The organism is Raskinella chloraquaticus (SeqCode), assembly GCF_021731865.1.
GTDB classification, from domain to species: domain Bacteria; phylum Pseudomonadota; class Alphaproteobacteria; order Rhizobiales; family UBA4765; genus Raskinella; species Raskinella chloraquaticus.
This window is the reverse complement of record NZ_JAKFWN010000029.1, coordinates 1-104,245: the sequence shown is the minus strand read 5'-3', so window position 1 is coordinate 104,245 and position 104,245 is coordinate 1. Positions and strand designations below refer to the sequence as shown.

The following is a 104,245-nucleotide window of genomic DNA, read 5'->3' as shown; positions in this document are numbered from 1 at the left end:
CGCGACAGTCAATGTGCGCCAATTGTTCGGGATTGATTCCGATCTCGTCGTGCCGGCTTTCGCCACGAAAGAGGAGCATGTTCCCGATCTTGATCCCGATTACGTCTTTGACCGCGACACCACGCTGGCCATCCTCGCCGGCTTTGCTCATAACCGCCGCGTCATCGTCACCGGCTATCATGGCACTGGCAAATCGACGCATATCGAGCAGGTGGCAGCGCGCCTCAACTGGCCGTGCGTGCGCATCAATCTCGACAGCCATGTGTCGCGCATCGATCTTGTCGGCAAGGATGCCATCGTTGTCCGCGATGGCAAGCAGATCACCGAATTCCGCGATGGCATGCTGCCCTGGGCGCTGCAGAACAATATCGCCCTCGTCTTCGATGAGTATGATGCAGGCCGCCCGGATGTGATGTTCGTCATCCAGCGCGTACTGGAAGTGTCGGGCAAGCTGACCCTGCTCGACCAGAGCCGGGTCATCCGCCCGCATCCAAGCTTCCGCCTGTTTGCCACTGCCAACACCATCGGTCTTGGCGATACCACCGGGCTTTATCACGGCACGCAACAGATCAATCAGGGCCAGATGGACCGCTGGTCGATTGTCACCACGCTCAACTATCTGCCGCATGATCAGGAAGTGGACATCATCTTCAAGAAGGCCAAGCACTACCAGAAGACCAAGGAAGGCCGCGATACCGTCTCGAAGATGGTGCGGGTGGCCGATCTGACGCGCAACGCCTTCATGAATGGCGACATCTCAACCGTCATGAGCCCGCGCACGGTGCTCACCTGGGCGGAAAATGCGGAGATTTTCGGCAGCGATATCGGTTTTGCCTTCCGCGTCACCTTCCTCAACAAATGCGACGAGTTGGAGCGCCAGCTCATCGCCGAATTCTACCAGCGCGCCTTTGGCAAGGAATTGCCGGAAAGCGCCACCAATGTGGCCTTGAGCTGACGGGGCACGATGGCGCGGGTCAAAGCCCTCTTCTTCGACGTTTTCGGCACGCTGGTGGACTGGCGCGGGTCGATTGCGCGCGAGGCGAAGGTTGTGCTGGGCGCGAGGGCTGACGGGCTTGACGGCATCGCCTTTGCCGAGGCGTGGCGGGCCGAGTATCAGCCGTCCATGGAGCGGGTGCGACAGGGCGGTCGCGGTTATGTGCTGCTCGATATTCTCCACCGCGAGAACCTTGAGCGCATCCTGCCGCGCTTTGGCCTCAGCGATCTCGCCGAAGAAACGAAAGCAGACCTCAATCGCATCTGGCATCGCCTTGATGGGTGGGCGGATGTGCGCGCAGGGCTTGCGCGGTTGAGCGAACACTTCTGGCTGGCACCGGTCTCGAATGGGCATATCGCGCTGATGGCTGGCCTGGCCCGCCATAATGGCTGGCGCTGGGATGCGATCCTCGGCGCCGAAATTGCCCGCGACTACAAGCCCAAGCCCGGTGTCTATCTGGCGGCCGTCGCAGCCTTCGGCCTGAAGCCCGAGGAATGCATTATGGTGGCCGCCCACAGCTATGACCTGTCCTCGGCCGCCGCCCTTGGCCTCAGAACGGCCCATATCGCGCGCCCGCTTGAATTCGGCGAGGGCGGCAAGGGCGAGCACGCGCCATCCGTGCCGGTTGATCATGCGGCACGCGATCTTGTTGATCTGGCGCGGGGGCTGCACGCCTGATGGCCTTCACCCCCACCCAGAAAGGCGCAGCGAAATCCGCCCCGACAGAGCCGCTGAAGCGGGCGGTGGCGGTCGCCATGCGGGCGATTGCGCGGGCGCCTGACCTGGAGGTCACCTTTGCGACTGACCGCCCGAGCCTGACTGCGGAGCGGGCGCGCCTCCCCGAGCCGCCGCGCAAGATGACGAAGGAAGATGCCGCCATCCTGCGCGGGCAGGCGGACGCGATGGCGCTCAGGATCGCTTGCCATGATGAGAAGGTGCATCGCGCTTTGTCGCCGGTCGGCCCCAATGCACGGGCGATTTTCGATGCCGTCGAGCAGGCCCGCGTCGAGGCCATCGGCTCGCAGCGCATGGCGGGCACGGCGCGCAACCTGTCGTCGATGCTGCAGGACCGCTACCAACGCAGCTCCTATCAGGATGCCAGCGAGCGCGGGGATGTGCCTTTGGAAGAAGCGCTGTCGCTGCTGGTGCGCGAGCGGTTAAGCGGCCAGAAGGTACCGCCGGCGGCGCGCAAGATGCTCGATCTGTGGCGCCCGTGGATCGAGGATAAGGCGCAGGCAAGCCTGGCGCGGCTCGATCAGGTCATCGGCAACCAGCGGGCATTCGGTGAAGCCGTGCGCGAGGTGCTGAGCGATCTCGACATGGGCGATGAGCTTGGCGGGGATGCTGACGACAGCGATAATCCCGAACAGGCGGATGATCCCGACGCCGATGATGAGCCGCAGGTGCAGGCGGGCGATGACGCCGAGGACAGCGAGGCGCAGACAAGCGAACAGGCTGAAAGCGCGTCGGATGACGAGATGGCAGGGGATGCGGAAGCCAGCGAAGCACGCCCTGACAGTGATGACGACGCGGAGCCGGGAGAGTCGGAGGAGCCGGGCGAGCCGCGCCGGCCGCCCAACTGGCCAGCGAACGAGCCGCGCGGGCCTGACTACAAGATCTTCTCTACACGCTTTGACGAGATGATCGAGGCCGACAAGCTGTGCGACGCGGAAGAGCTGACGCGGCTTCGTGCCTATCTGGACAAGCAGCTGAACAATCTTCAGGGCGTGGTGGCGCGGCTTGCCAATCGTCTGCAGCGCCGCCTGCTGGCCCAACAGAACCGAGCCTGGGATTTCGACCTTGAAGAGGGCGCGCTTGATCCGGCCCGCCTGTCGCGCGTCATCACCGACCCGACCTCGCCGCTTTCCTTCATGATGGAGCGCGACACCAATTTCCGCGATACGGTGGTGACGCTGCTCATCGACAATTCAGGCTCCATGCGCGGGCGCCCGATCACGGTGGCGGCCACCTGTGCTGATATTCTGGCGCGCACGCTGGAGCGGTGCGGCGTCAAGGTGGAGATTTTGGGCTTCACCACGAAAGCGTGGAAGGGCGGACAGGCGCGAGAGATCTGGTTGCAGGGCGGTAAATCCGCCAATCCCGGCCGTCTCAATGATCTGCGCCACATCATCTACAAATCGGCGGATGCGCCGTGGCGCCGAGCAAGGCGCAATCTTGGTTTGATGATGCGCGAAGGGCTGTTGAAAGAGAATATCGACGGTGAGGCCCTGTCCTGGGCGCATCAGCGTCTGCTGGCGCGGCCCGAGGCGCGTAAAATCCTCATGATGATATCCGACGGGGCGCCGGTGGATGATTCAACACTGTCCGTCAACCCCGGTAATTATCTCGAAAAACATCTGCGCTGGGTGATCGAGGAGATCGAAACGCGCTCGCCGGTCGAACTCATCGCGATTGGTATCGGCCATGACGTGACACGCTATTACCGGCGGGCGGTGACGATTGTGGACGCCGAGGAACTTGGTGGCGCCATGACCGACAAGCTGGCTGAGCTGTTTGAAGAAACGGCGGGACCCGAGAGAGCGCCCAGACGGGGCGTGCGGCGGCGCGCGGGGTGACGCGGTGCGGCGATTACCTGCGCGCGAACCGCAGATAACTTGGTATGCGCCCTTCGCGCAGCGCCTTTTGTTCATAGCGGGTCGGCTGCCAGCCGGGCCAGGGGTCGAGCCAGTCGCTGGCGCGCCGGGCGGTCCATTCGAAATGCGGTGACCGGGTAAGGAAGGCTAGACCTGAGGCGGCATAATCGGCCCAGTCGGTGGCAAAGCGCAACTCGCCGCCAGGCTTCAGCACACGGGCGAGGCGGGAGATATTGTCAGGCACCAGAAAGCGGCGCTTCCAGTGGCGACGCTTGCGCCACGGATCGGGATAATAGAGGTGGATGCGCGTGAGGCTTTCTGCCGGCAGGGCGTCCAGCAGGGCACGCACATCATCCGGCCAAAGGCGGATATTGGGCAGGGCCGGCGTGTCAGCCGTGCCGGCCTCGTCAAGGCGGCGCAACAGCTTGGCGATACCGTTGAGAAAGGCTTCGGCGCCGAGGAAGCCGGTTACAGGCGCGCCTTCGGCTGCGTGCAGCAGGTGTTCGCCGCCGCCAAAGCCGATTTCAAGTTCCACGTGATCGACAGGGCATGAAAAAAGCTGCCGCAGATCATCCGGCAGCTTTTCAAGCGTGAGCGCGCGTGCGGGCAGAACCCGCGTCAGCACGTCCGATTGCAGGTCGCGCAGCGATTTACCCTTGCGCCGCCCGAAGAAGGCACCATGGGCGGGCCCACGATGAGGAGCCTCGCCCATGGTTTTGCGTTCAGCGCACCGCTTCCTTGAGCGCGCCGGCGAGATCGGTGCGCTCCCAGGAAAAGCCGCCATCGCGCGTCGGCTTGCGGCCAAAATGACCGTAAGCCGAGGTGCGCGCATAGATCGGGCGATTGAGGTTGAGGTGGGTGCGGATGCCGCGCGGCGTCAGATCCATGACCTCGCCCAGAACCTTCTCCAGTTTCGCCTCGTCAACCTTGCCGGTGCCATGCAGATCGACATAGATCGACAACGGCTTGGCAACGCCGATGGCGTAGGAGAGCTGAATGGTGCAGCGATCGGCCAATTTGGCGGCCACGACATTCTTTGCCAGATAGCGCGCCGCATAGGCAGCCGAGCGGTCGACCTTGGTCGGGTCTTTGCCCGAGAAGGCGCCGCCGCCATGGGGAGCCGCCCCGCCATAGGTATCAACGATGATCTTGCGTCCGGTGAGGCCGGCGTCTCCATCCGGGCCGCCGATCACGAATTTGCCGGTCGGGTTGACGTGCCATTCCGTCTTTTTGGTCACCCATGATTCCGGCAGCGTCTCACGGATGATCGGCTCGACAATGGCGCGCACCTGCTTGGACGTCAGCGAGGCGTCGACATGCTGGGTGGAAAGCACGATCTGCGTCACTTCCACCGGCTTGCCGTCTTCATAGCGGATCGTCACCTGGCTCTTCGCATCAGGGCCGAGCTTGCCGCAATTGCCCGTGCCCGCCTTGCGCGCCTGGGTGAGGTTTTCAAGGATTTTGTGAGCATAATAGATCGGCGCCGGCATCAGCTCCGGGGTCTCACGGCAGGCATAGCCGAACATGATGCCCTGATCGCCCGCGCCCTCATCCTTGTTGCCGGCAGCATCGACACCAACGGCGATATCGGCGGACTGCGCATGCAGGCGCACATCGATCTTGGCCTTCTTCCAGTGGAAGCCATCCTGCTCGTAGCCGATCTTCCTGATCGCCTTGCGGGCAGCCGAGCGAGCCTTCGATTTCAGTTTCTTTTCATCCAGCGAGGTGCGGACTTCGCCGGCGATGCACACATAATTGGTGGTCGCGAGCGTTTCGCAGGCAACCCGCACATGGGCGGTGTCCATGCCGGCTTTTTGTGCTTCTTTGAAAAACAGATCAACGATTTCATCAGAAATGCGGTCACAGACCTTGTCAGGATGGCCTTCAGAAACCGATTCAGACGTGAACAGATAGTCTTGGCGCGCCACGAAACCCTCTCCAATGTTGGGGAACCTGCCGGATGGGAGCGGATCGGCATCTCGCCAAAGCGCTCACGGTGGCGCGCGTCATGGCAGGCATAGGCTAAGGCGTCAAGGGGACGTTGTCGCCGTCCCGGGCAAAAAAGCCCGGTGAGCAGCCAAAAATCGTCAGTTAACCGTCATCACCCTCTCCGGCAAGCGATCGCACCAACTCGACTATTTTGCGGCGCACCCGTGGATCACGTACGCGCATGAAGGATTTGTTGAGACGCAAACCTTCGCTGGTCGAGAGAAAATCGACCACGAAGCTTGCCGCTTTTTCTTCCTTCATGCCGTCTGCCGGGTCGCGTATCTGGTCTGTCGCCACGGGGACGGGCAAACCCTCGTAGAAATAGGTGATGGGCGTTTCGAGGATGCGGGCGATTTCCCACAGGCGGCTCGCCCCGATGCGATTACTGCCTTTTTCGTATTTCTGTACCTGCTGGAACGTCAAGCCAAGGCTTTCGCCGAGCTTTTCCTGGCTCATACCGGCAATCATGCGGCGCATTTTGAGGCGCGCACCGACGTGAATGTCGATGGGGTTTGTTTCCTTGCGGGCCACGAAATTCTACTCCTCAGCCGTTTCACCCGTCGTGGGGCGTTGCGCTTCTGCGAGCGCTGACAATAAAGCCCCGGCGGAAATTACCGATTCCGACAGTGGCGCACCGTTGTTATGATGCAAACGTCCTAAAAGTTGTTTTGCCTGAAAACTAAACTTATACGTGTAATTGACGCAAAAGCCGCGAGTGAGATCCACATCGCCCAGAAGGCGCCATCGCCCCACAGGGCGAAGGGCGGGGCCGCCAGCGCCTGCGGCAGGCTCGCGTCAATGACACCTTCGGCGCCGATTTCGAGTTCCTTGATAATCGCGCCATAAGGGTCGATCAGTGCGCTTTTGCCGGTCGTCGTGACCCGCGCCACCGCCAGGCCCTGTTCAACAGCGCGCAGGCGCGCCTGATGAAGGTGCTGGCGGGGGCCCGGCGTGTCGCCAAACCAGCTGTCGTCGGACATGTTGACGATCCATCCGCTGTGTGGCTCGCGGACAATTTCACTGCTGAAGATTGCTTCATAGCAGATGAGAGCAATGAAGGGCGGGGCCTTGCCGGCGGACACCGGACCGCGCTTCTGGCCCGGTACAAAGGCAAAGATCCGCGTCAGCGGTTCAAGGCCGACGGCAGACAGGAGGCCCGACCACGGCAGATATTCGCCGAAAGGAACAAGGTGCACCTTGTCATAGCGATCGAGAATGTCGGCCTTGTCGTCCAATACATAGAGCGAATTCAACACTTTGCGCTGGTCGAGATCATCGCCGCGCAGCATGCCGATCATCAGCACGGATCCCGGCGCCAAGATGCCGGTGATGCGGGTCAGCGCCTGAGGCGTGTCACCCAGCCGGAACGGCAGAGCTGATTCGGGCCAGATGATATGGGTGGGCTCGGCTGCGCCGGGCGCGCTGCGGCTGAGGCGCAGATAGCGCTCAAGAATGTCGGCGTGACGCGTGCGATCAAGGCGTTCGGCCTGGGTGAGGTTAGGTTGCACGAGGCGCAGACGCACACCCGGTACATTGGCGCTGTCGGCTGTGAGCAGGCGCAGCTCCCCATAGGCGAATTGAGCAAACAGCAGGAACACGGCGGCGCCGACAACGACGCCGCGCCATTTCCAGCCGACGCGGTCACGCGCAAGCCAGATGGCCGGTGCGGACGCCAGGAAGACCGCCAGAACCGTGAGACCGTTGATGCCGATGAGGCTTGCAGCCTGCATCTGCGCCTGCGTCGCTGTCAGAGCATAGCCAAAGGCGTTCCACGGGAAGCCGGTGAGGATCGTGCCGCGGAGATACTCAGACAGTCCGATGCCGGCTGCCAGTGCCGCTGCCCGTGCCGGCGTTGCCGACCACATCAGGCGGGCAAGGGCCACGCCGGCGCCGGTAAAGAGTGCCAGAAGCGCCGGCAGTCCCGCCACCGCCACCGGCAGCAACCAGCCGAAGACGTCGCTTTCAACCAGAAAGGCAGCACCTATCCACCACAGCCCGGCCAGAAAATATCCAAAGCCAAAGAGCCAGCCCACAGCAAAGGCACTGCGATAGCCGCGCCAACCCTGATGATCCGACAGACTGTCGATCAGCCACACCAGCACGGTGAAGGTGAGGCCCAGAAGCGGAAAGAAGAGGAAGGGCGGTATGGCAAGGACGCTGAGGACACCAGCCATCACGGCAATCAGGCCGCGCCGCCAGCCGAAACTGAGGAGAACGGTGTCGCGCAGCCATTCAATCCCGCGATACATTACCGCCACCGGTCATTCATTTCTCGCCAGCCGGTTCTTTGGTGATCGCGGCCGGCATCGAAGATGCCATCATTGCCATCGAGGTGGCGTTATCTGCCGCGTCGTTGCCAATCGATGCAGGAGCGGAGCTGGCGCCAACCTCACCGGCCGGCGATGGCAAGATCTTGTCGGCGCGCTCGCGACGGGGGCGAATCGGGGGCTCATTAGCGCGGCGGCTTGCCTTGCGGATACGCACCCGCTTGATGCGTCTGGGGTCGGCGTCGAGCACCTCGAACTCGATGTCGCGGGGTCCCTGGATCAATTCGCCACGCGCCGGCACCCGGCCCACAAGGGCTGTGAGCAGCCCGCCCAGCGTATCGATATCCTCCTCCATGTCAGGCGGCGTTTCGAGCACGAGATCGGGCGCGAGCGCCTTCACGACATCCTCCAGCGGGGCGCGGGCGCTCGCCACCCAGCCATCCTTGTCGACAGCAATGACATCGATGTCCTCGTCATGCTCGTCGGCGATGTCGCCAACAACCTGCTCGATCAGATCCTCAATCGATACCAGGCCGTCGGTTCCACCATATTCGTCAACGACCAGCGCCAGATGAACGCGCGTCGCCTGCATGCGCACGAGCAGGTCGAGGGCGGGCATGGAGGGTGGTACGAAGAGCAGGCGGCGCATCAGCTTGGCGGTCGCAAGCTTGCCGCCGAGGTCGATCTTGCCAAGGTCAAGTTCGCTCGCGGCCTTGCGACGGCGGGTCGACGATTTCGGTGGAGCTCCGGCGATCAGATAGGACAGGACGTCGCGGATATGGATGAAGCCGATGGGGTCATCGAGCGTCTGGCGGTACACGGGCAGGCGCGAATGAGCGGCTTCGCGAAAAAGCTTCAGGAGATCGCCCAGCGTGATGTCCTGTTCGATAGAGATGATATCGGCACGCGGTATCATCACATCGGCCACGCGCACCTCGCGCAGGCCAAGGATATTGCGCAGCATGGCGCGCTCTTCGGGAGAGAATGTCTGATCGGGCGTCTCGGTCTGCAGGTCCTCGGCAAGCGCCCCTTCGAGGTCAGCGCGCAGAGAGACTTCCTTTTTCATGCGCAGTGCGGATTTCAGCCGGTCGAGAAGGCGGCGCCTGGCGGCGGGCGGCGGGGGTTGGTCGGGATCGTCGTCGCTTATGCTCATGGTCGCTCTAGGCTTCGCTTTCGCTGTGAGAAACAAGGTAGGGGTTGGCAATGCCGAGGCTTGCCAGGGCGGTGATTTCGATGGCTTCCATCGCATCCGCGTCCGCAGCATTTTCGTGATCATAGCCGGCAAGATGCAGCGTTCCGTGGATGACCAGATGGCGCAGATGGTCGGCGATCGCCTTGTCTTCGCCGGCGGCCTCGCTGGCGATCGTCCCAAAGGCTAACGCGATGTCGCCGCACACGCCTTGCGAAGCGGTCTGCGCCGCCGGCAATGTAGCGGCAGCAAACGACAGGACGTTGGTTGAGGCGTCCTTGTTGCGGTAGCGAAGGTTGAGTGCGCGCAGACGCTGATCATCTGTCAGGAGAACCGATATCTCGCCCGTGTCGGGCCTGCCGCAGGCGTGCAGGGCAGCCCTTGCTGCGCCTTCAACCAGACCCTCAATGTCATCCAGCCCGCCCCAGCCGCTGGCGTCAATCATGATCTCCACCTGGAGGCCGGCCGGGCGTCGTCGCGGTCGCGGTTTCATGATGCAGGGTCACCTGGCGCCGGTGCGCCGGAGCGTCCTGCCGCTCGGGCACGCCCGTCCGCGTCATAGGCACGCACGATGCGTGCAACCAGCTCATGGCGAACGATGTCAGTATCCTTGAAGGCGATATGACCGACGTCCTTTTCGCCGGCGATGAGACGCACGGCTTGCGACAGGCCAGATATCTGTCCAGGCGGCAGGTCGACCTGGGAGGGGTCGCCGGTGACGATCATCTTGGAGTTCTCGCCAAGCCGGGTGAGGAACATCTTCATCTGCATCGACGTCGTGTTCTGCGCCTCGTCAAGAATGATGGCGGCATTGGTGAGTGTGCGCCCGCGCATGAACGCCAGAGGCGCCACCTCGATCTGCTGGGTCGCCAGCCCGCGTTCGACTTTCTCGGCGCCCACCATATCATAGAGCGCGTCATAGAGCGGTCGCAGATAGGGGTCCACCTTGTCGCGCATGTCGCCGGGAAGAAAGCCAAGGCGCTCGCCCGCCTCGACCGCGGGGCGGGTAAGGATGATGCGGTCCACCACGCCGCGCTCCAGCAGGGTGGCGGCATAGGCGACCGCCAGATAGGTCTTGCCGGTGCCGGCGGGGCCGGTGGCGAAGATCAGGGTCGAGCTTTCCAGCAGGCGCAAATAGGTGTCTTGCGCCTTGGTGCGCGCCTGGATGGTCTTGCGGCGGGTGCCTATGCTGGCAAAGCCGTGACGCTCGGGCCCCTCGGTCGGCAGATCGCTGAAGAGAATGCCCTGCTGCTCGGCCTGGTGGAGCGCGCCCTCGACGTCGCCTGTCGTGACGTCTCGTCCCTGCCGCAACCGCGCATACAGGCTATCGAAGACACGGCGCGCTCTATCGAGGGTTTCCGGCGCGCCCGTCAGGCTCACATGATTGCCGGAAACATGGGCGCGAACGCCCAGGCGTTGTTCGATGAGGGCTACGTTCTGGTCGAACTGTCCGAAGAGGCGGCCAAGCAGGCGATTATCGTCGAAGGACAGCACCAGCTGATCGCCCGCGAGTGCCGGGCTGTGGGATGTCCGCATGTTGCCTGAGACCATTTTCACTGAGCCATGGCGTGCGACGCCGGTGAGAGGATGTCGGTGGCGTTGGCGGCGACATCACCGCTCAGATGGTAGGGAGCGGCCTTGCGGATATGCACCGCGACGATGTGGCCAAGCAGATCAGAAGGAGCGTCGACATTGACCGGAATAAGGAATGGCGAGCGACCGATGAGCCGGTTGGTGCGCTGGTCCTGGCGCTCCAGAAGCACCGGTAAAATCATGCCGACCAGGCTCGCGGTGAAGGCGCTGGCATGGGCATCGAGCCGCTCCTGGAGGCGGGCGAGGCGCTCGCTCTTGATCGCCTCGGTGATCTGATCGTCATGAGCGGCGGCGGGCGTTCCCGGGCGCCCGGAATATTTGAACGAGTAGCAGGCGGCGTAGCCCACCTCTTCGACAAGCGACAAGGTGTCATCAAAGTCCGCTTCGCTCTCTCCGGGATGACCGACGATGATGTCGGATGAAAAGGCGATATCCGGTCGCACCTGGCGCATACGCTCGATGAGGCGCAGATAATCGCCGCGTGTATGGCCGCGGTTCATGGCATGAAGCATGCGGTCGCTTCCCGACTGCACCGGCAGATGCAGATAGGGCATGAGCTGCGGCAGGTCGCGGTGCGCGGCGTAAAGCTCGTCATGCATGTCGCAGGGGTGCGAGGTGGTGTAGCGCAGCCGGGCGATCTGCGGCACCTGGCGGGCCAATGCGAAGAGAAGGCGCCCCAGGCTTGCCGGGCGGCCGTCAGCGCCTGCACCATGATAGGCGTTGACGTTCTGGCCGAGCAGGGTGATCTCCCTGACGCCGGCCGATGCCAGCCGTTGCGCCTCGGCGATGATGCGGGCGAGCGGGCGCGACATTTCGGCGCCACGCGTGTAGGGCACGACACAGAAGCTGCAGAATTTGTCGCAGCCTTCCTGAACGGTAAGGAACGCCGCCGGACCACGGGCGGCAATCGCCTTGGGCAAGGGTGACGGCAGGGCGGAAAACTTGTCGTCAACGGCAAAATCGACATCGACTGGACGTTTCCCGGCCTTCGCCTGCGCCAGCAATTGCGGCAAATGGTGATAATTCTGCGGACCGACGAGAAAATCAATGGCTGGCGCCCGGCGCATCATTTCCGCGCCTTCGGCCTGGGCAACGCAGCCGGCAACCCCGATGAGCAGGGGATTGCCGACAGAGGCGCGTTCGTTTTTCAGGCGGCGCAGGCGACCGATGTCGGAGTAGACCTTGTCGGCAGCTTTTTCGCGGATGTGACAGGTGTTGAGGAGAACCAGATCAGCCAGATCGGCGTTTTCGGTCGTCTCAAAGCCTTCGCCCGCCAGCGTATCGGCCATGCGGGCTGAATCATAGGCGTTCATCTGGCAGCCATAGGTCTTGATGAAGACCTTTCTCAATGTGTCGGTCATATCTCTCCGGCGGGATGTCCCTCACCCAGTCATAGCCGGATTCATCGGGGTTGAGAATATCGCTGTGATGACGGCGTCAAGCGATGCGGCCGTGCTGGGCGGAGTGAAGCATGGAGCGCGTCGCTGCCTCGAGGCGGCGCGCGATGTCCTTGCGGTCGTCATCCAGCGTCAGCGCGTGCGGCTCTCCAAACGAGATCGTGACGTCGATCATCCCATCATCCAGCACATTGAGGAGGTGGGGTGCAAGCTCCATGTCACCGTACCAGGCGTAGGCCGGCAGGCGACGGCGCGCCATCGGCAGGCCGCGATAGCCGCTATAGGCGATGGCCACCGGCTGCACCGTGATTGCCTCCCGGCTGCTGCCGGTCATCAGGGCGGCGCGCACACCCCCCAGCAGAGCGGAGCGGAACGGCAGGACGCGACGGCCATCAGAGGACGTGCCCTCGGCAAACAGAAGCAGGCAATCGCCTGCGCTGAGACGCTGTCCCATCTCGTCGCTGACAGACCCGGTTGCCTGCCGCCTGTGCCGATCAATGAAAATGGTGCGCTGAAGGCGGGCAAAAAGGCCGACGACCGGCCAGGCCTTGACCTCCGATTTGGCGATGAAGGAGAGCGGCAGGCGGCTGCCAAGCAGCGAAATATCGAGCCAGGATACATGGTTGGCTGTCAAAAGCAGGGGACGCTGCGGCGCTGGCGTTCCTGCAAGCGTGATGCGCACACCAAGGCAGGCGAGGATGAGGCGGTGGAAATATACGGGCAGACGGCCTGCCCAGGACGAGCCGCGCCACAGAGCCAAACGCTGGGCCGGGTAGAGGAGGCAGAACGCACCGCCCACGACACCGAGCTTGGCAGCGATTTTGACAAGGCGGATGACACGCTGACCCATGGCTGGCTGATTCGTCTCAGCTTTTGGCTTTATCGTTGAGCGGGATACCGAACAGCTCCAGACGGTGCGCGACCAGCTTCAGCCCGTGCTTTCGGGCGATTTCGGTCTGCAGTTTCTCGATGGCTTCGGAATGAAATTCGATGACGGTGCCGGTCGACATATCGATCAGATGGTCATGATGTTCGCCCTTCGCAAGTTCGTAGCGGGCGCGTTTGGTGCCGAAATCGTGACGGGCAAGAATGCCGGCATCTTCCAGCAGCTTGACGGTGCGATAGACGGTTGAGAGCGAAATCTGATCATCGATGTCAACAGCGCGACGATGCAGTTCCTCGACATTCGGGTGATCGGCCGCACTGGCGATGACGCGCGCTATCAGCCGGCGCTGCGCCGTGAGGCGCATGCCACGGCGGGCGCATTCCCGCTCGATATAGGTCTCGCCAGTCTTCACGCCGCTCCCGCCTCTGCTGTGTCCAATCAAAGAATAGCGCGTGACTCATTCACTTTCCACCGCATCGGGCGGTGGCGCCAGCCACCAGCGATCGGTGAGCGAGCAGGCGAGGATGAGCGCATCGCCGCCCCCTTCATCCCCGTAATACCCTTTACGGCGGCCGATTTCATGAAATCCCTCGCGGCGATAGAGCGCCAGAGCCGCCTGATTGTGCTCCTCCACCTCGAGGAAACAGGTGCGTGTCCGCCGGCGCGCCAGGGCGCCCAACGCCTCACCCAGCAGGCGCCCCGCCAGGCCCATGCCGCGCCAGTCAGGCGCCACGGCGATCGTCAGGACTTCACCCTCGTCGGCGGCGCAGCGCACCATGGCCATGCCCAGCATCTGCGAGCCGAGCTTGGCGCCGATGACATCAACTGCCGGGCCCGCCATCAGCTCGGCAATCTCCTGGCTCGTCCAGCCGCGCGCAAAAGACGTTGCATGGAGGCGTGCGAGTGCAGCGCTGCTGTTGGCAGCCAAAGGCAGGATGCGGGCACCCGCGGCCCGCCAGCGGCGCATGAACATCATGATGTGGCAAGAACCGGTGTCTGCGGTTTGGCGTCAGGTGCGCGCAGATAGAGCGGGCGGGGGGGATGATCGGGCAGGTCGGCGATAGCGGCAAGGCGGGCGATGACGGCAATCGCCGGGATCGGCGAGCGCTCGCCTGCCGTGATTGCCGATGACAGGGCACAGACGAGATCGGTGCCCGAGCCGATGGCCAGAATGTCGTGGTGGGGCAAGCCGTCGATGACCGCCTGAGGGGTGAGCAGGCCCGGTTCGATCAGGATCGTGCCATCGGTCGCTGTCAGCTGCACATAGAGTTCGCCACGCCTGGCGTCATTGACCGCCAGAACCGAGGCTTTCTGGCCCAGATGCGGTCTGGTCAAGGCGTCCAGCGTGGAGATGCCGATGACCGGCACCGCCAGCGCCAGCGCCATGGCGCGGGCGGCCGAGAGGGCGATCCTCACGCCGGTAAAGCTGCCGGGTCCGGTGGTGACGCCGATGCGTGCGAGATGAGCATAGCTGACGCCTGCCTGTCGCAAGCATTCCTCAACCGCCGGCAGCAATGCTTCGGCATGACCGGTCATCATCGGCAGCGAAATTGATGCGATGATCGTATCGCTGGCGCTGTCGTGAAGCGCCGCCTGGGTTGCCGGCAGGGCGGTATCGAGGGCAAGCGTCAGCATGGGCAGCGATTACGCAGCGCTGGCGGCAAAGGCAATGGAGGCGCGAACCGCATGATTATTCGGCTGCCTGCGACAGGGCGCGCGCTTCATCCTCGCTTTGCCAGCGCACGGCCAATTGATTGATACCATCGAGGACGTCCTTCAATTCAGCCCCGCGGGCGGCCATGGCATAGGTGACGGCGGGCGGAATGGTGGGCGCATAGGTGCGGGTGATCAATTGCGCGGCCTCGAGATGGCGCAAACGATCCGTGAGCACTTTGGAGGAGATGCGACCCATTCTGGCTTTCAACTGGCCAAATCGTAACGGGCCTTCGGTCTGCAAAAGCCACAGGACATAGGTCGTCCACGGTCCCATCAGCAGCCGCAGCACCGTATCAAGCGGGCATTGTCCGGGAGTGTGAGAGGTCGGGCATGTATCGGTTTTCGAAGTGTCTTTCATAACCCTTAGTTACCATAAAGTGCTTACTTCACAAAAGTAACAATTGGTACTAGGTACCAACCGACCGGGGCTCTCCCGCTCGTTTTTCTCACATCATCGGAGATCGCATGACCAGGATCAACATCGTCTATTTCAGCGGTTATGGGCACACGCGCAAGCAGGCGCAAGCCGTGCACGATGGCGCAGCCGGCGTCGCGGGCGCCATGGTCGAACTCATTGAGATCACGCCGGAGGGCAGTCTGCCAGAGGGCGGGTGGGACAAGCTCGCCAGCGCCGACGCCATCATCTATGGCAGCCCGACTTATATGGGCGGACCGGCCTGGCAGTTCAAAAAATTCGCCGATGACAGCTCGAAGCCCTGGTATACCCAGGCTTGGAAAGACAAGATTGCCGGCGGCTTCACCAATTCGGCCTCCGTCAATGGCGACAAGTTTTCTACCCTCGCCTACTTCTTCACCTTCTCGCAGCAGCACGGCCAGATCTGGGTCGGCACCGGCCTCATGCCATCGAACAAGAAGGAGCATGGGCCCGATGACGTGAACTGGACGGCGGGCTTTGCTGGCGCGCTGGCCATCTCGCCATCAGATGCGTCGGCGGATGAGGCGCCGCGCAAGGGTGATCTCGAAACGGCAAGGCTTTACGGCAAGCGCATCGCTGAAATGGCCGCCAGATTGCGCGGCTGAGCCCGACATCATCGGGGCGGAGCCATCCCGCCTCGATGTGTCTCACGCCCGCGTCACCCGGCGCAATGTCAGGTTGATGCGGCCGGACCGGCCCAGCAGGGTCGAGGTGGCGGGGTAGATGCGCTCCACACCGTGAAAGGCCATGCGGTTGGCGCCGGCCAGCATCATCACTTCGCCCGATTCGAGCAGGAACGAGTGGGTCGGGCCCTTACGTTCCCTCGTTCCCAGGCGGAATCGGCAGCGATCGCCGAGCGAGACCGAGAGAACGGGGGCGTCCGTGTCCTCTTCGTCGCGGTCCTGATGCAGGCCCATGCGTGCCTGGGGCTCATACCAATTGATGAGACAGGCCTGCGGCGGGAGGGGATAGGCGGTGTGCTCGCGCCACAGCTCCAGCAGCATGCCTGGCATCGCCGGCCACGGCTCGCCGGTTCGTGGATGCGTTGGCTGATAACGATAGCCGTCGATATCCGACACCCAGCCAAGCGGTCCGCAATTGCTCATCTTGACCGAGAAGGGCTTGCCGGTGCGCGGCATCACCGGCTGGAACAGCGGCGCGGCGTGGATAATGGCGCGGATTTCGGCCAGTAATTCCTGCTGGCGCGCCATATCAAGACGTCCGCAGAGCAAAGAAGCGCCATCCGTTTGGCCAAAGAGATCGCCGGACATGGCTTCGACGTGCCGCAGACAGGAGCAAAAGTCAAAGCCGGCCAAAATGAATGTGGCTTGTCGTCATCTCCGCACCGGCGGCAATTGGTCCGCCTTCTTATGTCCGGCGCGGGCTTTGAGCACAGCGCGCGGCGCGTGGCACGACATGCGTCGGTGGCGCGACATAGGCGGGGGCTGGAGAATAAGAAAACGGCCTTAAAAAAATTCCCATGAAGGCGGCAACACAAACACAGGCGGCAAGGAACAAGCCTGCGCCAAGCGCGAGCAAGCGCGCGAAATCGCGAGGCCGGCGAGGAGCGGGCATTGCTGTTGGCATTGCTGCGGGCGATCTGGATCGAGCGCTTCTGCGTCAACCCATCGGCTCGGTCCGGTGTACCGCACAACCCCGGCGATAGGACGTAATCTCGGTATCAAGAAGCTCGCCATTGCCCATCAGGAGCCTTGGCTTCACACGTCCCGACATCAGCCTCGCTAACTTCGAGGACAATTTGTTGAGGCGCGAGAGCGCAAGCGGATGTCAGAGCAAACATGCCTTCGCCCGCCGTGGGTCAGACGGCGGACGAAGCGTGGAAAAAGAGCTAAATCAGCAACTGGGGATCAACGGGCGATTTCGGTAAGGGTACGGACTTTCGCCCAGTTGGCCTCAGCCTTGGCGGTATTGTTCTTGAGATCTTCATGGAATTTATCCCGGAAGAAGCTCGAGAAATTAACGTAGAGCTTGCCATCGTTAACGACAAAAGCATGTGGATCAATGTCCGCCTTATAGCCTTGCGATGTCGCCCACGCGCAAAAGCCGCCGAATTGAGGAACATATTTTTCCGGGTTGGCGAGGAAGGTCGCCTTGTTGGCGTCGCTGGCGAATTCATAGATCGCGCCTTTGTAGGTGGTCGTGATGGTCGGAAGCCCCTTCACGGCGCGGTTTTCGGTAAAATAGCCGACCGGATCGAAGCCTCGAAGGGCCAGGCCGTACGTAGTGTTGAACGAAACATCTTCGGCGGCTTGGCTGGGAAGGGCTGCTGCTGCGAGGCCCATGGCAAGGCCGGCCAGTACGAAGCGGCGTGACTGCTTTACAAGCGACATGTGATCATCTCCCTTAAAGTACCACTGCAAAAAGTGGCCTAGGCCGCTTGACTAAAACTTGGATTACGCCGCGTCAATAAAAAAATGCGTGACGCATTCATTTACGTAGGCGAAACGAAATAATCCCCTGCTGGCAATCCTTGCAGGCGGGGGCGGCGTAATGCCGGCGGTCTGCCTGGGGTGGCGCTGCAGACCTGCATGTAGCGGGGCTGGCATATGGGCGGGCTGGCGCAGGTGAGGCGAAAAAGGACAATTGCCCGCGCGGGCGGGAGAGAAGAATACGCGGCTTGTCGTCATCTCCGCACTTGCGGCAATTGGTCCGCCTTCTTATATCCGGCGCGGGTTAGGACGCAGATCATGCGTCGCAGATTTCGACTGGGGATGGGACGGGGGGCTTCAGCGAAGTCCCGTTTTGTCCGCCGCAACCGTGAGGATAAGATTATGGGTAAGGTCATCGGTATCGACCTCGGCACCACCAATTCCTGCGTCGCAGTGATGGAAGGTTCGAGCTGGAAAGTGGTTGAGAACTCGGAAGGTGCGCGAACGACACCCTCCATCGTCGCCTTCACCGATGATGATGAACGCCTTGTCGGTCAGCCGGCGAAGCGCCAGGCGGTGACCAATCCGGAGAACACCTTCTTTGCCATCAAGCGCCTCATCGGCCGCACCTACAGCGATCCGATGACGCAGAAAGACAAAAGCCTCGTTCCCTACAAGATCGTCAAGGGTGGCAATGGCGATGCCTGGGTCGAAAGCCATGGCAAGCAGTATTCACCCTCGCAGATTTCAGCCTATACGCTGATGAAGATGAAGGAGACGGCGGAAGCCCATCTCGGCCAGCCGGTGACGCAGGCCGTGATCACGGTGCCGGCCTATTTCAACGATGCCCAGCGTCAGGCAACCAAGGATGCCGGCAAGATCGCCGGCCTTGAGGTGATGCGTATCATCAATGAGCCGACGGCGGCGGCGCTCGCCTACGGCCTTGACAAGAAAAAGACCGGCATCATCGCCGTTTACGATCTCGGCGGTGGCACGTTCGACGTGTCGGTGCTGGAAATCGGCGACGGCGTGTTCGAGGTCAAATCCACCAATGGCGACACCTTCCTTGGTGGCGAGGATTTCGACATGCGTCTGGTCGAATATCTCGCCGACGAGTTCAAGAAGGAGCAGGGCATCGACCTGAAGAAGGACAAGCTGGCCCTGCAGCGTCTCAAGGAGGCGGCGGAAAAGGCGAAGATCGAGCTTTCCTCCACCGCCCAGACCGAGATCAACCTGCCCTACATCACGGCGGACGCCTCGGGGCCAAAACATATGGCGCTGAAGCTCACGCGCTCGAAATTTGAAGCGCTGGTCGACGATCTGGTGCAAAAGACGATCGCGCCGTGCAAGGCAGCCCTCAAGGATGCCGGGCTCACCGCCGGTCAGATCGACGAAGTGGTGCTGGTTGGCGGCATGACGCGCATGCCGAAAATCCAGGAAGTGGTGAAGGCCTTCTTCGGCAAGGAGCCGCACAAGGGCGTCAACCCGGACGAGGTGGTGGCGATCGGCGCTGCCATTCAGGCCGGCGTGCTGCAGGGCGACGTCAAGGACGTGTTGCTGCTTGATGTGACGCCGCTGTCGCTGGGCATCGAGACGCTGGGGGGTGTGTTCACCCGTCTCATCGAGCGCAACACGACGATCCCGACCAAGAAGAGCCAGGTGTTCTCTACCGCCGAGGACAGCCAGAGCGCGGTGACGATCCGCGTCTTCCAGGGCGAGCGCGAGATGGCGGCTGACAACAAGATCCTCGGTCAGTTCGATCTGGTGGGCATCCCGCCGGCGCCCCGCGGCGTGCCGCAGGTCGAGGTGACGTTCGATATTGATGCCAACGGAATCGTCAACGTCTCGGCCAAGGACAAGGGCACCGGCAAGGAGCAGCAGATCCGCATCCAGGCATCCGGCGGGCTGTCGGAAGCTGATATCGAGCGGATGGTCAAGGAGGCCGAAGCCAACGCCAGCGACGACAAGAAGCGCCGGGCACTGGTGGAGGCGCGCAATCAGGCCGATTCGCTGATTCATGCCACCGAGAAATCGGTAAAGGACTATGGCGACAAGGTGCCGGAAGCCGACAAGCAGGCCATCGAAGCAGCGATTGCAGAGCTGAAGGCGGTGCGCGAGAGCGAGGATGCCGACGACATCACCGCCAAGGCAACCGCGCTTGCGCAGGTATCGATGAAGCTTGGCGAGGCGATGTATTCCGCCCAGCAGGGCGAGGGGAACAGCGAGGCTGCTGCCCAGACCAAGAAGGATGATGGCGTCGTCGATGCCGATTTCGAGGAGGTCAAGGACGACAAGGGCAAGAAGAAGAGTGCCTGATGTCGACGCCCAGCCTGCAGTCGCATATCCATTGCGACTTCGAAACGGACGGACCTGATATCGTTTCGATCATATTGATCAACAGGGGGGCAGAGACACTGCCTCCCTTCTGCGTTGTTGCAGTCCAGACGAATGCGGCAGGGCAAATCTTTCCACGGCGCCTCGACACGATTATCGACATGCAACCTAACGTGCCATTTCGCTTTGATTTTTCGCGGGCCGTGGGTGGTCATATCGAGGTACGTTTTGCCGATGCCGGCCTTGTCAATGTGAGCGGTGCCTTGTCTGATAACATCCTTCAGTTTCCATCGAGACATTAATGGCCAAACGTGACTATTACGAAGTTCTGGGCGTGGCCCGGTCGGCTGGCGAGGGCGAGCTGAAATCCGCCTTCCGCAAGGCGGCGATGAAACATCATCCGGACAAGAACCCGGGCGATGCCTCGGCGGAAGCAAAATTCAAGGAATTGAACGAAGCCTATCAGATCCTCTCGGATCCGGAGCGGCGGGCGGCCTATGACCGTATGGGCCACGCCGCCTTCGAGCAGGGCGGCGGCAGCCCGTTTGGCAATGATTTCGGCTCGTCGATGTCGGATATCTTCGAGGATTTCTTCGGCGATATTCTTGGCGGACGGCGCGGTGGCGGCCGGGCTGATCGTGGCGCTGATCTGCGCTACAATATGGAAATCACGCTGGATGATGCGTTCAAGGGCAAGGTGGCGGAAATCCGCGTGCCAACCTCGATCGTGTGTGAGCCCTGTCGCGGCACGGGCGCCAAAGCCGGCACCTCGGCGCGGACGTGCCCGACCTGCAAGGGTGCCGGCCGGGTGAGGGCAACGCAGGGCTTCTTTACGCTCGAGCGTGGCTGCCCGTCATGCGGCGGGCGCGGTGAAGTCATCGAACAGGCTTGTCCCAATTGCGGCGGCGCCGGGCGCACCTCGCGGGAGAAGGCGCTGTCGGTCAACATTCCCGCCGGTGTCGAGGATGGAACGCGGATACGGCTCACTGGCGAGGGCGAAGCGGGCGGACGTGGCGGGCCTGCAGGCGATCTTTATATTTTCCTCTCGGTGAAGCCACATGACTTTTTCCGCCGCGAGGGCGCGGACATCTTCAGCCGCATACCCATCCCGTTCACAGTGGCAGCGCTGGGCGGCAATTTCGAGGTGCCGACGGTCGATGGCGGCAAGACGCGTGTCAAAGTGCCGGAGGGCACCCAGTCGGGCAAGCAGTTCCGCATTCGCGGCAAGGGCATGCCCATCCTGCGCAGCAAGGATATGGGCGATATGTATGTGCAGGCAGTGGTCGAAACACCGACCGGGCTCAGCAAGAAACAACGGGATATTCTGGAAGAATTCGCCAAGACGGAACGGCACGACATCGACGTCATGTCGGAAGGTTTTTTTGCCAAGGCAAAGGCCTTCTGGGACGGGCTTGGCAAGGATAATTCCTGAATCTCACGTTAGATCATTTCCGGGTCAGTGGCTCGCAGTGCTTGACGGCACGGCGCCCGGGGTCTAGGCAGCCAGACGTTGATCGCGACCGGAGAGAGTGTTGTCGTTCCAAGGTTTGCCGATAGCGCCGAAACGCGCGAGCAAGAAACCCGCTCAGCTGCGTGCACTGGATGATCAGGTACGCTTTCTGCGTTCATGGTTTGGCAACCCGCTGAAAACGGGAGCGGTCGCGCCCTCATCAAAACATCTGGCGCGGGCGATGGCGGCGGCGGTCGACATTGAGATACCCGGTCCGGTGATCGAGCTTGGTCCCGGCACAGGGGCGATGACAGAGGCGCTCATTGCCCGCGGGATTGCACCTGAGCGCATCATCGCCATTGAATTTTCCCGGGATTTCGTACCGCTTCTGGCCAAACGCTTTCCTGGCGCTACCATTCTGCAGGGTGATGCCTATGCGCTGAAAGAGCGTATCCGCGCCATTACCGGCGACAAGGCCTGTGCGGTTATTTCCAGCCTGCCGCTGTTCACCGAACCGGCGCCGCGCCGCGTGCGCATGGTCAGTGACGCTTTTGATCTCATGCATGCCGGTGCGCCGTTCATCCAGTTCTCCTATGCGCTGGTATCCCCTGTGCCGCGAACGATTGCCGGCATGACGGTTGAAATTTCAGACTGGATTTTGAAGAATGTTCCGCCCGCGCGGGTGTGGACCTATCGCCGGCCTTGAGGTCGGCTGATGATGGACATTGCGCGCCAGCGCCTCATTGTTGCACTTGATATGCCGGATACGGGCGGGGCTCTGGCGCTGGTGGCGCGGCTGGGTGAAGAGGTCGTGTTCTACAAGGTCGGACTGGAACTTGCCTGTGCCGGCGGGTTTGAGCTGGCGCGCGAGCTGAAGGCGCTTGGCAAATCGGTTTTTCTCGACCTCAAACTGCATGACATCCCCAACACGGTTGAACGGGCAACGGCCAATATCGTGCGCCTGGGTGTCGACATCCTGACGGTTCACGGCTACCCGCAGACCATGGCAGCGGCCGCCCGAGGTCGTGGAACGGGCCGGCTCAAGGTGATAGCGGTCAGCGTCCTCACCTCGATGAGCGAAGAGGACGCGCGCTCCGCCGGCTACACTGCGCCGATTGGCGATATGGTGGCGCGCCGCGCCGCGCAGGCGATGACGGCGGGGCTCGACGGACTGGTCTGCTCGCCGGCGGAAGCCGGCGCCGTGCGCGGGATTATCGGTGGTGATCGGCTGATCGTCACGCCCGGCATTCGGCCAGCCGGCAGCGCTAGCGGCGATCAGACGCGCGTTGCGACGCCAGGCGCTGCGATCAGGGCGGGCGCGAGCCACCTTGTGGTCGGGCGGCCGATCACGCAAGCTGATGATCCGGTCGCAGCGGCGCGCGCGATCATCGATGATATTGCCGCTGCAATCTGATCCAAGCGAGGATGACATGCCCAAGGGTTACTGGATTGCCCATATCGATGTGCGCGAGGCGGGCGGATATGAGGAATATCGCAAGCGCAACGCAGTGCCGTTTGCAAAATTCGGCGCGCGCTTTCTGGTGCGCAATGGCGAGAGCGTGGTGGCCGAAGGCAGTCTCAAATCGCGTCATGTGGTGATTGAATTTGACAGCTATGAAAAGGCGCTCGCCTGCTATCATTCGCCGGAATATCAGGAGGCGATTACCTTCAGGGCGCCGGTATCGAGCGGCGATCTGGTGATTATCGCCGGTTATGACGGGCCGCAGCCGGGCTGAGAGCGATCAAGGGCAGGCAAGATGACAGCGACGAAACTGGCAGTGGCGGGAGCGGGCGGGCGCATGGGGCGGACGCTCATTCGCCTGATCAGCGAATCGCAGGGCGCAGCCGTGCTCGGCGCGGCGATCGAAGGGACGGGCTCGCCGTTCCTCCAGCAGGATGCAGGTACGCTTGCCGGCGTCGGTGCGCTTGGTATCAAGGTGAGCGGTATGGAAGGGCTCGGGGCGGATATCGACGGCCTCCTCGATTTCACGACACCTGCGGCGAGCGTGGCGTTTGCCGAAGCGGCGGCGGCCTACGGATTTGTCCATGTCATCGGCTCAACGGGGTTTGAGGATGCCCATAACAGCGCCATTGTCCGCTCGGCGATGCGTGCCACCATTATCAAATCGGGCAATATGAGCCTTGGCGTTAATCTGCTCGCGGTTTTGGTGCAACAGGCGGCGGCTGCACTTGATGAGGCCTTCGATATCGAAATCATCGACATGCACCATCGTGCCAAGGTCGACGCGCCGTCAGGAACCGCTTTGCTGCTGGGCGAGGCTGCTGCCGCCGGTCGTGGCATCGACCTTGCCGGCCATTGCCTGCGCGGGCGCGACGGGCAGACCGGCGCGCGACCTGCCGGTGATATCGGCTTTGCGGCGCTGCGCGGCGGCACGGTGGTTGGCGAACATACCGTTATTTTCGCTGGCGCAAGCGAGCGCATCGAGCTGACGCACAAGGCGGAAGACCGGGCGATCTTTGCCCATGGGGCGCTCAAGGCGGCGTTGTGGGGGCGCGGCAAGCCGCCGGGCCTCTATTCCATGGTCGATGTGCTTGGCCTTGGCCCTAAACGATAGAAACCAAATTCAAACGCGGGAAAGACCATGGAGCGATTGCTGGTGCTGTGCCGTCACGGGCAGAGCGAATGGAACCTCGAAAATCTCTTCACCGGATGGAAGGATCCCGGCCTCACCGCGCTGGGGGTAAGCGAAGCGCGCGCTGGCGGAAAACGCCTGGCGGCCATGGGGCTGTCGTTTGACATCGCCTTCACATCGGCGCTGTCACGCGCGCAGATCACGTGCGAGCTGCTGCTGGAGGAAATGGGCCTCGCCGGTCTGCCGACCATCCGCGACTGGCACCTCAATGAGCGTGACTATGGTGATCTCACCGGCCTCAACAAAGCGGAAGCCGCCAAACAATGGGGCGATGAGCAGGTCCACGTCTGGCGCCGCTCATTCGACGTGCCGCCGCCGGGTGGTGAAAGCCTCAAGATGACGGCTGAACGTGTGCTGCCCTATTACCATCAGCACATCGCGCCACGCGTCATGAAGGGGCAAGGCGTACTGGTGGCCGCCCATGGCAATTCGCTCAGAGCACTCGTCATGGCGCTTGAGGGGCTGTCAGGCGATGAGATTGTCAAGCGCGAGCTGGAAACCGGCGTACCGCTCGTCTACCGCCTTGATGACCAGGGCAGGGTTTTGTCACTGACGCTCGCCAAGGGCTGATTTTATCAGCCGGCAGATGTTCAGGTCGCGGAGACCGCTTCGCCGCGCTTCTTGATGATCTGGCGCTTCGCGTCCAGTGCGCCTTGCGACAGATCGCTGTCGGAGGCCTTGATGAGGAAGGCGTCGAGCCCGCCGCGATGCTCGACGGAGCGCAGGCCGGCAGCCGAGACGCGCAGCCGGATGGCACGCTCTAGCGTCTCGCTCAGCAACGTCACCGTGTTGAGGTTGGGCAGGAAGCGGCGCTTGGTCTTGTGGTTGGAATGGCTGACCTTGTGACCGGTCTGGACGCCTTTTCCGGTAAGTTCGCAACGCCGCGACATGACATGATCCTCAAATAGCAGCAGCGGCAGGAACAGGCGACAGCTCGTCGCGGCAATTCCAGCGCGCGGGAATGGAAGAGGGCGGTCTATAGGCGCGACAGACCCTTTTCGTCAAGCTGCAAGCGCGTTCACCGTTGATTGACCATATGCGGCTAGTGTTCCGCCCAGACGGTGCCGTCGGGGCGGCCGCGCCGCATCGCGGGCGGGTCGCCAGCTGCAAGGAGCGAAGTGATGTTGCGTTACTGTATTGGTCTGGCGGTGTTTACCACATCGTTCCTGCAGCCGGATCTGTCCTGTCCCACCGCCCAGGCCGGGCCGGCGGTTGTGCGCGCGACGTTTGATGTACGGCTGGGGCCATTGCAGGTCGGGCGCGGCAATTTTGAAGCGCAGATCACCGAGCGCTACTATGCTGTAGGCGTCAGCGCGAAGGTGACAGGCGTCGCGCGGCTTCTGGCGGGTGGCGAAGGCAGCGCCACCTCGCGCGGTGCGTTTTTGCGCGATAAATTGACGCCAACCCTTTATCATATCTCGAATTCGGCTGGTTCCGGCTCGAACGAAGTGCGCCTGCTGATGAAGGCCAATCACGTCGTCAACGAGACGGTGGTGCCGCCAAGCCCGCCGGCAAGCGACCGGGTGCCGCTCAATGAGGCGGCGCGGCGCAACGTGGTTGATCCGCTGTCGGCCTTTGTCTTTCCGGTCGCCGGCGATGGACCGCTGGTTGCGCCCTCGTCATGCGATCGGACGCTCAACGTCTTCGATGGCCGCCAGCGCTATGACATCACGCTCTCCTACAGCCGCATCCTGTCATCGGTGCATGTGGGCGATTATGAAGGGCCGATGCTGGTCTGCAAGGCGCGCTACACGCCGATTGCCGGGCACCGAAAGATTGTCGCGGCAAAAGAGGATTCGTCAGAGGTCTACAGTGACATGGAGGCCTGGATGATGCCCATCAACGGCACGCGGGCAATGGTGCTCTATCGCATGCAGATCGGCACGGCCGCCGGCACGCTGTCGATCCAGGCTGCCAAGGTGTCGATCCAGCCGGGCGATGCGAGCCCGAGCGACGCGACGGCCTCGACCGAATAGGCTTCGTCGTCAGAAAACGAATCGCAACGCGCCTCAGGGCGCGTTTTTTGGCCGTTCCCCGCGCGCTGATCGCCTGCGTCAGCCAAATCGGCGAGCGTTACGCCGCCACTGTGCCAGGGTGGGACGCTAAATGTTAATTTCAATCAAATTTGGTCAGGAACTCCCTTTTTCTTGACAGCCCATCTCGTGGGTCGCCTGCGGCCGCCCCCCACATATTCACTGAGGGTGAAGGCGGAACGCCCTCATCTCGCTGATTCGTGCAGGCTTCGTTCCGGCTTCGCGCCAAAGGTTAACGCAAGCGCATCTTTTCAGGCTTAGTCCTTGACGTTTTGTTAAGGCGGAGTCGAATGCAAAGATTAACAAGAATTTCGTCAAAACAGATGAGTCTTCATGGAGATTGGATAAAATTTTCGAAGAATAGTGTCCGATTTCTGTACGCCTACTACATCTGCGAAAGAACGGACAACGAATGATGCCGAGTCCGCGATTCGGGCGTGATTCGTTCTTCTCCCGTTCGATGTGTAAATTCCTGATCTGTTGCCTGTGTCATCATGGGACGTGCGCCGGCGAATTCCTGTGCTAGACATCGCGGATGAACGAGTTGCCGCGCCATCTCCTGCCGCCGCATGCGCGCAGCCGCACCGTAACCGCCGTGCTCGGCCCCACCAATACCGGCAAGACGCATCATGCCATCGAGCGCATGCTGGCTTACCCGAGCGGTATCATCGGGTTGCCGCTGCGGCTTCTGGCGCGCGAGGTTTTTCACAAGCTGGTGGCGCGAGTGGGTCCGGGCGCGGTGGCGCTGATTACGGGTGAGGAGAAGATCAAGCCGGTCGGGGCGCGCTACTGGGTGTGCACGGTTGAAGCGATGCCGCAGGATATCGAGGCTGATTTTCTGGCGGTCGATGAAGTGCAGCTTGCCGGCGATTTCGAGCGCGGCCACGTGTTCACCGACCGCCTGCTTTATCATCGCGGGCGTCATGAAACGCTGCTGTTAGGCGCCGACACGATTCGCCCGCTCATTGCAGCCCTGCTGCCGGGTGCGCATATCACGGCGCGGCCCCGGCTCTCGACGCTGACCTATAAGGGTGCCAAGAAGCTGACGCGCCTGCCCGAGCGCAGCGCCATCGTCGCTTTCTCGGCGGCTGAAGTTTATGCGATCGCCGAGCTTATCCGCCGCCAGAGGGGCGGCGCGGCTGTGGTGCTGGGGGCGCTGTCGCCGCGCACCCGTAACGCCCAGGTCGAGTTGTTCCAGTCAGGGGCGGTCGATTTCCTGGTGGCAACGGATGCCATCGGCATGGGCCTCAACCTTGATGTCGACCACATCGCTTTTGCCGGCACCCGCAAATTCGACGGCTTCCAGTTTCGAAATCTCAACCCGGCGGAGCTTGCACAGGTGGCCGGGCGGGCCGGGCGCTTCATGCGCGATGGTACGTTTGGCACCAGCGGACGGGCCGATGATTTCGACGCCGAGGTGGTGAAGTCCATCGAGGCGCATGATTTCGCGCCGCTGCGACTGTTGCAATGGCGCAACCCTGCGCTTGAATTCTCCTCGTTCGAGGCACTGCGCCATTCCCTTTCCGTGCGCCCGCGCGAAGCTGGTTTGACCAGGGCTCCCGACGGTGATGATGTGGTGACGCTTGAGGCGGCCGGACGAGAGCCTGAGGTGCGCGCGCGGGCGCACGGCGAAGCAGCCGTCCGCCTCCTCTGGCAAACCTGCCAAGTACCGGATTATCGAAAGGTTTCGTCGGCGGCGCATGCCGAGCTGTGCCTCGACATGTTCCGCTTCCTGAGCGATGGTGGACGTCTGCCGGCGGAGTGGTTTGGGCGGCAGGTGGAGCGCTGCGACGCGCTTGATGGCGATATCGATACTTTGTCGATGCGGATTGCCCATATCCGCACCTGGAGTTTTATCGCTAATCAATCAAACTGGCTTGACGATCCACGCTATTGGCGGGAAACCACGTCAAGAGTTGAAGATCGTTTGTCTGATGCCCTGCATGACCGGCTTGCTCAGCGCTTTGTCGACAAAACAACCAGCGTTCTGATGCGGCGCCTGAAAGAGACCATGATGCTCGAAGCCCAAGTGAACCAAGCCGGTGAGGTGACGATTGCCGAGCAGATTGTCGGCAGGTTGCAGGGCTTTCGCTTCGTGCCGGAAGGGGGGGCGGAAATCCAGTACGGCAAGGAGCTGCGGGCGGCCGCAGCCAAGGCTCTCGAAGTGGCGATCGCCGGGCGCGCGGAGCGGGTGGCGGAGGCTGGCAATGAGAGTTTCCTTCTGGCCGCCAACGGCTCGATCCGCTGGATGGGCGAGGAAATTGCCAGGCTGATTGCCGGCGACAGCGAACTTGAGCCACGTGCGAAATTGCTTGCTGATGAAGATCTGTCAGGCTCGCACCGCGAATGGGTGCAGGGGCGTGTCGATGCCTGGTTGCGCCATCATATCGGCACGCTCCTGAAACCGCTCATCGATCTGCGCAATGGCGAAGGTCTTGAAGGGCTGGCGCGTGGCATCGCTTTCCGTCTGGTCGAGGAACTTGGCGTGGTCGAGCGCGCGAAGGTGAGCGAGGACCTGAAGACGCTCGAGCAGTCAGCGCGCGTGGCGTTGCGCCGGCTCGGGGTGCGATTTGGAGCCTATCATCTGTTTTTGCCAGCGGCGATGAAGCCAAAGCCACGCGAGCTTGCCGCCCAGCTATGGGCGTTGCGGCATGGCGGCATGGCGCCTGAGGCGTTGCAGGAATTGCCGCATCTGGCGCAGGCGGGGCGTACATCGATTCCGGTCAGTGCCGAGGTGCCGAAGGCTATCTATCGCGTGCTCGGCTATCGGGTTCTCGGCTCGCGTGCGGTGCGTGTCGACATCCTCGAGCGTCTGGCTGATCTCATCCGCCCGCTCATCGCCTATCGGCCGGGGCTGACCTCCGGCCCGCCGCCCAAGGGAACAGCGGCTGGCGACGGCTTCGTGGTAACGGTTGACATGACCTCGCTTGCCGGTTGTTCGGGGGAGGATTTTGCCTCGATATTGAAGGGGCTTGGGTATCGAAGCGACGTGAAGCCGCTTGCCGATCATGAGCGTGTGATTGCCGAGGCGGTGGCAAAGGCGGCAGAGGAAGCGGCCCAACGCGCTCAGGCGGCGGCAGAAAAGCAGGTGGAAGCAGCACCTGACGCTGACCCTGTTGCAAGCGAGCCGCCAGCCGGCGAACCTGTGACCGAGCCAGTCGGCACGGCAACCGACGAGGGCGTCGATACGGCGCCAATCGAGGTCGAGGCATCTGTCGGCGAACCGGTTGTGGAACGGGCGGATATCCTTGCTGATCCGGTGATTGCGCCAGCGCTTCCAGAGCCGCCCATCGACATGGTCGCGCCAGCGGCGGCTGATATGGTGGTGGAAGCGCATGCTGCTGCGGCAATTGAACCGGTTCAGGATAGCGCATCTGCTGCTCATGCGGCTGACGAGAGCGCGCCCGATACAGCCATCGCTGCACCGGCGCCTGCCGCACCCGCCACCGTGACGATCTGGCGGCCATCGCGTTTCGAGCGCCGTCCCCAGCCCAACGCCCAGAAATCGCGCCGTGAGGGACGAGGACGCCGTCCGGGGGCAAATGAAGCGGCACCGGCAGCTGCTGTCTCCGGCGCCCCTGCCGCAGGTGACGGCGTCTCGACAGAGCGCCCCCGGCAGAGGCCGCGCCCCGAGCGGCGCGAGCGAAAGCCGCACGGCGGCCCGCCTCCCGAGACAGCCGCAGCGCCCGTCGCGCGCCCCGCTGACGGCCCCCGTCCACCGCGCCATGACCAGCGGCCGCGCCGTGACAAGGATGGCGGCCCCGACCGGCGCCCCGGATCCGATCGTGGCGGCCCGCGCAATTTCGACAAGCGCCCGCCGCGTGAGCAGGCGCCGCGCATCTATTCAAGCGATAGCGGGTCTCGTAACACGGCGGGCGACCCCGATTCGCCGTTTGCCAAACTCGCCCTTCTCAAAGAGCGTCTGGAGGCAGACAAGAAAAGTTGAGACAGGAGGCCGACGAGCACCAGCGGCTTGATCGCTGGTTGTGGTTTGCCCGTCTCGTGCGCAGCCGCACACGAGCCAGCGCTGTCGTCTCGGCCGGCCAGGTGCGCGTCAACCGGTTGCGGGTGGAAGCGCCGGGCCATACCATCAAGCGCGGCGATGTGCTGACAATCGCTCTTGGACACCGCATCAAGGTTTGGCGGGTGCTTGGCGTGGCGGCGCGACGGGGTAGTGCCAGTGAGGCGCGGCAGCTTTATGCTGATCTGAGCGAGGAAGTGACGGCGCCTTTCGACGATCCATCTCGGCATCGGGATGCTGGATCGCTTCGGGGATGACACCGCCCACTTGTGCCGGGGCGGTAGCTGGGCTAGCACCCCACGATGGGATGTGATTGAGGATTGAGATGACCTACGTCGTTACCGAAAACTGCATCAAGTGCAAATATATGGACTGCATTGAAGTATGCCCGGTGGATTGCTTCTACGAGGGTGACAACATGCTGGTTATCCATCCCGACGAATGCATCGATTGTGGCGTGTGCGAACCGGAATGCCCGGCGGAAGCCATCAAGCCTGATACTGAAAGCGGGCTTGAGCAATGGTTGAAGGTCAACAAGGATTACGCCCAGACCTGGCCCAATATCACCGCCAAGAAGGACCCGCCGGCGGATGCCAAGGCGTTTGACGGGGTGCCGGACAAGTTCGCCAACTTCTTTTCCGCAGAACCAGGAACGGGCGATTAAAACCGCTGTTTGTCTTTGACATTAAGCTTAGGCATTAATGTTACAGGAAAAAACAGATGCTGCACCGCACCAAGGCTGATCGTGCATCTTCCCTTTTTGACAAAAGCGTGATAGAGCATCCTTTCTGTCGCGGCAGAAAGCCGTCGGAGTTCAACCCGAACGGGAATTCGATCGCCTCCTGCCTGTCAGGGAGTGAATGAGTTTTTGCCTGTTCTTCTCGTTGGCTGATTGTTGTGATCAGCCCGTGTGAAGAAAAGGCGGCTTGTTGTGAGCAGTGGAGGCCCGGCTAAGCGGCTGACACGTTCCCTGACATGCCCGCGTGGTTGCACCCGGTGTGCCGGCGGCAGAGTGGCTGGAGGTTTCGTCATGATCCGTATCCAAGACGTTCGTTGCCCCAGCCTCGGCCTGTATCCTCACCTAGATCAGTAACGGCACAACGCCCAGCGCCACCGGTAGCCGGATTTTTCCGGCTGTCTGAAGGAGATGACACCGTATGTCCAGTGCCAAGAAGGCTTCGCAACAACGCCTCGGTTTCAAAACAGGAGAGTTCGTCGTTTACCCCTCGCATGGTGTCGGCCAGATCGTCGCCATCGAAGAACAGGAAATCGCCGGGCTCAAGCTTGAGCTGTTTGTCATTTCCTTTCAAAAAGACAAAATGACGCTGCGGGTTCCAACCGCCAAGGCGACAAGTGTCGGCATGCGCAAGCTGTCGGAAAGCGGCATCGTCACCCGCGCGCTCGACACTCTGAAAGGTCGTGCCCGCATCAAGCGCACGATGTGGTCGCGTCGCGCCCAGGAATATGAAGCGAAGATCAATTCCGGCGACCTGATCGCCATAGCCGAGGTGGTGCGCGACCTTTACCGCGCCGACACCCAGCCTGAGCAGTCCTATTCCGAGCGCCAGCTTTTCGAGGCGGCGCTGGACCGCATGGCGCGTGAATTGTCGGCTGCCAACGACATCACCGAAAGCGAAGCCAAGACCGAGATCGAGAACATGCTGCAGAAAGGTCCGCGTCGCGGCAAGGCAGCGGAATCGGTCGAGGGCGAGAGCGAGGCGGCTGCCTGATTTTTTTGGCACGTATTGCGTCAAAGGCCCGGTGACAAGACCGGGCCTTTTTCGTCTGCCGGTCTTTTTCGTCTGTACCGAGCCAAGCTATTCGGCGATGATCTTCACCGGCATGCCGAGCCGCAGCTTTTGGCCACGATCAAGGCCGTTAAGAGCCAGGAACTGGTCCACGGGCTTTGGCGAATCAACCATACGCTCGGCAAGAGACTCGACTGAATCGAGCGGTCCAACGGTCACGATACGTACCCGCAGCGGTCGGATGGTTGATTTTTCCAAAGGTGAGAGGCGGCGGAAACTGGCAGCCGAAGCAGTGAATTCGGCGTCGATCTGCGGCGTCATCTGGCGTGTCGCGAAAATAAAGCGATAGACGTCATTGCCAAGACGCACCAGCACGAAGCGGAAAATCCAGCCCGGAGACGCACCAAGTGCGGTGGCTGCCTCGTTGCCGTTGATGGTCAGCCGCTCGATATTGTCGATCGTCAGCTCGGGCGTCGCGCTTGCCTGCAGGCTCTCGGTGAGCGAGGTGAGCGGCTGGACGCGGATCGTGTCAAAGCGCAGCGCCCGCCCATCCGTGCTGACGCCGATCACCGCGCGCGGTGAATTTTCCAGCACAAATCCGCTGGGAGCCTCAAAGGCAAAGCCGAAGGCCGGATGCAGGAAACGGCGCCCGCGGACCAGCCCCGAATTCGGATCATCGCCGTAGAGCACACCCTCAAGGGCGCGCACATAGCTGTCATTCTCGCGATTGGCGATGTCCGGCCCGCCGATCTGCCGGGCGGCGGCGACGGCAAGCGACAGGCGCTCCGGGGTTGAAGGGTGGGTCGACAGAAAGCCGTTCTCATTGTCCTCGTCGCCCTGCTGGCCGGGCAAGGAGGCGCGGAAGGCCGCAAAACGATCCATGTCCTGCAGCAGACGCGAGGCTCCGTAGGGGTCAAATCCGGCGCGGTAGATGTTGCGGATCCCGATCTGGTCGGCCTCGATTTCCTGCTGGCGCGAGAAGCTGGCAAGCGAGAGCGCGCCTGATACGAGCGCCTGCTGACCAAGCGCCCGGTCGCCGGTGACGATTGACAGAACGCGGGAACCAAGAAGGGTCTTCTGCGCCGCCTCGACCCGCTGCGTCGCGTGGCGGGCGATGACGTGCGACATTTCGTGGGCAAGCACGGCGGCAATCTCCGCCTCATCATTGGCGAGCGCCACGAGGCCACGGGTCACGAAAAGCTGACCATCGGGCAAGGCGAAGGCATTGATGGTCGGTGCGTTGAGAATGGTGACGCTGTAGCGCAGATCAGGCCGCTCGGAGACGGGGACGAGGCGCTGGACGATGGTGGCCAGGCGCCGCTCGATATCGGGAGAATCATAGGCGCCGCCGAAATTGCGCTCGACCTGGGCGGGTACCCGCTTCTTCGCCGTCTCGGCGCGCGGTGCTGGCGTCGGCAGAGGCACGGCTGTAACTTCGGCAGGTGAATTCTGCGCCGGTCCAAAGGCAACGCATGAGGACAGGAGACCGGCCGCAAGTGCCAGTCCACACCATCTGATCCTTCCTGCCATTACCTTGTTCAGAACGATGCCTTCCTCAGTCTTTGATAACACGTATCTGGGTGGGGTGCGTCAGTCGCAAGCGCAAAGCAGTCCCGCGCTCGACGATACCCCTGGCCTGCACTGTCTTGCCGGTCAACTCCTGCATCGGGCCCAGCACTCCCTCCACCTCCTGCCGCTGGCGACGGGGCAGTATGATCGAGAGAGCGCGTCGCCAATCTTCTCCGAAATCTAAAAAGATGGCGTAATCACGGACGGCGACGCGTAAAATTTTTCCCTCATAGACGGCAAAGCGCCCGGCAGCGGCAGCGACATCGTCAAACCGGGATGGCGCAATCGTCATGGCTCCGTCAACAGCCCAGTAACCGGACCGCCTGCGGCGCGCTTCGGTTTCAGACGCCAAAAGCGTCGAAAAACAACCATTTTCGCCCGGTGTAAGCGTTGCAAGCGCCAGGCCGGCTCCGATCAAAGCCTGCTCGATCCAGATGTCTTGTCCGTTTTCGCTGGCGCTGAGGCGCGCCAGCACACGGCCATAACGGTCCGATGACGAGCCCTGCGGGTGGAGGCGGATCGCGGCATTTTTTGCGATGCGGAGCAAAAACAGCCGCGCGTCGGGCGCTGCGGCTGGCGGAACGGCTATGCCGGCGAGGCGGATGATGCGCCCGTCGGCAAGACGCATGTTATCGCTGCTGGCGATGCTGTCGACCATGACCGGCAGACCGCCGGCGGGAGGACATTCATCGCCAGCGCTGACGGCGGCTGTCGGCCCCAGCAGCGTCATCAGCACCGGCCCCAGCGGGCAAAACCACCGGCACGCCCTTTGTCTCTTTTTGAATATGATCATCATGGGTGATTTGGCTGGTGATTTGGCTGACGACCTGGCTGGCATCCTGCGTCAAAAAAGGCTAACGCTCGGTTCGGGCGCCGGCAAGGAACGAACATCACGATCCTGAGCGGCGCGTGGCCCTCGTAGCTCAGCTGGATAGAGCAATCGCATCCTAAGCGACAGGTCGGGAGTTCGAATCTCTCCGAGGGCGCCACATTTTTCGATTTGTTCCCATCCGTCCTTTTCCTGCCCGTAGCCATGCGCGCTTTGCAATTGGCGCGTCTGCGTTTAAGGAAGACCGATGAATCATGGCTGACGGGTCGCGTATGCTGGTGTGCCGTTGCGTGATGCCACACAGTCTGGATGGCTGGTGTTGATAATATCGAGATAGCCGATGCGGAATTCCTTGGGCGGGCCGCGTGTGCTGCTCCGCCGCCTCCGCGAGGTCATGCTGGAGCGGGTCAGCGCACAGGAGCGGCTTGATAAGATCGTTGTGATCATCGCTGCCAATATGGTGGCGGAAGTCTGTTCGGTGTACGTGCTGCGCGCTGACGGGCATCTTGAGCTGTATGCGACCGAGGGTCTGAACCGCAGCCAGATCCATCTGGTGCAGATGCGTATCGGCGAAGGCCTGGTGGGCACGGTGGCCAAGGAAGCCCAGCCGCTGGCGCTGTCGGACGCGCAGCGCCACCCCTCCTTCCTGTTCTTTCCTGAACTGGGCGAGGAGATGTTTCACGGCTTTGTCGGCGTGCCGATCCTGCGGGCTGGCAATACGCTGGGCGTGCTGGTGGTGCAGAACAAGGCGCAGCGTGCCTATTCGGAAGAAGAGATCGAGGCGCTCGAGACGATCTCGCTGGTGATCGCCGAGATGATCGCCTCGGGCGAATTGCAGGCGATCGCGCGCGCCGGCGTCATACTGGCCTCACGCCGGGCGCATCATCTGAAGGGCATGGGGCTGAGCGATGCGGTGGGGCTTGGCCATGTAGTGCTGCATGAGCCGCGTATCGTCATCAAGGCGCTGGTTGCAGAAAATGTCGGCGAGGAGCTGGCGCGCCTTGAAGAAGCGATTACCTCGTTGCGCAAGCATGTTGATGATATGCTGGAGCAGGCCGAGCTGGCGCGCGCCGGTGATCATCGCGACGTGCTGGAAGCCTTTCGCATGTTTGCCAATGACCGCAGCTGGGCCCGCAAGATGCAGGAGGCTGTGCGCTCCGGCCTGACGGCGGAAGGGGCGGTCGAGAAGGTGCGCTCGGACACGCGCGCACGCATGATGCGCATCTCCGACCCCTATCTGCGCGAGCGGCTGCACGATCTCGACGATCTGGCCAACCGGCTGCTGCGTCAGCTTTCCGGCGAACCGGCAACGGCTGCGCGCATCGACCTGCCGAAGGATGCCATCATTATTGCCCGCAACATGGGCCCTGCCGAACTCCTTGACTATGATCGCGAGAAATTGCGGGGCGTCGTGCTGGAAGAGGGCTCGCATACCTCACATGTGACGATCGTCGCCCGCGCGCTTGGCATTGCCGCCGTCGGCCAGGCCAAAGACGTTATCGGTCTGGTCGAGCCGGGTGATGCGATCATCGTTGACGGGTCATCGGGCGAGGTTCACATCCGCCCGCCTGCCGATATCGAAAGCGCCTATGTCGCCAAGGTCCGCCTCAGGGCGCGCCGGCAGAAGACCTACCGTGATCTGCGCGACAAGCCGGCGATCAGCCTTGATGGCACGCTGATAACGCTGCAAATCAATGCGGGATTGCTCGTCGATCTGCCCCATGTCAGGGAAACGGGGGCGCGCGGCATCGGCCTCTTCCGCACCGAGCTGCAATTCATGGTGGCGTCAACCTTCCCGCGTATTTCCGAGCAGCTTGAGCTCTACAAGAGCGTGCTGGATGCTGCCGGAGACGATCCGGTGACGTTCCGCTCGCTTGATATCGGCGGCGACAAGATACTGCCCTATATGAAAGTGGAGCCAGAGGAGAATCCGGCTCTGGGCTGGCGCGCCATCCGCCTCACGCTTGACCGGCCGGGACTGATGCGCAGCCAGATCAGAGCCTTGCTGATGGCGGCGCGCGGGCGCGAGTTGCGCCTCATGTTCCCGATGATCACCGATGTCAGGGAATTTGATCAGGCAAAAGCCGTCGTCGAGCGCGAGTTGCGGTTTCTCGAAAAGCACAGCCATCCGCGCCCCGGCAGCCTCAAGCTTGGCGCCATGATCGAGGTGCCCGCGATTCTGTGGCAATTGCCGGCACTGGTGGAGCGGGTCGATTTCCTCTCGGTCGGATCCAACGATCTTCTGCAATTCCTGTTCGCGGTTGATCGCGGTAACAGCAGGCTTGCCGAGCGGTTCGATTCATTGTCGGCACCCATCCTCAAAGTGCTGAAGCACATCCACAGTGAAGCGCAGAAAGGTGGCGTGCCGGTCACGGTTTGCGGTGAGCTTGCGGGCAAACCGATTGAAGCGATCGTTCTGCTGGCCCTTGGCTATCGCTCGATCTCGATGGCTCCCACCTCCATCGGTCCGGTGAAGGCAGCGATACGGGCACTCAATCTCGGTGAATTGCGCAAGCTGGTTGATCCGCTGGTCGAGGGCGACGAAGTGCAGGGCGATATCCGCGCGGCCATCAAGGCTTTTGCCGCGACGCACGGTATTCCGGTCTGAACCATGCTGGGAGAAGAAAAACTCGCGGGGCTGATTGCCCGGCTCGATGAGTTGACGGCGCGTCTGGCCGAAGGGCCGGGGGGCGATGTTTTCACGCAATTGTCCAAGGAATACGCCGAGCTTGAGCCGGTGGCGGCAACAGCGCGCGCGCTGATGGCAAGCCGGCGTGAGCTGGCCGAGGCGAGGTCTCTTGCCGAGGACGCCGCAAGCGAAGCCGACATGCGCGCCATCGCCCGCGAAGAGCAGGAGGCGCTCGCTCAGCGTATTGCGGCGCTTGACCATGAGCTTGCGGTGCGATTGCTGCCAAAGGACGCGGCTGATGAGCGGGGCGCCATCCTCGAAGTGCGCGCTGGAACGGGTGGCGATGAAGCCTCGCTGTTTGCGGGCGATCTTGTGCGTATGTATGAGCGCTATGCAGCGCTCAAAAACTGGAAATTCGAGGTGCTGTCGGTATCGGAGGGGACGGTGGGCGGTTACAAGGAAGCGATTGTCTCGATCGTCGGCAAGGGCGTCTTTGCCCGCCTCAAATTCGAATCGGGCGTCCACCGGGTCCAGCGTGTGCCGCAGACCGAAACGTCGGGGCGCATCCACACCTCGGCGGCAACTGTTGCCGTGCTCCCTGAAGTCGAGGATGTCGACATCAACCTGGACGAAAAGGACCTCAAGATCGAGACCATGCGCGCTGGCGGGGCCGGTGGTCAGCATGTCAACAAGACCGAGAGCGCGGTGCGCATCGTTCATCTCCCGACAGGCATCACCGTGGTGCAGATGGATGAGCGTTCGCAGCATCGCAACCGCGCCACAGCAATGAAAATTCTGAGCGCCCGCGTTTATGAGCTTGAGCGCGGCAAGCTTGATGCGGCGCGGGCGGCCGAGCGGCGCGGGCAGATCGGCAGCGGGGATCGCTCGGAGCGGGTGCGCACCTATAATTTCCCGCAGGGGCGTGTCAGCGATCATCGTATCGAACTGACGCTCTACAAGATCGACAAGATCATGATCGGCGAGGCGCTGGACGAGATCATAGACCCGCTGATCAGCGAGCATCAGGCGCAATTGCTGGCGGTCAGCAGCAATTGACATGGCGTCCCTTGCGCAGGCACGCCGCGACGGCGCCGATCAACTGCGCGCCGGCGGCATCGACACACCTGATCTCGATGCCCGGGTGCTGCTTGCGGCGGTGGCGGGCGTGGAGCCGGGCGAAATCCTGCTGCGTGGCGACGTCGAGATAAGTTCGGCCCAGCAGGATGCTTTCGCCGCGCTGGTCAAGCGGCGCCTCGCGGGTGAGCCGGTGGCGCGCCTGTGCGGATGCAAGGAATTTTGGGGGCTTTCCTTTGCGCTGGCGCCATCTAGCCTGGTGCCACGCGCTGATTCAGAAACGCTGGTGGCGGCGGGGATCGATTATTTGCGCCGCTGCGGCCTTCAACACCCGCGCCTGCTCGATCTGGGAACCGGCCCTGGCACGCTTTTATTGTCGCTCCTTCATGACTGCCCGGCGGCTGTGGGCGTCGGGATTGATTGCAATGAAGAGACGCTGCGGACGGCGCGGGGCAACGCGCACGCTTTCGGCGTCGGCGCGCGGGCCCATTTCATGTGCGGCGATTGGACAAAGGCGCTTGCGGCAAGCAAATTTGATCTCATCGTCTCCAATCCTCCCTATATCCGCAGCGCTGACATTGCGGGGCTTGCCCCTGAGGTGCGGATCTACGACCCTCATCTGGCACTCGATGGCGGTATCGACGGTCTTGCGGCTTATCGCCAGATCCTGGGGCAGGTGCGCCCCTTCATGAATCCGGCAAGCCTGCTTTTGCTCGAAATTGGCGATGATCAGGATGTAACGGTCGGGACGCTTGCCTGCGCACATGGTCTCGATGTTGCGCCCGATGTCCTGCGCGACCTCAGTGGCCGGGCGCGCGTCATCCCTGCCCGCCTGGCAGATGGTGCGGGGGCGCAAAAATATGTTTGAAAAAATGCCCGGAGGGATTAGTGTCTGTGTAGAATCGGCTTCTATAAACGCGGTGGCGTGCTTTGCTTCCGCATTCCGGGACTTGCTTGAGGCGCGCAGATGAGGCAGAAGCCTGGTGCCGCGCGCTCGCACTGACCCGGCCCATCCGCGAAACCGACTATCCGCGAGACCTTGATCGAACCGACAACCCATCGACGTGATCGAACACCACTCTGACCGGTAACCGGTAGGTCGTATGGCAGGACACGGGGTGTCGTGCCGCAACGGCCTTGCAGCTTGCTGTTGACGTCGAAGCCACGAGTTTTAGGGCGGTCTGAACTTCTCTAAGCATTTTTCTGAATTCTTGCCGTTTTCTAACCGAGGAGCGACTACGCTCATGAGACCTGGCCAGCACAATAACAATAAGCGCATGCGTGGGCGCAATAACAACAATAACAGCAGCAATCACAACCAGAACAATAATCGTGGCAAAAGCCCGAATCCGTTATCTCGTGTCTATGAATCGAATGGTCCGGATGTCAAAATCCGGGGAACTGTTCATCACGTCATCGAAAAATACATGCAATTGGGGCGCGATGCCCAGGTATCAGGCGATCGGGTGACTGCCGAAAGCTATTATCAGCATGCGGAGCATTATTTCAGGGTTCTGGTCGCCGCCCAGCAGGCGATTTCGCCGCATCTCGTGCCCTCGATCCGTGTCGATGACCAGCCTTACGATGAAGAGGCCGAGGACCGCGAGGGCGGACAGCGCCCGATGGAGGGTGAGGCAAGCCAGGCGGGCGGCTATCAGGCGCAGGGCGGCAATCAGGGTGATGAGCGCCGTGAGCGTCAGGACTATCAGCATCCGGACCAGCAACGTGCCGATCAACGCCCCGACCAGCAGCGCTATGAGGGCCGGGGTCGCCCCTACCAGGACCGCAACTATCAGAACCGGCAGCCGCAGGCGGGGGGCGACAATGCCGACCAGCCTGCCGGCGAGTTCCCGCTGCGCGAAGAAGGCCAGACGTCCGGCGAGCGCCGCGAACGGGCGCCGCGCCCCGAGCGCTTCCGCCGTGAGGAGCCGCGTCGTGACGAGGTTCGGCGCGACGAGCGCAGCGACGTCATTGCCTCGCCCGAGATTGCCGGGACAGTAGTTCCCGCACCGCCGCATGAACATGAACCGGTGGGAGAAGGGCGTGAGCCCGGCCTGCCGTCATTCCTCACGCGGGGACGTCGGCGCGGACGGCCTGCCTATCGTCGCGCGGACACGGAGGAGGGCGGAGAGGCCGCCGAAGCGCCTGCCAAATTGCCCGATACCGAGCCCGACCTGCCGCCTGCCAAATGAGAGTGCTTCAAGGGGTTTTACGCTGGCGCATCACCGCCTTCCCTGGTGATCATGGTCAGCCTGTCGCCGGCAGCAAGCCTGCCTGATCGCGTGACGCGCAGATAGATGCCACAATCATGATGGGCGAAGTGCTGCTCCAGCAGGCGCAGCATATCGACGTCGCGCTCGCCGGACAGAGGGTTAACCTGGGTGGCGGCACAACGGTCGGTGCGCTTGATGCCGACGAGTTCGGCCTCGCCAATGCGCAGGCGACAGTCGACGAGATCAAATTCCTGCCATGGCTTCAGACCATCCACGTAAATATTGGCGCGAAAGCGTAGCGGATCGACGGTTTGGCCAGCGATTCGCTCAATCTCGCGCAATGACGCGGCATTGATCAGCGAGACGAACCCTTTCGTGGAATCCATGAAATGATAGCCTGGCGACGACAGCAGGCGTAAATTTCCACGGGCCTCGGCGCCAAGGGTGCTGGTCAGGAACGCCTCAATCACCGCCCGGCCATCCGCGCTTGCCAAGTCTGCTTCGACATGGCGGCCATCGGGCGCACGCAAGGACAAGACCTGCCTCACGTCGTCGTAACGGGATTGGAAGCGGGCAAGGATGCCATTGCGCGCGAGCATCAGATATCTGGTCTTCGGCTGATGGGCAGGGGCCGTTTCGTCGAAACCGGAAGGTCCGTTTTCAATTGCAAACAGACGATCGCCGGGAAAACATCTATCGGCCGCAAGCGTGACATCGGTCAAAGGCTGCGGTGAAAATCCTTTGAGCGGATAGCGATAGAGACCGGTGACGGTCGCGCTAATCGTCGATATGTCCATGGCAGCGGCCCCCCTGTCGCTTGACCTATCGATCATGGCAGACATTGCCTTGTCCAGCGCAACGTCCGCTGCCACCAGAAGGAAGCGACCATTAGCGACCAGCCGCTCCATCTCGTTTCCGTGTTGCTGCCTTTGGCGCTCGAGCGTCCTTACACCTACGGCGCCCATCAGGCTCTTGCTGCTGGAACACTCGTCGAGGTGCCGCTTGGTCCGCGCCACGTCGTCGGCTGTGTGTGGGACAGCGCGGTGGACGAGATCGAGGCGGGCAGGCTGCGTTTCGTGCGCGGTGTCATTGATGCGCCACCGCTGCCATCCGGCCTGAGGCAGCTCATCAGCTGGGTCGCCCGCTGGACGATGGCACCGCTTGGCATGGTGCTGCGCCTTGCGCTGCGGGCGCATGAGGCCGGAGAAAAGACCGCATCGCCGCCGAAATTGCTGCGCTGGACAGGCGTTGAGCCGGCCAAGACGACGGCAGCACGTCAGCGGGTTATCTCCCTCCTCAGTGATCGTCTTGCCCGCCGCAAGGCTGATATTGCCGGCGAGACAGGGGTTTCAGGCGCGGTGATCGAGGCGCTGGTGAAGGCCGGCGTGCTGGAGAGCATCATCGCGCCGCGCGTGCCACTGCCGCTGCCGCAGGCTGATTTCATGACGCCGCACTTCAATGAAGCCCAGAGCCTCGCAGCTTCTGCCCTGCGCGATATGGTCGCGGCCCGCCGGTTTTCCACCACGCTTTTGCATGGGGTGACGGGGTCAGGCAAAACAGAAGTCTATTTCGAGGCGATTGCCGCGACGCTACGCCAGGGACGCCAAGCGTTGGTGCTTGTTCCCGAAATTGCCCTGACAGGGCAGTTTCTTGATCGCTTCGCCGGCCGTTTCGGCGCACGGCCGGTTGAATGGCACTCGGAGGTGCCGGCAGCGCAACGCCCGCGCCTGTGGCGCGCTGCTGCCTCCGGGGAAGCGCAGGTGGTGGTTGGCGCGCGCTCGGCACTCTTCCTGCCATTTTGCGCTCTGGGTCTCATCGTCGTTGATGAGGAGCATGATCCCGCCTTCAAGCAGGAAGACGGCGTTGCCTATCATGCGCGTGACATGGCGGTGGTGCGTGGGCGCATCGAGCACATTCCGGTTGTTCTGGCATCTGCGACACCATCGCTTGAGACCTATGTCAACGCCGATAGGGGACGCTATCATCGCATCGCGCTGGCGCAGCGCTACGGCGCTCGGGCGCTGCCCCACCTCAAAGCGATTGACCTCAGGCGTGATCCGCCCGCCAAGGGCCGCTGGCTGTCGCCGGTGCTGGTGGAGGCGCTGGCGGGGCGGCTGGCCCGCGGTGAACAGGCGCTGCTCTTTCTCAATCGTCGCGGCTATGCGCCGCTCACCCTGTGCCGGGCCTGCGGCTATCGCTTCGGCTGCCCGTCATGCAGCGCGTGGCTGGTCGATCATCGCTTTCGCCGCGAGCTGCAATGTCATCATTGTGGCTATGCACAACCCGTCCCGTCCGCCTGTCCGTCATGCGGCGTTGCTGACAAGCTGGTGGGTGTGGGGCCCGGTGTGGAGCGGGTGGCGGAAGAGTTGGCGGAGCGATTTCCGGCAGCCCGGCTGTCGGTCCTGTCCAGCGATATGGCGGGCGGTCTGGCGCGACTGAAAAGCGAGATTGGCGCGATTGAGCGCGGCGAGGTTGATCTCATCATCGGCACCCAGCTGGTTGCCAAGGGGCATCATTTCCCCGGGCTGACGCTGGTTGGCATCATCGATGCTGACATCGGCCTTGCCTCGGGCGATCCACGGGCGGCCGAGCGCACGTTCCAGCTTCTGCATCAGGTGGTGGGCCGGGCGGGGCGGGGCGAAATTGCCGGGGAAGCGCTGGTGCAGACGCACGCACCCGAGCACCCGGTGATGGCAGCGCTCCTTACGGGAGACGCTGATCTCTTCCTGCAGCGCGAGGCCGAGCAACGGCAATTGGCTGGTCTGCCGCCCTTTGGCCGCCTCGCCTCGCTGCTGATTTCGGGGCCCGACAGCGCGGCCGCACGCGCCCATGCGCGCGCGCTTGCGCGCGCGGCACCGCCTGACGGCGCGGTCAGAGTGCTGGGCCCGGCCGAAGCGCCGCTGGCCCTGCTGCGCGGGCGCCATCGTTTCCGCCTCCTTGTCAAAGCCCCGCGGGCTTATGATCTCCAGAACTATATTCAAAGCTGGCTTGCGGCGGCACCCAAACCGTCCGGCCGTCTCAGGGTCAGTGTCGACATCGACCCGCAGAGCTTTCTGTGAGTTGCGAGACCTGGGGGAGGATGCTTGGGAGGAGACCTGGCGGAATTGTTGGCGCGCCGGGGCTTTTAGCCCGGTTGCACCGCCCAAACATGCATGCTAGAGCACGCGCGCTTTGACAGGCGGACGGGGTCTTCTCCGGCTGTTGTTAAATGACATTCTTTCAAGCCCTCCGAGGATGAAAGCACGCGCTTGACGCGGGTCGTCTACCTTGGAGCCGGGCGATTTTTCAGTGGGTTGGCCGTCTGATGGATTCCGTAGCTGGCGATCAAAATCCGGGTTCTGGGGTAGCTGGCCGCTATGCGCGCGCCCTGTTTGAACTGGCGGAATCAGCCCAGGCGAGCGAAGCAACGCTCGGCGAGCTTGAGATATTCGCGCGCGCCCTGCATGAGAGCAGCGATCTGCAGAGGCTGGTGACGTCCCCGCTCTTTTCCAGCGAGGCACAGCTTGCCGCCCTGCAGGCGCTTCTGCCCAAATTCGGCATTGGCGCGCTTGCGGGGAATTTTCTCAAGCTTCTTGCCCGCAACCGCCGTCTTTTTATTGTAGAGAGTGCCATTGCGTCGTTTCGCGCCCTGCTGGCGCAAAAGCGCGGGACAACGGTCGCCGATGTCGTCTTGGCCGAACCGTTGAATGACGCGCGCGCGAGCGCTCTCAAGGTCGCCATCAGCCAGGCGCTGGGCAAGGATGTCACCCTCAACACCAGGATCGATCCGTCCCTGATCGGCGGGCTCACCGTCAAGGTCGGCAGCCGCATGATCGATACTTCCCTTAAAACCAAATTGTCGCAGCTCAAGATTGCATTGAAAGAGGTCCGCTGATGGACATTCGCGCCGCTGAAATCACTTCCATCCTCAAAGAACAGATCCGCAATTTCGGCGAGGCCGCCGAGGTTGCCGAGGTCGGTCGCGTGCTGTCGGTTGGCGATGGCATCGCGCGCGTCTATGGCCTGGATAACGTCCAGGCCGGCGAGATGGTGGAATTTCCCGGCGGCATCAAGGGCATGGCGCTCAATCTTGAAAGCGACAATGTCGGCTGCGTGATCTTCGGGGCTGACCGCGAGATCAGCGAAGGCGATACGGTGAAGCGCACCGGTGCCATCGTTGACGTGCCGGTCGGCAAGGGGCTGCTTGGCCGCGTGGTTGACGCGCTCGGCAATCCGATCGATGGCAAGGGACCGATTGTCGCCAGCGAGCGCAAGCGCGTTGACGTCAAGGCGCCCGGGATCATTCCCCGCCGCTCCGTTCATGAGCCGATGCAGACCGGCCTCAAGGCCATTGACGCGCTCATCCCGATCGGGCGCGGACAGCGCGAGCTGATCATCGGCGACCGCCAGACGGGCAAGACGGCGGTGGCGCTTGACGCCATCCTCAACCAGAAGCCGATCAATCAGGGGACGGATGAGCAGGCCAAGCTCTATTGCGTCTATATCGCCATCGGCCAGAAGCGCTCCACCGTTGCCCAGCTTGTCAAGGTGCTGGAAGAAAACGGGGCGCTGGAATATTCGGTGATCGTTGCGGCAACCGCCTCCGACGCCGCACCCATGCAGTTCCTGGCACCCTTCACGGGTTGTACGATCGGCGAATATTTCCGTGACAACGGCATGCACGCGCTGTGCGTTTACGATGATTTGTCGAAGCAGGCGGTTGCCTACCGCCAGATGTCGCTGCTGCTGCGCCGCCCGCCGGGCCGCGAGGCCTATCCGGGCGACGTGTTCTATCTCCATTCGCGTCTGCTGGAGCGGGCCGCCAAGCTCAATGCCGATCACGGCTCTGGCTCGCTCACCGCGCTGCCGATCATCGAGACGCAGGCCAATGACGTCTCGGCCTATATTCCGACCAATGTGATTTCGATCACCGACGGTCAGATCTTCCTTGAAACGAACCTCTTCTTCCAGGGCATCCGCCCGGCGGTCAACGTTGGTCTTTCAGTGTCACGTGTCGGCTCGGCAGCGCAGATCAAGGCGATGAAGCAGGTCGCTGGCGCCATCAAGGGTGAGTTGGCGCAATATCGCGAAATGGCAGCGTTCGCCCAGTTCGGCTCCGATCTTGATGCGGTGACGCAGCGCCTGCTGGCGCGCGGCGCGCGCCTCACCGAACTGCTGAAGCAGGCGCAGTTCTCGCCGCTTAAAGTGGAGGAGCAGGTGGTGGTGATCTTCGCCGGCACCCAGGGCTTCCTTGATCCGCTGCCGGTCAACAAGGTCGGCGCCTTTGAAACGGGTCTGCTGCGCGCCATCCGTGGTTCGAACCCGGAAATCCTCGACGAGATCCGCACCAAGAAGGAAATTTCCGACGATCTGCGCGGTCGCCTTAAAACAGCGATCGACAGTTTCGCCAAGAGTTTTGCCTGAGCCAGCTTCGAGCATCACAAAAACCTTCACCTCGACATGGGTCGGGGGTTACCACGGGAGAGACCAATGTCACGTTTGATCGTCGGTATTGCTGTAGCCCTGCTCGCCATGACCAGCCTGTCGGTTGCCCAGACCCCGGCCGCGCCACCGCCGCCCTACGGCCTGTCGATTTCCTTTGATATGGCGAAAAAGATGGTCGATGCGGCGGAAGCGGAAGCCCGGAAAAACAATTGGAATGTGGTGATCAGCGTTGTGGATACGGGCGGACATGCGGTCTATCTGCGCCGCCTTGACGGCACGCAGACGGCCAGTGTCGCGATCGCCCAGGGCAAGGCATCGTCAGCTGTTGCCTATCGGCGGCCCACGAAGGCGCTGGAAGACGCGTTGCAGCAATCGCCGCGTCTGCTCGCAGTTCCTGGCATCATGCCGCTTGAAGGCGGGCTGCCGATCGTCGTTGATGGCAAGATTATCGGTGGCATCGGCGTGTCAGGTGTTCTCTCGTCGCAAGATGCCATGATCGCGTTGGCTGGGATTGCCGCCCTCAAGTAAATCGGGAACCAGGACCTCTTCATGGCCTCGTTAAAGGACCTCCGCCTGCGTATCGCCTCGGTTAAGGCAACGCAGAAAATCACCAAGGCGATGCAATTGGTCGCCGCTGCCAAGCTGCGCAAGGCGCAGCTTGCGGCGGAGGCCGCGCGCCCCTATGCCGAGCGCATGGAGAAGGTGCTCTACGGCCTGTCTTCGACGCTCAAATCATCGCCTGGCGCGCCGCGCCTGCTGGCGGGCACGGGCGCCAGCAAGGTCCACCTTCTGATTGTCTGCACGGCTGAGCGCGGCCTGTGTGGCGGGTTCAACAATTCCATCGTCAGGATCGCCCGCGAGCGGGCGTTCGCCCTGTCATCTGAAGGCAAGGACGTCAAGATCCTGTGCGTCGGCAAGAAGGGCAATGATGCGCTGCGGCGCAATTTTGCCAGCTGGATCGTCGGACTGGTTGAACTGCGTGGCGTCAAGCAGATCGGTTATGTGAATGCCGATGAGGTTGGCAAGCGCGTGCTTGCCATGTTCGAGGCTGGCGAATTCGATATCGCCACGCTCTTTTACGCACGCTTCAAATCGGTGATTTCGCAAATACCGACAGCAACGCAGATCATCCCGGTTGAAGTCCCGGCGGATGCGGCGGTCAAGAGCGACGGGGCTGCCTATGAATATGAACCGGATGAAACGGCGATCCTGAGCGATCTTCTGCCGCGTAACATATCGGTGCAGATCTTCCGGGCGATGCTTGAAAATGCCGCCTCCGAACAGGGCGCTCGCATGAGCGCCATGGATAACGCCACGCGCAATGCCGGCGACATGATCCGCAAGCTGACGCTCACCTATAACAAGACGCGTCAGGCGCAGATTACCAAGGAACTCATCGAAATCGTCTCGGGCGCTGAAGCGCTCTGATTAAGCCTTATGTGAGGATTGAACCATGGCTACAGCCACCGCCGCCCACGGCAAGATCGCCCAAGTCATCGGCGCCGTCGTCGACGTGCAGTTTGACGGCGATTTGCCGCAGATTCTGAACGCGCTCGAAACCAGCAATCTCGGCAACCGCCTGGTTCTGGAAGTCGCCCAGCATCTGGGCGAGAACACGGTGCGCTGCATTGCGATGGACTCGACCGAAGGTCTGGTGCGCGGCCAGCCGGTGACCAACACCGGATCGCCGATCGAGGTGCCGGTGGGCGAGGGGATGCTCGGGCGTATCGTCAACGTCATCGGCGAGCCGGTCGACGAAGCAGGCCCGGTGACGCACACGGTCAAGCGCGCCATCCATCAGCCGGCGCCGGAATTCGTCGACCAGTCGACCGAAGCGCAGATTCTTGAAACCGGCATCAAGGTCGTCGATCTGCTGGCGCCTTATGCGAAGGGTGGCAAGATCGGGCTCTTCGGCGGCGCGGGCGTCGGCAAGACGGTGCTCATCCAGGAGCTGATCAACAACATCGCCAAAGCGCATGGCGGCTTCTCGGTGTTTGCCGGCGTTGGCGAGCGCACGCGCGAGGGTAACGACCTTTACCACGAGTTCATCGAATCGGGTGTCAACAAGAAGGGCGGCGGCGAGGGCTCGAAATGCGCGCTCGTCTACGGCCAGATGAACGAGCCGCCGGGCGCACGCGCGCGCGTCGGCCTCACCGGCCTCACGGTTGCCGAATATTTCCGCGACCAGGGCCAGGACGTGCTGTTCTTCGTCGATAATATCTTCCGTTTCACCCAGGCTGGTTCCGAAGTCTCGGCCCTGCTCGGCCGCATCCCCTCGGCGGTGGGCTATCAGCCGACACTTGCCACTGACATGGGCGCGCTGCAGGAACGTATCACCACCACGACCAAGGGTTCGATCACCTCGGTGCAGGCGATCTACGTGCCAGCCGACGATCTGACCGATCCGGCGCCTGCGACCTCGTTTGCGCATCTTGATGCCACCACGGTTCTCAACCGGGCGATTGCCGAAAAGGGTATTTACCCTGCGGTCGATCCTCTCGATTCAACTTCGCGCATGCTGGAGCCGCGGGTCATCGGTGAGCGTCATTACGGCGTCGCGCGCCGGGTGCAGGAAATTCTCCAGCGCTACAAGGCGCTGCAGGATATCATCGCCATTCTCGGCATGGACGAGCTGTCGGAAGAGGACAAGATCGCGGTTGCGCGTGCCCGCAAGATCGAGCGCTTCCTGTCGCAGCCCTTCTTCGTCGCCGAAGTGTTTACCGGCTCGCCCGGCAAATATGTGAAGGTCGAGGATACCATCAAGGGCTTTGAAGGCCTGTGTGATGGCAAGTATGACCATCTGCCGGAAGCGGCCTTCTACATGGTCGGCACCATCGAGGAAGCCGTCGAGAAGGCGCAGAAGCTCGCCGCTGCGGCGTAAGGACGGAAACGACCAATGGCGGATGCCTTCAAATTTGAACTCGTCTCGCCGGAACGTCTCGTTCTGGCTGTTGATGCGCGCTCCGTCGTCGTGCCGGGCAGCGAAGGCGAAATGACCGTACTCGCCCGTCATGCGCCGCTGATGTCGACGCTGCGTCCAGGCGTTCTTGTGGTTGAGGGTGATGGCGGCACGCGGCGCATCTTCGTTGGCGGCGGGTTTGCAGAAATTGGCGCGCAGGGTCTGACGATCCTGGCCGAGGACGCGCAGGCGGTAGAGGATATCGACCGCTCGAAGCTCGAACAGGACATGCGTAACGGCGAAGAGGATGTCCGCGACGCCAAGAATGATGAGGCGCGACGACTGGCCGCCGTCAAACTTGAGCGGCTGAAGGCGATGGCGGCTGTCATATAGGCGCTGCGTTATATGCTCTTAAATTATGCTTTTCGCGGGCTGTCAGCGAAAACCGGCGTCCACTTTTTGCCGCATAGCCTAGCCGGCAAGCCCGGCAGCAAGATTTATGGCCAGCGCCAGCACGGTTGCATTGAAGAATAATGATACAATCGCGTGGATTGTTACCAGGCGGCGAATGATCCGGCTCAGGATGGCGACATCGGAAGTTTGCGATGTGGCGCCAATCGACGTGGAAAAATAGAAGAAATCCCAGTAATCGGGGAGTTCGTTGCCGGGAAACTCAAGCGCGCCCTTGCTGCCGGATCTGACCGCCGCCGCGTAGTGCTCATGAGCGTAATGGATGGCAAAAAGCAGCTGGGTGATGGTCCATGAGATGGTGATCGTTATGGCCGCCACCGCAAAAACGATGAGCCTGGTGGCACCTACCGCATCCCTCGCCTCGCCCAGCATACCGATGATGGCAGCGTGGTGGGGAGAACGAGCAACGACAGAATACCGACCGCACCGGCAGCGATGATACGCGGGTGCAGGATGAGCGAGCGGTAGAGCGCAATCGGGCGGTACCATGCCAGCCGGCGTTGCTGTTGTCTTACTGGCGCTGATCCTCCAGCACCATGGCGGCGCCTCTGGCAGCGATCATGATGGTTGGCGTGTTGGTGTTACCTGATGTGATGGTTGGCATGATGGAGGCGTCGATCACCCGCAGGCCGCTCAAGCCGATGACACGCAGACGCTCATCGACGACTGCCAGCGGATCGCTCGCCAATCCCATCTTGGCGGTACCCACCGGATGGAAGATCGTGGTGCCGATATCGCCGGCAGCCCGCGCCAGGCTCGCCGCGTCATCACCCACATCCGCGCCGGGGAGCCGTTCTTTCGGCTGAAAGCGCGCCAGCGCCTTTTGCTGCATGAGGCGACGGGTGAGGCGGATGGCATCTGCCGCCACCTGCCGATCCTCGTCGGTCGACAGGTAGCGGGGAGCGATCAGCGGTTTGTCGAGCGGATTAGCCGAGCGCACACGGATGGTGCCGCGCGAGGTCGGGCGCAGATTGCAGGCCGAGACGGTGATCGCTGGAAAGCGATGCAGCGGATCGCCGAATTTGTCGAGCGACAGCGGCTGGACATGAAACTGGATGTTGGGGCGCTCATGGGTGGTGGAGGAGCGGGTGAAGATGCCAAGCTGCGACGGCGCCATGGTGAGCGGGCCGCGCTGGAAGAGCGCATAGTCAAGCCCCATGCGCGCCCGCCCGATCAGCGAATGATAGGTCTCGTTCAACGTCCTGACATTGGCTACTTCATAAATGGCGCGCTGCTGAAGATGGTCCTGGAGATTGCGCCCGACGCCTTGACGATCAAGCGTGACGTCGATGCCAAGTGCGCGCAACCACTCCCCCGGTCCGATCCCGGAGAGGTGCAGAAGCTGGGTCGAGCCGACCGAGCCGGCGCACAAAATCACTTCACGGCGCGCCAGCGCCTCACTCACCTGACCGTTATGGCGATAGCGCACGCCGACCGCCCTGCCGCGATCGATGATGATCTGTTCAGCCAGCACGTTTGTCTGCACCAGCAGATTTTGCCGGGCAAGGACCGGCTTCAGAAAGCCGCGGGCGGCCGACCATCTGACACCGCGCTTCTGATTGACATGAAAGGTGCCGACGCCCTCATTGTCACCTGTGTTGAAATCGCTCGTGCGCGGCACGCCCATTTCAGTGGCAGCGTCGGCCACCGCGTCGAGAATATCCCAGCGCAGGCGGGCCTGCTCCACCCGCCATTCTCCTCCTTTGCCATGATAGGCGGTGTCGCCCAGAAAATGATCGTCAAGCCGGCGAAACTCGGGCAGAACATCGTCCCAGCCCCAGCCGGCAAGGCCAAGCTGGCGCCAGTGATCGTAATCGGCCGCCTGGCCGCGCATCGAGATCATGGCGTTGATGGCAGATGAGCCGCCGATGACCTTGCCGCGCGGGTAGGCGAGAGAGCGGCCATTGAGGCCGGGTTCGGCCTCGGTCCTGAACATCCAGTCAGCGCGGGGATTGCCGATGGCAAAAAGATAGCCGACGGGAATGTGGAACCATATCCAGTTGTCGCTGCCACCAGCTTCCAACAGAAGGACGCGATTACGCGGATCAGCCGAAAGCCGGTTCGCGACCACGCAGCCGGCAGAACCCGCGCCGATGATGATGTAGTCAAAAGCCGGCGCGGCCGGCGCGGCCATTGCCTCAGCCCATCGTCGGGATGACGAAGCTTGCGCCGTCCTTGATGCCCGATGGCCAGCGCGAGGTGACGGTCTTGGTCTTGGTATAGAAGCGGATTGAATCGGGTCCGTGCTGATTGAGATCGCCAAAGCCCGAGCGCTTCCAGCCGCCAAACGTGTAATAGGCAAGCGGCACTGGAATCGGCACGTTGATGCCGACCATCCCGACATTGACCTTGGCGGCAAAATCGCGCGCCGCATCGCCGTCGCGGGTGAAGATGGCAACGCCATTGCCCAGTTCATGGTCGTTGGCCAGTTGCAGACCTTCGTTGTAATCCCTGGCGCGCACCACGGAGAGAACGGGCCCGAAAATCTCCTCTTTGTAGATGCGCATGTCCGACGTTACGTCGTCAAACAGGCAACCACCCATGTAGAAGCCGTTCTCGTAGCCCTGCATCTTGAAATCACGGCCATCGACGGCGAGGCGCGCACCCTCTTTCACTCCCAGATCGACATAGGCCTTCACCTTGTCGAGATGGGCCTTGGTGACGAGTGGTCCAAGATCGGCGGAGGGGTCGGTCGATGGGCCGATTTTCAGACTTTCGACGCGCGGCACCAGGCGGCGCATCAATTCGTCGGCCGCCTTCTGGCCGACCGGCACGGCGACCGAGATGGCCATGCAACGCTCGCCGGCAGACCCGTAGCCGGCGCCAATCAGCGCATCGGCCGCCTGATCCATATCCGCATCCGGCATGACGATCATGTGGTTCTTGGCGCCGCCGAAGCACTGTACGCGCTTACCCGTGGCGCTGGCGCGGGAGTAGATATATTCGGCGATCATGGTTGAACCGACGAAACCGACCGCCCTGATCTCGGGATGATCGAGGATGGCGTCGACCGCTTCCTTGTCGCCGTTCACGACGTTCAGCACACCTGGCGGCAGGCCGGCATCGATCAACAGCTCGGCAAGGCGCATCGGCACGCCGGGATCGCGCTCGGACGGCTTCAGGATGAAGGCATTGCCACAGGCCAGCGCCGGGGCGAATTTCCACATCGGGATCATGGCCGGAAAGTTGAAGGGTGTAATACCGGCCACCACGCCCAGGGGCTGGCGCATGGAATAAATATCAATGCCGGGACCGGCCCCTTCCGTATATTCCCCCTTCATCAGATGCGGAATGCCGATGGCAAATTCCACCACTTCGACGCCTCGCTGGATATCGCCTCTGGCATCAGGAATGGTCTTGCCATGTTCGCGCGCGAGCAACTCGGCCAGTTCCTCATTGTTGCGGGCGACGAGATCGAGGAATTTCATCAGCACACGGGCACGACGCTGCGGGTTGGTGGCAGCCCATCCCTTCTGTGCCTCAGCGGCGTTCGTTACTGCAGCGGCAAGTTCGGCCGTTGATGCCAGCGCGACCTTGCCGATGACGTCGCCTGTCATCGGCTGGAAAATATCAGCGTAGCGGTTCGAGGTGCCGGCAACATGTTTGCCGCCAATGAAATGGCCGACGGTGCGCATGGGTGTTTCCTGTTTCGGGTTTCTTATGATTCAATTGTCGATGGTTCAGGCCCAAGTTTCAACCTCGCTTTTGGCGCCAGGGCAAGAAGGATCGCGATGCCGCCATAGCGTTGGGGCACTTGTGTTAGGGGCGTCTCCATCAGGAGGCCGTGCGCGCAAGCAGCGGATGGTCGAGACCACCAGCGCCCGGTCGGTTCATGATGATGGGGTGGCCGGGGATGCCGGCGCTGCGGCCTGACCCATTTGCTGGTGGCAATGTTTTGGAATGAACGGGACGGCACAATTGGCCGCAATCGAGCTCAAATGAACGAAAATGATCATTTTCTACCGTCTAGGCTGCGGAAATGTGCGTATTTGCCGGCATGATCTTGCTCATACGATTAATGTCATTTCTATGTTGCACTGCACAAATATTTCACTTGCCGTTCAGGCAGTGAAGCACCATATGACGTCAGGGGAATCGCCACGGGTTCAGATCGACACGAGGATATCGTGAGGAGTTTGCAATGCCGGGTAGTTTTATTGGACGTGGTGCCATCAGGCGCCTGTGGCCTGCTGATCGTGAGGCGTTCGCCGCTCATTTACTCAGACTAGATAGCGACAGCCGCAGGAAACGTTTCCAGGGTTTCGTTTCAGACAGTTTTCTCCAAGGTTACGCAGAGCGCTCGATCAAGACACTGACCGTCTTTTACGGGTATTTCGACGCTGGCACATTGCGGGCGGTGGCGGAGCTGCATCTCATCCACCCGTCATGGCCAGCGCAGGCGGAGGCCGCCTTCAGTGTCGAGGCTTCTTATCAGGAGCATGGGATCGGCTCTGAGCTTTTCAAGCGGATTATCGATGCCGCGCGCAATCGCTCGGTGAGCGATGTCACCTTTCATTGCCTGACCAGCAATTCGGCGATGCGTGGCCTGTGCAAGAAATTCGGCGGCAAAATCGTCTTCGATCAGGACGAGGCGGTCGGCACCATCCCCTCATCCATGCCAACGCCGATGTCCCTCATGCGCGAGGCGATCAGCGGCGGTGTGGGCATTGCCAAGGCGATGCTTGACGAGGAATTGCGGCTCATCAAGGCGGCGGGCTAGACCCGCCGCTCCACCATCATCTTCTTGATCTCGGCAATCGCCTTGGCCGGATTGAGCCCCTTGGGGCAGGCCTGGGCGCAATTCATGATGGTGTGGCAGCGATAGAGGCGGAAGGGGTCCTCGAGATTGTCCAGGCGCTCACCGGTCGCTTCATCGCGCGAATCGATCAGCCAGCGATAGGCCTGCAGCAGGACGGCAGGGCCGAGATAGCGGTCGCCATTCCACCAATAGCTCGGGCAGGAGGTGGAACAGCAGGCACACAGGATGCACTCATAAAGCCCGTCAAGCTTCTCGCGCTCCTCGCGCGATTGCAGCCATTCCTTTTCAGGTTCCGGCGAAACAGTATGAAGCCAGGGTTCGATGGAGGCGTGCTGGGCATAGAAATTGGAGAGATCCGGCACCAGATCCTTGATCACCGGCATGTGGGGCAGCGGGTAGATGGTGATGACCGGGCCGACCTCATCCATGCCGCGCGTACAGGCGAGGGTGTTAGCGCCGCCGATATTCATGGCGCAGGAGCCGCAGATACCTTCGCGGCACGAGCGGCGGAAGGTCAGACCGGGGTCAACCTTGTTCTTGATCCAGATGAGCGCATCGAGAACCATCGGCCCGCAATCATCGCGATCGACCAAATAGGTGTCGAGGCGCGGGTTCGATTCACCGTCCGGATCGTAGCGGTAGATGCGGAATTCAGTGGTGCGTGTGGCGTTGGCCGGCTTTGGCCATGTCTTGCCGGTAACGACACGGGAATTGCGGGGGAGTGTGAATTCAGCCATGGGCCTGCTGTTCCGTTCGGTTGAAGTCTTTCGTAAGAAGGCGTTACTCACGCATCGGCAAGTTCGAGCCGCTTTTCGATGCGATCAAGGCGGCGCTCCATGTGATCGAGCCGGACATCAATACGCACGATATCGTCGCGAATATTGGCCGTTTGCCGTTCAACCGAGCCGACACGCTGGGTCAGATCGTCAAGGCGGTTCTCGATCCGGTCAAGCCGGGTGTCCATGCGGCGCAGGAGTTGCAAGACGAGGTTGTCCGGTTCGCTCATGTTGCGCCTTACGCTTTCTCAATACACCCGCGCCTTCGGTGCGATGTACACGATGTCGTTTGACATCGTGTAGGTGTGCACAGGCCGGTAATCGATCACGATTTTTTTTGTCCTGTCGTCAGCCCAGCACAAAGTGTGTTTCATCCAGTTCTTGTCATCGCGCTCGGCATAATCCTCACGCGCATGCGCGCCACGGCTCTCGGTACGGTTGACGGCTGATTCGAGCGTCACCACCGCCTGGGCGATGAGATTGTCGAATTCGAGCGTCTCGATGAGATCGGAATTCCAGATGAGCGAGCGGTCAGTGGTGCGAATGTCATCAGCGCCCGACCAGACCTTGTGGATCTTGCTGTTGCCGGCCGCCAGCGTTTCGCCGGTGCGGTAGACAGCGCAATCAGCCTGCATGATCGCCTGCATCTCGGCGCGCAATTCGGCGGTGGGTGTGGCGCCCGAGGCATGGCGGAAGCGGTCGAGGCGCTCGATGGCGAGCTGCCCGTCCTTTGCGGACAATTCCGGCTGCTTCTCGCCGGGCTTGATGGCTTCAGCGCAGCGCAGGCCGGCGGCGCGGCCAAAGACCACGAGATCGATCAGCGAGTTCGATCCCAGCCGATTGGCGCCATGGACCGAGACGCAGGCCGCCTCGCCAATCGCCATCAGGCCGGGGACGACGGCGTCCGGATCTCCGTCCTTTTTCGTCAGCACCTCGCCATGATAATTGGTGGGAATGCCGCCCATATTATAGTGGACGGTAGGAATGACCGGGATCGGTTCGCGTGTGACATCGACACCGGCGAAAATCTTGGCGCTTTCGGAGATGCCCGGCAGGCGCTCATGCAGGATTTTCGGATCGAGGTGGTCAAGATGCAGGAAGATGTGATCCTGTTTCTTGCCGACGCCCCGCCCTTCGCGGATTTCCATGGTCATGGCGCGCGAGACGACGTCACGCGAGGCGAGGTCCTTGGCCGATGGCGCGTAGCGTTCCATGAAGCGCTCGCCAGCCGAATTGGTGAGATAGCCGCCTTCGCCGCGCGAGCCTTCGGTGATGAGGCAGCCGGCGCCGTAAATGCCGGTCGGGTGGAACTGCACGAATTCCATGTCTTCCAGCGGCAGGCCGGCGCGCAGCACCATGGCGTTGCCATCGCCGGTGCAGGTATGGGCGGACGTTGCCGAGAAATAGGCACGGCCATAACCGCCGGTCGCCAGGATGGTGCGGGCGGCTCGGAAGCGATGCAGCGTGCCATCATCCATTTTCAGGGCGACGACACCGCGACAGGCGCCTTCGTCATCCATGATGAGGTCGATGGCGAAATACTCGATGAAGAAATCGCACTGATTGCGCAGCGATTGACCGTAAAGCGTGTGGAGGATTGCATGGCCGGTGCGGTCGGCGGCAGCGCAGGTGCGTTGTGCTGTTCCCTTGCCGTAATTGATGGTCATGCCGCCAAAGGGGCGCTGGTAGATCTTGCCTTCCTCGGTGCGCGAGAACGGCACGCCCCAATGGTCAAGCTCGTAGACGGCGGCAGGCGCGTTGCGCACAAGGTATTCAATCGAATCCTGATCGCCCAGCCAGTCCGCGCCTTTCACCGTATCGTACATGTGAAAGCGCCAGTCATCCTCGCCCATATTGCCAAGCGCCGCCGAGATGCCGCCCTGCGCTGCCACAGTATGCGAGCGGGTGGGAAAGACCTTGGTGATGCAGGCCGTTTTGAGGCCGGCTTCGGAGCAGCCGACCGCTGCCCGCAAGCCCGCACCGCCCGCGCCCACCACCACCACGTCGAAGGTGTGATCGATAAAGCGGTAGGCCTTGCCATTGGTCATGGGGGTCGCCTTGCCGTTTGCATGTCCGTCGGCCATGAGAGTTCTCCGAGCTGCTTCAGACGCCGAAGCTGAGCTTTAATATGGCAAAAACAGCCGCCAGCCCGACGATGATGGCAAAAAAGGTATTGGCCACGATGGCCAAGATCCTGGCGCCTTCGCCATGAATGTAGTCCTCGATGATGACCTGCATGCCAAGACGCATGTGGATGACACCCGATAGAACCACCAGCAATAGCACGATGGCGATGAGAGGATGAGCGACAAGAGCGCGCGCCTCGTCATGGGATTTGCCAACGCCGATGATCAGAATGGCGATGAAGGCAAGCAAGAGCGGGATGTTGGCGATCGCCGTCAGGCGCTGCTGCCAGAAATGATCGGAGCCGGTCCTGGCAGAACCAAGTCCGCGAACCTTGCCGAGCGGGGTGCGCATGGGTGCGGTCATGATGGCGATCTCCTCAGCGGACGATGAAGACAATTGCCCAGACGGCAAGTGTCAGCAGGAGAGCAATAAGCCAGCCGGCTGCAGCCAGACGCCGGGCGGCAGCGACCGACAGGCTGGCGCCGGTATCCCAGATGAGGTGGCGCAAGCCGCCCATCATGTGCTGCATCAGGGCCCAGGTGTAGGCAAACAGAATCAGCAGGCCGAGAGGGCTGCCAGCCAGTTTGGCGAAGGTGGCGTAGGCTTGAGGCCCGCTGGCTAATGCCAACAGCCAAAAAACCACCAGGCAGGTGCCAAAATAAAGGCCCGCGCCGGTGATGCGGTGGACGATGGATGAGGCCATCAGCAGGCTGAAGCGATAGATCTGCAGATGCGGAGACAGGGGGCGTGAGGCTGGCAGAACCGATCTGGACATAGCAAGGGTAACCCTTCGAGGACAACAAACCCATGTCGCGCCGCCCGGTTCGCGTCAATGCGACAAAGGCTGCATAGGTCAAGGCGTCAGCCGAGCGGCGATGGTACCAGAGCCGCGTATTGTACAAAACCGGCCATATACTGATCGTGATTCCAACAAAAGCACCGTCACCACTAGCGCTAACGCCGTTAGGGACGGCTGGCAACGCAGTAATGCTGCTTAAAGCATAATGAAGGATAGGGGTGCGTCTGTTTATCTGCCGTTCATGCAGTCTCATCGTAAATATACGCATCTCTGGGCTGGAGAGCGAGTGATGTTGATGGCTGCGAGGGGCTGGCATAAATTTGTGAGGCTGAGAATAGCCCTGCTGATGGCTCTGGGTTTGCTGTCGGGCGTGCATGGAGTGGCCCATGCCAGCGAAACATGGATGTTTCCATCGGGCGGCTTTCAACGCCGTGTCCTGATTGATCGCCCGCAAGGGGAGCAGGCACGCCCGCTCGTCATCGTTCTCCATGGCAACGCACAGCGCCCCGAGGATGTACGCGGGCGAATGACCTGGCAGGATCTGGTCGCCAAGGGCGAGATTGTCGCCGCCTTTCCCGAAGGCATCAATCTGGCGTGGATGGACGGGCGGGCGCCGGAGGCCTTCCTTGGCCGGCGCCCCGTAGCCGGTGTGGATGATGTCGCGTTTCTTGTTTCGCTGGTCGATCATCTGGCGGGAGAAGGGATCGTTGATCGCAAACGCGTCTTCGTCACCGGCCTGTCGAATGGCGGTCTCATGACGTACAGGCTGCTTTGCGAGCGGGCGGATGTATTTGCCGGCGGGGCGGCGATTGCCGCCAGTCTGTGGCCGGGTCTGGCACAGGCATGCCATCCGCAGCAGCCGCGGCCAATTCTGGTCATGAACGGGACGAATGATGGGGTCATCCCTTATGACGCGACCGACCCGGCGTCGATCACGCGCGGCAAGGTCTATACCGTTGGCACGCAGGAAACCGTGGTGCACTGGCGCCGGGCCAATGGCTGTCTGGATGACATGGCTGCCCGGGCGATGGCGGATACCGATCCGAGCGACCAGTCAACAGTGACGCATATCGTGTGGAAATGCCCGCCGGGCAAGGCTGTCGAACTTTACCGCATCAATGGTGGCGGTCACCGCATACCAGCGCTCGCCGCCACGTTGCAGCGCGCAGGCATCGATATCCATTCCGGGGGGCAGAATCTCGATATCGATTCGGCGCATGAAATCTGGCGGTTCTTTTCCAGGGCGACGCCGGATGTGGTGGCTCAGCGTCGGGGCATCAACACCCAATAGTCGAGATCAAGGACGATGGCGGGATCATACTGATCTTTATCGTCGCGTTTGGGGAAATCAGCGCAGGGACGATTTTTTGTGGCGATCAGGCGCAGGCGCAGCGCGCCGACATCGCGGCGATCCGGCACCTCGGCCTTGTCGAGAATGCGCGTCCACGCAAACACCGTATCACCGGCAAAGATCGGCGCTACATGACGCCCGCCATTGATGGCGGCGATGCAAAAGGCATTCGCCAGCCCGTTGAACGAGAGCGCCCGGGCAATGGCGATGATATGGCCGCCATAGACCAGTCGGCGGCCGAAGCGATTTTGTGATTCGCTGTGCTGGTTGAAGTGAACCCGCGCCGTGTTCTGGTAGAGGCGGGTGGCGAGCTGGTGCTCGGCCTCCTCCACGGTCATGCCATCGACATGGTCGATCTTTTCACCGACGGTGTAATCATCCCAGGTGTAGGGCTGGCCGGCGCGTACATAGTCATAATTCTCCATCGCCAGCCGGGGCAGCACCTCGGCGAAATGGTCGGGCCTGACGACCGATGGCAGGGTGGGGATCAGCGGCTGGGGAGCGGGTGATGCCTTGTCGCGCTTGCGCACCATCACCCAGCGCACATAGTCAAGCACTGGCGTGCCATCCTCCTTGAACCCCTGGCTCCTGACATAGACGACGCCGGTTTCGCGGTTGGAATTTTCCTTCAGACCGATGATTTCAGAGCGCGCGTGGAGCGTCTCGCCGGCATAGACCGGGCCAAGGAAACGGCAGGCGGCATAGCCGAGGTTAGCAACGGCGTTGAGGGAGATGTCAGGAACGGTCTTGCCGAAGACGACGTTGAAGACAAGCATGTCATCGAGCGGGCTTTGCGCGTAGCCGATGGCGCGTGCGAAGGCTTGCGAGGACGTCACGGCAAAGCGGCTGCCATAAAGGGCAGTCGCCAGTGTCGCGTCTGCTTCTCCCAGCGTGCGCGGAGTGGCATGATGGATGATGTCGCCGTGGTGAAACTCCTCGAAGAAGCGGCCATACTCCGTCTTGTCGCTGCGGCTTGGTTGCATGACAGTGCTCTCCCTTCACGCCGCCCGGGCGGCAATGGCATCGGCAATGGCGACGATGCGCGTGGCGATCTCGGCATGGAGCCGCTCAACCATCCTGCCCTCGACCGTCAGCACGCCTTTGCCTTTCGCCTCGGGCGCGGCGAAGGCGGCGATGATCTGCCGGGCCAACGCCACTTCGTCGGCAGCGGGTGCGAACGCCTCATTGGCGATGGCGATCTGGTCGGGATGGATCAGCGTCTTGCCATCCATGCCAAGGTCACGCCCCTCGATGCATTCGCGGCGCAGGCCCTCATGGTCTTTGATGGCGGTGAAGACACCATCGAGGATGTCGAGGCCGTGGCTGCGGGCTGCCAGCACGCACAAAGACAGGGCGGTGAGCATGGGCGCCCTGCCTGGCACGAGGCGGGCGCGGGTTTCCTTGGCCAGATCGTTGGTGCCCATAACGAGAGCTGCAAAGCGGCTGCCATGAGGCTCTCGCCGGGCGCGTGCGATGCTCTCGGCGTTGAATATGGCGGCAGGCGTTTCCATCATCGCCCACAGGGCGATCGATCGTGTCGTATCCAGCGCCTCAAGGCGATGGCCTGCGGCCAGAATGTCGCCGCCCGTCTCGACCTTGGGGATGAGGATGGCATCGGGGCCCGCGGCAGCGATTGCGGCAAGATCAGCCTCGCCCCAGGGGGTTGCAAGCCCGTTGATGCGCACAACCACTTCGCGGCGGCCGAATGATTTTGCGCCCACCGCGTCAGCGATCTGCTGGCGCGCCGTGTCCTTGGCATCGGGCGCCACGGCGTCCTCAAGATCGAGGATGAGTGCATCGGCGGCAACGGTTCTTGCCTTCTCGAGGGCGCGCGCGTTAGAGCCTGGCAGGTACAGCACGCTGCGGCGCGGACGCAGGTTTTGTGCAGGAGCAGTGGACATCGTTGAACTTTCCAACTTTAAGGGAATCGCTGCGATTGTTGATCGAGGGCACCATAGAGATCAACAAGCGTGGCCGCCACGCGACTTGCGATGGAGGGCTGGATGATGCCTGGTGAGCGCTACGACATTGTTATCATTGGCGGCGCAGCGCTGGGATCGGGTGTAGCCTACGCGCTCACCCATGATTGCGGCTTCACCGGCAGTGTTTGTGTCATCGAACGTGATCCGAGCTATCAATTCGCCTCGACCAGCCTGTCGGCCGCCAGCATCCGCCAGCAATTCTCGACACCTGCCAATGTGCGTCTGTCGCGCTATGGGCTGAAATTGATGAGGGAGCAGTTCAGCGACCGTTTTGGCGCGGGCGCCTCCGCCTCCTTCCACGAGCGTGGCTATCTGCTGCTGGCGGGCGAGGAGGGGCGTGCGATTGCGCAGGCCAATCTGGCGGTGCAGCGGGCGGAGGGGGCGGCAACGATACTTCTTGAGCCCGACGACATGGCGATACGCTTTCCATGGTTGTCGATCGAGGGGCTGGCGCTTGGCAGTTTCGGGCCAGAAGGCGAAGGGTGGTTTGATGCCTACGGGGTGATGCAGGTGATGCGGCGCGAGGCGCGCGCCAAAGGCGTCGCTTATATCCATGACGAGGTGATGGCAATCGACCATGATCATCAGCAGGTTCAGGCGCTGCGGTTGAAGAGCGGGCGGCGGATTGCCGCCGGTGCAATCGTCAATGCGGCCGGGCCGCAGGGTGGTGATGTGGCGGCGATGGCGGGTGTCAATTTACCGGTAGAACCGCGCAAGCGCTCGGTCTTCGTCCTGTCCTGCCGCACGCCCCTGCCTGGATTGCCGCTGCTCATTGAGCCGGGTGGGGCGTGGGTGCGCCCGGAGGGCGAGGTTTACCTGTGCGGCATTTCACCCGATGAAGCACGTGATCCGCGCGCAGATGGTGATTTCGAGGTCGATTACGCGCAATTCGACGAGGTCGTCTGGCCGGCGCTGGCGGCGCGAATTCCAGCCCTTGAATCAGTCAAGATGGTGCGCGCCTGGGCGGGCCATTACGATTACAACACCTTTGATCAGAACGCTGTTCTGGGCCCGCATCCGCAGGTTGGGAATTTTTATTTTGCCAATGGATTTTCCGGCCATGGCGTACAACAGGCAGCAGGCGCCGGCCTGTCGGTCGCTGAATGGATCATCCATGGCGGCCCGGTCACGCTTGATGTCGGAATTTTTGGCTATGAGCGTATCGCTGCGGGGACCCCGGTGCGGGAAGTCAATGTCATCTGAGATGGCAGGCGTCGGGCCTCGATCCATCGAGGCTGGCCGGTGATGTGGCGCCGCGCAGCCATCGCCGTCATTGTGCTGTTGGCTCTGCCTTATGGTCTGGCGCTGGTCTATCGTTTTGTTCCTCCGCCCTCGACACTGATGCTGTGGCGCTATGTTCAGGGATTGCCGGTCGAGCGCGTCTATGTGCCGCTTGAGCAGATATCGCCCGCTCTGGTTGCAGCCGTTGTCACGTCGGAAGATGGCGGCTTCTGCCGCCATTACGGTATCGATCCTGGTGCGATACGGGATGCGTTGCGCCGCGCCGAAGAGCGCGATGATGATGTGCGAGGCACGTCGACGATTACCCAGCAGACGGCAAAGAACCTGTTTCTCTGGCAGGGCCGCTCATGGATCCGCAAAGGTCTCGAAGCGCCGCTGGCTCTATGGCTGACACTGGTGTGGCCGAAAGATCGCGTGATCGAGGTTTATCTCAATATGGTGGAATGGGGTGACGGCATTTTCGGCGTTGAAGCCGCCGCCCGTCACGCGTTCGGCGTCAGCGCAACCGCACTCAACACCGCTCAAGGAGCGCTGCTGGCGGTTGCCCTGCCCAATCCGCGCCAACGCGATGCGCGCCGCCCCGGCGTGCTTCATCGCCGCCTGGCGGCGCGGCTGATTGCAAGGCTGCAAAATGGCGGCGCCAATGTACAATGTGTGCGCCGCGCCCGATGATGCATGACAGGACAAGCCATCTCATGATCCCTCCCCGTCTTGATGAAAACGCCCGCCTTGAAGCGCTTGCCAGCCTGCCGGGATGGAGCCTTGTCGAGGGGCGCGAGGCCATTGAGCGCGACTTTCGCTTCGCCTGCTTCGCTGACGCCTTCGCCTTCATGACAAGGGTGGCCTTCATCGCCGAGGCGATGAACCATCATCCCGAATGGCGCAATGTCTACCGCGACGTCGAGGTAACGTTGTCAACGCACGATGCCGGCGGTCTGACCGCGCTTGATATCGAGTTGGCGCGGGCGATGGATCAGGCGGCACGAAAGCTTATCGTGGCGCCATCCTGAGTGCCCCGTCGAGGCGGATGGTGGTGCCGTTCAACATCGGGTTCTCGCAGATCGACTGGACAAGAGCGGCATATTCGGCGGGCTTGCCGAGCCGGGAGGGGAAGGGAACGCTGGCGCCGAGCGCCACCTGCACCTCAGGTGGCAGGGTGTCGAACATGGGCGTGTGGAAGAGGCCGGGCAGGATGGTCATCACCCGCACGCCATCGCGTGACAGGTCGCGGGCCATCGGCAAAGTAAGCGAGGCAACGCCACCCTTCGAGGCGGCGTAGGCGGCCTGGCCGATCTGGCCATCCTCGGCGGCGACCGAGGCCGTCATGACGATGACGCCGCGCTCGCCATCCTCGCCGCGCGGGGGCAATGCCACCATGCGGGCGGCGGCTTTGGAGGCGACATTGAAGGTGCCGATCAGGTTGATCGCGACGGTCCGGGTGAAGCTTGCCAGATCATGCGGCACGATGGCGCCGCTTTCCTTCCTGCGGTTGACGGTCTTCTGTCCGGTGGCGATACCGGCGCAATTGATGGCGATCCGCGCCTCGCCATGAGCCGCAGCGGCGGCGGCAAGGGCTGCCTCGACAGAGGCCTCGTCCGTCACATCACAACGGCAGAAGAGCCCGCCGATATCGCTGGCGACCATGCGCCCGCGCTCCTCGGCAAGATCGAACAGGGCAACGCGCGCGCCCGCCGCCGCCAGCCTTCTGGCGCTTGCCTCGCCCAATCCCGACGCGCCACCGGTGATGATGGCGGCTGTGTCCTGAAGCTCCATGTCGTCTTCTCCTGTTGTTCGCGCGACCCTAGCTTGCCCTGTGATCTCCCGGAAGGGGTGTCAGACAAGCGGCTCTGTCGCTGCCGCCGGCATGGCACGCAGGCGTCCGAGATCGGAGAGGGTGGCGGCCAGCGCCGACAGCGCAAACAGGGCGATCACCAGGACAAGGGCGGCGCCGGGGCCCAGGCGATCAGCAAGTGCTCCGCCCAGCAGGGCGCCAAGCGGGCGGACGCCATAAATCGCCAGCTGGATGGTGGCGTTGACGCGGCCAAGCAGGGGCGCAGGCGTCACCGACTGGCGCAGGCTCGTCTGGCATACCAGCCACAGCATGGGACAAAAGCCGACGAGGAAGTAACCCGCAGCGGCGGTATAAATGGCGGAATGCCCGGCCGAGATGAAGATCAACGTGGCGCCGGCCACCGAGGACAGCGGCCCGAGGATGAGAATGAAGCGGGGTTGAAAGCGGGTGACGATGGTGCCGGCGGTGAGCGCGCCCAGCAGAAGGCCGACGCCCTGCCCCGACAATGCCAGACCGATATCCTGCACGCTGAGTTGAGCGATATTCAAGGCAAAAGGCACAAAGACGGCGACGAGCGCGAAAAAGGCGGCGTTCCAGGCCAGAGCACAGCTGAGAATGCCGCGCAGTATCGGCTGATGCCACACGAACAAGAGCCCCTCGCGAATATCCTGAAGGGGGTGGCGGGGCGGTTGTGCGGATGGTGGCGGGTCTGGCATGGAGCTGAGCGCGATGATTGCCATGGCGGCGGCGGCAAGGGCGGCGATAAAGGCGGCGTTGGTGGACACATGCGCGATCAGCCAGGCTATGATGGTTGGCGCTGGCAGTGTGACAAGGGCACGAGCGAGCTCAAGCCGGCCATTGGCCTTTGCAAACGCGGTTGGCGGCAGCAGACGCGGCGTCAGGGTGGCAAGAGCAAGGACAAACAAAACGGTGCCGGTTGCCGAAATAAAAACGGCCAAACCGAGCAGATAGGGGCTTGCAAGCGTGAGAGCTAACAGCGCCAGGGTCAGCCCGGCAAGCGACAACCAGGGCGCCAACCGCGCCAGGCGGGACGGGCCGAGGCGGTCAACAACAATCCCGCCCGGCAATGAGACGATGAGCCAGGCCATGCCTTGCGCCGCCACGAGGGCGCCGATGAGGGCGGGCGAGGCGGAAAACAGGGTGACGGCTGCCAGCGGCAGAGCCACCAGCGCGATCTGATCGGCTGCGTGCATGCCGGCATTGGCGATCACCAGACGATTGAGCAGGGGAGGAAGCATGGCAAGACATCTCCGAATTCCCCGGAGAAATGCCACCAAGAGAACTCTATTGCGACCCGTTTCTTGCGCTGAAGCCGTCTTGGCTGCCTCACGCGTCGCGGTCGATCCCCCGGCTCGCGAGCTTGTGGCGCAGGCGCGCGAACGCCAGCCTGATGCGTGATTTAACCGTGCCAAGCGGCAGGCCGGTCGCGTCAGCGATCTGGCTGTGCGAGAGCCCGTCAAAGAAGGCCAGACGCAGCAGGTTGATCTGGTCGGGCGGCAAATCAGCCATCACCATGCGGACATGATCGGCGCGAGCAGCTTCGGCCAGAATGTCATCTGGCATGGGGGTGGCTGCGGGGTGCAGCATGAGATCGTTTTCATCGATCCGTCCCCGCCGTTCGCGGCGTGCGGCGTCGATGCGGCGATTGCGGGCGATACGGAAGAGCCAGGTTGACAACGAGGATTTCGAGGGATCGAAAAGACCCGGTTTCAACCACAGTGTCAGCATCACCTCCTGCGTGATTTCCTCCGCCGCCATCCGCTCAAGGCCAAGACGCAGAAGATAGCTGTTCAGGCGCGGGGCAAAGTAATCAAACAGTGACGCGAATGCGCTGCGGTCGCCATTGCGTGTCAGAGACATCATCCATCGGGAGATGTTGCGCGCCTGCGTCTGTTTGTCGTCATCAGCGATGGCCACATCCTATCCTGTTGGCTGGCAGACCTCACGAGGCCTCCTCCTAACACAGCCCGGCTGGTGGTTCGACATAACGACATTTACCAGCGCCTGGGAGAGAGGATGCCTCAAAATTGCCGCACGGGCTGGCCTGTAACCGGCGGCGTGCATCGACATCGCTTTACATCATATTAAGTGTTCATTCATCCTATTGCCGCTTAAAGCCTGTCGCATGCCTCGCTTCAACATGATCATCGCCATGAAAAATCCCGCAGCCCTGTTGTTCCTAGCCCTTGTCGTCCTGCCGCTTTCAGGCCGTGAGGCCTATGCGCAGGGCGCTGCGGCGCGCCCGGCGACAGGCACACCGACGCCGGTCGAGCTTGGCAAATTTTCCGCCTGGGCCGCCTATGCCGTTCAGGCGCCGCAGGGCCGCGAGTGCTATCTGGTCGGTTCGCCGCAAGCAAGCCTGCCCAAGGATATCCAGCCGGGGACGGCGCGGCGCAACGCCACCATGCTGTTCATCGCCCATCGCCCGGCACAGAATGTACGCAATGAACTGTTTGTGACGCTTGGCTATGCGATCAAGGACAAATCCAACACTGTCGTCGAGGTGATCGGCGCCGCCGGGACCAGACGCTTCATGATGTTCACCAAGGAACAGGGCGCGTGGCTACTCAATGCCGCCGAGGAGACCCAGTTTGTCGATCTGGTGCGTAAATCGCGGGAGCTCAAGGTGCATGGCATCTCGCAGCGCGGCACCATGACCGTTGATACCTACGCTCTTGCCGGTATTTCGGGTGCGCTTGATCGCATCTCCAAGGAATGCAAATAGCCGCAAGCAGCGTTGCAGCCGGCATGTCCGGCAATCGACGCGCGTCGATTTTTTGCTTATAGACAGCGGCGATGCGAGGGCCTCTCGGCGCCTCGCCCGCTTTCAGGCGTTGGCAGGATGCATGAGGATATGATCGTCAGCGTTGACATGGATGCATCGCCGGCCCGCCTGTCGGGCGCCGCGATCAAACCGTCGCTTGCCGGATGCGACCGCGACGGGCTGGCGGCGGCCTTGACATCGGTTGGCGTGCCGGCGCGCGCGCTGAAGATGCGGATCGAGCAGCTGTGGCACTGGATCTATCATCGCGGGGTCAGTGATTTTCTGGCCATGAGCAATGTCGCCAAGGATCTGCGTGTGGCGCTGGCAAATGCCTTTTCGCTGGCCCGCCCGCCGGTCGCGGTGCGCCAGGTGTCGGTCGATGGCACGCGCAAATGGCTGCTGCGCCTGCCGGGCCGTTTTGCCGGCGAGGTCGGCCATGACATCGAATGCGTCTATATTCCCGAAGAGGGGCGAGGCACGCTGTGCGTTTCCTCGCAGGTGGGTTGCACGCTCACCTGCTCGTTTTGCCATACCGGCACGCAGAAGCTGGTGCGCAATCTGACGGCGGCTGAAATCGTTACCCAGGTGATGGTCGCGCGCGATGATCTTCTCGACTGGCCCGGTCTTGTCGCTGGCGATGAGGCGATCGTACCGCGTGATGGCGGGCGCTATATCACCAATATCGTGTTCATGGGGATGGGCGAGCCGCTCTATAATCTCGACGCGGTCAGCGAGGCGATGGCGACCATCAGCGACGGAGAAGGTCTGTCGATCGGGCGGCGCCGGATCACGGTTTCAACCTCGGGCGTGGTGCCGATGATCCCGCGGCTTGGTGCGGACACCGGCGCCATGCTGGCAATCTCTCTGCACGCAACCACCGACGAGGTGCGCGACCGGCTGGTCCCGCTCAACCGCAAATATCCGATCGCAGAGCTGCTGGCGGCCTGCGCTGCCTATCCCGGCGCCAGCAATGCCCGGCGCATCACGTATGAGTATGTGATGCTCAAGGATGTCAATGACAGCCCTGAGGATGCGCGGCGCTTGCTGCGGCTTCTTGACGGCATGCCGGCAAAAATCAACCTCATCCCCTTCAATCCATGGCCCGGCACGCTGCATCAGTGTTCCGATTGGCCAACCATCGAGCGCTTCTCGGAAATCATATTCGCCGGCGGCTATGCCTCCCCCGTCCGCACGCCGCGCGGGCGCGATATTCTTGCGGCTTGTGGCCAATTGCGCTCAGAAACAGCGAAACTCAAGATTGCCGATCGGCATCAGCCGGTCAGCGCCACCAGCCTGTCGTGAGGGATTTGCCGTGATCCGCCACATCATCGCCATCCTGCTTGCCGGACTGATCGGACATGGTTTGTTGATAGGTGGCGTCCTGGGAGCGGGCGTGGGTGGAGCCTATGCGGCGTTCGCTGCAACCGCGATCCAGTTTGCGCTCGTCACGGCGGCTCTGGTGCAGGTCACCCCGGATGGGCTCACGCAAGCAGCACTTCTGGCGCTTGGACCGTTTTTTGCGCCGGTTCTGGCCGCAATCACCCTGTTGGCTGTCCTGGCGATCATCGCGCGCCGGCGTGACATCCTGTTCCACATATTCGTTGCAGCATTTTTGACCGGCCTGCCGCTTGCGTTGCGGTTTGGACAGGCCAATCCCGGCGGGCCGGCGGTTGACCGCGATGATCTTGTACTGGTCGGCGCGGCAGGCGCGGTGGCGGGCCTCGTTTACTGGCTGATTGCCGGCCGGCGGATTGCCCGTCAGGCAGCGATCAGGGGATAGGTTTCCTCAACGAGATAAGGTCCGCCGCCTACCGAGGCGCGCGAGGAAAACAGAACAAAGCGACCGATATCGAATGCTGGTAATGCCAAGGGGGAGTGCATGGCGATCCACTCGCTCACCTGCCATGGCCTGGTGTCACGCAGGCGGGCAAGCGTCACATGCGGGTTAAATTTGCGCGGTTCCGGCGCGAGGCCCAGGCGGCGCATCAGGCGTTCCTGTTCCGCCTGCAGTTCGCTCAGCTCGCTTGAGGGCGCAACCGCCGCATAAAGCGAATGCGGTTTCTCCTTACCGAACCAGTCAAGGCCGGTCAGGCGCAGAGAAAAGGCCCGGCGATGGATCGAGGTCAGGAGATCGGCGATATCATCGGCAAGATGCGGGTCGATGTCGCCGATGAAGCGCAGCGTGACATGGAAATCGCTGGGCTCGATCCAGCGCGCACCTGGCAGGCCGCCACGCATGATCGCCAGGCGCTGGGCGACAATTGAAGGGAATTCGAGCCCGGTGAACAGACGTGGCAAGATACCCTCCTGCAAACGAATCGCACAATTTTCTTTTAATCCACGCTTGCCGCCGGTGGAAGATGGCGGCGCGGCATCAGTTGCGTGTGAGCCTCAGGGCGGCAGCGCTCACAAAGGGTGCAAAAGCAAGGATAACGAGCGCCACCGCCGCAAGGAGCAATAAAGGCGCCCGCGCGCTGTTGCCTGTGCCGTCGGCCGAGGCTGCGGCGACGGCAAAGATCAGCAGTGGCAGGGCAAGCGGCAGGATGATGACGGCAAGCACAAGGCCGCCCCGGCGCAGCGACAAGGTCAGGGCGGCGCCGATGGAGCCAAGGCAGGTGAGAGCCGGCGTGCCGATGCACAGCGTCAGCAGAAGGCGCGGCAGATATTGCCAGTCGAGCCCGAGCAGGATGGCGAGCAGGGGGGTGATGAGGATGAGCGGCAGGCCGGTTGTGAGCCAATGCGCCAGGCATTTGACCATGACGACCGCCGTCAGAGGGGCTGGAGATGCCATCAGCAGGTCGAGCGTGCCGTCCTCCTCATCGGCGTGGAACAGGCGATCGAGGCCAAGCAGCGAGGCAAGAAGAACGCCGATCCACAGGATGGCTGGCGCCAGGCGCGACAGGAGTTTCTGATCAGGCCCGATAGCAAAGGGAATGATGCCGCACAAAACGAGAAAGAACAGGGCGCCCGTCAGCGATACGCCGCCGGAGCGGGCGGCGAGCAGAAGATCGCGACGAAACAGGGCAAGGAGGGCCGCAGTCATGGTGCGGCCAATGTGAGAGAAAGCGCGCCGGGGATGGCGAGCGCTTCGTGAGTGGTGGCAATCACCATGCCGCCTTCAGCGCGATGAGCGGCAATGATCGTCTCGAAACGGTGCAGGGACGATGAATCAAGCGTTGCGGTTGGCTCATCGAGAAGCCAGAGGGTGCGCCGGGCAAGCAGCAGGCGGGTCAGCGCCAGGCGGCGCTTCTGTCCAGCGGAAAGATAGCGCGCCGGGGTGTCATGCAGGGCGGCAAGGTCGAGGGCTGCCAGAGCCGCGGCGAGGCGCTCCTCGCTGTTGTCCGGGGCGCCGAGGAGTTGCGAGAAGAAGCGCAGGTGCTCGGCCACCGTCATCGCCGGCTTCACCGCATCGCTGTGGGCGACGTAATGGCTGGCGCGCGCCGACAGGCGTTCCTCGCCGATCAACGCCTTGCCGGATTGCGCTTCATCAAGGCCGGCAAGGATGCGCAGCAAAGATGATTTGCCAGCACCATTGGCGCCGCGCACCAGTAGCCCCTCGCCCTTGTCGAGGGCGAAGGAGAGGCCGGCGAAGACAGGGCGGCCGGCACGCACGCAGGCAAGTTCACTGACCTCAAGGCGCATGACGCACTCATGCGCGAGGCTGGCTGCGATGGCAATCCTTGGAAATCTTTTATACGTGCGTGCACCATCTTCCGCGTGTGTGTTTTCTGGAGTAATGCAGACGAGTTGATCAACGAGTTCGATCGGATTCTCTGGTGTCATTGGCGCAGTGCCAACCAACATGAAATCAGATCATTCGTCTGAACGTATCGTCTGCCTTACAGGGGGCAACCGGCGGCGCACCGCTCGGCCGAACGTCAGACCAGCCGGGGACGGATAAGATGAGCCAATCCATTGATTCCTATGAATGCCGCAAGACACTCAAGGTGGGCGGTAAAAGCTATGATTATTTCTCGCTGAAGGCTGCCGAAGCCAACGGCCTCAAGGGGATTTCCAAACTACCCTTCTCGATGAAGGTGATCCTGGAAAACCTGCTGCGCTGTGAAGACGGACGCAGTGTCACCAAGGCCGATATCGCCGGCGTGGCGCAATGGCTGAAGAATCGCGGCAAGGACGAAAAGGAAATCGCCTTCCGTCCGGCACGCGTGCTGATGCAGGATTTCACCGGTGTGCCGGCGGTCGTCGATCTTGCCGCCATGCGAGACGCGATGAAGGTCCTTGGCGGCTCGCCTGACAAGATCAATCCGCTGGTGCCGGTCGACCTGGTCATCGACCATTCGGTGGTGGTGGATCATTTCGGCACGCCGAAATCGCTTGGCCAGAATGTCGAGCGCGAATACGAGCAGAATGGCGAGCGCTACCGCTTTTTGAAGTGGGGCCAGTCTGCCTTCGACAATTTCCGCGTGGTGCCGCCGGGCACCGGCATCTGCCATCAGGTCAATCTTGAATATCTGGCGCAGACGGTATGGACGGCAAAGGCCAAAAAGACCGACAAGAAGGGCAAGACTTCGACCGTCGAGGTCGCTTATCCCGACACGCTGGTGGGTACTGACAGCCATACCACGATGATCAATGGCCTGGGGGTCCTTGGCTGGGGCGTTGGCGGCATCGAGGCGGAAGCGGCCATGCTTGGCCAGCCGCTCACCATGCTGCTGCCGGAAGTCATCGGTTTTCGCATGACCGGCAAACTGAAGGAAGGCGTGACCGCGACCGATCTTGTCCTCACCGTCACCCAGTCTCTGCGCAAGCATGGGGTTGTTGGCAAGTTTGTGGAATTCTTCGGTCCCGGCCTTGATGCCTTGTCACTGGCTGATCGTGCGACCATCGGTAATATGGCGCCGGAATATGGTGCGACCTGCGGTTTCTTCCCCGTGGATGGCGAGACGCTTGCCTATCTCGACGAGACGGGGCGCAAGACGGCGCGCATCGCGCTGGTTGAAAAATACTGCAAGGCGCAGGGCCTGTTCCGCACCAAGGGGATGGCGGACCCGGTCTTCACTGATACGCTGGAGCTTGATCTGTCGACGGTATTGCCCTCGCTTGCCGGGCCAAAGCGCCCGCAGGACCGCGTATTGTTGTCAGACACGAAAAAGGGCTTTCTCGCAGCGCTCGAAGGTGAATTCAAGAAAGCGGGCGAAGCCGCCACACGGTATCCGGTTCCCGGCACGACCTATGACCTCGGGCAGGGCGATGTGGTGATTGCCGCCATCACGTCTTGCACCAACACGTCGAACCCCTCGGTGCTGATGGCGGCAGGCCTGCTCGCCCGCAACGCCGTTGCCGCCGGTCTGAAGACCAAACCATGGGTCAAGACCTCGCTCGCGCCCGGTTCGCAGGTGGTTGCCGAATATCTGAAGAATTCCGGCCTGCAGAAGGATCTGAACAAGCTTGGGTTCAATCTGGTGGGCTTTGGCTGCACGACCTGCATTGGCAATTCGGGCCCCCTTGCCGAGCCGATCTCGAAGACCATCAGCGGCAAGGATCTGGTGGCTGCCGCCGTTCTCTCGGGCAATCGCAATTTCGAGGGACGTGTCAATCCGGATGTGCGGGCGAATTATCTCGCCTCGCCCCCGCTGGTCGTTGCCTATGCGCTGGCCGGCTCGCTCCAGGTTGATTTGACGACCGAGCCGCTTGGCACGGGCAAGGGCGGAAAGCCGGTCTATCTCAAGGATATCTGGCCCTCGAACAAGGAGATCACCGCGTTCATTCGCGCCAATGTCACCAAGAAGATCTTCAAGGCGAAATATGCCGATGTCTTCAAGGGCGATGCCAATTGGCGCAAGATCAAGACGCCGGCGGGCTCGACCTATGCCTGGGATGCGACATCGACCTATGTGGCCAAGCCACCTTACTTCACCGGCATGAGCGCCAAGCCGGTGCAGGTGACGGATGTGCTGGGCGCGCGCACACTCGGCATCTTCAAGGATTCGATCACGACCGATCACATCTCGCCGGCCGGGTCGATCAAGGCTGATTCGCCGGCGGGCAAATATCTGCAGTCGCGCCACGTCAAGCCGCTCGACTTCAACCAGTACGGGACGCGGCGCGGCAATCACGAGGTGATGATGCGCGGCACCTTCGCCAATATCCGCATCCGCAACCAGATGCTGGGGCCAAACGGGCGTGAGGGTGGCTTCACCATCCATTACCCGTCCAAGGAAGAGCTGCCGATTTACGATGCGGCGATGAAATACCGCACGGAAAAGACACCACTTGTTCTGTTTGCCGGCAAGGAATACGGCACCGGCTCGTCGCGTGACTGGGCGGCCAAGGGCACTAATCTGCTGGGTGTGCGCGCGGTCATCGCTGAATCCTTCGAGCGTATCCATCGCTCGAACCTCGTCGGCATGGGCGTGGTGCCGTTCACCTTCGAGCCCGGCACGTCTTGGCAGAGCCTCGGCTTGAAAGGCGATGAGCGCGTTACCATCCTTGGGCTGGCTGACATCAAGCCACGCCAGAAGATGATGGCCGAGATCACCATGGCCGATGGCGCGGTGAAGAAAGTATCGCTGTTATGTCGAATCGACACGCTGGATGAGCTGGATTACTTCAAGAATGCGGGGATTTTGCACTATGTCCTGCGTTCTCTCGCGGCTTAGGATCAGGGGCAGACATACGGCTCTCACCGTCAGTTGAATTCCTAGTGACGACAATTGCGCGTAGGGTCATGGCATCGCTTGCTGGAAACGATCCATGACCCTACGACGCTTTTTGCCGAACATGTTTGCTGCCCTTGCATTGGCCACGCCGGTTGCAGCGGCTGATCAGCCGCGCGCCGTGATTGAAATGTTCACCTCGCAAGGTTGCAATTCCTGTCCGCCGGCCGACCGCCTGGTGGGCGAGATGGTGAATGATCCGAGCATCATCGTGCTGTCCTACTCGGTCACTTACTGGGATTATCTGGGCTGGCGCGATACGCTGGCGCTGCCTGAAAACACGCAACGCCAGCGTGCCTATGCGCTGGGCCGGGGAGATCGGCAGGTCTATACTCCGCAGGCAGTGGTCGATGGCGTCTTCCACGCCGTTGGTTCCGACCGTCGCGATATCGAGGCGAAGGCCGTGCGTGCGCGCAATGGTCGTGGTGACGGCGCGCCTCTCAGCGTGCCTGTGACGGTGTCCAAGGATGGTTCGACGATGACAGTCAGCATCGGAACCGGCAGCGAGAAAGCGCCAGGCGATTGCCGGGTGAGTCTTGTCGAATTCGACAAAGAGCAGACGGTCGCCATCGGGCGCGGCGAAAATCGTGGCGAGACGATCACTTATCATAATGTCGTGCGCACCAGTCGTGAGATCGGGCGGTGGAACGGCGGCGCGTTGAAACTGCCAGTTGATGCAAAAACCGACGATCCCAACAAGGGTGTCGTGATTCTGGTTCAGCAGATGTCCAGCGGGTCGAACCCCGGCGTCATCATCGGGGCAACCCAGATCCGCTGATCAGCTGTCCGCGCGCTGCATTGAGCGCGCTTCCCAGCGCTCTGTTGCTTGCCTCAGGCTGACAAGCCCTTGTCGAACGGCAGCATGCGCACGCGCTTGCCGATGGCCGCTGCCACGGCGTTGGCAAGCGCCGGGCCGACAGGCGGCACGCCGGGCTCGCCGATGCCGCTGGGTGAGCGGGTCGAGGGCAGGATGTGCACCTCCACAATGGGCATTTCGTCGAAACGCAACACCTGATAGCTGTCGAAATTACCCTGGTCGACGATACCCTTGGTGAGGGTGATCTGCGAATGCAGGATGGCGCCAAGGCCAAAACCGACGCCGCCTTCGATCTGGGCACGGATGACGTCGGGATTGATTGCAATACCGCAATCGACGGCCGCAACCACGCGTTCAACCTTGATGTTGGCAGGGCCCGTGGCGGTGATTTCGATGACCATCCCCACCACCGTGCCGAACGATTTATGGACGGCAACACCGCGAAAGCGCCCCAGCGGCAGGGGTTCATCCCACTTCGCCTTGGCTGCGACCGCTTCAAGGACAGAGCGTTCGCGGGAATTGTTCGCCAGGTGCTTGAGGCGGAAGGCAACCGGGTCCTGGCCAGCGAGTACAGCCAGTTCGTCCATCGCGGTTTCAACCGCATAGGCGGTGTGCGTATGTCCGACCGAGCGCCACCACAAGACGGGAACACCGGCGCGCATATTGGTGACCTCGACCTGCAGATCGGGTACGGCGTAGGGCATGTCGGCGGCACCCTCAACCGAGGTCGGATCGATACCACCACTGACAAGGCTCGTCTCGAACGCCGTGCCGATGGCGATTGACTGGCCAACGATGTGGTGATGCCAGGCGGAAATACGCCCGTCGGGACCAAGGCTGGCGCGAAGCTTGTGGACATAGAGCGGGCGGTAGCGACCGCCGCGCATATCGTCTTCTCTCGTCCACAGCAGCTTGACCGGCGCCGTCCAGCCGATTGCCTTGGCAATCTCGGTTGCCTCCGCGATCACATCGCCATCGGCAACGGCGCGCCGACCAAAGCCACCGCCCGTCGGCATGACGTTCATTTTGACACGATCAGGCGTCAGCCCGGCGATCTGGGCGGCGATCGCCTGATAGAAATCGGGCAGCTGATGGCCGCCCCAGATCTCAAGCGAATCGCCCTTGCGCTCAACGACCGCATCGAGCGGTTCCAGTGCCGCATGGGCGAGGTAGGGAAACTCGAATGATACATCAATGGCCTTGCTGGCACGCGCCAGTGCTCCTGCAACGTCACCGCGCTTGGCGGCGATTGTCCCCGGCACAGCCAGTGCCCGGCGATACGCCTCAACGAGTTCGTCACTGCCGCGCTGCTCCGCCCGGGTTTCGTCCCAGTCGATTTTCAGCGCTTCGCGCCCCTTGATGGCGGCATAGGTGTTGCGGGCAACAATGGCAACGCCGCGGGCGATGGTGATGACATCGACGACGCCCGCCACCTTGCGCGCGGCGGTGGCGTCAACGCTTTTCACCTTGCCGCCAAAACGCGGCGGGTGAGCGACCACCGCGTACAGCATGCCGGGACGGCGGATATCGATGGTGAAATTGAACGCGCCTGTGACCTTGTCGCGCCCGGCCACGCGCTGCGTGTTGTCAGCGCCGATCTGCGTCCACTCTGCGGGTGCCTTCAACGTCACCTCGGTGGGGACGGTGAGATTCGAGGCTGCTTCAGCCATCTCGCCAAAGGTCGCGCGCTTGCCGGAGGCGTGAACGAGGCTGCCGGCCTCCGTCGTCACCTCGGTTGCGGCAACCCCCCAGCTTTTGGCGGCAGCGGCGATCAGCATGGTGCGCGCAGTGGCACCGGCACGGCGGTAGCGCTCCCATGATGACGGCGTCGCGGATGAGCCGCCGGTCAGCTGAAAGGCGCCGCCGACCGTGACATTGCCGTAAAGGCGTGGATTGCCGGCGGCTCCCTCGACCTTGATGTCGGCCACTGGAACGCCGAGTTCCTCGGCCACGAGCGTGGCAATGCCGTGATAGATCCCCTGCCCCATATCCATATGAGCGCTGAGAACGGTGACGGTGTTGTTGCGATCAATGAACAGGTAGCCGGCGAAGGGCGATGGGGTGCGCTGCGGCTCGGCGTGGGCGCGCCCGCCAGCAAGCGATTCTGGCAAGGCAAAGCCCAGCGCCAGCCCGCTGCTGCCGCCGAGCGTTGCCATAAGGAAGCCGCGGCGGCTCGGAGGCGCGGCTCGCGAGGTGAGGAGGTGGAGCATCGTCAAATCTCCCTCAGGCGAGTGCCCTGGCGGCGTCGTGGATGGCGGTGCGGATACGGGCATAAGTGGCGCAGCGGCAGAGATTGCCAGCCATGGCGGCATCAATGTCAGCGTCGCTGGGTGTCTTGTTCTCGCTCAGCAAAGCCATTGCCGCCATCACCTGACCCGACTGGCAATAACCGCATTGCGGCACGGCAAGCTTGGTCCATGCCTCCTGGACGGCTGCTGCGACCGGGCCGGTGATGGCCTCGATGGTCGTCACCTCGGCGCTGCCGAGGCTCGACAGTGGCGTCTGGCAGGAGCGGGTAGGCACGCCGTCGACATGGACGGTGCAGGCGCCACACTGGGCGATGCCGCAGCCAAACTTCGTCCCCGTCAGGCCGATGAGATCGCGGATCGCCCATAGCAGCGGCATGCCAGGATCAGCATCGAGGGTTTGTTGCCGGCCGTTGAGCTTGATGGTGATCATGGGCAGCTCCGGTGATGCGCGGTGACAGGCTCGGGTGAAGTATTGATACGCCCACACTCCACCCGCTTCATGACATTTTTTCGACGCCGCGTCCTATGCCTGATTGAGATGACAGGCAGAGAGGCGACCGGGCGCGATCTCGCTCAGACGTGGGGCTTCCTCACGACAGCGTGCCATGACGTGCGGGCAGCGCGGATGGAAATGACAGCCGCGAGGCGGATTGAGCGGCGAGGGAATTTCACCCTCGATGGCGGCAAAGGCACGCTTGCGGTCCTCAAGGCGCGGCGCGCCGGCCAGAAGAGCAATCGTGTAGGGGTGATTGGGAGCGGCGAACAGAGCGCTGGTCGGCGCGCTTTCAACGACACGCCCGAGATACATCACCACCACGCGGTCAGCGATGAAGCGAACGATACCAAGATCATGGCTGATGAAGAGATAGGTCAGATCGCGCTTCTGGCGCAATTCATCGAAGAGATTGATGATCTGCGCACGGATCGACACATCGAGTGCTGCAACCGCCTCATCGGCGATGATGCATTGCGGGCGGACCGCAAGTGCCCGGGCGATACCGATACGCTGGCGCTGGCCACCGGAGAACTGGTGCGGATAGCGCTGCTTCATCGCCGGATCAAGCCCGACATCGCGCAGGATCGTGTCGATATAATCGCCGAGTTCGGCGCGCGTCACCTGGCCGTGGACAAGCGGGGCTTCGCCGATGATATCGGCGACCCGCATGCGCGGATTGAGGGATGATGCCGGGTCCTGAAAGACCATCTGCACGGCAAGCTTGACAGAGCGGCGCTCGGTCCCGGTCAGGCGATCGCGGTCCGCGCCCTGCCACAGGATACGGCCGCCGGAGGCTGGCATGATACCCGCCAGGATGCGGCCGAGCGTTGATTTGCCGCAGCCCGATTCACCCACAACGCCCAGAACCTCGCCGCGCATGACGGCGAGGCTGACGCCATCAAGCGCATGGACGGTTTCATTGCCAAGCGCAGCGCCGAGCCTGGCTGCCAGGCGTCCGGCGAAATCAAGCCGGCGCTCAAATCGCTTGTCGATGCGCTCAGCGGCAAGAAGCGGCGTTGCCTCCATCACATCACCTGCCGGGCTGGATCAGCCAGAGGATGCAGGCAGGCGAAGCGGCGATCACCTTCCTGCCTGTCGGCGATCATTGCGTTGCCACACTCCGGGCGCGCGAGCCCGCAGCGGGAGCGAAAGGCGCAGCCTTGCGGGCGATGGAGCAGGGAAGGTGCCATGCCTGGAATGCTGGCAAGCCTTCCGCCATGCGCGGCCCGCTCGGGAAGCGAGGCAAGCAATCCGGCGGTATAAGGATGGCGCGGGCGGGTGAGGAGGTCATCGACGGCGGCCTGCTCGACGATGCGACCGGCATACATGACGGCGATGCGGTCAGCGAGGCCGGCGACGACGCTGAGGTCGTGGGTGATCCACAGCAGCGCGGTATGGCTGCGCGCGACCAGACGCTGGACGACGGAGAGGATCTGCCCCTGAATGGTGACGTCGAGCGCGGTCGTCGGCTCGTCAGCAATGAGAAGATCAGGGGCGTTGATCAGAGCGATGGCGATGGCCACGCGCTGGCGCATCCCGCCCGACAGATGGTGGGGATAGGCGGCGAGCCTTTCCTCGGGCGAAGCGATGCCGACAGCGCCCAGCGCGTCGCGCGCGCGCGCCTCGGTTTCGCTTTTCGTCGCTTTGCTGTGGGCAGCGATCGCCTCGGTCATCTGCTCACCGATCCGCAGCACCGGATTGAGTGTCATCATCGGATCCTGGAAGACCATGGCGATGCGGTTGCCGCGCAGGCTGCGCAGGCGCTGCGCGTCGGCGCCAACCATATCCTCGCCCTTGAAGCGGATGGCGCCGGCGACAATGCGTCCCGGCTGGTCGACCAGCCCCATGATGGAGAAGCCGGTGACGCTTTTGCCCGACCCCGATTCGCCCACGAGCCCCAGCACCTCGCCCGGCGCGATGGAAAACGACACGCCGTCGACGGCTTTGGCGATCCCGTCGCGCGTGAAGAAGTGGGTCGATAGACCGGCGATGTCGAGTGTTGGCGTCATCGCTTCAATCTCGGGTTCAAGACGTCGCGCAGGCGGTCGCCCACAAGGTTGATGGAGACAATGGTGACGAGAAGGGCAATGCCGGGAAAGAACGAAATCCAGTAACGACCCGAGAGCATGTACTGGAAGCCGTTTGCAATCAGCACGCCAAGGGATGGTTCGGTCTGCGGCAGGCCGACGCCAAGGAAAGAGAGGGTGGCTTCGAGCGCAATCGCATGCGCTGTCTGCACGGTGCCAACGACGATCAGCGGGGCGAGGCAATTGGGCAAAATGTGGCGAAAGAGAATGCGGCCAGGCGACAGGTCGAGGCAAAGCGCCGCGTCAACATATTCCTTGCGCCGCTCCACCAGGGCGCTGGCGCGGACGGTTCGCGCATAATAGGCCCATTGCACAATGACGAGCGCCAGAATGATCTTGTCGACCCCCTTGCCAAGCACGGCGACGAGGATGAGTGCGACGAGCACGGCGGGCAGCGATAACTGCAGATCAACTATCCGCATGATCGTTGCTTCGACCCAGCCACCGACATAGGCCGCGACAAGGCCGAGCGAGGCGCCGGTGATCATCGCGATCACGCCGGAGAGGGCGCCGACGCTCAGCGAAATGCGCAGGCCGTAAAGGATGGCTGAGTAGAGATCGCGGCCTGTGCCGTCTGAACCCAGCACCAGGGTGAATCCTGCGGAAGCAAGGGTGCCTGGCGGCAGACGAGCATCGAGCACGTCAACCTGGGCCAGATCATAGGGGTTTTGCGGCGTGATGAAGGGTGCCAGCACCGCAACTCCCACGAGCGCTGCAAACACCATGAGGGCGCCGACGGCGATACGGTCTTCCAGCATTTCGGCGAGGAAGCGTTGCAAGGGCGTTTCAACGACAGGCGCGCTCATCACCGGGTTCCCGCTCATGACGCCTGGTCCTGCAGGCGCACGCGCGGATCGAGCAGGCAATAAAGAAGGTCGACGATGAGGTTGATGACGACAAAGAGGACAACGATCAGCATCACATAGGCAACGATGACCGGGCGGTCGACGCGCTGGATTGAATCAAGGAGCAATTTGCCCATGCCGGGCCAGGCGAAAATGCTCTCGGTGACGACGGAGAAGGCGACCAGTGAGCCAAATTCAAGTCCAATGACGGTGACAACCGGAATGAGAATATTGCGCAGCAGATGAACAAGGACGATGCGCGTCTCGCTCAATCCCTTGGCGCGGGCGAATTTGATGAAATCGAGCGGCAAAACCTCGCGCACGCCGGCGCGCGTAAGTCGAATGACCAGTGATACTTTCAGAAGCGCCAGATTGATGGCAGGCAAGAGGGCATGGCTCAACCCCTTCAGCGACAGAAGCGAGGTTTCGATCCCGAGGAAGGCGATGGTGGGCCCGCGCCCGGTCGAGGGGAGCCAGCCGAGAATGACGGCAAAGACCATGATCAGCATCAGCCCAACCCAGAAGGTGGGCAGGGAAAAGCCAAGGATGGAGGCAGCCATAATCGCCCGCGAACTGGCACGCTCGGGCCGCAATCCGGCATAAAGCCCCAGCGGCAGGCCGATGACCAGGGCCAGGAAGAGGGCAAAAAGTGCGAGTTCCATCGTGGCTGGCAGGCGCTCAAGAATGAGTTTCATCGCCGGCTGGCCATGAACAAAGGATCTACCGAGATCGCCTTGCAGCGCATTGCCCAGAAAGACCAAGAATTGTTCCCAGATGGGGCGGTCGAGGCCAAGCTGGCGGGCTACCTCGGCGATCTGGTCCTGGGTGAGGTCGGGGCTGACGAGAAGCCAGATGGGGTCTCCTACGACATGCACGCCGAAGAAGACGATGACGATCATCGCCAGCAGGACGATGAGCGACTGCAGCAGTCGGCGCAGGATGAACGCTGTCATGCCGGTCGTACCCCGACGCGCAGCTTGCTCACGGCGCCGGTTTTACCGATGTCGCGAGTGTATATTCGTCCGACCGGGCGACCAGCGTATAGCCCTTGCGGGCGGCCCAGGTGTTGAGCTGGTAATGAATAGGGATGAGGCCGACATCGTTCATCACCATATCGGTTGCCTCAGCCAGCAGGGCGGCGCGTTTCTTGTCGTCCACCGTGCGCAGAGCGCTGGCGAGGATCGCGTCGAATTCGGGGTTGGAATAACGCCCGCGATTGGCAGCGCCAGTGCCTTTCTCCCGATCAAAAGTGCCAAGCAGGGTGCGCAGCGAATCAGACGGCTCGCCCGTGCCGGCAGACCAGCCGACGAGGATGAAGGAAAATTCCGGGTTGCCATTATTGCCCGACGAGGCGCGGGAGAAGAAGGGCGCTGGCGGCAGGGTTTCAACGCTTGCCTCGATGCCGATGCGGGCAAACATCTGGGCCGCCGCCTCGATGATCTTGGTATCGTTGGTATAGCGCCCATTGGGGCCGTGCATCACCATTTTGAAACCGTTGGGGTAACCGGCCTCGCTCAACAGTTTTCGCGCTCCGGCAACATCGAGCGCCACCGGTTTCAGGTTTTTCGAGGTGCCGTGATAGCTGTCCGGCAGGAGCTGGCTGGCGGGAACAGCTTCGCCTTCCATCACCCGCTCGACCATGGCCGGACGGTTGATGGCTTTCGATAAAGCCTGGCGCACGCGCACATCGCGCAAGGGGTTCTTGATCTCGCTGCCGTCCTTGGCGCGGATAAACGGCGTCACATCGCGATACTGGTCGAGATGGAAATAGATGACGCGGTTCGACAGAGCGGAGGCGACGACCAGATTCTTGTCCGCCTTCAGGCGCTGCGCGTCGGTGGTGGGCACGGCCTCGATGACATCGGTATCGCCGGCCAGGAGAGCCGCGACGCGGGCTGGATTGGAGGAGATGGGTTTCAAGGTTACCCGTGCCCATTGCGGCTTGCCGCCCCAATAGCCGTCGAAGCGGTCAAGGACGACACGGTCGCCGGGAACGAAGGCATTGAAACGATAGGGTCCGGTGCCGATGGCTGCCTTGCCGGAATTGAAATCCTCGGTCGGCGCCCTGGCGGCTGCCTTCGAGATGATCATCACCTGCGCGATATTGTTGAGCATCAGCGGATCGGGTGTGGCGGTCTTGATGCGCAGCGTCAGATCGTCGATTTTCTCCAGCACCCGGCCTTTCACATAGGAGGTGAAAGGCGAAGGTGAGCGCGGCACGTTGGGCGCACGCTCGAACGAGGCGATCACGTCATCGGCGGAGAACGCACTGCCGTCATGGAATATGACACCGGGACGCAGCTTGAATTCCCAGGTGAGATCGTCGATGAGGCGCCAGCTCGCGGCAAGGCCGGGCGACAGGGCCTGGCGCTCATCCGAGAGGATCAGCGGCTCGAAAGCATGACGCATGATCTGATTATTGGGCGTCAGATTATGAAAATGCGGATCAAAGGATGACGGCTCCGATGATACAGCGATGCGCAATTCCTGCGCGGCCAAACGGTCGATGCCAAATCCGCTGGCCATCATCACCAGCATGACTGCGATGCCACGCCACCACGGCCTGCGGCCAAAATCAGAAAATGCGGTCATTCTCACGCTTTGCTCCTTGATGTCCGCGGCGCCATCCCTGAGCGGCGCCTGGCCGTCCTTTGACAGGTTATCTTCAAATGGACGAATTGCAATGTGCTGCCCAACGAGCGTGGTGAGGGCTATTTGTGATCGTATTTTAACTAAAGTATTTTTTTAATATTCATGAATGTATCAAATTTTACTGATTTAATTATTATATTATATACTTACAGTCATTAATGTTAATTTCCAGATTAAATTGTAATTATTATGGGTTATATTTAGATTTTGAGAATTGCAGCGTCCTCATCACAGGGTAATGGAGCAAATCATGACCCCGTCAGCGAATTCCGATATGGTTTTCCCTCACTGGAATGACAAGCATGGAGCGGTGTGGGGACATCAGCCCGTCAAGCTCGACCATGCGCTTCATCGCTTGCCCCTGTTTACGTTTGAGGCGCTGGCCGATCTCATCGACCATTATCCACGCGAGCATTACAGCCTCATCCACATGGGCGGGCGCGGCGGTCGCCGCTTCTGGCGCGAGGGCGATATTGCCGGCATGAAAGGCGCCGAGGTCATTGACTGGATCAGGAACGGGCGCATGTGGCTTAACCTGCGCAACGTCAATGCCGTTGATCGCCGCTATGGGGCTTTGCTCGATGCTGCCTATCAGGAAGTGGCGCTGAGGGCGCCCGGCGCGCCGATGTTTGACACCAAGATGGGCATTCTCATCTCCTCGCCGCTGGCGCAGGTCTATTATCACGCCGATCTTCCCGGCCAGGCGCTGTGGCAAATCCACGGCAAGAAGCGGCTTTATGTCTACCCGCGTTCAGCGCCATTCCTGCGTCCCGAAGACCTTGAAAACATCGCTCTCTTCGGCGTCGAGGTCGATATGCCCTATCACGACTGGTATGATGAATTTGCGCAGGTCTTCGATCTTGATGCCGGCGATATGGCCCATTGGCCGCTTAATGCGCCGCACCGGGTGGAAAACCTCGATTGCCTCAACGTCTCGGTGACGACAGAACACTGGACGCGCGACATTGTGCGCCGTCACAAGGTCAATGTCGCCAACGGGCTGCTGCGCACGGCAATCGGGCATACGCCAAGAAGCCGGGCGATCACCGGCCCGGGCTACTGGACCAAGGCTGCGATGCAGGCCGTGATGCGCCGCACCCGCTGGATCAGCCGGCAGAGGGCGCAACGTCGCGAGATTGCCTTCAGGCTCGATCCTCAGACGCGCGGTGGCATTATCGAGCTCGGCACACCGGCTGAATGAGCGACAGCGTGGCGGGCAAGGCATCAGGGGAGGGCAGAGGCGCTTTTACAGCCGCGCTGTATCATCGCTGGAGCGATGTCCCTGCCGCCTGGACAGCGCTGGCGCATGAAACCTCGGCAACGCCGTTCCAGAACCCTGTCTTTCTCGCCGCGTGGTATCAAAGTTTCTGCCACAACGATCCATGTCAGCCTGTCATCGTCGCGCTGGCGGGGGCCGATGGTACGCCGGCTCTGCTTTTTCCGCTGGTATCGTTGCGCGATCGCGGCCTCAGGGTCGTCTGCTTTGCCGATGCGGGCGTCAGTGACAACAATGCGCCTCTGCTTGGGCCGGCAGCACCGACATCGCCTGGCACGGCGCGGCGGGCAATCGAGGTTTTGCGCAAGGCCTTGCCGGGGCATGATCTGCTGCGCTTTGACAAGATACCGCAAAAGATCGGTTCGCGACCCAATCCGCTCGCCCTCCTTGCCGGTGTCACCGAAGGGCCTCTCAACGCCCATCCGCTGCACTTCGCCGACGATTTTAGCGACTATGTGCGCAGCCGTGCCAAGAAGTTTCGCAAGGAACAGGCGCGGGTGTGGCGCGTCTTTCAGCGCCTCGAGGGCGCGCGCTTCGACATCATCGCTGACCCGGTTGAAGCGCAGGAGCTGTTTGCAACGTTCGAACGGTTGCAAAGCGAGCGCATCCGCGGACTTGGGCAGGAGTACAGCCTCGATGAGCCGGAATATCGCGATTTCTATCGCCGCCTGCTGGCGGAGGGTATTCGTGCCGGAACGGTGGTTTTTGGTGCGCTGCGGTTAGGCAGTGAACTGATCGGCGGGCTCATTGGCATTGCCAACAAGCGATCACTTGTGTTCGTGCGGCTTGGTCATGCCGGTGATAAATGGGGTTTCTGTTCCCCCGGCCGGCTGGTGATCGAACGCGTGCTCGAATGGGCGCATGGTGCGGGGTACCGCGATATCGATTTTTCGGTGGGTGATTACGATTACAAGCGGGACTTCTGTATCGGCAGTGAGCGATTGCTGGAGTATGCCCGCGCTGGCTCGCTGAAAGGTGTCGCTGCGGCGGGCCTTCACTATGCCAAAGGCGTGGCGCGTGGCTCGCCACAGCTGCGAGCCCTGGTGGCGCGGTTGCGCGGTTCTGGCCGTAGCGCTGCCCCCCAAGCCCGCAGCCTTAAATCAGCGGCGCAGGGATAGCGGATTGTCGGTCAGCGCCGCGCGGTCCGGCTGATCGATGGCGGGAATATCATGGAAGGCGTTGAACAGGCCTTGCAGATCGCTTTTCACCAGATCCCTGACGATGAAGACGAGGCGCGTGCGGTGGTCATCATCAGGCCAGGCGGCGAGGCGCACCGGCGGGTGAAACACATGCTGCACGCCTTGCAGCAGGAAGGGTGCATCCGGATCATCGCTGGTGCTGATGATCCCTTTGACGCGCAGCAATTTCGGGCCATGGGCAGCGCGCAGCAGATCAAGGAACATGTCAAGCGCCGGCAGCGACATCGGCTTGTCGCTGGTGAGCGCGAAGGCGCGGATCGATATGTCATGGCGGTTGACGTCGAGAACGGCCCCGCTGCCATGGTCGTGGGGTGATGACAAGGCGTCATCGGCGAGCCAGGCGGCAACGTCCGGCAGCCGGCCGTCCGCACGCCACAGCCCCAGATCGAGGAGATTATCAGGGGTGGCCTCGCCGCCCGCCTGGTCGAGCAGGCGGGCTGTCGGCGCCAGGCCCTGCAGGCGTGTGCGCAGCGCCGCCATGTATTCGCTCTGAGCGCCGGCAAGATCGCTCTTGGTGATCACGATGCGGTCGGCGACCGCCACCTGCTTGACGCTTTCGGGATGAGCGTCAAGCGTTGCCATGCCGTTGACCGCGTCGACCACGGTGATGACGCCATCCAGCCGGTAGCGCAGGCGCAGATAGGGGTGCTGGAGGATGGTCTGCATCACCGGTGCCGGATCGGCAAGGCCGGTCGTTTCGATGATGAGGCGGGTGAAGGGGAAGGCAAGACGGCCATTGTCGAGCCGGCGCAGCAGATCTTCCATGGTTGCCATCAGATCGCCGCGCACCGTGCAGCACAGGCAGCCGGCGGACAGCTCGATCAATCCTTCGTCGGCGCGCTCGACCAGCAGGTGATCGATGCCGATCTCACCGAACTCATTGATGATGACGGCTGTATCACGCAGGTGCTCGGCCAGGAGCAGCCGGTTCAGCAACGTGGTTTTTCCAGCACCCAGAAAGCCGGTCAGAATGACAGCCGAGATAGGAGGCTTTGGCCCGCGCTTTTTTACCTGCTCGCTCATCATGACACCGTCGTCTGGCGCCAGCTTTCCAGCAAGGTGGCAGCAACAAGGGCCGTAAAAACGATGATACAGCCAAAGCCTTGCGTCAGGGTGAGGCGCTCATCGAGAACGACGGCAGCGGTGAGGATCGCTACCGCCGGCTCGGCGAGAAATATCAGGCCGGCGACTGCGGGAGATATATGGCTCAAAGCCAGCAGCTGCAGGACGTAGCCTGATATGTAGGAGCCGCAGATCACCGCAAAGATACCGGCAAAGGCCGGTGTTGCCGGCAGTGCGACCGGACCGCCGGTCAGCAGGACCACGAGCAGCGCCGCAGGCAAGATGATGACATGCACCCAGAACGCAGCGGATGCCGGCGTCAGGCTCGTCATCGCGCGGGCGCTGAAATAGAACATGGCGGTGGCACCAAGGCTCGCCAGGAGCGCCAGACCAAGGCCGCGAATGTCGAGTGCTGAAAATCCCGGCCCGACGACGAGCACGATGCCGAGGAAGGCAAAAGCGAAGATCGCAAGCCGCGAGACGTCAGGTGGCGTGCCCTCGATCAGCGGATTGAGAAGAAGGATCACCAGCGGATAGGTGTAGAACAGGATGGCGGCGACCGAGACGGGTATGAACGCCACTGATGACAGATAAGCAATCGAGGTGACGCCGGTTGCAAGCCCAAGGCCAAGCACCGGAGCGATGTCGGAGGAGCGAAGCTTGAGGCGTTGGCGCGCCAGCAGCGCGAACCCGCCTGTCAGCGCCAGCATGAGAAGCGCCCGCCACAGCACGGCATCACTGCCCGGGACGCCAAGCCGGCTCGCCAGCGTCGCGAAGGGTGCGTTCGAACCATAGGCAATGCCGGCAGCCAGCGCTGCGGCAAGCCCGACACCGGTTCGCTTCACCATGTCAGTTGGCAGCAGGTGCTGGTGTGGTGGTGGATGGTTTCTGCGCGGGCGACGATTTTTTTGTGTTGAGCGCACCCGGCGCCGCGTCATTCGTTGTGCTGGCGGCTCTGCCTCCGGCGACCAGCGAGGAACGTGCCGCAGGATTTGCAACCGTGCTGGCTGCCCGCTGCTTCGGCGCGCTGGAAATGGCGCCCGGGCGTGCCGGCTGCACCGGTACGAGGGCCACAGGCGCGCTGGGCGGTGGCGGCAGAACGGCGGGAGCAAGCGAGGCGGTGGAGGATTGTGCCCCCTCGCCTGTCGCGCGCCCGGCAGCATCAGGATCGGCAGGCGATGGGTTGCGCACATAAACGGCGGTTGTTGCCGTCGGCTGGCGGATATCGGCCGGCAGCAGCGCTGCTTGTGGCAAGGCAAGCCCGGCGCCAACAAGCGCGGTTCCGGCAACCGCAACCATCAGCGGGCGCTTGTCGTTTTTATCGACAACGGAGCGCGCCAGCACCACCGCTGTGACTTGCGGCGGCGGCGGGTTGACGAGAGGCGCTGTTTCACCGCTCGCACTCGACGCGGCAATCGCTGCCCCAACAGCGGCGGAATTCGCCTGAACGAGCGACAGAACCTGAGAGGGCGGGCCGGATTCGTCGGCCTCGGACGGGGCGCCGTGCTTGCCGCATACTTCATAGCGCATGTTGGGGGCGGAGGCGCGCGTGTCGGCTGGCCGCGAGAGCGCGTCGATTTTCAGGCGCTGTTCGTCATTGCCGGCGGGAGCAACCGTAAAAGAGCGCTCCAGCAGCAGGGCGGCCTTCTCGCCGCGCGCGCGTCCCGAATTCTCACCCAGAACGACAGCGATATGACGCCGCCCGCCCCGCGTCGCACTGCCGACGAGGTTGAAGCCGGAAGGGCAGGTGAAGCCGGTCTTGATGCCGTCGGCACCGGGGAAACGGCCGATCAGCACGTTGTAATTACGCATCGTCCATTCGCCATATTGCAGGGCTTGTGCCCGGAAGAGATGGCTGTACTCGGGAAAATCGCGGTAAAGCGCGCGCGCCAGCAGCGCCATATCGCGGGCCGAGGTGATCTGGCTGTCGTCATGCCAGCCATTGGGATTTCGCCAATGGCTGCCGGTCATGCCAATCCGCTGGCTCCATGCGTTCATTTCATCGGCGAATGCCGGCACCGAACCACTGATCCCCTCGGCAATGGTGACGGCGACGTCATTGGCAGATTTCACAAACAGGATGTAGAGCGCTGATTCAAGGGTGATGCGGGTGCCGGGAGCAAAGGCCATCTTCGAGGGCGGCTGCTTGGCCGCGAAGGGAGTGACCGCCAGCAGCGAATCCTTGGTGACGCGCCCGGTTTTAACGGCCTGGAGGGCGACATAGGTCGTCATCATCTTGGTGAGTGAGGCCGGATGCCAGGGTGTGAACGGGTTTACCGCCTCGATGACATTGCCGCTGGCATAATCAATGACGATGAAGGGACGGGCATTGCGCGCCGGGACCGGCGGCCCGACGGGCGCCTTGACCACGTGATGCGCGGCAGCCTTGGCGCGCTTCTTCGGTGCTTTTTTTCCTTTGGCGTCGGCTGGGACCACGAGGGCACCGATCATCAGCCCGGCGAGCAAAAGACTGAGGCTGATGCGAGCGATCGAAAAGGGCATTGATTGTTCCATCACTTGCAGATGACGCGTTGGCATATAAAAGGCAAGATCGGCGCGCAGGAAAAAAAGGGCAGGACCATGACGCTTCCTTGGCAAAGATCACCAGGGCGGGCCATTTTGGCGATTGCCATTTTGGCGATTGCGAGCTTGGATATGGCGAGGCGGGATGGCGTTTAAAGCTACACTCTTTTCCCCTTCTGTTGGCAATTGGACCAAAACAAGGCGTTCCGGGCAATTCATGGCAGAAGATGGTGTCGGCGCGGCTTTGGCGCGCGGTTTGCTCTCCATCGCCAGGACCGGCGTTGTGGCGGCGCTCTTTTCATGCTTTTCCGTCAATCCCGCCCTGTCGCAAGCTGATTTTCCCGGTAGCGGCGCCCTCAGTGGTCATGGCGGCGCGGTACGCTCCATGGCCGTTCTTGCCGATGGCCGGCGCCTGATCAGCGGCGGCTTCGACAGTGCCGTGATTGTGTGGAACCTCCATACCAACGTGGCACAGCGCGTTTTTCGCCATCACGACAGCACGGTCAATGCGCTTGCCGCGCTCGATGCAGAGTGTTTTGCCTCGGGCGGCGAAGACGGGCGCATCGCGCTGTGGTGTGGTGATGATGAGCAACCGTATCGTGTGCTGAGCGGGCACAGCGCCCCGATCTCCTCGCTCCTCTACCTGCGCGAGCGCCAATTGCTCGCCAGCGCCTCGTGGGACCGCAGCATCCGCTTGTGGCGCCTGAGCGATGGAACATCAGCCGGCGTCATCGCCGGGCATGATGGTCCGGTGACGGGGTTGGCGCATCTGGCAGACGGGGCGCTGGTCAGCACGAGTTATGACGGGCAGCTGCGCGTGACGCCAGCGCAAGGGTCGGGCCGGACGGTGCGTCTTGAGTCGCCTCTCAACGCCGTTGCGGTTGCCGGTGATGGCGTGATCGTCACCGCCGGGGCCGATGGCAAAGTGCGTTTGTTTGCTGCCGATCTGCAAGCGCTGGGCGAGCGTGATCTTGGCAATGGACCGCTCAACGCGTTGGCGGTGTCGCCCGATGGGACGGTGATCGCCGTTGCCGGTATCCGCACCCAGGTGACGCTGATAAGACGCCAGACATTGGAGGTCACGGGCGACATTCTCGGGCCGGGATTGCCGGTTTGGTCGCTTGCCTTTTCGCCTGATGGCAGCGAGCTTTTCTCAGGCGGCGTTGACCGGGCGGTGCGACGGTGGAACCCGCTGACCGCCAAACCCGCCGGCCGTGAGATTGCAAGCGCCGCGCCGCCGGAGCGCATTGCCGAAAACGAGGAAGGTGCCCGCGTTTTTCGCGCCTGCCGCGCCTGTCACGGGCTGATTGCGGGCGATAACAGCCGCGCCGGACCAAGCCTGCACGGCATCATGGGGCGTAAAATCGCCAGCGCGCCGGGGTATTCCTATTCGCAGGCGCTGAAACAGCGCGATATCGTGTGGAGCAAGGAGACGATCGCCAAGCTCTTTGAGGTTGGCCCTAACGCCTATCTGCCGGGGACCAAAATGCCCGAGCAGACGATCCCGGACCCGCAGGCGCGCCAGGCGCTCGTTGACTGGCTTGACAGGATCACCCGTTAGACGCGCCCATCTACACCTCGCCACGCCTGATACGCTCAAGCATATCGGCTTCGCGCTGGGCTGCCATCGCTGCCTCCTCGCGCTCGCGGATGTAATCTTCCGTCGTGCGCAGCTTCGGGCGCGCGGGCGCGCCGTAAGGGTCGATGGTTTCATTCATCGACGCCTCGATGCGGCAATCCTCGCACATGCGGATGAGGTCGAGGCGTTTGGCGTTGGCGCCCGCAAACATCCAGTGCTTGCCCTCCAGCTTGGCCAAGACGCGGTCAATCGAGCTCTTGGTACCGAAAGGTTTGCTGCAGGTGATGCAGCAGAAGGGCTCTTCTTCCTTCATGGTCAGGGGGCCGGCTTCAAAAGCGGTAAAATCCAGACGAGGCTGCAGGGTGATGACCTTTTCCGGGCAGGTCGCCTGACACAGGCCGCACTGCACACACAGGCTCTCGTCAAACCGCAATGCCGGGCGGTGCTCCAGGCTCGACAGGGCGCCCGTCGGGCAGGCGCTGACGCAGGAATGACACAATGTGCAGCCGGCCGCATCGACGTTGACGGCGCCAAAGACGCTGCCTGCGGGTAACGTCACGCGATCAACCGGGGCGGGGGCGGCGCGATGGAGCTCGCGCAAGGCGAGCTTGAGAATGTCGCGCTTGCCGCCCGAGGCAAGAAACTGCGCCGGCTTCAGGGCGGTGATTGCCTGCGGCGCCTTGGCGAGAGCGGCGAGCATGTAGTCGGGATCGTCAGCCTCAATCAGGCTGGCCGCATCAGGCCCGAAGCCAAGGGCAGCGAGCAGCATATTGGCTGTTAACAGCGTCTGTTCGAGCCCGGTCGTCGGATGCAGCGGACGCGCCTTGTCCAGCACATGGACACCGGCGGCACCATAGGCAAAGGCGGCAGCTATCGCCTCCAGGCCGATCTGGCCGATTTCATTGACCTGAAGCGGGATAACGGCAGCCGGCAGGCCATCGCCAAGACGTGCAGCGGCCTCGATCAGCTCCGCGCCATGTGCGCCATGGAGGAGGAGAACGGGTGCGCGGCCGCCAGCCTGATGATAGGCGATGAGGGCAGCCCGCAGGCGGGTGAGCAGAACATCGACGCCGGGCAGGGCATAGCCGGCCGCCCCTGTGGGGCAGGCGGCTGCACAGGCACCACACCCCCCGCACAGGAACGGATCGATCGCCACATGATTGCCGGCGGGCGCGATGGCGCCGGCCGGGCACAGATCAAGGCAGCGCGTGCAGCCGGTCACGCGCGAGCGGGAATGGGCGCACAGCTCGCTTTTGAACGTGACGTAGCGCGGCTTGTCGAAGGTGCCGATGAGATCGCTCGCCGCGAAGGCCAGACGCTCGATGGCCAGAGCGTCGCCGGGATCAGCGCGCAGATAACCCTCACGCAGATCAGCGGCCGGAAAGAGCGGGGTAGCGCCTGAGATGTCGATGATGATGTCGGCCCGCGAGATGGCTGCCTTGCTGCGGGACGAACCAAATTCGAGGCGCGCGCGCGACGATGCCTTGGGTTCGGCAAAGCCGTCGATGGTAAGTTCGAAAGCGCCGAAATGCCCGCTCACGCGGCTGATTTTTCCCTTGCGGATCGGAAACTCGTTCACCGTCGGCACCGGGATGTCGGCATTGCCGCTCATCAGGACTGTAATGTCGAGGCGGTCCTTCAGCCGGTCGGCAAGCGCAATCGCGGTCCCGTCGCGCCCGTAAATCAGCGCGATACCCTCGCTCTCGAAGCTCACATGGGGAAGTGGTGGATTAGCCACCGTGGCAGCGGCAATCAGGGCGGCTATCTTTGGCCCGGTGCCGGCAGCCTCCTTCGCCCAGCCAGCGGTCTCGCGCACGTTGACAAAGGAGAGCGTGGCGCCAAGACCCTCCTCGCTGGCGATGGCGCTGAAATGGGCGGCTTCCTGGGTGCACGCAATCGTCACGGAGCCGTTATTGGCAAAGGCCCGAAAACGATCGATTTCGCTGCGACAGAGATGATCGGCGGTCAGGATATCGCTCTTGCCGCAGCCAGCCGCAACCGCCTTGCCATCAAGCGGCATGGTCCGCTCGCAGGAGCAGAGGGCTATTTTTCGAGTTTTTTCTGTCACGGTTACGTCCCTACCCAAAGTGCTGCGACCAGACTGGCCGGCTTTTCCAGGCACTATAAGCGTTGGCTTGACAAAAGAGGCAAGCCTGTTGCGCAGCAAGGGTTGATTTGCCTTGCGACAGCGGGGCGGATTAGGGTCGATGCTAGCGGGAAAATCGTCCTGCCGAACATCGATCTGCCAGCGGAGGCCCATGACTGATACGCGCACCAAACGGTCAACCTCTCTGGCGCAGCCCGAACTGGCGCTGCCGCCGGGCTTCCATGCCAAGGGGTTGCGCGAGTTGAAAGACGCGTTTGCCGAGGCACAGCGTCTGGCGGCGAGCGAGGGCGGCGGGCTTGTGACGTATGTCCACCGCTTCGATACGGTCGAATTCGCCCTGGTCATTGAACCCGATGAGCCGCTGGCACAGGCGCGACGCGCCGTTTATGCGGCCATGAACGCGCTGGCTGATGCCATTGCGACACATTGTCCGCCCGAGCGTCCGCTGACCTTTGACTGGCCAGACACCATCCGTCTTGATGGCGGCATCATCGGCGGCGTTCGTCTGGGTGTACCGGATGGGACAAGCGAGGACGAGGTGCCAGCCTGGCTGACGCTGGGTGTGATGGTGCGGCTTTTCGTGCCGCTCTTTGCCGGGCAGGGTCATGAGCTTGACCAGCCGTTCACGGCAGGAACGAGCCTTGCAACCGAAGGGTTCGAGATGCTGGATGGCGGGACATTGATCGAGAGTTTTTGTCGCCATCTGCTCGTCTATGTCGATCAATGGCAGGAACAGGGATTTGCGCCGGTCGGGCGCCATTTTCTGGCACGCCTCAAGACGGCGACAGGCGCAGATCGCCTGGTGCGGCGCGGCATCGCCGCGAACGGCGATCTGGTGAGCGAGGCGGGAAAGCGTGGCAACGCGCCGCCACCGCGCTCGCTCGCAGACGCCTTGCGTGCTCCCGCCTGGCGTGATGAGACGAGCGGCGATCCGCTTTTGTGACAAAGGTCATGACATGACAATCAGGCTTCTCAGAACCTTGCGGCTCGACGTCTCCGACAGCTTCGTCTTCGAGGCGGCAGCAGCGCCGGGCGAGTGGGCGGTGCCGGGCGGTTTCATGTTCTGGAGCGAGGACATAGCCGCGCTGGCGGGAAAACGTCGGCAGGCGTTCCGTTCAGGCTTTCTCGGCCTCACCAGCTTCGGCTGGTCGACGCTGGCGATGGTGTGTGAAGCCAGCGATGAGGAACGCGAGGAGGCGGTGCGTTTGCTGGCGGGCTATTTGCGCCAGCATCATGGCGCCCCTGATGATCAGGCTGCGGAAGCGGCTGCGCGCGAGGAAGTAGCCTTCATGGAGAGCCTTGCCGATCATCCGCCCCAGACGGTCATCGCGCTGACCCGGCGGCTTGACGACAAGGGTGAGATTGGCGAGCAGTTTCGCACCCTCCACCGGGTGGATGCGGCCAAAGGGGATGGTCTGCCATGCAGCGCCGGCGCCTTCTTTGCAGTTGAGGCGCATGACGCGGTACCGGCTGGCGAGGATGCCGATTTTTCACGATTGATGACGTTAAGCACAGACGGGTCGTCCAGCCGATGAGCGATGATTTCTGGATGTCGAGCGGGCATCACCTGCTCGATCATGACGCGCATGGCTATCTCACGGTCAGCGATGAGTTTCTCAAAGCCTATCTGGCGCGCCCCGAGATCAAGCCGCCGGAGGATGCCTGCGCGGCGGAGCGTGACCTCTACGCCCGGCTGCTCGCCCATCCCCGACAAGACATCGTGGACGCCGACATAGCGGCGATCAGCGACCGCGACGGGCGTGAAAACTGGGCGGTCTTTCGCCGTTTTCGCAATCTTCTGCTGGCGCATTCCTCTCTTGAGGCCGCCTATCTCGCCCAGTTCCGCAGTAAAGATCCGCCGCTGCCCTGGCTCTTTGCCAATCAGCTGACGCACCTCATCCTGCGCAATGCCCTCGACGGCGTCGAGGATCCGCTAATTCTCAAGACAGCCGAGCTTTTTTTCCGCCGGCAGAAATTGTCGCGCCGCAACGACATGTTATTGCTGGCTGACGCTGATCTGGTCGAGGACCGGCAGGCGGCGCTGCACGCCTCGCCGCTTCTTGCCATGTTTCAGGATGGCGGGACGGGCGATCTTGATATCTTTGATGAAACCACGGCAGGCGACTACCGGCGGCGCAGCGATGCTTTCGATCTGGTGCTCGATTTTCGTGCCAAAGGGGCGGGGCGGGCGGCCTTTGCCCGTGTGATGGAAATCTGGGTCCGGCATCTTCTGGGCATTTCGGTCAAGGTTGAGCCCCTGGAGAGTGTCGCCAATGTGCGCTTCGCGTGGTTTGTCGGCCTTGACCAGGAAGCAACCCGCATCGGCAACGCGCTGTGGGACGGACAAGAGCCCGCCCATCACGGTCGCGAGCGCATTCTGGCGCTTTACCGGATGATTTTTGTCGAGCCGCATGTCATGCTGGAGCGCGTTGCCGGCGAGGCGGTCTATCTGATCCTGGCGGTTGATGGCGACCAGATCGTGCATATGAAACCGCAGAATCTGATCACCGGTCTGCCGCTCAAGGCAGATTGAGCGGCACTAGCGGTTTGACCGGGGAACAGCGATTGATGATCGAGATGGAAATGACGCTGGGGCTGGTGGTTGAGCGGCGACGCTCCAGCCATCCCTGGAGCGTGGCGGCGGGGCAGGAATTCTCGTGGTTGCCGGTGCAGGTGCTCGGCGAACCGCCGGCAACTGCGTCTTGGACGGCGCTTGATGGCAATGACGAGCTGATGCGGTTTTATGCCGGACAAGTGATGTTGTCTGTCTACTCGACCGATACTGCCAATTATCGCGACAATCTCGCCAGTGGCCTGCCCAAGCTGTGGGTGGCGATGCTGAGAAGCGATGGCGATCCTGCGCTCGACATTGTGGCGATCAGCGCCGATCCGGCCGAGGGCGAGGCGTGGACCGAAGCAGGACGCTATCTCGTCGAGACCCTTGATATGAGCGATGAGATTGCCGCTGAGCTGGCGCGCTTCATCGCCGACCATCACGTCGAGCGCCCGATCATCAAGCGCAAGCGCGACCGCGCCCCGCCGGATGTGCGCTGGCGTGCCGAGCCGACGGTGGCGGAGCGGGCCGCGGTTGATGATCCAGGCGCGGGAGGATCATGATGGCGGGCGGCGGCGATGATCACGACAAGGAAGGCGGCGAAGGGTTTCTGAGCCGCTGGTCACGCGTCAAGGCGCGCCCTGAACGCGATGCCGATATCGCGGTGGCGCCGTTGCCGATCAACGCCATGGATGCGGCCGCCATTCCACCGCAAGCGTTCGAGGACGGCGCTGCGGACCTGCCGCGGCTGGAGGATATTCTGCCGGAAGGATCGATTGCCCAGTTCCTGCGCAAGGGCATTCCCCAGGCGTTGACGACGGCTGCCCTGCGCCAGGCGTGGACGCAGGACCCGCGCATCCGCGATTTCATCGAAGTGGCGGAGAACCAGTATGATTTCAATAATCCGACGAGCATTTACGGGTTTGGCGAATTGCCGGCGGATACCGATATTGCCGCGCTTGTGAGGCAGGCAACCGGGTTCGGTTACCATGAGCCCGACAAAAGCCCAGACGAGGGTGAGGCTATCGCCGGGAACGAGCGGCTCGCCCAGGACAGCACGCGGCTGTCGCAGCCATTGAGCGTCGCCGATGATGGGGGGCAGACGGCGCCTGACAGTGTTGCTGCAGCGCCCCTTCCGGCGAGCGAAATGGTTATGGAACAGGCGGTCGCAGGCGCGGTTCAGCCAGACGCGCCATCCCCGCCGGTTCGCCCGCGCCGCCATGGCGGGGCGCTCCCTGTCTAGACGCAAAACAGATGCGCGGGATGCGGTCAGTCGTCGCAGTCATAAGCACTTGTTATGACCAGAAACCGTGCTATGTTGGCGCAACTTAGAACAATTAAAAAGCAAACAAAACCGGACACAAATGAGCGCTGAAAAGACGCAAGTCCGCCTGGGTGAGGAACGTGATCAAGGCTTGCTTCTGGCGATTGAAGGCGCTGGAAGCATTGGCAAATTGGCGCGTGGCCTTGGCATATCCCAACCGGCGGTTTCGGCGTGGACGCGTATTCCCGCCGACCGGGTTGTGGCGGTAGAAACCTTCACCGGAATCTCCCGTCATCTCCTGCGGCCCGATCTTTATGGCGAGGCTGCCTTAACGTCAGCTGTTGACCCCATCGATGCCGTGCGGGCGCAGGCCTATCTGCTGTTGGCTCGCCTGCTGCTGCAGGCGCCTGATCAGAGGCTCTTGAACGAGCTTGCGCGCCTCAAGGGTGATGCGACGCCTCTCGGCCTGGCGATGATCGGCCTGGCGCGTTCTGCCGCCTCTGGCGCCGTCGAGGCGATCGAGCGTGAGTTTTTCACGGTTTTCATCGGCGTTGGCCGGGGTGAGGCGGTGCCGTACGGCTCCTATTATCAAACCGGCTTCCTCAATGAGCGGCCGCTGGCACGGGTGCGCGAAGATCTGACGCGGTTTGGTGTCGAGAGACGGGCGGATGCGTTCGAGCCGGAAGATCATCTCGGCTCGTTGTTTGAGGTGATGGCGGGGTTGATCGTTGGCGAATTCACCGCTGACGCGACGGCGGCCGACCGCTTCTTCAAGCGCCATATCGAGCGCTGGGCCCTGCGCTTTTTTGACGATCTCGCGGCGACGCCGGGTGCTGACTTCTATCGGGCGGTCGCGGCTGTGGGACAGGTGTTTCTTTCGATTGAGAGTGAAGCCATGACATTGCCGGCAGCGATGCCGGAGCGCGTGGCTGTCTAGGGACAACGGGTTTGGCGCGAGCCGGATCGGGCAAGGGAGGAATATGATGAGCATGACCAAGGAAGAGACGAGGCCTGACCGCCGCAGTTTTCTGAAAGCGCTCAGCGTTGGTGCCGCCGGGGCAAGCGCCGTTGCCGGCCTTGCCACGCCGGTCGAGGCGGTGGCTGCGGAGAGCGCCAGCGACAAGCGCAAGAAGCGCTATCGCGAGACGGATCATGTCAAGGCCTTCTATCGTACCAATCGCTACTGAGCAGAATTCGGGAGAAGAACATGTTGATCAAAAGGCTTTCCGGATCATCGCGCGGCAGCAGGGGGCGGGGCGCTCCTGTGGTTGCAACCCAGGCCAGCGCGGTCCTTGACCGACGTTCATTCCTCGCGCGCTCCGGCCTGGCTGCGGGCGGGCTTGCCGGGTTGTCGGCGCTGGGCTTCACCTCCATGCGCAAGGCGCAGGCGGCGGCCGGCTTTGACGCCAAGGCGCCTGTCAAGCTCGTCAAGAATATCTGCACCCATTGCTCTGTCGGCTGCACGGTCACGGCGGAAGTGCAAAACGGCGTCTGGGTTGGCCAGGAGCCGGCATGGGATTCGCCGATCAACCGCGGCACGCATTGCGCCAAGGGCGCCGCCATCCGCGAGATCGTTCATGGTGACCGGCGTCTCAAATATCCGCTGAAACTCGTCAATGGCGAATATCAGCGCATCAGCTGGGAGCAGGCACTGAGCGAAATTTCCGCCAAGATGATGGAAATCCGCGCAAAGTCCGGCCCTGAATCGGTGTGGTGGCTGGGATCGGCGAAGTTCTCGAATGAGGGCGCCTATCTCTTCCGCAAGATGGGGGCGTTCTGGGGAACCAATTCGGTCGACCATCAGGCGCGCATCTGTCACTCGACCACGGTCGCGGGAGTGGCGAACACCTGGGGCTACGGAGCGCAGACCAATTCCTACAATGATATCCGCAACGCCAAGACCGCCATCATCATGGGCGGCAATCCGGCGGAAGCGCATCCGGTGTCGCTGCAGCACGTGCTGACCGGCAAGGAGCTCAACCGCGCCAATCTGATCGTCATCGATCCGCGGCTGACGCGCACCGCCGCGCATGCGACCGAATATGTCCGCATCCGGTCGGGTACCGATATTCCGGTCATCTACGGCATGCTGTGGCACATCTTCGAGAATGGCTGGGAAGACAAAAAGTTCATCGAACAGCGCGTTTACGCGATGGATGATGTGCGTGCCGAGGTAAAGAAATGGGACCCCAAGACGGTTGAGGATGTCACCGGCGTGCCCGGCGAGCAGCTCAAGCGGGTTGCTGAATTGTTTGCCAAGGAGCGCCCCTCGACCCTCATCTGGTGCATGGGCGCCACCCAGCACACGGTTGGCACCGCCAATGTGCGCGCCTACTGCATCCTGCTGCTGGCCACCGGCAATGTCGGCGCGCCGGGGACAGGCGCCAATATTTTCCGCGGCCACACCAATGTGCAGGGTGCCACCGATCTTGGCGTCGATGTCGTCACCCTGCCGCTTTATTACGGCCTCGATGATAATGCGTGGAAGCATTGGGCGCGGGTGTGGGACGTCGACTTCAACTGGCTCGACAGCCGCTTCGACAAGAAGCCTGGTCCCAACAACACGACCATCAATTTCCGTACCGTGCCCGGCATCCCGTCGACGCGCTGGTTTGATGCCGTGTCGCTGCCGAAGGATCAGGTCGATCAGAACGACAATCTGAAGGCGGCGATCGTCTTCGGCCATGGCGGCAACACGGTGCCGCGCATCCCGGAAATGACCAAGGGGCTGGCAGCGCTCGACCTGCTGGTGGTGGCCGATCCGCATCCTACCAATTTCGTCTCGCTTGGCGGGCGCAAGAACGGCACCTATCTCCTGCCCATCTCGACCCAGCTTGAGTGTTCGGGATCGCGCACTGCCTCCAATCGCTCAATCCAGTGGGGCGAGAAGATCGTTGAGCCGATCTTCGAGAGCGCCAATGATTACTGGGTGATCTACAAGCTTGCCGAAAAGCTCGGCTTTGCCGACAAGATGTTCAAGAACATCAAGATGGTCAAAGGCAAGTTCGGCGATGAGCCGGAGGCCGAATCCATTCTTCGCGAAATCAATCGCGGTGGCTGGTCGACGGGCTATTGCGGCCAGTCGCCCGAACGTATCAAGGCGCATATGGCCAATCAGGGCAAGTTCGATGTCCGGACCTTGCGCTCGCCAAGCGATGGATCGGAAATCAGCGGTGATTATTACGGCCTGCCCTGGCCGTGCTGGGGAACGCCGGAGATGAAACATCCCGGAACGCCGATCCTCTACAACACCAATCTTCATGTGAAGGATGGCGGCGGTGCCTTCCGTGCCCGTTTCGGCGTCGAGCGCGTCGTCAAGGTCAAGGTCCAGGAGAACGGCGCCGAGGTGGAGAAGGAGCGCAAGGACAATCTGCTGGCCGAGGGCTCGTATTCGCTGGGGTCGGATTTGAAGGATGGCTATCCCGAGTTCACGCTGGCGGTCCTGCAAAAGCTTGGCTGGGACAGCGAGCTCACGGCTGAAGAGCGGGCGATCATCGAGAAAAGCGGCCCGTCATGGTCGACCGACCTGTCAGGTGGCATCCAGCGTGTGGCGATCGCCCATGGCTGCGTGCCCTTCGGCAATGCCAAGGCGCGCGCCAATGCGTGGAACCTGCCTGACCCGGTGCCTGTCCATCGCGAGCCGATCTACACGCCTCGCGTCGATCTCGTCGCCAAATATCCGACACGGCCTGACTTCAAGAGCTTCCGTGTGCCCAATATCGGCTTCAGCGTCCAGAAGGCTGCCGTCGACAAGGGGATTGCCAAGGAGTTCCCGATGATCCTGTCATCCGGCCGTCTCGTTGAATATGAAGGTGGTGGCGAGGAGACGCGGTCGAACAAATGGCTGGCCGAGTTGCAGCAGGACATGTTCGTCGAGATCAACCCGCGGGACGCCGCCGAACGCGGTATTGCCGAGGGTCAGTTCGTCTGGGTCTACGGGCCTGAGAGCAGCTCGAAAATCAGGGTCAAGGCCCTGGTGACCGAGCGGGTCGGCAAGGGTGTGGCGTGGATGCCGTTCCATTTCGGTGGCTGGTATCAGGGCGCCGACCAGCGCGGCAATTATCCGAAAGGAACCGACCCGATCGTTCTTGGCGAATCGGTCAATACCGTCACCACCTATGGCTTTGATCCGGTGACGGCGATGCATGAAGGCAAGGTTACGCTTTGCCAGATCAAGGCAGCCTGAGGGAGGGGACGTCCATGGCTCGAATGAAATTCCTGTGTGACGCCGACCGCTGCATCGAGTGCAACGCCTGCGTGACGGCCTGTAAAAACGAAAACGACGTGCCGTGGGGCATCAACCGGCGCCGCGTCGTCACCATCAATGACGGCAAGCCGGGCGAGCGTTCGGTCTCGATGGCCTGCATGCATTGCACGGATGCGCCGTGCGCTGCCGTGTGCCCTGTCGATTGCTTCTATACGACCGAGGATGCGGTCGTGTTGCACTCCAAGGAACTGTGCATCGGCTGTGGCTACTGCTTCTACGCCTGCCCCTTCGGTGCGCCGCAATATCCCAAGGTCGGGAATTTCGGCTCGCGGGGCAAGATGGACAAGTGCACCTATTGCGCCGGCGGCCCGGAGGATGATCTGTCGGCTGCCGAGCAGGCGGCCTATGGCTCGAACCGTCTGGCGGAAGGCAAATTGCCGCTGTGTGCCGAGATGTGCTCGACCAAGGCGCTGCTGGCCGGTGATCACGAGATGATCAGCGAGATCTACAAGGAGCGGGTTTCCAAACGCGGCTATGGCTCTGGCGCGTGGGGCTGGAAAACGGCCTACAAGGAAACCATCAACGTCTGAACCGGGCGCGGCGTGGGTGCGACCCGCGCCGCAGATCACGGGTGAAGTCAATTCGGGGGAGGCAGAATATGGTGGCGTTTCAACGCAGCTGGGGTTTGGCCGCAGCGCTGGCTATCGCACTGGTTATTGTCGTTTCGGGCGATGCTCTGGCGCAGAGCGGCCAGCCGACATCGGTCAATCCTACCGCAAGCTCCGTCAAGGAAGGACAATTGCTGGACGCTTTGAAACCGCCCGGCAGCGGACCTTCGGCTGTCACAGGCAGGGTGTCGATTCCGGATACGAAATCATCCGTGCTTATCCAGCCGGCCGGCCGGGACTGGCGGCAGATCCGTCAGGAAACGCTGCCATTCTATGGCGCCATCGCCATCCTTGGCATGTTGGCTGCACTCGTCATTTTCTACCTCATCCGCGGGCGCATCGCCATCGATGGCGGGCCGTCGGGCCGCACCATTCTGCGCTTTGCCTCAGCCGACCGGTTTGCCCACTGGCTGACCGCGTCCACCTTTATCCTGCTCGCCCTGTCGGGGTTGAACCTGACCTTCGGGCGCAAGCTGTTGCTGCCGCTCATCGGCCCCGAGGCTTTCACGGCCCTGTCACAGGCCGGGAAGTTCGTTCACAATTATGGCAGCTTCGCCTTTGCGCTCGGCGTTGTTCTCATGATCCTGCTGTGGCTCAAGGACAATATCCCAAGCGGGGCTGATCTTGCGTGGTTTTCCAAGGGTGGCGGCCTCATCGGCAGTGACCATCCGCCGGCCGGTCGCTTCAATGGCGGGCAGAAGGTTATCTTCTGGGTGGTGGTCATTGGCGGGGTGGCCCTGTCGATCACTGGCTATTCCCTGATGTTCCCCTTTGTCTTTACCGATATCGCCGGCCTGCAGGAGGCCAATATGCTGCACGGTCTGATCGCCGTTGGCATGGTCGCGGTGATCCTTGCCCACATCTATATCGGCTCGGTCGGCATGGAGGGGGCGTTCGATGCCATGGGCAAGGGTGAGGTTGATCTCAACTGGGCCAAGCAGCACCATGCGCTGTGGGTTGAAAAGACCGAAATGAAGGGCAAAGGCGCAGCGACGCCGGCCGAATAGAGCAAGAGACAACGTCAAGGAATGATCAGAATGAAAATGTTTGTGTCCGCTGTTGTCGCGATGCTCCTTATCATCGGTGGGGCAGTTGTCGTTCTTGAAGGCTATCAAAAGACGGTTGATGCGGCCTTTGTCGGATCGGGTGCCAGACCGGATCCGGAAGTCTCGCTGCGCGGGGGCAAGGGCTGACGCGCTCCCTCTGATATCGCCATCTGTTGCGGGCGGTCGACCTCCCAAGGTCGACCGTCTTGCGTTTTACAGGCACACCGCCCCGCTATGCTGATCACCCCTGCCCGCTTGCGCTCCCTTCTGTCCGGTGTCCTGGCACCGGGCGGACATGTGGCGCTCGCCGCACTTATTGCCAATGATGATTTCCGGATCGACGGCGAACGGGTGACGCTGACGGTCCGGATTGATGGCAAGGACGCTGATGCCTGGGAGCCGGTCCGCCGCGAAGCGCAGGAGCGGCTGGCGAGCGTCAGCGGCATTACCAGCGCGCTCGTGGTGTTGACGGCCGAGCGTAAAGGTCAAGGCGCCGTTGCGACCGAGGCCGCCTCAGGTTTTGCGGCACTTGCCGGTATCAGGCATATCGTTGCTGTTGCGTCGGGCAAGGGCGGCGTCGGCAAATCGACAACGACGTGCAATCTGGCGCTGGCGCTGGCCGGGATGGGCCTCAAGGTGGGCGTGCTCGACGCTGATATCTATGGCCCCTCGATGCCGCGCCTCTTTGCGCTGAAGGGCCAGCCAACCGTCAAGTCAGGGCGTGTCCTCAACCCGCTTGAAGCGTATGGCTGCAAGGTCATGTCCATCGGGTTTGTCGTTGACAGCGAGACGGCCATGATATGGCGCGGGCCGATGGTGGCGTCTGCGATCACCCAGATGCTGCGTGACATCGATTGGGGGGCGCTGGACATTCTGCTGATCGACATGCCGCCGGGAACGGGCGACGCGCAACTGACCCTGTCGCAGCAGGGCCGGCTTGCCGGGGCGGTCATTGTCTCGACGCCGCAGGATCTGGCGCTGATCGACGCCCGCCGCGGGGTCGCCATGTTCCGCGATGTCGGCGTGCCGGTGCTCGGGCTGGTTGAAAATATGAGCTATTTTCTCTGCGATGCCTGCGGCAAGCGCCACGATATCTTTGCCCATGGCGGGGCGCGCCGCGAGGCTGAGCGGCTGGCTATCCCGTTCCTCGGCGAGGTACCGCTTGATATGGAGGTCAGGCGGCGCTCCGATGATGGCATGCCGGTGATGATCGCCGCACCCGACAGCGTGCCGGCTGAGGCCTACCGGCTGATTGCCACCGGTTTGCGCGAGCGGCTGCAGGGTCTTCAGCCGGCGGCAATATAGGCGGTTTTGACGGTCGTATAGAATTCGCGGGCATAAGCGCCCTGCTCACGCGGCCCGTAGCTTGATCCCTTTCTGCCGCCAAAGGGCACGTGATAGTCGACGCCCGCGGTCGGCAGATTGACCATCACCATGCCGGCCTCCACGTTGCGCCGGAAATGGCTGGCGTATTTGAGGCTGGTGGTGCAGATGCCTGCTGACAACCCGAAGTCGGTGTCGTTGGCGACATGAAGCGCCTCATCATAGGTTTTCACGCGAATGACATTGGCGATGGGGCCAAATACCTCCTCGCGTGAGATCCGCATGGCGTTGGTGGTCTCGGTGAAGAGGGCTGGCTGGAGATAGAAGCCGGGCGTCTGCCGGTTGAGACGCTCGCCTCCCCATATCAGGCGGGCGCCTTCGTCACGGGCGATGCGGATATAATGCTCATCCTGCTCCAGTTGCTTTTGATCAACCACCGGGCCGATATGGGTGCCAGCCTTCAAGGCGTCATCAACGATGAGGCCCTTCATGCGCTCGACCAGTGCTGCCACGAATGCGTCGTGAACAGTATCTGTCACGATGAGGCGTGAGGACGCCGTGCAACGCTGGCCGGTTGAAAAGAAAGCGCCATTGACGGCGCAGTCAACCGCCACTTTCAGATCGGCGTCATCAAGAACGACCAGGGGATTCTTGCCGCCCATTTCGAGTTGTACTTTTTTCATCGGCGTTGAGGCAACGCAGGCCGCTGCCACCAGCCGCCCGGTCGCAACCGATCCGGTAAACGATATGGCCGCGATATCTGGATGAGCCAACATCGCCGCGCCCACGACCGACCCTTTGCCCATGACCAGGTTGAGGACGCCCTTCGGCAGTCCGGCGCGTTGCAGAATATCGACCAGCGCCCAGGCGGAATGCGGCACCAGATCAGCGGGTTTGATGACGACCGTGTTACCATAGGCCAGCGCTGGCGCCAGCTTCCAGGCCGGGATGGCGATCGGGAAATTCCACGGTGTGATCAGACCCACAACGCCCACCGGTTCGCGCGTCACCTCAATGCCGACGCCGGGGCGGACCGAGCCCATCATCTCGCCGTTCAAACGCAATGTTTCGCCGGCAAAGAACGACAAGACCTGACCGGCACGGCCAGCCTCGCCCACGCCCTCGGCCAAGGTCTTGCCTTCTTCGCGGCTGAGAATGCGCCCAAGCTCTTCCTTGCGCGCCAACACCTCGTCGGCCGCACG

At 62.2% G+C, this 104,245-nt stretch carries 99 protein-coding genes and 1 tRNA gene; 53 read left to right on the top strand and 47 right to left on the bottom strand.

What is annotated here, in order from left to right:
* Nucleotides 1-13: 13 nt before the first annotated feature.
* The 3 genes from cobS to cobT are packed head-to-tail and all read left to right on the top strand — an operon-like array spanning nucleotide 14 to nucleotide 3,570.
* On the top strand, nucleotides 14-955 hold the full coding sequence (cobS, locus tag ACINK1_RS10975) for a cobaltochelatase subunit CobS (protein WP_395760127.1): 942 nt from the start codon (nucleotides 14-16) through the stop codon (nucleotides 953-955).
* Nucleotides 956-964: 9 nt separating this feature from the next.
* Entirely contained in the window at nucleotides 965-1,672 is a 708-nt protein-coding gene (locus tag ACINK1_RS10970; RefSeq protein WP_395760117.1) for a haloacid dehalogenase type II, read from the top strand.
* Nucleotides 1,672-3,570 carry a cobaltochelatase subunit CobT gene (gene cobT, locus ACINK1_RS10965; RefSeq protein WP_395760116.1) on the top strand — a complete coding sequence of 633 codons (1,899 nt, stop codon included), beginning with the start codon at nucleotides 1,672-1,674 and terminating at the stop codon, nucleotides 3,568-3,570. The genes ACINK1_RS10970 and cobT overlap by 1 nt, the downstream gene beginning before the upstream one ends.
* A gap of 13 nt (nucleotides 3,571-3,583) precedes the next feature.
* Here cobT and ACINK1_RS10960 read toward each other — a convergent pair whose 3' ends face one another.
* The 13 genes from ACINK1_RS10960 to ACINK1_RS10900 all read right to left on the bottom strand — a co-directional run bounded on the left by ACINK1_RS10960 (nucleotide 3,584) and on the right by ACINK1_RS10900 (nucleotide 14,983).
* A complete protein-coding gene (locus ACINK1_RS10960; RefSeq protein WP_376800399.1) occupies nucleotides 3,584-4,300 on the bottom strand; it encodes a tRNA (guanosine(46)-N(7))-methyltransferase TrmB in 717 nt (238 codons plus the stop codon).
* Between the two features lie 10 nt (nucleotides 4,301-4,310).
* Entirely contained in the window at nucleotides 4,311-5,516 is a 1,206-nt protein-coding gene (gene metK, locus ACINK1_RS10955) for a methionine adenosyltransferase (protein ID WP_376800398.1), read from the bottom strand.
* Between the two features lie 163 nt (nucleotides 5,517-5,679).
* Nucleotides 5,680-6,054 carry a helix-turn-helix domain-containing protein gene (locus ACINK1_RS10950; RefSeq protein WP_376800441.1) on the bottom strand — a complete coding sequence of 125 codons (375 nt, stop codon included), beginning with the start codon at nucleotides 6,052-6,054 and terminating at the stop codon, nucleotides 5,680-5,682.
* A gap of 179 nt (nucleotides 6,055-6,233) precedes the next feature.
* Nucleotides 6,234-7,826, bottom strand: a complete 1,593-nt coding sequence (lnt, locus tag ACINK1_RS10945) for an apolipoprotein N-acyltransferase (protein WP_376800397.1) — start codon at nucleotides 7,824-7,826, stop codon at nucleotides 6,234-6,236.
* A 16-nt stretch (nucleotides 7,827-7,842) separates the two neighbouring features.
* Nucleotides 7,843-8,997 (bottom strand): hemolysin family protein, encoded by a 1,155-nt coding sequence (locus ACINK1_RS10940; RefSeq protein ID WP_376800396.1) that lies wholly within the window; start codon nucleotides 8,995-8,997, stop codon nucleotides 7,843-7,845.
* Nucleotides 8,998-9,004: 7 nt separating this feature from the next.
* Complete coding sequence (gene ybeY, locus ACINK1_RS10935; RefSeq protein ID WP_376800395.1) at nucleotides 9,005-9,478, bottom strand: rRNA maturation RNase YbeY; 474 nt, start codon at nucleotides 9,476-9,478, stop codon at nucleotides 9,005-9,007.
* 44 nt (nucleotides 9,479-9,522) lie between these two features.
* Nucleotides 9,523-10,569 (bottom strand): PhoH family protein, encoded by a 1,047-nt coding sequence (locus tag ACINK1_RS10930; protein ID WP_376800394.1) that lies wholly within the window; start codon nucleotides 10,567-10,569, stop codon nucleotides 9,523-9,525.
* Between the two features lie 17 nt (nucleotides 10,570-10,586).
* Complete coding sequence (miaB, locus tag ACINK1_RS10925; protein WP_376800393.1) at nucleotides 10,587-11,987, bottom strand: tRNA (N6-isopentenyl adenosine(37)-C2)-methylthiotransferase MiaB; 1,401 nt, start codon at nucleotides 11,985-11,987, stop codon at nucleotides 10,587-10,589.
* Nucleotides 11,988-12,063: 76 nt separating this feature from the next.
* On the bottom strand, nucleotides 12,064-12,873 hold the full coding sequence (locus ACINK1_RS10920; RefSeq protein WP_376800392.1) for a 1-acyl-sn-glycerol-3-phosphate acyltransferase: 810 nt from the start codon (nucleotides 12,871-12,873) through the stop codon (nucleotides 12,064-12,066).
* Between the two features lie 16 nt (nucleotides 12,874-12,889).
* A complete protein-coding gene (locus ACINK1_RS10915) occupies nucleotides 12,890-13,273 on the bottom strand; it encodes a transcriptional repressor (protein ID WP_376800440.1) in 384 nt (127 codons plus the stop codon).
* A gap of 93 nt (nucleotides 13,274-13,366) precedes the next feature.
* Nucleotides 13,367-13,885: a ribosomal protein S18-alanine N-acetyltransferase gene (rimI, locus tag ACINK1_RS10910; protein ID WP_376800391.1), complete on the bottom strand. Its 519-nt coding sequence runs from the start codon at nucleotides 13,883-13,885 to the stop codon at nucleotides 13,367-13,369.
* A complete protein-coding gene (tsaB, locus tag ACINK1_RS10905; RefSeq protein WP_376800390.1) occupies nucleotides 13,882-14,544 on the bottom strand; it encodes a tRNA (adenosine(37)-N6)-threonylcarbamoyltransferase complex dimerization subunit type 1 TsaB in 663 nt (220 codons plus the stop codon). Before tsaB ends, rimI begins: the two co-directional genes overlap by 4 nt.
* A gap of 55 nt (nucleotides 14,545-14,599) precedes the next feature.
* Entirely contained in the window at nucleotides 14,600-14,983 is a 384-nt protein-coding gene (locus ACINK1_RS10900; protein ID WP_376800389.1) for a helix-turn-helix domain-containing protein, read from the bottom strand.
* A 107-nt stretch (nucleotides 14,984-15,090) separates the two neighbouring features.
* Between ACINK1_RS10900 and ACINK1_RS10895 the strand changes: the two genes are divergently transcribed.
* Nucleotides 15,091-15,666 (top strand): flavodoxin family protein, encoded by a 576-nt coding sequence (locus tag ACINK1_RS10895; RefSeq protein WP_376800388.1) that lies wholly within the window; start codon nucleotides 15,091-15,093, stop codon nucleotides 15,664-15,666.
* Between the two features lie 42 nt (nucleotides 15,667-15,708).
* Here the strand turns inward: ACINK1_RS10895 and ACINK1_RS10890 are convergent, their stop codons facing one another.
* Together ACINK1_RS10890 and ACINK1_RS10885 are read right to left on the bottom strand one after the other, a co-directional pair.
* Nucleotides 15,709-16,332: an alpha-ketoglutarate-dependent dioxygenase AlkB family protein gene (locus ACINK1_RS10890; RefSeq protein WP_376800387.1), complete on the bottom strand. Its 624-nt coding sequence runs from the start codon at nucleotides 16,330-16,332 to the stop codon at nucleotides 15,709-15,711.
* A 597-nt stretch (nucleotides 16,333-16,929) separates the two neighbouring features.
* Entirely contained in the window at nucleotides 16,930-17,412 is a 483-nt protein-coding gene (locus ACINK1_RS10885) for a YHS domain-containing (seleno)protein (RefSeq protein ID WP_376800386.1), read from the bottom strand.
* Between the two features lie 441 nt (nucleotides 17,413-17,853).
* Here ACINK1_RS10885 and dnaK point away from each other — a divergent pair, with 441 nt between their 5' ends.
* The 7 genes from dnaK to ACINK1_RS10850 all read left to right on the top strand — a co-directional run bounded on the left by dnaK (nucleotide 17,854) and on the right by ACINK1_RS10850 (nucleotide 24,459).
* Nucleotides 17,854-19,767, top strand: coding sequence for a molecular chaperone DnaK (gene dnaK / locus ACINK1_RS10880; RefSeq protein ID WP_376800385.1), 1,914 nt, complete (start codon nucleotides 17,854-17,856; stop codon nucleotides 19,765-19,767).
* A gap of 319 nt (nucleotides 19,768-20,086) precedes the next feature.
* Nucleotides 20,087-21,217 (top strand): molecular chaperone DnaJ, encoded by a 1,131-nt coding sequence (dnaJ, locus tag ACINK1_RS10875; RefSeq protein WP_376800383.1) that lies wholly within the window; start codon nucleotides 20,087-20,089, stop codon nucleotides 21,215-21,217.
* 100 nt (nucleotides 21,218-21,317) lie between these two features.
* Complete coding sequence (locus ACINK1_RS10870) at nucleotides 21,318-21,941, top strand: class I SAM-dependent methyltransferase (protein WP_376800382.1); 624 nt, start codon at nucleotides 21,318-21,320, stop codon at nucleotides 21,939-21,941.
* A gap of 9 nt (nucleotides 21,942-21,950) precedes the next feature.
* Entirely contained in the window at nucleotides 21,951-22,649 is a 699-nt protein-coding gene (pyrF, locus tag ACINK1_RS10865; RefSeq protein ID WP_376800381.1) for an orotidine-5'-phosphate decarboxylase, read from the top strand.
* A 16-nt stretch (nucleotides 22,650-22,665) separates the two neighbouring features.
* Entirely contained in the window at nucleotides 22,666-22,971 is a 306-nt protein-coding gene (locus ACINK1_RS10860; protein WP_376800439.1) for a DUF1330 domain-containing protein, read from the top strand.
* A 21-nt stretch (nucleotides 22,972-22,992) separates the two neighbouring features.
* A complete protein-coding gene (gene dapB, locus ACINK1_RS10855; protein WP_376800380.1) occupies nucleotides 22,993-23,811 on the top strand; it encodes a 4-hydroxy-tetrahydrodipicolinate reductase in 819 nt (272 codons plus the stop codon).
* 27 nt (nucleotides 23,812-23,838) lie between these two features.
* Nucleotides 23,839-24,459, top strand: coding sequence for a 2,3-bisphosphoglycerate-dependent phosphoglycerate mutase (locus ACINK1_RS10850; protein ID WP_376800379.1), 621 nt, complete (start codon nucleotides 23,839-23,841; stop codon nucleotides 24,457-24,459).
* A gap of 20 nt (nucleotides 24,460-24,479) precedes the next feature.
* On the opposite strand, the gene rpmB is transcribed toward ACINK1_RS10850, so the two are convergent.
* On the bottom strand, nucleotides 24,480-24,779 hold the full coding sequence (rpmB, locus tag ACINK1_RS10845) for a 50S ribosomal protein L28 (RefSeq protein WP_376800378.1): 300 nt from the start codon (nucleotides 24,777-24,779) through the stop codon (nucleotides 24,480-24,482).
* 231 nt (nucleotides 24,780-25,010) lie between these two features.
* On the opposite strand from rpmB, the gene ACINK1_RS10840 reads away from it, so the two are divergent.
* From ACINK1_RS10840 to ACINK1_RS10820, 5 genes are all read left to right on the top strand, one after another.
* Nucleotides 25,011-25,865, top strand: a complete 855-nt coding sequence (locus tag ACINK1_RS10840; RefSeq protein ID WP_376800377.1) for a DUF3108 domain-containing protein — start codon at nucleotides 25,011-25,013, stop codon at nucleotides 25,863-25,865.
* Between the two features lie 592 nt (nucleotides 25,866-26,457).
* On the top strand, nucleotides 26,458-29,868 hold the full coding sequence (locus ACINK1_RS10835) for a helicase-related protein (protein ID WP_376803778.1): 3,411 nt from the start codon (nucleotides 26,458-26,460) through the stop codon (nucleotides 29,866-29,868).
* Nucleotides 29,865-30,200 (top strand): RNA-binding S4 domain-containing protein, encoded by a 336-nt coding sequence (locus ACINK1_RS10830; protein ID WP_376800375.1) that lies wholly within the window; start codon nucleotides 29,865-29,867, stop codon nucleotides 30,198-30,200. The genes ACINK1_RS10835 and ACINK1_RS10830 overlap by 4 nt, the downstream gene beginning before the upstream one ends.
* A 68-nt stretch (nucleotides 30,201-30,268) precedes the next feature.
* The gene (fdxA, locus tag ACINK1_RS10825) at nucleotides 30,269-30,607 is read left to right on the top strand and encodes a ferredoxin FdxA (RefSeq protein WP_376800374.1); all 339 of its coding nucleotides are present in this window, start codon (nucleotides 30,269-30,271) and stop codon (nucleotides 30,605-30,607) included.
* Nucleotides 30,608-31,100: 493 nt separating this feature from the next.
* The gene (locus tag ACINK1_RS10820) at nucleotides 31,101-31,673 is read left to right on the top strand and encodes a CarD family transcriptional regulator (RefSeq protein WP_376800373.1); all 573 of its coding nucleotides are present in this window, start codon (nucleotides 31,101-31,103) and stop codon (nucleotides 31,671-31,673) included.
* Between the two features lie 87 nt (nucleotides 31,674-31,760).
* Here ACINK1_RS10820 and ACINK1_RS10815 read toward each other — a convergent pair whose 3' ends face one another.
* Both ACINK1_RS10815 and ACINK1_RS10810 read right to left on the bottom strand, forming a co-directional pair.
* The gene (locus tag ACINK1_RS10815; protein WP_376800372.1) at nucleotides 31,761-33,263 is read right to left on the bottom strand and encodes a M48 family metalloprotease; all 1,503 of its coding nucleotides are present in this window, start codon (nucleotides 33,261-33,263) and stop codon (nucleotides 31,761-31,763) included.
* Nucleotides 33,247-33,990: a thermonuclease family protein gene (locus tag ACINK1_RS10810; protein ID WP_376800438.1), complete on the bottom strand. Its 744-nt coding sequence runs from the start codon at nucleotides 33,988-33,990 to the stop codon at nucleotides 33,247-33,249. Before ACINK1_RS10810 ends, ACINK1_RS10815 begins: the two co-directional genes overlap by 17 nt.
* A 182-nt stretch (nucleotides 33,991-34,172) precedes the next feature.
* On the opposite strand from ACINK1_RS10810, the gene ACINK1_RS10805 reads away from it, so the two are divergent.
* The 5 genes from ACINK1_RS10805 (at nucleotide 34,173) to ACINK1_RS10785 (ending at nucleotide 39,984) form a co-directional block, all read left to right on the top strand.
* Nucleotides 34,173-34,249, top strand: a tRNA-Arg gene (locus ACINK1_RS10805).
* Between the two features lie 180 nt (nucleotides 34,250-34,429).
* The gene (gene ptsP, locus ACINK1_RS10800) at nucleotides 34,430-36,697 is read left to right on the top strand and encodes a phosphoenolpyruvate--protein phosphotransferase (RefSeq protein WP_376800371.1); all 2,268 of its coding nucleotides are present in this window, start codon (nucleotides 34,430-34,432) and stop codon (nucleotides 36,695-36,697) included.
* Nucleotides 36,698-36,700: 3 nt separating this feature from the next.
* A complete protein-coding gene (gene prfA / locus ACINK1_RS10795) occupies nucleotides 36,701-37,774 on the top strand; it encodes a peptide chain release factor 1 (RefSeq protein WP_376800370.1) in 1,074 nt (357 codons plus the stop codon).
* A gap of 1 nt (nucleotide 37,775) precedes the next feature.
* Entirely contained in the window at nucleotides 37,776-38,660 is an 885-nt protein-coding gene (gene prmC / locus ACINK1_RS10790; RefSeq protein ID WP_376800369.1) for a peptide chain release factor N(5)-glutamine methyltransferase, read from the top strand.
* Nucleotides 38,661-39,036: 376 nt separating this feature from the next.
* Nucleotides 39,037-39,984, top strand: a complete 948-nt coding sequence (locus tag ACINK1_RS10785) for a DUF4167 domain-containing protein (RefSeq protein WP_376800368.1) — start codon at nucleotides 39,037-39,039, stop codon at nucleotides 39,982-39,984.
* A 17-nt stretch (nucleotides 39,985-40,001) separates the two neighbouring features.
* Here the strand turns inward: ACINK1_RS10785 and ACINK1_RS10780 are convergent, their stop codons facing one another.
* A complete protein-coding gene (locus ACINK1_RS10780) occupies nucleotides 40,002-40,913 on the bottom strand; it encodes an MOSC domain-containing protein (protein ID WP_376800367.1) in 912 nt (303 codons plus the stop codon).
* Between the two features lie 9 nt (nucleotides 40,914-40,922).
* Between ACINK1_RS10780 and ACINK1_RS10775 the strand changes: the two genes are divergently transcribed.
* From ACINK1_RS10775 to ACINK1_RS10745, 7 genes are all read left to right on the top strand, one after another.
* Nucleotides 40,923-43,064 carry a primosomal protein N' gene (locus tag ACINK1_RS10775; RefSeq protein ID WP_376800366.1) on the top strand — a complete coding sequence of 714 codons (2,142 nt, stop codon included), beginning with the start codon at nucleotides 40,923-40,925 and terminating at the stop codon, nucleotides 43,062-43,064.
* Between the two features lie 245 nt (nucleotides 43,065-43,309).
* Entirely contained in the window at nucleotides 43,310-43,879 is a 570-nt protein-coding gene (locus tag ACINK1_RS10770) for a F0F1 ATP synthase subunit delta (RefSeq protein ID WP_376800365.1), read from the top strand.
* Nucleotides 43,879-45,408: a F0F1 ATP synthase subunit alpha gene (gene atpA / locus ACINK1_RS10765; RefSeq protein WP_376800364.1), complete on the top strand. Its 1,530-nt coding sequence runs from the start codon at nucleotides 43,879-43,881 to the stop codon at nucleotides 45,406-45,408. The genes ACINK1_RS10770 and atpA overlap by 1 nt, the downstream gene beginning before the upstream one ends.
* 66 nt (nucleotides 45,409-45,474) lie before the next feature.
* A complete protein-coding gene (locus ACINK1_RS10760) occupies nucleotides 45,475-45,957 on the top strand; it encodes a heme-binding protein (protein ID WP_376800363.1) in 483 nt (160 codons plus the stop codon).
* Between the two features lie 21 nt (nucleotides 45,958-45,978).
* Entirely contained in the window at nucleotides 45,979-46,857 is an 879-nt protein-coding gene (locus ACINK1_RS10755; protein ID WP_376800362.1) for a F0F1 ATP synthase subunit gamma, read from the top strand.
* A 25-nt stretch (nucleotides 46,858-46,882) separates the two neighbouring features.
* The gene (gene atpD / locus ACINK1_RS10750; protein ID WP_376800361.1) at nucleotides 46,883-48,310 is read left to right on the top strand and encodes a F0F1 ATP synthase subunit beta; all 1,428 of its coding nucleotides are present in this window, start codon (nucleotides 46,883-46,885) and stop codon (nucleotides 48,308-48,310) included.
* A gap of 15 nt (nucleotides 48,311-48,325) precedes the next feature.
* Entirely contained in the window at nucleotides 48,326-48,721 is a 396-nt protein-coding gene (locus ACINK1_RS10745) for a F0F1 ATP synthase subunit epsilon (RefSeq protein WP_376800360.1), read from the top strand.
* A 78-nt stretch (nucleotides 48,722-48,799) separates the two neighbouring features.
* Here the strand turns inward: ACINK1_RS10745 and ACINK1_RS10740 are convergent, their stop codons facing one another.
* The 3 genes from ACINK1_RS10740 to ACINK1_RS10730 are packed head-to-tail and all read right to left on the bottom strand — an operon-like array spanning nucleotide 48,800 to nucleotide 52,434.
* Nucleotides 48,800-49,288 (bottom strand): DUF1345 domain-containing protein, encoded by a 489-nt coding sequence (locus tag ACINK1_RS10740; protein ID WP_376800359.1) that lies wholly within the window; start codon nucleotides 49,286-49,288, stop codon nucleotides 48,800-48,802.
* Between the two features lie 22 nt (nucleotides 49,289-49,310).
* Nucleotides 49,311-50,933: a GMC family oxidoreductase gene (locus ACINK1_RS10735; protein ID WP_376800358.1), complete on the bottom strand. Its 1,623-nt coding sequence runs from the start codon at nucleotides 50,931-50,933 to the stop codon at nucleotides 49,311-49,313.
* A 4-nt stretch (nucleotides 50,934-50,937) separates the two neighbouring features.
* Nucleotides 50,938-52,434: a CoA-acylating methylmalonate-semialdehyde dehydrogenase gene (locus ACINK1_RS10730; RefSeq protein ID WP_376800357.1), complete on the bottom strand. Its 1,497-nt coding sequence runs from the start codon at nucleotides 52,432-52,434 to the stop codon at nucleotides 50,938-50,940.
* Between the two features lie 506 nt (nucleotides 52,435-52,940).
* On the opposite strand from ACINK1_RS10730, the gene ACINK1_RS10725 reads away from it, so the two are divergent.
* Nucleotides 52,941-53,519, top strand: a complete 579-nt coding sequence (locus ACINK1_RS10725; RefSeq protein WP_376800356.1) for a GNAT family N-acetyltransferase — start codon at nucleotides 52,941-52,943, stop codon at nucleotides 53,517-53,519.
* Here the strand turns inward: ACINK1_RS10725 and ACINK1_RS10720 are convergent.
* The 5 genes from ACINK1_RS10720 to sdhC are packed head-to-tail and all read right to left on the bottom strand — an operon-like array spanning nucleotide 53,516 to nucleotide 57,236.
* Complete coding sequence (locus ACINK1_RS10720; RefSeq protein ID WP_376800355.1) at nucleotides 53,516-54,295, bottom strand: succinate dehydrogenase iron-sulfur subunit; 780 nt, start codon at nucleotides 54,293-54,295, stop codon at nucleotides 53,516-53,518. The genes ACINK1_RS10725 and ACINK1_RS10720 overlap by 4 nt on opposite strands.
* Before the next feature lie 47 nt (nucleotides 54,296-54,342).
* Nucleotides 54,343-54,564, bottom strand: a complete 222-nt coding sequence (locus tag ACINK1_RS10715; protein ID WP_376800354.1) for a hypothetical protein — start codon at nucleotides 54,562-54,564, stop codon at nucleotides 54,343-54,345.
* An 18-nt stretch (nucleotides 54,565-54,582) separates the two neighbouring features.
* Nucleotides 54,583-56,418, bottom strand: coding sequence for a succinate dehydrogenase flavoprotein subunit (gene sdhA / locus ACINK1_RS10710; RefSeq protein ID WP_376800353.1), 1,836 nt, complete (start codon nucleotides 56,416-56,418; stop codon nucleotides 54,583-54,585).
* A 19-nt stretch (nucleotides 56,419-56,437) separates the two neighbouring features.
* Nucleotides 56,438-56,824: a succinate dehydrogenase, hydrophobic membrane anchor protein gene (gene sdhD / locus ACINK1_RS10705; RefSeq protein ID WP_376800352.1), complete on the bottom strand. Its 387-nt coding sequence runs from the start codon at nucleotides 56,822-56,824 to the stop codon at nucleotides 56,438-56,440.
* Nucleotides 56,825-56,837: 13 nt separating this feature from the next.
* Nucleotides 56,838-57,236: a succinate dehydrogenase, cytochrome b556 subunit gene (gene sdhC, locus ACINK1_RS10700; RefSeq protein ID WP_376800351.1), complete on the bottom strand. Its 399-nt coding sequence runs from the start codon at nucleotides 57,234-57,236 to the stop codon at nucleotides 56,838-56,840.
* Between the two features lie 313 nt (nucleotides 57,237-57,549).
* Here sdhC and ACINK1_RS10695 point away from each other — a divergent pair, with 313 nt between their 5' ends.
* Nucleotides 57,550-58,551, top strand: coding sequence for an alpha/beta hydrolase family esterase (locus ACINK1_RS10695; RefSeq protein WP_376800350.1), 1,002 nt, complete (start codon nucleotides 57,550-57,552; stop codon nucleotides 58,549-58,551).
* Here the strand turns inward: ACINK1_RS10695 and ACINK1_RS10690 are convergent.
* Both ACINK1_RS10690 and ACINK1_RS10685 read right to left on the bottom strand, forming a co-directional pair.
* Nucleotides 58,524-59,594 (bottom strand): MaoC family dehydratase, encoded by a 1,071-nt coding sequence (locus tag ACINK1_RS10690; RefSeq protein WP_376800349.1) that lies wholly within the window; start codon nucleotides 59,592-59,594, stop codon nucleotides 58,524-58,526. The two genes, ACINK1_RS10695 and ACINK1_RS10690, sit on opposite strands and share 28 nt — an antisense overlap.
* Nucleotides 59,595-59,609: 15 nt before the next feature.
* The gene (locus ACINK1_RS10685; protein ID WP_376800348.1) at nucleotides 59,610-60,512 is read right to left on the bottom strand and encodes a CoA ester lyase; all 903 of its coding nucleotides are present in this window, start codon (nucleotides 60,510-60,512) and stop codon (nucleotides 59,610-59,612) included.
* Nucleotides 60,513-60,617: 105 nt separating this feature from the next.
* On the opposite strand from ACINK1_RS10685, the gene ACINK1_RS10680 reads away from it, so the two are divergent.
* From ACINK1_RS10680 to ACINK1_RS10670, 3 genes are read left to right on the top strand one after another with little or no spacing between them, the layout of a single operon-like run.
* Nucleotides 60,618-61,796 (top strand): FAD-binding oxidoreductase, encoded by a 1,179-nt coding sequence (locus ACINK1_RS10680; protein WP_376800437.1) that lies wholly within the window; start codon nucleotides 60,618-60,620, stop codon nucleotides 61,794-61,796.
* 42 nt (nucleotides 61,797-61,838) lie between these two features.
* Entirely contained in the window at nucleotides 61,839-62,507 is a 669-nt protein-coding gene (mtgA, locus tag ACINK1_RS10675; RefSeq protein WP_376800347.1) for a monofunctional biosynthetic peptidoglycan transglycosylase, read from the top strand.
* A gap of 26 nt (nucleotides 62,508-62,533) precedes the next feature.
* Entirely contained in the window at nucleotides 62,534-62,845 is a 312-nt protein-coding gene (locus ACINK1_RS10670) for a 4a-hydroxytetrahydrobiopterin dehydratase (RefSeq protein WP_376800436.1), read from the top strand.
* Here ACINK1_RS10670 and ACINK1_RS10665 read toward each other — a convergent pair.
* The 3 genes from ACINK1_RS10665 to ACINK1_RS10655 form a co-directional block, all read right to left on the bottom strand.
* Nucleotides 62,826-63,608, bottom strand: a complete 783-nt coding sequence (locus tag ACINK1_RS10665) for an SDR family NAD(P)-dependent oxidoreductase (RefSeq protein WP_376800346.1) — start codon at nucleotides 63,606-63,608, stop codon at nucleotides 62,826-62,828. The two genes, ACINK1_RS10670 and ACINK1_RS10665, sit on opposite strands and share 20 nt — an antisense overlap.
* A 60-nt stretch (nucleotides 63,609-63,668) precedes the next feature.
* Nucleotides 63,669-64,886: an MFS transporter gene (locus tag ACINK1_RS10660; RefSeq protein ID WP_376800345.1), complete on the bottom strand. Its 1,218-nt coding sequence runs from the start codon at nucleotides 64,884-64,886 to the stop codon at nucleotides 63,669-63,671.
* 88 nt (nucleotides 64,887-64,974) lie between these two features.
* Nucleotides 64,975-65,511, bottom strand: coding sequence for a sigma-70 family RNA polymerase sigma factor (locus ACINK1_RS10655; protein WP_376800435.1), 537 nt, complete (start codon nucleotides 65,509-65,511; stop codon nucleotides 64,975-64,977).
* 262 nt (nucleotides 65,512-65,773) lie between these two features.
* Between ACINK1_RS10655 and ACINK1_RS10650 the strand changes: the two genes are divergently transcribed.
* The 3 genes from ACINK1_RS10650 (at nucleotide 65,774) to ACINK1_RS10640 (ending at nucleotide 68,192) form a co-directional block, all read left to right on the top strand.
* Nucleotides 65,774-66,373 (top strand): hypothetical protein, encoded by a 600-nt coding sequence (locus ACINK1_RS10650; protein ID WP_376800344.1) that lies wholly within the window; start codon nucleotides 65,774-65,776, stop codon nucleotides 66,371-66,373.
* A gap of 117 nt (nucleotides 66,374-66,490) precedes the next feature.
* Complete coding sequence (gene rlmN, locus ACINK1_RS10645) at nucleotides 66,491-67,714, top strand: 23S rRNA (adenine(2503)-C(2))-methyltransferase RlmN (protein ID WP_376803366.1); 1,224 nt, start codon at nucleotides 66,491-66,493, stop codon at nucleotides 67,712-67,714.
* A 10-nt stretch (nucleotides 67,715-67,724) separates the two neighbouring features.
* Nucleotides 67,725-68,192, top strand: a complete 468-nt coding sequence (locus tag ACINK1_RS10640; protein ID WP_376800342.1) for a hypothetical protein — start codon at nucleotides 67,725-67,727, stop codon at nucleotides 68,190-68,192.
* Here the strand turns inward: ACINK1_RS10640 and thpR are convergent.
* From thpR to ccmA, 3 genes are all read right to left on the bottom strand, one after another.
* Nucleotides 68,171-68,710, bottom strand: coding sequence for an RNA 2',3'-cyclic phosphodiesterase (gene thpR / locus ACINK1_RS10635; RefSeq protein WP_376800341.1), 540 nt, complete (start codon nucleotides 68,708-68,710; stop codon nucleotides 68,171-68,173). The two genes, ACINK1_RS10640 and thpR, sit on opposite strands and share 22 nt — an antisense overlap.
* A 76-nt stretch (nucleotides 68,711-68,786) precedes the next feature.
* Nucleotides 68,787-69,455, bottom strand: coding sequence for a heme exporter protein CcmB (gene ccmB, locus ACINK1_RS10630; protein WP_376800340.1), 669 nt, complete (start codon nucleotides 69,453-69,455; stop codon nucleotides 68,787-68,789).
* Nucleotides 69,452-70,054 carry a heme ABC exporter ATP-binding protein CcmA gene (gene ccmA, locus ACINK1_RS10625; protein WP_376800339.1) on the bottom strand — a complete coding sequence of 201 codons (603 nt, stop codon included), beginning with the start codon at nucleotides 70,052-70,054 and terminating at the stop codon, nucleotides 69,452-69,454. The genes ccmB and ccmA overlap by 4 nt, the downstream gene beginning before the upstream one ends.
* Before the next feature lie 260 nt (nucleotides 70,055-70,314).
* Here ccmA and acnA point away from each other — a divergent pair, with 260 nt between their 5' ends.
* Together acnA and ACINK1_RS10615 are read left to right on the top strand one after the other, a co-directional pair.
* Nucleotides 70,315-73,032 (top strand): aconitate hydratase AcnA, encoded by a 2,718-nt coding sequence (gene acnA, locus ACINK1_RS10620; protein ID WP_376800338.1) that lies wholly within the window; start codon nucleotides 70,315-70,317, stop codon nucleotides 73,030-73,032.
* A 94-nt stretch (nucleotides 73,033-73,126) separates the two neighbouring features.
* Nucleotides 73,127-73,867: a DUF1223 domain-containing protein gene (locus ACINK1_RS10615; RefSeq protein WP_376800337.1), complete on the top strand. Its 741-nt coding sequence runs from the start codon at nucleotides 73,127-73,129 to the stop codon at nucleotides 73,865-73,867.
* A 53-nt stretch (nucleotides 73,868-73,920) separates the two neighbouring features.
* Here the strand turns inward: ACINK1_RS10615 and ACINK1_RS10610 are convergent, their stop codons facing one another.
* From ACINK1_RS10610 to ACINK1_RS10580, 7 genes are all read right to left on the bottom strand, one after another.
* Nucleotides 73,921-76,116, bottom strand: coding sequence for a xanthine dehydrogenase family protein molybdopterin-binding subunit (locus ACINK1_RS10610; RefSeq protein WP_376800336.1), 2,196 nt, complete (start codon nucleotides 76,114-76,116; stop codon nucleotides 73,921-73,923).
* A gap of 13 nt (nucleotides 76,117-76,129) precedes the next feature.
* Nucleotides 76,130-76,585 carry a (2Fe-2S)-binding protein gene (locus ACINK1_RS10605; RefSeq protein ID WP_376800335.1) on the bottom strand — a complete coding sequence of 152 codons (456 nt, stop codon included), beginning with the start codon at nucleotides 76,583-76,585 and terminating at the stop codon, nucleotides 76,130-76,132.
* 93 nt (nucleotides 76,586-76,678) lie between these two features.
* Nucleotides 76,679-77,677 (bottom strand): ABC transporter ATP-binding protein, encoded by a 999-nt coding sequence (locus tag ACINK1_RS10600; RefSeq protein ID WP_376800333.1) that lies wholly within the window; start codon nucleotides 77,675-77,677, stop codon nucleotides 76,679-76,681.
* A complete protein-coding gene (locus ACINK1_RS10595) occupies nucleotides 77,677-78,660 on the bottom strand; it encodes an ABC transporter ATP-binding protein (RefSeq protein ID WP_376800332.1) in 984 nt (327 codons plus the stop codon). Before ACINK1_RS10595 ends, ACINK1_RS10600 begins: the two co-directional genes overlap by 1 nt.
* Entirely contained in the window at nucleotides 78,657-79,562 is a 906-nt protein-coding gene (locus tag ACINK1_RS10590) for an ABC transporter permease (protein ID WP_376800331.1), read from the bottom strand. The genes ACINK1_RS10595 and ACINK1_RS10590 overlap by 4 nt, the downstream gene beginning before the upstream one ends.
* The gene (locus ACINK1_RS10585) at nucleotides 79,559-80,536 is read right to left on the bottom strand and encodes an ABC transporter permease (protein WP_376800330.1); all 978 of its coding nucleotides are present in this window, start codon (nucleotides 80,534-80,536) and stop codon (nucleotides 79,559-79,561) included. The genes ACINK1_RS10590 and ACINK1_RS10585 overlap by 4 nt, the downstream gene beginning before the upstream one ends.
* A 28-nt stretch (nucleotides 80,537-80,564) precedes the next feature.
* Nucleotides 80,565-82,175, bottom strand: coding sequence for an ABC transporter substrate-binding protein (locus tag ACINK1_RS10580; protein ID WP_376800329.1), 1,611 nt, complete (start codon nucleotides 82,173-82,175; stop codon nucleotides 80,565-80,567).
* Nucleotides 82,176-82,485: 310 nt separating this feature from the next.
* Here ACINK1_RS10580 and ACINK1_RS10575 point away from each other — a divergent pair, with 310 nt between their 5' ends.
* Together ACINK1_RS10575 and ACINK1_RS10570 are read left to right on the top strand one after the other, a co-directional pair.
* The gene (locus ACINK1_RS10575; RefSeq protein ID WP_376800328.1) at nucleotides 82,486-83,436 is read left to right on the top strand and encodes a hypothetical protein; all 951 of its coding nucleotides are present in this window, start codon (nucleotides 82,486-82,488) and stop codon (nucleotides 83,434-83,436) included.
* Nucleotides 83,433-84,629, top strand: coding sequence for a GNAT family N-acetyltransferase (locus tag ACINK1_RS10570; protein WP_376800327.1), 1,197 nt, complete (start codon nucleotides 83,433-83,435; stop codon nucleotides 84,627-84,629). The genes ACINK1_RS10575 and ACINK1_RS10570 overlap by 4 nt, the downstream gene beginning before the upstream one ends.
* Here ACINK1_RS10570 and ACINK1_RS10565 read toward each other — a convergent pair.
* From ACINK1_RS10565 to ACINK1_RS10555, 3 genes are read right to left on the bottom strand one after another with little or no spacing between them, the layout of a single operon-like run.
* Complete coding sequence (locus tag ACINK1_RS10565; protein ID WP_376800326.1) at nucleotides 84,612-85,733, bottom strand: GTP-binding protein; 1,122 nt, start codon at nucleotides 85,731-85,733, stop codon at nucleotides 84,612-84,614. The two genes, ACINK1_RS10570 and ACINK1_RS10565, sit on opposite strands and share 18 nt — an antisense overlap.
* The gene (locus tag ACINK1_RS10560) at nucleotides 85,733-86,620 is read right to left on the bottom strand and encodes a DMT family transporter (RefSeq protein WP_376800325.1); all 888 of its coding nucleotides are present in this window, start codon (nucleotides 86,618-86,620) and stop codon (nucleotides 85,733-85,735) included. The genes ACINK1_RS10565 and ACINK1_RS10560 overlap by 1 nt, the downstream gene beginning before the upstream one ends.
* 1 nt (nucleotide 86,621) lies before the next feature.
* Nucleotides 86,622-88,286 carry a serine hydrolase gene (locus ACINK1_RS10555; RefSeq protein WP_376800324.1) on the bottom strand — a complete coding sequence of 555 codons (1,665 nt, stop codon included), beginning with the start codon at nucleotides 88,284-88,286 and terminating at the stop codon, nucleotides 86,622-86,624.
* A 226-nt stretch (nucleotides 88,287-88,512) separates the two neighbouring features.
* Here ACINK1_RS10555 and ACINK1_RS10550 point away from each other — a divergent pair, with 226 nt between their 5' ends.
* Nucleotides 88,513-89,856: a c-type cytochrome gene (locus tag ACINK1_RS10550; protein WP_376800323.1), complete on the top strand. Its 1,344-nt coding sequence runs from the start codon at nucleotides 88,513-88,515 to the stop codon at nucleotides 89,854-89,856.
* Nucleotides 89,857-89,866: 10 nt separating this feature from the next.
* On the opposite strand, the gene ACINK1_RS10545 is transcribed toward ACINK1_RS10550, so the two are convergent.
* Nucleotides 89,867-91,942, bottom strand: a complete 2,076-nt coding sequence (locus tag ACINK1_RS10545; RefSeq protein ID WP_376800322.1) for a 4Fe-4S binding protein — start codon at nucleotides 91,940-91,942, stop codon at nucleotides 89,867-89,869.
* Between the two features lie 190 nt (nucleotides 91,943-92,132).
* Here ACINK1_RS10545 and ACINK1_RS10540 point away from each other — a divergent pair, with 190 nt between their 5' ends.
* From ACINK1_RS10540 to ACINK1_RS10485, 12 genes are all read left to right on the top strand, one after another.
* Nucleotides 92,133-92,924 (top strand): biotin/lipoate--protein ligase family protein, encoded by a 792-nt coding sequence (locus ACINK1_RS10540; RefSeq protein ID WP_376800320.1) that lies wholly within the window; start codon nucleotides 92,133-92,135, stop codon nucleotides 92,922-92,924.
* A 13-nt stretch (nucleotides 92,925-92,937) separates the two neighbouring features.
* Entirely contained in the window at nucleotides 92,938-93,516 is a 579-nt protein-coding gene (locus ACINK1_RS10535) for a DUF6505 family protein (RefSeq protein WP_376800319.1), read from the top strand.
* On the top strand, nucleotides 93,513-94,514 hold the full coding sequence (locus ACINK1_RS10530) for a DUF6352 family protein (RefSeq protein WP_376800317.1): 1,002 nt from the start codon (nucleotides 93,513-93,515) through the stop codon (nucleotides 94,512-94,514). The genes ACINK1_RS10535 and ACINK1_RS10530 overlap by 4 nt, the downstream gene beginning before the upstream one ends.
* A 35-nt stretch (nucleotides 94,515-94,549) precedes the next feature.
* A complete protein-coding gene (locus tag ACINK1_RS10525) occupies nucleotides 94,550-95,098 on the top strand; it encodes a DUF3305 domain-containing protein (RefSeq protein WP_376800316.1) in 549 nt (182 codons plus the stop codon).
* Nucleotides 95,095-95,778 (top strand): DUF3306 domain-containing protein, encoded by a 684-nt coding sequence (locus ACINK1_RS10520; protein ID WP_376804041.1) that lies wholly within the window; start codon nucleotides 95,095-95,097, stop codon nucleotides 95,776-95,778. The genes ACINK1_RS10525 and ACINK1_RS10520 overlap by 4 nt, the downstream gene beginning before the upstream one ends.
* A gap of 121 nt (nucleotides 95,779-95,899) precedes the next feature.
* The gene (locus ACINK1_RS10515; RefSeq protein ID WP_376800314.1) at nucleotides 95,900-96,736 is read left to right on the top strand and encodes a molecular chaperone TorD family protein; all 837 of its coding nucleotides are present in this window, start codon (nucleotides 95,900-95,902) and stop codon (nucleotides 96,734-96,736) included.
* 46 nt (nucleotides 96,737-96,782) lie between these two features.
* Nucleotides 96,783-96,986, top strand: coding sequence for a twin-arginine translocation signal domain-containing protein (locus tag ACINK1_RS10510; protein WP_376800313.1), 204 nt, complete (start codon nucleotides 96,783-96,785; stop codon nucleotides 96,984-96,986).
* 20 nt (nucleotides 96,987-97,006) lie between these two features.
* Nucleotides 97,007-99,985, top strand: a complete 2,979-nt coding sequence (locus tag ACINK1_RS10505) for a formate dehydrogenase subunit alpha (protein WP_376800312.1) — start codon at nucleotides 97,007-97,009, stop codon at nucleotides 99,983-99,985.
* A 14-nt stretch (nucleotides 99,986-99,999) separates the two neighbouring features.
* Nucleotides 100,000-100,596 carry a formate dehydrogenase FDH3 subunit beta gene (gene fdh3B / locus ACINK1_RS10500; protein ID WP_376800310.1) on the top strand — a complete coding sequence of 199 codons (597 nt, stop codon included), beginning with the start codon at nucleotides 100,000-100,002 and terminating at the stop codon, nucleotides 100,594-100,596.
* A 68-nt stretch (nucleotides 100,597-100,664) separates the two neighbouring features.
* On the top strand, nucleotides 100,665-101,681 hold the full coding sequence (locus tag ACINK1_RS10495) for a formate dehydrogenase subunit gamma (protein ID WP_376800309.1): 1,017 nt from the start codon (nucleotides 100,665-100,667) through the stop codon (nucleotides 101,679-101,681).
* 30 nt (nucleotides 101,682-101,711) lie between these two features.
* A complete protein-coding gene (locus tag ACINK1_RS10490) occupies nucleotides 101,712-101,867 on the top strand; it encodes a hypothetical protein (RefSeq protein WP_376800308.1) in 156 nt (51 codons plus the stop codon).
* A gap of 87 nt (nucleotides 101,868-101,954) precedes the next feature.
* Nucleotides 101,955-103,025: an Mrp/NBP35 family ATP-binding protein gene (locus ACINK1_RS10485; RefSeq protein ID WP_376800306.1), complete on the top strand. Its 1,071-nt coding sequence runs from the start codon at nucleotides 101,955-101,957 to the stop codon at nucleotides 103,023-103,025.
* On the opposite strand, the gene ACINK1_RS10480 is transcribed toward ACINK1_RS10485, so the two are convergent.
* The coding region (locus ACINK1_RS10480; protein WP_395760115.1) for an aldehyde dehydrogenase family protein at nucleotides 103,007-104,245 on the bottom strand (1,239 nt) is incomplete at its 5' end. The two genes, ACINK1_RS10485 and ACINK1_RS10480, sit on opposite strands and share 19 nt — an antisense overlap.

Excerpts from the sequence above, each read along its gene's own strand:
- lnt (WP_376800397.1), bottom strand. The coding sequence starts at position 7,826 with ATGTATCGCGGGATTGAATGGCTGCGCGACACCGTTCTCCTCAGTTTC.
- ACINK1_RS10610 (WP_376800336.1), bottom strand. The coding sequence starts at position 76,116 with ATGCTCCACCTCCTCACCTCGCGAGCCGCGCCTCCGAGCCGCCGCGGC.
- ACINK1_RS10660 (WP_376800345.1), bottom strand. The coding sequence starts at position 64,886 with ATGCTTCCTCCCCTGCTCAATCGTCTGGTGATCGCCAATGCCGGCATG.
- ACINK1_RS10575 (WP_376800328.1), top strand. The coding sequence starts at position 82,486 with ATGACCCCGTCAGCGAATTCCGATATGGTTTTCCCTCACTGGAATGAC.
- sdhC (WP_376800351.1), bottom strand. The coding sequence starts at position 57,236 with ATGTCCAGATCGGTTCTGCCAGCCTCACGCCCCCTGTCTCCGCATCTG.
- ACINK1_RS10890 (WP_376800387.1), bottom strand. The coding sequence starts at position 16,332 with ATGTCCGGCGATCTCTTTGGCCAAACGGATGGCGCTTCTTTGCTCTGC.
- ACINK1_RS10555 (WP_376800324.1), bottom strand. The coding sequence starts at position 88,286 with ATGGAACAATCAATGCCCTTTTCGATCGCTCGCATCAGCCTCAGTCTT.
- ACINK1_RS10745 (WP_376800360.1), top strand. The coding sequence starts at position 48,326 with ATGGCGGATGCCTTCAAATTTGAACTCGTCTCGCCGGAACGTCTCGTT.
- ACINK1_RS10505 (WP_376800312.1), top strand. The coding sequence starts at position 97,007 with ATGTTGATCAAAAGGCTTTCCGGATCATCGCGCGGCAGCAGGGGGCGG.
- ACINK1_RS10600 (WP_376800333.1), bottom strand. The coding sequence starts at position 77,677 with ATGGAGGCAACGCCGCTTCTTGCCGCTGAGCGCATCGACAAGCGATTT.
- ACINK1_RS10560 (WP_376800325.1), bottom strand. The coding sequence starts at position 86,620 with ATGGTGAAGCGAACCGGTGTCGGGCTTGCCGCAGCGCTGGCTGCCGGC.
- ACINK1_RS10730 (WP_376800357.1), bottom strand. The coding sequence starts at position 52,434 with ATGCGCACCGTCGGCCATTTCATTGGCGGCAAACATGTTGCCGGCACC.
- ACINK1_RS10690 (WP_376800349.1), bottom strand. The coding sequence starts at position 59,594 with ATGCAACCAAGCCGCAGCGACAAGACGGAGTATGGCCGCTTCTTCGAG.
- prmC (WP_376800369.1), top strand. The coding sequence starts at position 37,776 with ATGGCGTCCCTTGCGCAGGCACGCCGCGACGGCGCCGATCAACTGCGC.
- ACINK1_RS10885 (WP_376800386.1), bottom strand. The coding sequence starts at position 17,412 with ATGTCGCTTGTAAAGCAGTCACGCCGCTTCGTACTGGCCGGCCTTGCC.
- ybeY (WP_376800395.1), bottom strand. The coding sequence starts at position 9,478 with ATGATTGACGCCAGCGGCTGGGGCGGGCTGGATGACATTGAGGGTCTG.
- ACINK1_RS10915 (WP_376800440.1), bottom strand. The coding sequence starts at position 13,273 with ATGCGCCTCACGGCGCAGCGCCGGCTGATAGCGCGCGTCATCGCCAGT.
- ACINK1_RS10940 (WP_376800396.1), bottom strand. The coding sequence starts at position 8,997 with ATGAGCATAAGCGACGACGATCCCGACCAACCCCCGCCGCCCGCCGCC.
- ACINK1_RS10570 (WP_376800327.1), top strand. The coding sequence starts at position 83,433 with ATGAGCGACAGCGTGGCGGGCAAGGCATCAGGGGAGGGCAGAGGCGCT.
- ACINK1_RS10860 (WP_376800439.1), top strand. The coding sequence starts at position 22,666 with ATGCCCAAGGGTTACTGGATTGCCCATATCGATGTGCGCGAGGCGGGC.
- ACINK1_RS10820 (WP_376800373.1), top strand. The coding sequence starts at position 31,101 with ATGTCCAGTGCCAAGAAGGCTTCGCAACAACGCCTCGGTTTCAAAACA.
- ACINK1_RS10680 (WP_376800437.1), top strand. The coding sequence starts at position 60,618 with ATGCCTGGTGAGCGCTACGACATTGTTATCATTGGCGGCGCAGCGCTG.
- ACINK1_RS10850 (WP_376800379.1), top strand. The coding sequence starts at position 23,839 with ATGGAGCGATTGCTGGTGCTGTGCCGTCACGGGCAGAGCGAATGGAAC.
- miaB (WP_376800393.1), bottom strand. The coding sequence starts at position 11,987 with ATGACCGACACATTGAGAAAGGTCTTCATCAAGACCTATGGCTGCCAG.
- ACINK1_RS10605 (WP_376800335.1), bottom strand. The coding sequence starts at position 76,585 with ATGATCACCATCAAGCTCAACGGCCGGCAACAAACCCTCGATGCTGAT.
- ACINK1_RS10565 (WP_376800326.1), bottom strand. The coding sequence starts at position 85,733 with ATGAGCGAGCAGGTAAAAAAGCGCGGGCCAAAGCCTCCTATCTCGGCT.
- ACINK1_RS10510 (WP_376800313.1), top strand. The coding sequence starts at position 96,783 with ATGAGCATGACCAAGGAAGAGACGAGGCCTGACCGCCGCAGTTTTCTG.
- ACINK1_RS10590 (WP_376800331.1), bottom strand. The coding sequence starts at position 79,562 with ATGAGCGGGAACCCGGTGATGAGCGCGCCTGTCGTTGAAACGCCCTTG.
- ACINK1_RS10685 (WP_376800348.1), bottom strand. The coding sequence starts at position 60,512 with ATGTCCACTGCTCCTGCACAAAACCTGCGTCCGCGCCGCAGCGTGCTG.
- ACINK1_RS10785 (WP_376800368.1), top strand. The coding sequence starts at position 39,037 with ATGAGACCTGGCCAGCACAATAACAATAAGCGCATGCGTGGGCGCAAT.
- rimI (WP_376800391.1), bottom strand. The coding sequence starts at position 13,885 with ATGATGTTCATGCGCCGCTGGCGGGCCGCGGGTGCCCGCATCCTGCCT.
- ACINK1_RS10950 (WP_376800441.1), bottom strand. The coding sequence starts at position 6,054 with ATGCGCCGCATGATTGCCGGTATGAGCCAGGAAAAGCTCGGCGAAAGC.
- ACINK1_RS10595 (WP_376800332.1), bottom strand. The coding sequence starts at position 78,660 with ATGACGCCAACACTCGACATCGCCGGTCTATCGACCCACTTCTTCACG.
- ACINK1_RS10695 (WP_376800350.1), top strand. The coding sequence starts at position 57,550 with ATGTTGATGGCTGCGAGGGGCTGGCATAAATTTGTGAGGCTGAGAATA.
- ACINK1_RS10930 (WP_376800394.1), bottom strand. The coding sequence starts at position 10,569 with ATGCGGACATCCCACAGCCCGGCACTCGCGGGCGATCAGCTGGTGCTG.
- cobT (WP_395760116.1), top strand. The coding sequence starts at position 1,672 with ATGGCCTTCACCCCCACCCAGAAAGGCGCAGCGAAATCCGCCCCGACA.
- atpA (WP_376800364.1), top strand. The coding sequence starts at position 43,879 with ATGGACATTCGCGCCGCTGAAATCACTTCCATCCTCAAAGAACAGATC.
- ACINK1_RS10740 (WP_376800359.1), bottom strand. The coding sequence starts at position 49,288 with ATGGTACCGCCCGATTGCGCTCTACCGCTCGCTCATCCTGCACCCGCG.
- ptsP (WP_376800371.1), top strand. The coding sequence starts at position 34,430 with ATGCGGAATTCCTTGGGCGGGCCGCGTGTGCTGCTCCGCCGCCTCCGC.
- ccmA (WP_376800339.1), bottom strand. The coding sequence starts at position 70,054 with ATGCGCCTTGAGGTCAGTGAACTTGCCTGCGTGCGTGCCGGCCGCCCT.
- ACINK1_RS10970 (WP_395760117.1), top strand. The coding sequence starts at position 965 with ATGGCGCGGGTCAAAGCCCTCTTCTTCGACGTTTTCGGCACGCTGGTG.
- ACINK1_RS10665 (WP_376800346.1), bottom strand. The coding sequence starts at position 63,608 with ATGGAGCTTCAGGACACAGCCGCCATCATCACCGGTGGCGCGTCGGGA.
- ccmB (WP_376800340.1), bottom strand. The coding sequence starts at position 69,455 with ATGACTGCGGCCCTCCTTGCCCTGTTTCGTCGCGATCTTCTGCTCGCC.
- ACINK1_RS10515 (WP_376800314.1), top strand. The coding sequence starts at position 95,900 with ATGAGCGCTGAAAAGACGCAAGTCCGCCTGGGTGAGGAACGTGATCAA.
- ACINK1_RS10540 (WP_376800320.1), top strand. The coding sequence starts at position 92,133 with ATGACTGATACGCGCACCAAACGGTCAACCTCTCTGGCGCAGCCCGAA.
- ACINK1_RS10530 (WP_376800317.1), top strand. The coding sequence starts at position 93,513 with ATGAGCGATGATTTCTGGATGTCGAGCGGGCATCACCTGCTCGATCAT.
- sdhA (WP_376800353.1), bottom strand. The coding sequence starts at position 56,418 with ATGGCCGACGGACATGCAAACGGCAAGGCGACCCCCATGACCAATGGC.
- prfA (WP_376800370.1), top strand. The coding sequence starts at position 36,701 with ATGCTGGGAGAAGAAAAACTCGCGGGGCTGATTGCCCGGCTCGATGAG.
- ACINK1_RS10760 (WP_376800363.1), top strand. The coding sequence starts at position 45,475 with ATGTCACGTTTGATCGTCGGTATTGCTGTAGCCCTGCTCGCCATGACC.
- ACINK1_RS10895 (WP_376800388.1), top strand. The coding sequence starts at position 15,091 with ATGACCAGGATCAACATCGTCTATTTCAGCGGTTATGGGCACACGCGC.
- tsaB (WP_376800390.1), bottom strand. The coding sequence starts at position 14,544 with ATGCTGACGCTTGCCCTCGATACCGCCCTGCCGGCAACCCAGGCGGCG.
- ACINK1_RS10735 (WP_376800358.1), bottom strand. The coding sequence starts at position 50,933 with ATGGCCGCGCCGGCCGCGCCGGCTTTTGACTACATCATCATCGGCGCG.
- ACINK1_RS10835 (WP_376803778.1), top strand. The coding sequence starts at position 26,458 with ATGAACGAGTTGCCGCGCCATCTCCTGCCGCCGCATGCGCGCAGCCGC.
- ACINK1_RS10655 (WP_376800435.1), bottom strand. The coding sequence starts at position 65,511 with ATGATGTCTCTGACACGCAATGGCGACCGCAGCGCATTCGCGTCACTG.
- ACINK1_RS10720 (WP_376800355.1), bottom strand. The coding sequence starts at position 54,295 with ATGGCTGAATTCACACTCCCCCGCAATTCCCGTGTCGTTACCGGCAAG.
- ACINK1_RS10615 (WP_376800337.1), top strand. The coding sequence starts at position 73,127 with ATGACCCTACGACGCTTTTTGCCGAACATGTTTGCTGCCCTTGCATTG.
- ACINK1_RS10960 (WP_376800399.1), bottom strand. The coding sequence starts at position 4,300 with ATGGGCGAGGCTCCTCATCGTGGGCCCGCCCATGGTGCCTTCTTCGGG.
- ACINK1_RS10900 (WP_376800389.1), bottom strand. The coding sequence starts at position 14,983 with ATGAAAGACACTTCGAAAACCGATACATGCCCGACCTCTCACACTCCC.
- ACINK1_RS10920 (WP_376800392.1), bottom strand. The coding sequence starts at position 12,873 with ATGGGTCAGCGTGTCATCCGCCTTGTCAAAATCGCTGCCAAGCTCGGT.
- acnA (WP_376800338.1), top strand. The coding sequence starts at position 70,315 with ATGAGCCAATCCATTGATTCCTATGAATGCCGCAAGACACTCAAGGTG.
- pyrF (WP_376800381.1), top strand. The coding sequence starts at position 21,951 with ATGATGGACATTGCGCGCCAGCGCCTCATTGTTGCACTTGATATGCCG.
- ACINK1_RS10520 (WP_376804041.1), top strand. The coding sequence starts at position 95,095 with ATGATGGCGGGCGGCGGCGATGATCACGACAAGGAAGGCGGCGAAGGG.
- ACINK1_RS10585 (WP_376800330.1), bottom strand. The coding sequence starts at position 80,536 with ATGACAGCGTTCATCCTGCGCCGACTGCTGCAGTCGCTCATCGTCCTG.
- ACINK1_RS10535 (WP_376800319.1), top strand. The coding sequence starts at position 92,938 with ATGACAATCAGGCTTCTCAGAACCTTGCGGCTCGACGTCTCCGACAGC.
- ACINK1_RS10490 (WP_376800308.1), top strand. The coding sequence starts at position 101,712 with ATGAAAATGTTTGTGTCCGCTGTTGTCGCGATGCTCCTTATCATCGGT.
- ACINK1_RS10650 (WP_376800344.1), top strand. The coding sequence starts at position 65,774 with ATGCCTCGCTTCAACATGATCATCGCCATGAAAAATCCCGCAGCCCTG.
- fdh3B (WP_376800310.1), top strand. The coding sequence starts at position 100,000 with ATGGCTCGAATGAAATTCCTGTGTGACGCCGACCGCTGCATCGAGTGC.
- mtgA (WP_376800347.1), top strand. The coding sequence starts at position 61,839 with ATGTGGCGCCGCGCAGCCATCGCCGTCATTGTGCTGTTGGCTCTGCCT.
- ACINK1_RS10485 (WP_376800306.1), top strand. The coding sequence starts at position 101,955 with ATGCTGATCACCCCTGCCCGCTTGCGCTCCCTTCTGTCCGGTGTCCTG.
- ACINK1_RS10780 (WP_376800367.1), bottom strand. The coding sequence starts at position 40,913 with ATGGAGCGGCTGGTCGCTAATGGTCGCTTCCTTCTGGTGGCAGCGGAC.
- rpmB (WP_376800378.1), bottom strand. The coding sequence starts at position 24,779 with ATGTCGCGGCGTTGCGAACTTACCGGAAAAGGCGTCCAGACCGGTCAC.
- ACINK1_RS10770 (WP_376800365.1), top strand. The coding sequence starts at position 43,310 with ATGGATTCCGTAGCTGGCGATCAAAATCCGGGTTCTGGGGTAGCTGGC.
- ACINK1_RS10495 (WP_376800309.1), top strand. The coding sequence starts at position 100,665 with ATGGTGGCGTTTCAACGCAGCTGGGGTTTGGCCGCAGCGCTGGCTATC.
- dnaK (WP_376800385.1), top strand. The coding sequence starts at position 17,854 with ATGGGTAAGGTCATCGGTATCGACCTCGGCACCACCAATTCCTGCGTC.
- sdhD (WP_376800352.1), bottom strand. The coding sequence starts at position 56,824 with ATGACCGCACCCATGCGCACCCCGCTCGGCAAGGTTCGCGGACTTGGT.
- ACINK1_RS10580 (WP_376800329.1), bottom strand. The coding sequence starts at position 82,175 with ATGACCGCATTTTCTGATTTTGGCCGCAGGCCGTGGTGGCGTGGCATC.
- ACINK1_RS10840 (WP_376800377.1), top strand. The coding sequence starts at position 25,011 with ATGTTGCGTTACTGTATTGGTCTGGCGGTGTTTACCACATCGTTCCTG.
- fdxA (WP_376800374.1), top strand. The coding sequence starts at position 30,269 with ATGACCTACGTCGTTACCGAAAACTGCATCAAGTGCAAATATATGGAC.
- ACINK1_RS10725 (WP_376800356.1), top strand. The coding sequence starts at position 52,941 with ATGCCGGGTAGTTTTATTGGACGTGGTGCCATCAGGCGCCTGTGGCCT.
- dapB (WP_376800380.1), top strand. The coding sequence starts at position 22,993 with ATGACAGCGACGAAACTGGCAGTGGCGGGAGCGGGCGGGCGCATGGGG.
- ACINK1_RS10550 (WP_376800323.1), top strand. The coding sequence starts at position 88,513 with ATGGCAGAAGATGGTGTCGGCGCGGCTTTGGCGCGCGGTTTGCTCTCC.
- ACINK1_RS10810 (WP_376800438.1), bottom strand. The coding sequence starts at position 33,990 with ATGACGCTGCTGGGGCCGACAGCCGCCGTCAGCGCTGGCGATGAATGT.
- ACINK1_RS10755 (WP_376800362.1), top strand. The coding sequence starts at position 45,979 with ATGGCCTCGTTAAAGGACCTCCGCCTGCGTATCGCCTCGGTTAAGGCA.
- ACINK1_RS10525 (WP_376800316.1), top strand. The coding sequence starts at position 94,550 with ATGATCGAGATGGAAATGACGCTGGGGCTGGTGGTTGAGCGGCGACGC.
- rlmN (WP_376803366.1), top strand. The coding sequence starts at position 66,491 with ATGCATGAGGATATGATCGTCAGCGTTGACATGGATGCATCGCCGGCC.
- atpD (WP_376800361.1), top strand. The coding sequence starts at position 46,883 with ATGGCTACAGCCACCGCCGCCCACGGCAAGATCGCCCAAGTCATCGGC.
- dnaJ (WP_376800383.1), top strand. The coding sequence starts at position 20,087 with ATGGCCAAACGTGACTATTACGAAGTTCTGGGCGTGGCCCGGTCGGCT.
- ACINK1_RS10715 (WP_376800354.1), bottom strand. The coding sequence starts at position 54,564 with ATGAGCGAACCGGACAACCTCGTCTTGCAACTCCTGCGCCGCATGGAC.